The following is a 115,343-nucleotide window of genomic DNA, read 5'->3' on the forward strand; positions in this document are numbered from 1 at the left end:
AATATTCTGCTCAATGACATCGCTCTGTGCGCGCAGCTGCCGGATCAGCGCTTTCATCTCATCGCGCTTGGAGCCTGTCCCGCCCCCGCAGCTCGTACAGTTTTCCGTAAAGCGGCAGGCACACTGGATAAAATGCAGCCCGTTATAGTCCCGCCAAGCCTTCACTGCCTCTTCCCTGATCAGGTACATCGGCCGGATCAGCTCCATTCCCTCGAAGTTAAGGCTGTGCAGCTTGGGCATCATCGTTTCGATCTGTCCGCCATACAGCATCCCCATCAGAATTGTTTCAATCACATCGTCATAATGGTGTCCCAGCGCGATCTTATTGCAGCCAAGCGCCTTTGCATGATGATACAGATAGCCTCGGCGCATTCTCGCACACAGATAGCAGGGACTCTCTTCCACGTCTGCCACAATATCAAAAATTTCTGTATCAAAGACCGTCAGCGGGATACCGAGCAACTTTGCATTATTTTGAATGATCTGCCAGTTTTCTTTATGATACCCCGGATTCATCACCAGAAATACAAGATCAAAATTATTCCGTCCATGTTTTTTCAGTTCCTGGAACAGCTTTGCCATCAGCATGGAATCTTTGCCGCCGGATATACAGACCGCGATCCTGTCACCGTCCTCAATCAGTTCATATTCCCGTACTGCTTTCGTAAACCGGCACCATATATTTTTGCGATATTTTTTAATGATACTGCGCTCAGTCTCCCTGGTGCGCTCCAAAACTTCCGCTTCCCGCGCCAGTTCGCGCTGCTGCCGCAGCCGCACATAAGCGCGATAACCGCCCTCCACACTCATCGCCGCAATGCCCCGCATCGAAAGCCGCCGCGCCAGCTCGCCGCTTCTCGTGCCTGTATGACAGAGCAGATAAAGACAGGGGGCCTCAGGAAGGCGTCCGCTCTCCGTTTCACTCCCCAGTTCCAGTTCCCGCTCTATCTCCGGTCCCGGAACATTGACCGCTCCGGGGAAGCTGTCTCTCAAAAACTCGCTCTCCGGCCTGATGTCGATGATCGTTCTCTGCGTCTCTTCCAGCTGTTCCAGCTCATTTATAGTAATCACTGCAGTCGTTGCCATTTCTGTATCTGTTGCTATTACTGTATCCGTTGCCATCATTGCATCTGCTGTCATTGCTGTATCCGTTGTCATTGTTGTATTTGCTGTCATTTCTGTGTCCGCTGTCATCGTTGTATCCGTTACGACTCTTATTGTCATTGTCTGCCATCCCCTGTCCCTTTGTTTCTGTGTTGATTATAGTATGCGTCCCCACTCTTGGCAAGTCCATGCAGATCCCGGCAGATTCCCGCACTCTCACGCAGGCAGAATCTGTCTGCGCGCTTTCCGGCAAGCGGATAAACAGCAAAAGGCCCGGAAAGCCATGCGGCCCCGGACCTCTCATTTTCTGGCGGAACTAACTGCTTCACAGCCTCCGCATACATCGCGTCAATACAATTCTATTTCCTATGTTTCCTTACAGGAAAATATATTTGCATACGAACAAGACCGCCAGCACATACATCAACGGTGTGATTTTCTTTGCCTTACCACAGCAGAGATTGATAACGACATAGGAGATGACGCCGATCGCAATCCCTTCGGAAATGCTGTACATCAGCGGCATAGACAACAGACACAGATATGCGGGAATCGCCTCCGCCACATCGTCGAAAGAGATCTTAACGACAGCCGACAGCATCAGGAAGCCGACAAAGATCAGCGCCGGAGCCGTTGCAAAGCCCGGAACCGCCGTAAAAATCGGCGCAAAGAAGATCGCAACCAGAAACAGCAGTCCGGTCACGACGGAAGCCAGCCCGGTCCTTGCTCCCGCGCCGACACCGGCAGAGCTCTCCACAAATGTCGTCGTCGTGGAGGTTCCGAACACCGCGCCTACAGATGTGGCGATCGCATCCGCCAGCAATGCACTTTTAATCCTCGGCAGCTTTTCATTCTTATCGAGCATATCAGCCTTTGTGGCAACACCGATCAGCGTGCCGATCGTATCAAACATATCGACAAACAAAAACGCAAACACGATCACGATAAAATTGGTAACGCTCACGTTCGAATAGTCGCCCATAAAGCACTGTCCGAATGTCTTGCCAATCGCCGTAAAATCTGTCAGCGCAAACGTCGGATAGAGGGAATAAAATCCTGCCTCGGGCGTCACGACATACAGCCCTGTCGCCTGACAGATCATACCGAGAACCCAGGTAGCCACAATGCCGATCAAAATGGAGCCTTTTACTTTTTTCACATAGAGAACAGCCGTCAGGAGCAGGCCGAGCAGTGCAAGAATGGCACAGATTCCTTCCGTATGAAAGGTTCCGACAAAATCTACATAGGACAGCAAAGTAGAATCATTGTTCACTACCACATGTCCGTTCTGCAGTCCGATAAAGGCGATAAACAGACCGATACCGGCGCTGACGCCCTTTTTCAGCGTGCTGGGAATCGCATTAAAAATGGCCTCTCTCACGTTTGTCAAAGACAAGACGATAAAGATAAGGCCCTCAATAAATACAGCCATCAATGCCACCCGCCAGTCATATCCCCAGCCGATGCACACCGTAAATGCAAAATAAGCATTCAGTCCCATACCGGGAGCCAGTGCAAACGGATAGTTCGCCAGCAGGGCCATTGCCACCGTCCCCACAAAGGATGCCAGACAGGTAGCAATCAACACTGCTGTGGCATCCATACCTGCCGCTGAAAGGAGGCTCGGATTGACAGCCAGAATGTAAGCCATTGTCATAAAGGTAGTGATACCTGCTATGACTTCTGTCCTCACATTCGTTTGGTTTTCACTCAGTTTAAACAGTTTTTCCATTTTTTCTTCCTCACTTCGTATCGTAACGTTGATAATGACAATCTGTATCATAGCACACTTATCCGGCGTCTGCAACGAAAAGTGCGGCAGGCCAGGTTCAGTTCCTCTGAAAGAGCGGGCAGACGGACGCAAGTGCAGTTCTTAAGGCAGGCAGTCACCGTCCGCCACACCGCGAAAAATAATTGCACTATTTTACGGCCTATGCTAAGATTAGTTGGAAAATCAGTCGGATCAACAACTGGAGGAGAAAATTATGAGTGAAAAAACAAAGATTCCCTACAAAATTTATCTGGATGAAAACGAGCTTCCTACCGCATGGTACAATCTGCGCGCCGACATGAAACATAAACCTGCACCGCTCTTAAATCCGGGCACCTTACAGCCGATGACGGCTGACGAGCTCAGGGGCGTGTTCTGCGACGAACTGATTGCCCAGGAGCTGGACAACACGAATGCTTATATCCCGATTCCGGAAGAAATTCAGAATTTTTATAAAATGTATCGTCCCTCGCCCCTCGTAAGGGCTTACTGTCTGGAAGAAAAACTACAGACACCGGCCAGGATCTATTATAAATTTGAGGGCAATAACACAAGCGGCAGCCATAAGCTGAACTCTGCCATCGCGCAGGCTTATTATGCAAAAAAGCAGGGGCTCAAGGGCGTCACCACCGAGACCGGAGCCGGTCAGTGGGGCACCGCTCTCTCCATGGCGTGTTCTTATTTCGGGCTCGACTGTCTCGTATACATGGTCAAAGTTTCCTATGAGCAGAAACCGTTCCGCCGCGAAGTCATGCGCACCTATGGCGCCACTGTCACACCGTCCCCGAGCACGACGACGGAGATCGGCAAAAAGATACTGGCCGAGCATCCGGGTACGACCGGGAGTCTCGGCTGCGCTATCTCCGAAGCCGTAGAGGCGGAGACATCCCGTGAAGGCTACCGTTACGTGCTGGGCAGCGTGCTCAATCAGGTATTGCTCCATCAGACCATCATTGGACTGGAGACGAAAGCAGCGCTTGACAAATATGACATCACTCCCGATATTATCATCGGTTGTGCCGGCGGCGGCTCCAATCTGGGCGGCCTGATCTCTCCTTTCGCAGGCGAGATTCTCCGCGGCGAGAAAGATTACCGGATCATTGCCGTGGAACCCGCTTCCTGCCCCAGCTTCACAAGAGGCGTGTTCGCCTATGATTTCTGTGATACCGGAAAGGTGTGTCCGCTTGCAAAGATGTATACGCTCGGCAGCGGCTTTATCCCCTCGGCCAACCATGCAGGCGGCCTGCGCTATCACGGCATGAGTCCGATCCTCTCCCAGCTTTATCATGACGGTATCATGGAAGCTGTCAGTGTGGAACAGACGGCCGTATTCGATGCGGCAACCCAGTTTGCCAGAGTGGAAGGCATTCTGCCCGCACCGGAGAGCAGCCATGCAATCCGCATCGCCATTGATGAAGCGCTCAAATGCAAGGAGACGGGTGAGGAGAAGACAATCGTTTTCGGCCTTACGGGCACCGGCTATTTTGATATGGTGGCTTATGAGAAATATAACAATGGCGAGATGGCCGACTATATTCCGACCGATGATGAATTAAAACCGGGCTTTGACGGTATCCCTAAATTCCCGGGAAATGAATTTTAATTTTCTGACAACTGCTTATACAGAGCCGGAACATAAAAAAGAATCCTGCAAGGCAGGATTCTCCGCCTGCGGCGGGTCGCGACAGCGACATACTCCCCCCCCTCCGCCGCAGTGCGATAATCATTTTTTTACCATATGGGAAATTCGGAGAACTTTCCTATATGGTAAAAAAGAATTGCGTATTACGCGATTCGCCGCGCGCGGGCGGACTGCCTCAGCAGTAGTTTCCGCGCCACAGGCAGTCAATCCTGCGGCGCGGTTTTCTATGTGCATGTCACCGGTTAGCATCTGTCTTTGTCCATGTGCGATCACTGTCCGCCGCCCTGATCCCGCAGACTCCGGAAAAGTTCGTCGACTGCTTTTTCGTATCCGGCATATCTGCCGGCCTTTCTGATCTTTTTCACACAGGCGTTTCCATGGCTCCTCTGTATATTGCCGACCGTCGATGTCGTCTCCTTCTCTCCCGCTTTCCCCGGGACGTTCTCACACTCCTCTGCCTGCTCAAACACGCGTTTCATATAGGTCCACAGTTCCTTCATCCGGCACAGAACATTGTGTTCTCCCATCTGTGTCTCCTGATACCCCCGATAGACCTCATCGTGAAAACTGCGCAGACGTTCCCAGTCGCATGTCTGCCGCCCGCCGCTCCCGGGAAGGATGTCTGCCGCCCCTTCCTGTAGACCGGACATTTGCTCCGACCTTCTGATCCCCTCCGGCAGATAAGGGTCTGACAGCAACCCCCGTCCAAGCATCACCCGCTCCAGAGACGGAAACATCCGCACGATCCTCTCATAGTCTCCCGCCTGGAAAATATCCCCGTTGTAGCAGACCGGCCACGGGCTTTCTGCCAAAGCCCTGGCGAAGGCTTCAAGATCCGGCCTGTTCTCATAAAAATCATCACGCACACGGGCATGGACGATCAGCGCTTTCAACGGATAATTCCGGTAGACGGAAAGCAGCCTGTCCCATTCTGACACGTCTGTCATTCCAAGCCTTGTCTTCACGGAGACAGCAATCGGCGTATTCGCAAATACACCGTCCAAAAAAACGTCCAGCCGCTGCGGATCACTCAGCATACCTGCGCCCTTCCCTTTGGCTGTCACCGTTCCCGATGGACAGCCCAGATTGATATTCACTTCCTCATAGCCAAGCGCCTGCAGTTTACGGACAGCCCGCAGGAAGTCTTCACTGCTGTTTGTCAGCACTTGTGGAACAACGAAAATGCCGGCATTGTGCTCCGGCAGAATCTCATTTTTCTCTTTATGACTGAACTCCTTTTCCCTGTGCAGAGAAATAAAAGGGGTATAATATTTGTCGATCTTCCCAAAATGACGGGCATACGCCTGTCGGTAAACATAGGTGGTAATGCCCTCCATCGGCGCCATTTCCAGCTTCATCTCAAGATCCACTCCTCCTGTAAGCTCCGGACTCTAATATCCAAGATAAGCGAGAAGACCTTCACAGCCTTCCGTGATCTGTGCAAACACAGTGCCAAATTCACCTGTATACCAGGGATCGTCAATATCCCCCGGCTGATCGGTATAGTCCAGCATCAGCGACACCTTTTTCGTCAGTGTTTCCCCAAATTCACGCCGTATATTGCGCAGATTGTATCCTTCCATCGCAATCAGATGATCGAAAGTCTCAAAGTCATCTTTTCGCAGTTTTCTGGCCTGCTTCCCGGCACAGGAAATACCATGGCGCGCCAGCTCCTTCCTCGCTGGCGGATAGACCGGATTGCCGATCTCCTCATAACTCGTGGCCGCCGATTCGATCAGAAAATCATCTGCCAGACCGCGCGCAGCAGTCATGTTCTTTAAAATAAATTCTGCCATCGGGGAACGACAGATGTTGCCGTGGCAGACAAATAATATTTTTATCATGTTGCTAAAACCTCCGTGAATGCTGTATTTTCTGCACCTCTTCGTATTTTTTGTTCCTTTCTAAAAACAATCTTTTCCTCATATCTTATCATAAATTATCATAGTTATGTTAGAATTTGATGTATAAAATGATGTAAATTGGTCATTTGTACATCAACTCATTTTCTGTATTTTAATCATTTCTTCTTGTGCAATTTCTAAGTCTATATGGGTGTATGTATTCAGAGTTATCCCTGTATCACTATGTCCCATGATATATTGCAAAGTCTTTGGGTTCATCCCAGACTTTGTCATATTGGTACAGAATGTATGGCGGAACACATAGGGCGTGATATGGGGCAATGTTTTATCCGGGTGCAGCTTCTTGTATTTCTTCATTGCCCAACGCATTTCATTTTCGATATGCAGCTTCATAATCCATTGTTGTGCGTCTCCCTTATCTGGCGATAACCAAACTCTTCTTTCTTGACTAAATTCAGCACAATATTATAGCCTACTTTGGTGTTATAGCGCACACCTTGTTTCAAACTGATGTATCGTTCTAAAAGGGCAAGCACGGTAATCTTTCCGGCAGCATAGTCGATCCCATCATCAAGCTGCTTTTGGATTGTCTTTTCGCTTCTCGGACATTGTCAAACTCCTTTCCGTGATGGAAAGAGTCTTGATATGGCACGTCCATTGTATCATGTCAAGACTGATTTTTACATCACTAAATTCCAAATCGAATACTCTTGCTCAATAAACTGGTCGAACAGCCGGCGTTTGATTAACCGTTTATTACCTACCCACAAAACAAACTGGCAGTTTCTGTCACTGGTAAAGTCACGCAGCTTGTTGATACCGATTCCAGAATAGGCAGCAGCTTCTTCTAAACTCAAATTACTCTTTTCCCAAATGGGGATTTCTTTCATAGGCTCTCCTTTCTGTTCAGCAGCGATTTAAGCTGTTCCATTTTCTCCTTTGCTCTGGCTTTTCTGAAATTCTCCCCGGTAATGCGGACGGGGGTACACATTTCCGTAAGGCGGTCATATATCCGGGCATGGGCGGTGTCCTTCGGGTTCTGCAATTCCTCCAGTGTTAAATTTGTGGTGACTATCAACGGCTTTCTGCTGCGGTATCGTGATATGGTACCCTCAGAAAACTCGGCGTATTCTTCTTCTGTCAAGCGTGTCTTGATTACCCGTTTTCTCTCTGGCAGGGATAACAGGGCGGCGGCAAGCTCCCCATTCGTGAGGATAACTGTCTGACCGCATATCGTTATAGGGTATTCTTCATAAGGTGCTTCAAAATATTTGTCTGATTTGTCTGTTATGCCTAAAGGGTAAAACTTTTATTTTGTGAGGTATTCAAGGGATATTTCTTTTTGCCGCCGTCTGCTTCTGTTGCGTTATTTACTTTTTTCTTTTGTTAAATTTTTCTTTTGCAAAATCATAAGATTCTTGTATCATCACCTTGAAATCCTCAAAAGTCTTATCAGAGGGATTTAAGACGCATACCCAGCCCATCCATGCGTAAACAGGGTGCGGAATAATGGTATCTAAAGCGGTAAAGTCATAATCCATTTTCACAATTTTTCCGGCAGACGGACGTTCAGGAATATACCCAAATTTTTTAATAAATGTCTGTTTTCTTAAACTAATATTTACACGATATACATTATTACGGTTCAGCATAGAGCCTTTATCATTATCGCCGTCTTTTTCTTTAACAGTTAAAACATATACTCCCCGTTTCAGAACTCCGTCAGGGTTATAAAAAATGCCTCTTTCTCCCCAGCTCTCTACCAGTACAACATCTTTTAAGTTAGAAAGACAGTAGGAAAGAATATCATTGGGTGTCATGCTATTTCCTCCAAATGAAACATCATTGTTCCCTCGTCTATCAAAGTGGAACAATATTTTTGAAATTCTGATATTTGTGGTAACTGTTCCAAAGCTGCTTGTGCTGCTTCCATTGATTCTCAGCAAATTATTTCTACCCATTTATTCTGTCTTAAATCTTTTGTTAATGACCTTTTTATAAATCCGGCAATATCTTTTTCAAGAACTTTGCTTAATTTGTGATACAACTGTAAAAAGTGTTCCTCCGTCACTTCCGGGCTTGTTTGAAAAATAACCATTTCAATCACATTTTTACTCATAAAATATTTTCCTTTCGTTTTTAGTGTCATATTGCATTTGATACATGGATAATTTATCATAAAATGGTGACAAGGGCTGTCACCATTTGGGAAGGAGTCTTAAAAATGTCAAAAGCAGAACGGCTTATTGAAATGATGATAACAATAAATGCCAAAAAAGATTTTACAGTAGGCGAATTAGCAAAAGAATTTTCAGTGTCAAAGAGAACAATACTTCGTGATTTACAGGAATTAGAACAGGCTGGCTTCCCACTCTATTCCGAAGTTGGAGCTGCGGGTGGGTATCATATATTGAAAGAGCGTATTTTACCGCCTGTCACTTTTTCAGAAAACGAAGCAAAAGCTATATTCTTTGCTTGTCAAGCATTACAATTTTATCACGATTTACCTTTTGAGCAGGAGACTATATCTGTTTTGAAAAAATTTCTGAATTGCCTACCTTTGGATATCCAAAACAGTATCACGCAGATTCAAAATAAAGTTGTATTTTGGATTCCAGATAGGCATTGTAATTCTCCATTTCTTAAATCAATGTTTCATGTTATCATAAACCGTCATTCAGCTACAATACGATATTCGTCAACACATTCTGAAAGTGTACGCACGATTATACCTATTGGGTTATATGCTATGAATGGACTTTGGTATTGTCCTGCATATTGTACAGCGGTAAATCAAATCAGAGAATTTCGTATTGACCGTATCAAGGAGATTATAGAGGAAAAGCCCTATCCTAAAGGAGAATATCCCATTCCTGCGTCCATTCAAGAGTATCTTGAAAAATTAGAAGCTGGAAATGATTACCATATAAAAATTCAACTGACAGACATAGGTGCTAAACGCTGCGAGAGTGAATTTTTATTAGCAAGGGGATTAAAGCTATTCCCAACAGGTGGCGGAATAATTGACATGGAAATTCGTCATGCAACATTGGAATGGGTTGCCGATTATTTCCTGTCATTTGGGAACAATGCAACTGTATTAGAGCCAATAGAGCTGATAGAGCTGATGAAACAAAAAATATGCGAATTACATCAGCATTATTGCAAATAAAATAAAAAATATTGATGTATGAATGAAGGGGATTCCGTAGTAGTCGGCATTGTGGGAATGTGTATAACTGACGGTCTATCTCTTGTTTTCGGTTGCTTGCTTCTTTACCGTACATGAGCATTCGCACAAGGTACATAATCTTATTAAAAGCGGCAGCCTTTTTCATAAAAAGAAGCTGCCGCTTAATCATCCTTTTCAGAATCTATTTTATATTGGAAATTGTCATTTCAAGGCTCTTTCAAAAATGGTGTAGTGGTGGTGTAGTAAATGCCTTTCCGCTTTGTGAAACCATTGATTTTACTGACTTCTCTAGGACTTTTCAAGATACTGCCGTGGCAGATGAAAAGTATCTTAATCATAATAAAAATTCCTCCGGCAAATGTTCCATAAGCTATACCCCAACCAACATAATAAGATATTTTATCTTTCTTAATGTCTTTTTTATAATGCCACCTTCTCTCTTAAAATACGAAACCATCCCGTTCTTAATCTGCTGGAAACCCAAAATCCTGTCCCACCTGCCCGGAAGCGTGCTTCCATAGGGTTATATGCTTTTTTGCCTGTGTACCTTCTTTCTGATAAGCATAGAAATCATCATAGCCACTATTTCTAAAACAAGATAGACTACCGCATACAGGATAAAGGCCGTTTCTCCCATATCAAAGAATATCCATGTACCAGTCAAAAACAGCACAGCTGAAATAATCGGAACATTCCACAGATGCTTCACATCTTTTCCCGCAAATGCTCCGATTATCACGGAATAGAGTGGGTTGACTGCAAAAAACAAAAGAAAGCATACCATCATTCCTGCATCACCATTTACAAAAGTGACCGCAACCCACGGTAATACCAACATGACTACCATCGAGGCCGCCACCCATAAAATAATGTCCTTTTTCATGTTGTCCTCCTCAAAAGTCTGGTTCTTTATCCCTTTAATCTGCCGGAACACCGGGAATACCTGCCCTGCCTTGTCAGGCTGTGGCTTATTGGGGATATGCGTCTATTGGATTCTATTTCCTGTTCATAAAATCCCAATATGCCCGCATACTGTACTGGTAATATGCCGCAGCCTTCTTCTGGCTCAGCAGCTTCATATCGCTGATCTGCTTTTGGAACATATCCATAAAATCTGTCCTGTCACTCAATCCCATCATTCCTGTTTCAGGTGGTAATGATGTAAGCCCTCCATTCTTATCCACTCCCATATAGGATTCCAATGCCGTCATTTCCACTAATGAAGCATTCCGGGGATTTATCTTGTTGATATGTATAGTCTGCTCAAATTCATTCCCATTCTCATCAACACCTTTTGCAATCACAGTCGGGTCATCCTCTGTTGAACCTTCCGCATATTTGATGTAGAAAGACAGCCCTGTCCCATTACCACCAGAGTACAACATATCTTCCGTTTTCATATAGACAATAGACGTATGTGGCTTTGCACCTGCCACATTGTTCACCTGCGCCGCAAAACTCTTTCCAGCCGTATTCTGCTGTGTTTTTCTTGCTCCCTGCCATGCCGGATATCCTGTTGTTCCTATTCCATTTACGCTCATTTTTCAAATCCTCCATTTTCATCAATTATTTTAATGGCAGCCCATCTGCCAATATGCCTACCGCCGTTCCCTTTTTGTAGCCAAAGCTCTTAAAAGCCGCCAAAAACTTTTCTCTTGTCTGCTCCATGATTGACACTGCCAAATCCCGATACTCTGTATCGAAAAATTCAACCCTGTCTTGTGTTTTTCCTTCATTTTGGGAAACGCTTCTATTGAGAAACCATGAACTGTTTGGATTTTCAAAGGCTCTGTTTGTCTGCTGACAGGCAATATATCCTTCCAAATTTGCCAGGCGCATCTTAAAAGCCTCATCCAATCCGGCCAAGTCTTCGTCAATCGTCAGCGACCGTTTTCCCGTAAGTCCATAGGAAACTTCACGTTCTCCATTTTCATGTTCTTTCACGATTTCATCATAACGGGCCTCATATGTATCCATGATTGATTTCATTACATCTTCCACATTATAGTTTCCATCTTTTAATGTCTGGCTGCTGATTCCCCTCATTGCTGTATAATGTTCCCATGCGACCTCATTTGTATTTTGGATTGTGAGTTCCCTTGCATTGACATAATCCGAATCAGGTTCAAATTTATTTACCATTTCCCGCAGCATATTTCTCCCCTCATCAGAAATAGAGAGATTAACTGGACATTCCGTCACTTTCCTGCCTGCATCCGCAGCAGATGCCTTTTTCTGCACATGATTTATAGCAGCCTCCATATAACAATAATTACTTTCAATTCCATTAACGAACATTTTCAAATATCCTCCATTATTCTTGATATAACCACCCTTTGTCGTTCAGAGCCGCTCCCACCCTCTTGTAATAAATCTGAGCAGTCCCCCTCCGGTCAGGGGTACTTATTTTTTCGCCTCTGCCAGAAAAAATTTACGCCTTTAAATCAAAGCCAGTCACTGTCGGTGCTGTAGACATGGCATTATTACCCATACCGATTTTACTTATCAAATTCTCTGTAACTTTTCCCATATCTGTTCCCATTACAGTAATATCATACTTCCTGCCGTCTTTCTTTTCTTCCGGCTTCTCCTGCTCTGCCGTCTTTTCTTTATTCTTTTCAAGCAGCTTTTCCCATTCCTCTTTGCGTTCTTTGTTTCTGGCCCTCGCCTCCTCAACCATTCTCTTAGATTCCTCTGTGCCGGGGTCAGCTTCAAAAACACCTACGCACTTTGTCGTAATACAGTCCGGCATTTGAGAGAGCGTATCCTCCAGCCATTCAGCCGTTTGGGATTAGATGCCGCCTTTACTTCAAAATGCCCGCCGCCTCATATGGCACATCCACAACTTCCTGCATCCTTTTTTCTCCTGCTCCTTTTTTATCTGCGCCTCCGTCCATTTTTTCTGCTCTGTCCTGCGCTCCCAGAAACTGTCTTTTGCCCTGCCGTCAAACAGGCCTTTCCCGCTTCCGTTCTGGTATCCTGCGCTCCACATCTCTGCATGGCACTCCTCTTTTGTTGCTCCGTAACAGATGGTGGAATAAGCCCCTCCACAGACGCCTGACCATCTGTCCGGCTGCGCCCATCCTGTCCGCAGGTCATTCAGCACCCACGCCTCATACTCCGGGTCATTTTTCATCGCCTCAAACCCCGCTTCTGAAATATGGATAGAAATGTTCTCCGACATACGGGTCGGGTGCATGGGAATCTGTGAAATCTTTTCATGGATATACTGCTTATACTCATCCATTGTCATGTCCTTTGCCGTAACAGCCCCCGCCTTTCCCGTTTCTGATACATTCTGGCTCTTTTCTGCCACCCTGTCACAAAAAGACGGGCTTTCAGTCTTGCCGCCCTTTGCTTCATTGTTTTTCAAGAAATTACCGTACGCCCTTGTCATGTAGTTTACATTGATTGTGTTATTCATGGTTGCTCCTTTCCTGAAACAGCGTTCCCTGTCCTGACAGACATCTCAAACGCCTCCATACTCTCGTCCATCCTGGCAATATACTGCTCCATTTCCTCATAACTGCCGCTCCTGCCAGTCCCTTTATGTCTGTGAAATGGTTTATCATCTCATGCTTCATCCGGCTTTTCTTTTTATATCGTAAAAAACAGCATATTGTCTAACGCAAATAGCATGAATAGCAGATTTGACATCATGAATTCTTTTCCTGCCATCACATCAAAACGACAAATACAATTTATCCATTCGTCCGATATAGGGGCGGATGCCCTACAAGGCGGCACAAACACAAATCGCCGTGTAAGCATATTACCTCTTATTTCCCCGCTTTCCAGGTGATTTTCGTTATCAGGCTGCCCTGCTCTGCCTGGGAAAAAGCAGACCGCCGCATATGGCGGATGAAGTCCATAGTGCGGCGGTTAGCTTTTGTGCATCTCTCCTCATTTAATTTTTCATAGCATAAGCCTGTCTATACCGTTTCGTAGGAAACCAGTTCTTCTGCCGGGATGCGTGTCTGTAAATGGCGCTCCGGGTCAGCCGCTTCCTCATCTGAATATCCGACTGCAAGGATATTGACCGGCTCCAGATTATCCGGCAGCCCGAACTCCCTGCGTATCACATCCGGCTTGAAATAGCATATCCACACGGATCCAAGACCTGATTCCGTTGCCTGCAGCATCATGTGGTCTGTCAGTATGGATGCGTCTATATCGGTGGTCTGTTTTTTATCAAACGGGCGCACCCATGCCTTTCCGTGGTCAGCACAGACGATGACCGCCAGCGGCGCTCCGTAAAGGTTCGCCCCTTTCCCTATCTTCGCAAGCCCCTCACTGCTCTGGACGACGATCAGGCGGACGGGCTGGAGATTGGCTGCTGTCGGCGCAACATGCGCAGCCTCCAGAATCTTTTGCAGCTTTTCCTCCTCCACTTTCTTGTCCTTATAGCTCCGGACGGAATAACGCTTCTTTGCAATTTCGATAAAATCCATAGTGGCAAATCCTCTCTTTCCATTGTATACTGAACGTGTTAATAAACCGTTGTCCCTATTTTAGCAGGACACGAAAATTCCGCAAGAATGCACTTTTTGGGTAGATACTTCCCAAAAGGGTAGTTATTAAAAGTTGGAGGTACATCATGGAATATTCAAAAGACCAGTTCAACTGCCCGGTTGAAGCCACGCTGTTTTTGATTGGCGGGAAATACAAGCCGCTCATCCTCTGGTATCTGATAGAAAAACCGCTCCACTATATGGAACTGCAGCGCATGATCCCCAAGGCAACGCCGAAGATGCTGTCACAGCAGCTACACGATCTGGAGGAATGTGGGATGCTGCATCGGGAGGTCATCCCGGACAAGCCGCCCAGGACGCTGTACTCCCTCACCCCATTTGGACGCAGCGTCATCCCCGTGCTGGATGCCATGTGCGATTGGGGTGCAGGCTTTTTGGACAGGTTAGACATCCAACCGCCGTGCTGTACAAAAAAATCAGCAGGAGAACCTTGACTGGCTTTCCTGCTGTTCTTTTCATATCTGTATATCCGGCTCCAATGAGAAAACCCCGTTTTCAAATACAAGCCGGGAAACTGATGCGTTCTTTACCTTCCCAAATTTGCCTGACTGCTCCGGTGCAAATAAATGGATTATTGTCTTTATAGCAAAGGCATGGGTTACTATCAGAATATTGCTGCTTTCCCCCATTCCATGCCTTTGGGCAGTATCCATGAATGCAGCTTTCAGGCGTTCTTCTATTGCCTGGAATGGCTCCGCCATTCCTGTCGTATCATGTTCATAAAGGACATCCGCAACATCGGGGAGCCGCTGATTCAGCTCTGCAAAAGACGCTCCTCCCAGCCAGTCCGATACATTCTTTATGAAAACCGCATTATTCTCCGCCTCCATACACCCCAGGCACCATTCCCGAAGCCTTACGTCCCTTTCTATTGGCACACCCTTCTTTCCGTTTGCTTCCAGAATCAGTTCTGCCGTCTGTATGGCACGGAGCATATCGCTGGTATAAACCGCATCAAAATCAATTCCCTTTAGTTTCTGCCCTATGTCAGCCACCATCTGCTTTCCTGCTTCGGTGAGCGGTGAATCAGCCCATCCCTGCGCCCGGTCTAAGCTGTTCAAAAGCGTCTGACCATGCCTGACTATGTAAAAACGAACCATACCCGTACCTCCGCTAACAGTATAAGGAATCGTCACCGAAAATTGAAGTGAACCCCTTTTGTTAGACAAAAATAAATGTCTAATGAAAGGGGTTCACTTCAGGCCTGGGGGCGGTTACTTTTTTGTGTTTATGTATGCTATCAGGATCGACACGATGATTCCAAGAATCATCAGAACAACCGTCAGCAGTTCATAGTCACTCATAAGCAATCCCTCCTTTCCCGGTTTTACCCGTTGTCGGAGGGATAGTCCCTCCGCGAAGAAGGACTGACCGCCTACCCGTTATGGTAGTACCCCATGTGAATACATTATCAAAAAGAGTCGGACACTACAAGCGATTTTCCGGCTTTTTTCTTTTTCCGCTTACTATCCCGCCAAAACAGAGGTAAGCTACGACACCACGGAAGCAGGGATTGGATTGAAAAAAGATTCTGCATTGTACCAGCTCATGGACACCCGCATGAACGGAGTCATGAATGGCATCGTAAGCAGTGATGGGGAATACCAGGCGATTCTCAGAAAGTCGGACATATACTCCGGCGAACTGGAAAGGATGGAGCTGCCGAAAGAAATCCGGCTGCTGATCGACCGCTACGTCAACGAGCAGAACGCGCTCGGCTCGCGGTTTGGGATGCTCGCCTACCTGCTTGGGTTTTCCGACTGCAAGTACAAGTAATAAAAACCGCTTAAAATGATTCATGTAAATATTCCCTTTCTGCCGGATCGCCGGGGATGCCTCCCCCCCCACCTTATCAGAGGCCGCTGAAACGCCGGGGGGGGAGCCTACCCAGCCTTGTTAGACTGTGGATTATCGGGGATATACAGCCGTAGCTTCATTTCCTTACTATGCCTTTGCGTCAAAGCTATTCTGCGGATTTTTCACACTCACTGCTTCTTCACCCGTCAACGGAATGCCCCTCTTTGCATTTCCCCATGCCTCGTTATAAATCATGCACATTTCCGTCTGTCTGGACGCCTCCGCATTGGTGGTATACATCGTCCACCCATTGTTGGAATAAGTCGCCACCATCTCACCGTTCTTATCATAAAACTCTATGTAATCGCTGTTGCCTGACGGCAGTTTCTGATATTTCACTTTCCCTTCAAGCAGCGTCGCCACAAAATCTATCGGTTTCAGCACAGTCTGCCTGTTTCTGGAAACAGCTTTCAAGCCGGAAGTGATAATCCCCTTTCTATCCGGAGACACTTCCGATGTGTAGCTTTTCATCAGCCTGTTAAACCCTTCGGATTTATTCTGGAACTATCCTTTTGCAAAATCCTCATATGCCTGTTCCCTAATCTGCTTCCGATATTCTTCATCACTGACACCGCTTTTCTTTTTGGAGAAAACATATTTGTCATTGAAGTCCGGCAGATGGATACCTCCAATACTTCCTGTTCCTGAAAAATATCTGTTCTGCAATGAACCATTGAACGAACTTACCTGCATTATTCCACCCTCTCCTGTAGGTCTATTATTCTGTTTCTGCGGAGCCTATAAAACCTTCTTGAATTGATATTTATACATATCGGAATACATATTTCCAGTGGACTGTGGTGTAAACCGGCCATCCAATGCGCCCATATCCACCGCAAAACCGCTGTCCGCCACGGAGAACGCCCCATCCTTGAACTGGAACTGTGAAGTGAAATCGGGAATTCCCAAGTCTCCGCTTATCCTGAACTTCCCTATGATATCCACCAGCGCATCCTTCATCCGTTCTATCCTGGCATTGTCCTTTGTCTTGTTGATCAGATCAGCCGCCTTGTCCGGCAGCCCTCCAATCTTCCCATCGGGCGTCAGATAAAGATTTTCTAAGGAAATGTCCTCCCCCGTAACCCCTTTCAGGTAGCGCCGGACTTCCTGTATGTCCGTGGCATATCGGTATGTGCCACCGGACAGGTCTCCCACGCTGTCCGCAATCCCTATGTAATACTGGTACATCCGGTCACCGTACTTTTCATCTATCAGCTTCTGCACCTGTTCCCGGACACCCTCGTCCTCTATCCCGTCCACGGACACATCCCCGCTGCTCCCAATCCTTACGCGCATACCCTCTATGTCGTCACGGGAAATGCCCATGCCTTCCAGATCCTTTACGAAATCATCTGAAAAGCTGTTTTTCAGCTCCGCTTTAATCTGCGCCTTTTCCATGTCTTTCAGGTTGGCAAAAATCTTCACATACTCCAGTTCCGCATCATTTAAGTCCTTCCCCTCCGCCATGTCCTGCAGCAGTTCATCCACGGTGCGCCCGCCCTTATACTTCTTTTCTTCCGGCAGGCTGTCAAACTGTTTCTGGTGGAGAAGCTCCAGTTCTTTTATATAATTCTGCTCCGTCTCCTTTAAGACGGCATTATACTGATCAAGATATTCCCGCCAGTTTTCATCTTTCTGACTGTATGCCCCGTGAAGGTTCCCATATGCTTCCCTGATGGCATCAGTCTTTTCATGCTCCTTGTTTTCAGAAACATGGAAACTGATCTTGTAATAATCATCCGGGGAAACCTCCTCCCCGTTTCCGTTTTCTACCTTGAGGCAGTATTTACTGGTATTGATATCCCAATTAGGGACGGTCAGCTTCTTCCGCCCCTCTCCGTCCCACTCTGCCTTCCCCACCTGATTGCCGTATTCGTCATACAGGGTAAGGTCGTAATCACAGCCCTCTGGCATATCAATGTAAGCTTCAACACCAAAGTAATTCCGTTGGAAGTTCATAAATGGGATGGAAAAGTTATAGAAATCCACATCCTTATCATCGCTGAGATTCCCTTTCAGGCTGCTGGTCTCGTCCTTGATCAGAAAGTTCAAGTCCAGGAATGCGCTGCCTTTGTCCTTATCGGAAACCTCATAAGTGGTATGCTGCCTGCGGTAAGTGTTATTGCTGGTGAGGGTGCAGGTGTCCTCCCGCAGCTCCATGTTCCTGCACATCTTCCCGTCAAAAAACGCCTCTGTCTCTTTTCCCGTCATGAAGTATACCGGCTTGTTCCTGAAAGCCGCTCCATATGCGGAACCTGCATCATTTACTGAATTAACTCCCATTTCAAATCCTCCATTGTTTTCAATATTACGGCTCACTGTCCGCACTGCTCCCCGATTCCCCAATCTACCGGAACGCCGGACATGCCTGCCCTGTCCGGCACAACTTTGGCAACTTCGCTTTTCCGCAGGGCAAGGAACTTATTCTCCATATAGACGTTCTGCACCGCATCCTGTTACCTTCTTCCAGAGGGAATCAGACAATTTGGATGATGCCTTTCCCGGCTTTTGGATTCCCGCTTGATGGCTTTTTGCTATTCCTGTTATATCCATTTCAAAACCTACTGTTCAGTTGGAAACCGTGGATACCTGCCCCGCCTTGTTCGGCTGTAGCTTATCCGGGATATGAAACCATAGAATTCATTGCCTGCTATGCCTTTGCATCAAAGCTATTCTGCGGATTCTCTGCATTAACTGCTTCTTCACCCACCAGCGGAATGCCCCTCTTGGCGTTTCCCCATGCCTCGTTATAGATCATGCACATTTCCGTCTGTCTGGAAGCCTCCGCATTGGTGGTATACATCGTCCATCCATTATTGGAATAAGTCGCCACCATCTCACCGTTCTTATCATAAAACTCTATGTAATCGCTGTTGCCTGACGGCAGTTTCTGATATTTCACTTTCCCTTCCAGCAGCGTCGCCACAAAATCTATGGGCTTAAGCACATTCTGCCTGTTTCCTAAAACAGCCTTTAGACCGGAAGTGATGATTCCTTTTCTATCCGGGGATACTTCCGATGTGTAGTTTTTCATCAGCCTGTTAAACCCTTCGGATTTGTTCTGGAACTGCCCTTTTGCAAAATCCTCATATGCCTGTTCCCGAATCTGCTTCCGGTATTCCTCATCACTGATGCCGCTTTTCTTTTTGGAGAAAACATATTTGTCATTGAAGTCGTGCAGATGGATACCGCCTATGCTTCCTGTTCCTAAAAAATATCTGTTCTGCAATGAAACATTGGACGAACTGACCTGCATTATTTCACCCTCCTCTGTAAATCTATTATAACTGCCCCAGCCTCTCCAAAAACGCCCTGTAAAATTCCCCTTCTTTGATGCGAGCCTGCTGAACCTCTATGCTCCTGGGCGTATATACTTTGGGATACTCCAAATCATACAGCGCCTGTTTCGTTGCCTGGATTGCAGATTCCACTGTGCTTCCAAGGATGTCAATATTCTCCGTTTCACCTTTAAGCTGTTTATTAAGCCGCTGCACCATCATCTGCGATATGTGGCTCATCATCCCGTTGCCCCGGATTCCCATGCCATTCGCATTTACTTCTTTCGCCGCGTCCATCCACGCATCCCTCACTTCCTGCGGGGCATTGGGACCGACCATCTCAAAGGCTTTTTCATCCTGGCCGGCTGCTTTGCCCTGCGCCGCCTTTTCTTCCACCGTTTCCATGAATCCCACCGTTCCGGGTTCCACACTTCTTTCCATTTTCCTTGCCGTGTATCCTGTCAGCGGATATCCCGCTGTCCCTATTCCATTTACACTCATCTCCAAATGTCCTCCATTATTTTTATTATTGCAGCCCCTCTGTCGGTCAGAGCCGCATCCGCTCCCTTGTGATAAGTCCGAGCAGTTCATTACCTCCATGCAGACATACCGCCTAACTTCCCCTGTCAAACTTCATGACAAACACCCCCTTTCGCTGAAATTACTACAATTACTTTTTTCACTCCGCGCTCCCTTTATGCGGTTCCGCCGAAATGATCTCCCCCTGCACGTTGGATTCATCCGAATCCCCGTTCAGTCCATCTTCGTCAAACTGCGGTTCCTCTGCCATTCGGAACCGCCCATGCCCCCTCATGGTAAGTCCGGGCATCACGCCCACATTCAGCTAAACAGCGAATCATCACTCACCGCAATTTCTGCCATTACCTTTATTAAATCTGTCGGTAGATGAAGCCTGTTTTCCAACCCAGATTGCACCAAGTGGCTATAAATCGCATGAAATGACCATAAAGTTTATAGCATCACCACCGCCTGGAACTTTTCTGCGTCACAGGAAACGGCGAAATCACCCCCGTATTTATCCGCCACGGTCTTCACGTTCGACAGGCCGGTGCCTTCCGTGGCCTGCACTTTTTCCACCACGGGGTTCCTTACGGAGAAGATCAGCTTCCCGCCCTCCTGCACCAGCTTAACGTGGATGACGGCCTTCCTCCCCTGCCGCACCACCTTCATGCATTCGTAGATGGCGTTGTCCAGTAGGTTGGAGAGCAGGATCACCGTCTCCTCCTCATTCAGCCAAATCCCGCCCATGTCGCCCACCCGGAACGTCATGGACACGCCCTGTTCCCTCGCGGCATGAAACTTCTGGTTCAGGACGGCATCCACCACCGGGTGGTTCGTGTTGACTGCTGCCATCTCCACCGATATGCTCTCCGTCAGCCGTTCCGCAAGTGCGGCGGCGGCCTGCGTGTCGCCCTTCTTCAGCAGCACCTATATCGTCCTTATCTGGTTTTTGTAGTCGTGCATCTTCCTCCCCTGCCGCTCATAGACCGCCTGCATATCCCGGTAATGGGCAAACTGGCTCTCCTTCTTCTGGCCTGCCAGTGCGCTTTCCCGTAACAGTTCCTCTTTTTCAAGGATTCCCTGCATCAACCCTAAAATAATTAAGTTAACCATAATTAATCCAACTGCAAGGAAAAGGTATACACTCTGCATCCTTTTTTCACTACTATAGCCAAATAATATGACACAAAGGGCCATCATCGTAAATAAAGGTATCATGCTTAATTTCACCCATTCCCTATTGGAAAGCCCTCTGTAATCATTTTATCCGTCCCATATCTTCCGCAGTGTGAAAAGCAGACACAGCCATGTCATTTTTGCAAGCAGGGACAGAAGAAGGAATTGAAAAACATATTCCGTATTCCTTACAAAATCCTGCGAAATCCAAATATTTCCCACCTGCATCAATAAAAAATCTGTCAGCAACATCAGGCAGTAATTCAGACAGGAAAAAAACATGCCCTGTTTCCACCTAATGCGGTAAAACAGCATACAGCATACCATGAGCACGGGTATGATCAAACACGGTTTCCACATTACGATACCAAGCCACCGGTTTATGCGGACGGCAGTCACAATTAGAAGAAAAAGAATCCCGTATCTGTATTTCCATAACTGCCCTGTTTTCCTTTGCTCCAAAAAAGTGTCAAAAAAATACATGCTCCCCCATGTTTCTATATTTTAAAAATCATAACCGCAGGCTTCCAGCAGCGCCCGCAGCGCACCCCTGTTCATTTACGCTGCTTATTCCCATTGCTAAATGTCACTCCATTATTTTTAATTTGTTACCAGGCAGCCATACCTTTGCCATTCAAAACTGCACCAGCTCTCAATCTACAAAGCGCGGAGGATACCTGCCCTGTTCTGCTATGGCTTATTGGGTATGCCTTCTTATAATTTTTCCAGCTTCTCCAAAAACGCTCTGTAAAATTCCCCTTCTTTGATACGGGCCTGCTGAACCTCTATGCTCCTGGGCGTATATACTATGGGATGCTCCAAATCGTACAGCGCCTTTTTCGTTGCCTGGATCGCAGATTGCACGGTGTTCCCAAGAATGTCAAAATTCTCCGTTTTGCCATTAAGCTGTTTATTAAGCCTCTGCACCATCATCTGCGATATGTGGCTCATCATTCCGTTGCCCCGGATTCCCATGCCATCCGCATTTACCTCTTTCGCCGCCTCCATCCATACATCCTTAACGCCATGCGGGGCGTTCGGGCCGACCATCTCAAAGGCTTTCTCATCCTGGTCGGCTGCCTTTCCCTGCGCCGTCTTTTCTTCTACCGTTTCCATGAAACCCACAAACCCGGATTCTGCGCCTCTTTCTGCCTTTCTTGCCGTATATCCTGTTATCGGATATCCCGCTACTCCAATTCCATTAATACCCATTTCCTTCAAGCCTCCATATCTTCAACCCTTTAATCGTTCAGAGCCACATCTGCTCTGTAATCTTCAGCGGTGGCTCCGTAATCACCAAAAAACAGTCCGGAGCAGGGGCGACAGAGCCTGTCACATCACGCCTGATTACAGACAACTTATGTTTACACACACCATGTAGCTCTCCGTTTCGTGCCGCACCTTACGGATGCCTCCATCCCTTTGATATTCCTGCACAGGCTAAACGTCATTACTGCCAATCATACCGAGTAAGAAAATACTAAGCAGAGTTTGCCAGATACTGGACATCAGGAAAAGCATATTCTGTAATGCTGCATTCCGCGCCCTGCTTTTGATAAGCGACACAAGATAAGACCTTATATTTTATCATCAACACATGCCGCAGTTCTTATCGTTTCTGTCACCTTCAGTCTTCAACTAACTTATCGGAAAAATCAGGGGGATTTCTAACATCTACTTCGTGAATAGTTAATCTGGCTGTATGAATCGCAGATTATTAGTTTTTCATGTATAAACCGCCCTTATTATTCCCAATGAAATAGGGACGGATGCCCTGCAAAGTGGCACAAACGTAAACTGCCGCATATGGTAGTGAGCCACAGCGATGGTTGTCTTTTGTGTAATTCTTCATCCTAAAGATTTCAGGTTTCTGCGATATTCCGCCATTTCCTCCTCACTTACCGTATCCTTGATGTGCTTTAGCTCGCTAACCACAAAATCCCGCTCCTTCGGCAGATAGGCGGTGACCGGATAAAAGTTTGAACTGGAGTTGGCAAAAAGGTGTGTCCGTATCTGCAAATTTTTGATAAACACCTGCAGTTCCTCCAGGCGCTCCTTCTCCCCGGCAGGGGCAAACTGCCCCTCCTGCTTCATGCGGTACAGCTCCGTATCCGGAAACAGCGTGAGTGAATCTACCGAGATAAAATAGGGGTTGAGCTGGCTGAACAGCTTTGCGCTGTTCACCGCATTCCAGTATCCCCTGCCCCTCCCCGCAAGCCCGGTCATATAAACGAAATAATATTCAATCCCCGCCTCGTCCAGCTTCCGGCACTGCTCCAGAATGTCAGCCGCCGTATATCCCTTGCCCGCCAGCGCAAGTGTGTCATCGTCACCGCTCTCCGTCCCGATGGTCAGCCCGTTTATCCCCATCGCCCGGAGCTTCTTAAGCTGCCACACTTCCTTGTTTTTTATATCTCTGATGCTTGCGAACATGGACATCGTCTGGCATTTGATGAGGTAATCCCGCACCGTAAGCGCCCGTAGTTTCAGATTCTCATAGCTCATGGCAAACGGGTTCGCCCCTGTCCAGAAGATGCGCCTCGCATATGGCTGGTAACTTTTAATCTCCGCCAGGTCTTCCTCGAACTCCTTCATCGGAGACATACGGAAACACTCGTTTTTGTAAAGGCTGCAGAAACGGCATTTCCCGTAAGTACAGCCGGAAGTTGCCTGTATGATGACGGAATTCGCCTCGTAGGGCGGCCTCCACGTCCTTCCCGTAAAGTGCATCTTTCATTCCTCCTCGCTCCTTGCCTCTTTTGCACTAAATTACCTCTGAAACTCCATGAAATCAAGTACTGTCTTTTTTAGTCGGTAGTTCACTTTTTCGTACTATCTGTCAAAAATAACCGTACCCTCCGTGGACAAGGGTATCTTGATTCTCCACCCTGCCGGTATATACTCATAGGAAAGAGGTGGATGTAGAATGTCCGACAATAAATTCAACAACGAAGAAACCATTGTCCGCCGCGTCCCTATGGGCCGACTCCAGTCCGTGATCGGCGGCAATATAAAAAAAGGACTGCCGAAACAGCCCTTTTTTTCATTCATCCTATATTCAAACCTTTTAATGATTGCCTGCTATCGTTAAAAGGAAGTGCGGACTTGGAGGGCAAAATGCCCACCCATCGGAAAAACTTCTTTCTTGTCAAATTCATCATCCAATCCATAGTATTCTAAAACAAACATACAGATCCTTCCCCATATAGTTATTATTCCAATATCATCAAGTAACTGTCCAGCCTTGCATTCACATAACCTGCAAACAGCTTTTCCATTGCACCAAGATTATGCTTTACATGGTATTCGTCGAATGCATTGTAATATGAAATCCGGTCTGCAAATTTAATATCAATTGGCGGGTATCCTGCTTTCATCAATTCCAAATTCACAAGCAGCCTCCCCGTTCTGCCATTTCCGTCTATAAAAGGATGAATCCCTTCGAATTCAATATGGAAGCGTGCGAGCCGGGGAATGATATGATCTGTACTATTCCTATAAGCCTCCAACAACTGTTCCATTTCAGGCTGGATCAAGTAGGGCTGAACCGGTTCATGCTTCGCACCCATAATTCTGACGGGGACTCTTCTGTAAACTCCCCGGTCCTCCCGTTTATCCGCTAATACAAGATAGTGTATCTGCTTGATAATACTCTCCGATAAAGAATTCTGCTCTTTTACCAAATCCCGCACAAAATCAAACGCTTCTTTATGCCCGACCGCCTCCATATGGTCTTTTAACGGCTTCCTGTCAATCGTCAGGCCGCGCAAAACCATATCCGTCTCACGAAGGGTTAAAGTGTTTCCCTCAATTGCATTTGAATTATAAGTATACTCAATAGTAAATTCCTCAGTCAAGCGTTCCAGCTCACCCTCAGTCAACGAGCGTCTGGTATCCAGTTCTCTTTTCTTCCTGTCTATGGCTTTCAGTAAACTTTCTGCAGCCTTAAAACGTCCATCCTGTGGTTTTTTCGCATCTGATGGGATCATCCAACTGTGCCCTTCTCGTGTGACTCCCGAGATTTTTCCTTCCGAGCAAAGTATACGCACTCGTCTGTCAGAAATCCCCCACTTTTCTGCTGCCTGCTTTACTGTAATATACATATAGATTGCACCTCTTTTCCCTCAATAGTATATCTCGTTTCCGGAACATAATCAACCAAAAGGAATAATATTAGATTATTTTCGGAATAATAAGAAGTTACAAAATGCCTTTTCTTTTTTAACTGCTCCCTTACATTCAACTGTTCCAGTTCGTCCTTGGCATCTTCTGATTTGAGATAGGTATATACATAAGTTTAAGGTAGTTGCTATATCTGCGTGCCCCATGAGATATTACAGTGTTTTAAATGCTATTCCCGATTTTGCCATATTCGTACAATGGGTATCGTCTGCATATATGAGATGTGATTTTTTTCTACATACCTGATTTCTGTCAGCAAAGAATAATTCTCCAAAGACACAAGATTATTGACAGTCTCCAGCTACCATAAACACTCTTGAAACTCAAAAGCCACTTCTCTATATTTTGCTTCTTTATTTCTTACTCTGAGCTTTTTTAAATAGCTTACGTTTTTCAACCATAATCATTGGTCCACCATAATAATCAATCCTCACTATGTCGCTTTCTTTAATTCGTATTTCTTCATCATATCCATTTGCATATCTATTTACAATTATCCATTACCCGTACTTCTTTATACTTCCAGCCTCTGCGAATTGCGCACGTTCACTCCCTTTTACATAAATATCCGCATATCTGTTATCCAAAATAAAAGCTGCATCACAGTAATTGAATAAACAGATTGCCCAAACGAAAATTAATATACAAAATATAATTCTTACAATCGAATTATATTTACCATACCATCCAGAAAAGAATGGAATTCCATATATCAAATAGAGTGTAAATATCAGTACTCCTTTTGCCTTTCCATTCTTCCAAAATTCTATCTTACCATTGGCACTTCTACAATTCCAAAAAACAAACAGAGCATTTATGCCAAAATACCAAATTCCAGAAAAAATATACGAAAATGTCATTCCTTTCCAAAAGCAGAGTATCGCTTCAACCATATATGCAACCAGCAAATTTGTTGCCATCATTTTGTAAATTTTTGTTGCAATATTTGGAAAAGTAGGTAGTTTTCTACATTTCAGCATCCAATACCCCAATTCTTTATTCTTCTCTTTAGGGTCACGTTCGTTTTTTACCCATCCCAACAGAACTATTGCTATAGGCACAACAACATAATGCACTATCTCACTGTTAAGTATCCTTAGTAAAATTTCTTTCATATCTCGCTAAGTTCCCCTTTTCATATACTTGTGTCCGAATGCCCCACGATATACTGTAGTCTCCTGGGATTGACCCCTGCCTTTGCCTTATTGCTGCAAAACTTATGCCTTGCTGCATGATATTTCCCTCCGGTAAATTCATGTTCCAGTGCGATTTTGACATGCTTCATTACATGCTGATCCGTAACGCCCGGTTCCCCATCTGTATGTCGGGATGGTCGTCATGCATCGTTGTTTAAGTTGTTATCTTCAATAATCTCTCGTATCTGCTCCTTTGCTGCTGGCATAAAAAAACCTCCTTTACAATAAGAATTGTCAGATCTTGATTCTTACCAGAAAAGAGGTATTTTTCCTTGGACACAAACTATTTTACATTACCTTCTACACACAACGCCCCTGATTATTCATAATAATAATCTATTGCTTCTTTAATGCAATCTCCTAACTCAATCCATATTTCTTCACTTATTGTCATGTTCATATCTGATTTTTCTGATAAAATAACATTCATATCAGAAGTCATTACGATCTCAGCAATTTTCCCATATATTACATTCGCCTTTTCAATCTGCTGAAATTTTTCTTTATCTCCTTCTGCTGCATTTCCAGATGCAAAATTATTTAAATAGGACGTCCATGTCGGGCTCTCATATAATCTATGTCCTAAATCGTCTATTTCATCTGCTACAAAATCAATGGATTGTTCCTTGCTAATATCTATTGGATTATACCACTCAGTAACTTCAGGCAGAAATTCTTTTATCAACTCAACATCTGAGTTTTGCAATTCACTAACACTTTCCATATTGAATTTATTATCCTTAGGTTTCTCAATATAATATTCTGATTTTGATGAACATCCAGAAAGCAACAATGCTGTCATCAAACATAAGGCTAAAAGCATTCTTTCTTTTGATCTCATAAAATTTTCTCCCTCCGTGTCATTCTGTTATCTATAATTATAGTCACTTTCACATATTCCAAAATCAAACATACAACTTAAGATTTCAGCCATAACCCCAATATTCTGCCAACTTATCATCCACAGCTATTCATAGTAAAAATTAAATATCTGAGAAAGCTACTGAACAAAACAAAATCTTCTAAAATAAAATCAACGGAAAATAGTTTATTTTTATTATGTCCAGTCGGTCATACTCTTTTCTGTCTTGATATAATATGGCATATAATTCTGTTTATCCATCCGCCTTTTATCTCTTTCTGATAATATTTTTGCATTGGATCCATGGGAGTGATCAATTCATTGATCTTTTTTAGAACATAACCATATCCACCCTCTTTTCCACCTGGAAATGTAGCGTTTTCTTTAAAATGCTTACAAGCTGATATTACCTGTTTATTTGTCTTACTATAAATGCTGGAAGAATCATTTGACATAAAAACCTCATGATGGCAATTATCATGTAAATATTCGCGTATATGAAATATGGTATTTTCATCTATTTTTATTGTTTCTAATGGTGTTGACATTAACATATCTTTATGCGTTTTATTTTTATATTTGTATTCAACTTCACTGATAATAACTAAAAACGGATAAGTTTCTACCATTATATGAAAATCTTCTTCTAACTTGACTGAGTCATGTATAATATCTCTTTCTCCCTTCTTGGCTCTGAAATTTACAGGTAATTTTGAATCGGCCTCATTTATGAGTTCATAATATGGTGCGTTTGTCCACAGATTTTGAACAATACTGAAACCAGGTCTTTCTTCCCCCCCATCCTGACAAAATGTGTTTTCAGAGAGATCAGTAAAGATATGATAAATCACAAACGGTGAAATTTTGATCACATAATCCATGTATTCTTCCATCTAATATATCACTTCTTCCTCTAAAATACTTGTCCCAATAACCCCTTTTTTATCATAATCATGCAGCTTAATCTCTCTTCCCTTTTACAGATTATCACATATCCAACTGTTGATAATCTTGTCATCTCCATTCCCCATAAAGGAATGTTCACTATGTTCAGAAATAGTCAAATCAACAGGATTGGACTTGACAAAATTTTCTATCACTTGTAAAGACTGTAAATTGTCTTTGCCTCCGTAAAGGATACAGGTTGGACTGTTCCATCCTGTTATGGGACTTTTCTTTACATACTGGTAATAATCCCAGGACAGAGTGTCAATCGGTGTCGGAATTTCTCTTTTAGCATAAAGCATTTCTTCTGTGACATGAAACCAGAGGAACATATTTTTGATGAGATATTCCATATTAACGATTGGAGACAGAAAAAAGCACTTTTCAAAACGAATATCTTTATATGCCTGCAAACTGAAATTTTTCTCCCCAGATAATGCCAGAAATTTTCCCAATATAAAATTTTAATGTTTTCATCTTTTATCACCGATCACATTGTATCATCAGAGAATAACATTTACAATCTACTGTCACCTGCAAAAGTGTTTTTTACTGACAGGAACCTCCTCCGAAGCTTCCTGTCTGATGTGTGGCGACGCAAAAAGAGAGGCCGCAAAACTACGGCCTCTGAAATTACATTTCTTTTTGCTGTCTTTTCTCAAGGGAACGTAAAGCATCGTCCTGATTACATTTACGTAGTTTATCTTAACTGTTCAATGTTTCCATTCTGTATAGCATCAATGTTTCCTGCGATTTTTTCCTCAGACCAGTTCCACCATTGAATCTCCAGTAATGCAGAAATCGTTTCTTCCGGAAATCGTCTCCTTATCAGTTTTGCGGGAACACCGCCAACAATCGTATATGGCGGGACGTCTTGCGTGACAACCGCACGAGTTCCAATGATCGCTCCGTCTCCAACCGTGACACCTGCCAAAATAACGGCTTCATAACCAATCCAAACGTCATTGCCTATGACAATATCGCCTTTATTATCCCATGCCCTCGTCACGTCCTTTTTCTCCAATCCCCACTCCTCAAAAAATAACGGGAATGGATATGTAGACAACGACGATAGCGTATGATTGGCACTGTTGAAAAGAAACTTTGCACCACAGGCAATGGAACAGAATTTCCCAATCTGCAGTTTGTCATGATTTATCGGATAATGATATAATACATTGTTTTTCTCAAATAACGCCGGTTCATTCACAAAATCATTATACATTGTAAAATCTCCAACCGTTATATGGGGATTTTTGATTACATGTTTCAAATAAATTGTTTCTTTATCTCCTGTACGGGGATAAATCTGTTTTACTGGAATAGTCATTCAAAGTCCTCCTGTCAGTTTTAGTCCTGTCTACTTAACTATTCCAGATAAAGCAATGCAGAGTTTCATTTCAACCACCTCTCTTTTAATTTAAAGACAATTATAGACGCTGTTCGATCAGAAAGCAATAACCAGGCGTTGTAAAGGCTGAGAAACGGCATCTTTTTCAGGTACAGCCGGACGTCGTCTGTATCATAATGGAATGCGCCTCATAGAGCGGCCTCCACGTCCTTCCGTAATATGAAATCAAGTACTGTCTTTCTTTGAAGATGTATTTGAACTCTTGCAGGAATCCGTGTCCTTATCATCCCCAACTTTCTTATCCACTGTGCTGGAAAACAACTTTGAAAGAGTATCGGAATAACTGCCGTTACTTGTATATGTTGTCCCCTTAACCTTCGCCGCCGCATTAGCGGCAGCATTGCTGATACCGCCCGCCTTTTGGGAAATCTTATCGGCAAAAGAGCCTGGGCCGGTGAACAGGGTCTTCAGGGTGATGATATTGGCTTCCTTTAAGGAGTCTTCATCCAGCTCCAGTTTATTGCCTTTTCCTATGGTAATTCCAACTGTTGAAAGCAGTTTCTCGTTACTGTCTGTTATACCTGTCATCCACATTGCATTGCGAAGTACATGTTTCGTATCACAATCGCCCGCCTGACCCACTACGGCGTTATAATCCGCAATAAACGCTTTTACCGCTTTTGTAATGGAATCCCAATCATAATCTTCTGTTTCGGTTTCTTCCCCTGTCTCCTCATCTTTTTTCCTGATCTTCTTTTTCTCCCAAAGGGAAACATTGTTCAGAGCATCCGCTGATTTTTTAAGGGAATCTGCGCTTGACCGCATGAGCGTCAGCTTCTGCCTGCTGTCTCCCGACACCGATGCGCTTTCTGCATCCTGTTTTGCATAATAGGCTTTCAGTACTTTTCCATAGCTTCCGTTTTTAATAGAAGCGTAGTCTGAAAGCAGGCTGCCGGAAGAATTGGCAGTTTCGCCCATGAGAGCAGAAAGGTCATAACTCGAATCGTAGTTTGCATAGTTTGCATAATCATTAAAATTAACCCCTGACATACGTTTCCCTCCTATAAACGAATATCCACCGACACATGGGCCGCCGGTCTCTGTGATGTGGTCCCGGCTGCCGCCGCACCATTGGAACCGGGAATAATATCTGCCTGTGTATTTACATCTTCTCTCTGTGCATCTGCACCAGGCACATTCTCATCTGCATCTTTTCCGTTAGCGTTCTTTGTACCCTTATCATCCTTTTCTTCCCTGCTGTCCGTCTTTGCTGCTTCCTCCATTGCCTTGCCTGCGTCTGCCAGCGCAGAAAGCTGTGCGGATGACGCTGCCTGTGCTTTCTGTTCAACTTTGGCAAGTTCTTCTTCCTTTTTCTGCGTATCACCGCCTCTGGTCTGATCCAGCTTGATTTCGGATTGCAGGATTCCGGATCTTCCTTCCATTTTGGTCGCCACGCTGCCCTGTACCTTCGCCTGTTTTACAGAGCTGTCCGCAGAAATCATTGCTGTCATACTTGCCTGTGACAGTCCGGCGCTTTTATTCCCCGCTTTTGTATTTCCTGCGTTTCCTGTGCCTCCAAACATATTGTCCACAGAGGAACCTTTTGCCTGTTGTTTCTCTTTGCGCTGCTCCATCTGATGCTGCCTTAACTGCATATTCATGTCACTGATCTTCTGCTGTATTTCCTGCCGCTTCTTCATCTTTTCTTCCAATGAAATATCCTCATTGGAAGAGAGCTCCTGCAGCTGCTTCTGCGCATTGGCAATCTGGTTCTGAATACTCCGGCTGTAAGAATCTGTTGCCTTGTTCATTCCCATCCGCCCCATTTGTGTGTCTGCCCCGTTAATACCATTGATTTTCATGTCTCTTTTCCTCCTGATACAAATTAGATATTGTTTTCAACAGCGGTTGCTTACACTTTTTCCTGATTCCCACCTGTTCTCAATTTTTGTTTCGGAGTTAAATTCCACATATGAAACGGATATGCAGTGAACCGGCCTTTTTCTGCTGTGAGCCCATAATAATACCTCTCATGCCAGAACGGTTTATCTGACACAAGAGGCTCTTTTTCATTCCATCATCAGCATAACACTGAGGCGGAATTCGTCATCTTTCAGATCAATGGCTATATCCCCGGAATATTTCCTTGCCACCATGCGGATATTGGATAACCCATATCCATGACCTTCCGTCTTTTCTTTTGACGTAACAGGCAGCTCCCGTTCTTCATCCCATCGCAGATTTCCGATAAAGCTGTTGCTTATCTCGATCATATAGGCATTATTTCTGTGGTAAGAAAGGACGGATATATATGGCTCTTTGCTCTTTCCTGCATTCTCCATTGCGTTTTGCAGAGCATTGTTCAAGATCACGCTGACGTCAAAAGCGTTGATGTTCGTGCCACTGGGATAATAAAAATCAGACCGGAAACATATCTTTCTTTTCTCTGCTTCCCTTTTTAATTCCTGCAGGATCACATCCGTTACAGGATTCCCGCTTTTTATCTCCCCTGTTATCCGGGACAGGGCGGACTTTAATTCCTCGCCATAATCCATTGCTTCCTTCATATTGTTTCCGGCATAAAGCCTTTCCAGCGTAAGGATATGATTTGTCATGTCATGCCTGATGCTGCGTATGTTCTGATACAGGCTCTCTACCTGTCCGATATGCCTTTTCATGCTGTCAACCTGTGTGGCAAGCAGTTCGTTCTGCAGCTTTTCTTCCTGTCTCGCCTTGATGTTCTGGAACAGCACGGTCATTACTACGATCGTAACAATGGATATGCCAAAATGCAGAAATGCCAGTCCATTGTATAAACCATCAATAGGCTCCATCCAACTCATTCCCGAACTGGTTTGATACTGTATCAGGATTCCGTATCCTGTCATTCCTGTGATGGAAGGTACAATCAGCATAAACATTTCCTTTATGTTCATGTCCTCCCTTTTGTAAACATAAGTCTTTGCAATATATCTTACACTGATTCCCAACAATGCGAAGCTGATCCCCGTGTCCAGCAGTTCCACTCCGCCAAATATCAATATCTTAGCAAGCAGGTGTCTTTCCGGTATATAAAAGGCTTCAGACACAATCTTTATGTTATATATGGCATCTGTTATTATCCTCGTCATATACCCTGATAGCCAGTGCAGGGAAAAGAATGTTGCCGCTATAAACGTCTTCTGCTTATAATTCCTGCGGTCTATCCTGCACATGACAAGAAATGCCGACAAGATCCCCAAACTGTATGCCACAAATATATTTATTTCCATTGGCACAAGATACAGAAGCAGCATTGTGGCAAAATAAGCGATCCCGATACAGGCCGATCCCTTCTTATTTTCCATGAATGGCTTGGCAAAACGATATAGAATATACCCTGCTCCACACATTGCCGCTATGGCATCGACCGCAGATATTACCGTCAATATATCCATGTGTTCCATCTATCTTCTCCTTTTCCTCTGGTTATAACGCAGATACTGTTTTACAAACCCCTGGTAATTCTGCTTTGCCATCAGTGCCTGCCCTTTTTTGAGATAGACGGTTGTTGCATCATATTTCCTGATATACCTGAAGTTCACAAGAAACGACCTGTGGGTGCGGTAAAATTCATCCCCTGCTTTTTCTTCAAGTTCTTTCATTTTCCCATAATATTCTATATCTGCATCCATCATATGCAGAATTACTTTCCGGTCAAATACCTCCGCATATACAACATCCTCCAGATTGACAGTGATATGTTTTCCTCCTGTGGTTATGAGCAGGCTCGGCATTTCCTTTTTCCTGCTTTCACTCTCCAGCTTCTTTCTGTCCACAGACTGTTTTACGGCATTTTGCAATACCTTTGCAAATTTCCTGTCATCAAAGGGTTTTACCAGATAATGGAACGCCCCTACGTCGAATGCCTGAAACACAAAATCATCCAGAGCAGTCACAAAGATAATAATCGCCTTTTTATTTTTTCTACGCAGTTCCTTTGCTGTTTCCATGCCATTCTTCCCCGGCATCTGAATATCGAGCAGCAGAATATCCGGCTCTTTCTCTGACGACAGCAGCTCCTCCCCTGACCTGTACAGTGACAGATCTGCTTTCGGATAGAGTTTCCCTATCTTTTCCGCAAACATATCCCTGATTTCTTTTTCATCGTCACATACTGCTATCTGCATTTTTTCACTCCCTTTGTATTTCCATAAGATTATATCGGAACGATATGGTTGCCGGTAAAATGGGGATGATGTGAGACGGCTTTTTTCCGCTGTGGATTATCAAGACATAAAAAGGACTGTCGAAACAGTCCCTCCTCCATTCTGTCTTCCCACTCCCCACACAAAGGGGACGATCCCCTATCCCCTCTGCCAGAGCAGCATGTTATCCTGAAATTCAACCGTCAGTTTCCCATTATCTTTCAGCCATGAAAGGTAAGACCGCACCGTGCTTCCCACCAATCCATACTGCTCAAAATTCATGGTAAGCCCGTAGCCTTTGAACACTTCCTGCAAAATATGCTCAAAGCATACCGGCTTTTCACAGACAGATAAAATCCTCTCTGCGATACTCTGCACCTTATCTCTGTTGTAACGGACAAGTTCCTTCACATCGGCAGAGGCTTCCGCATGAGCGGGGACAAACATGGCGGCCTCCATCTTCTCCACCCTATCCAATGTCTGCAGATAGGCGCCCACATCATAAATGAACGAGACAGCATACTTGTCCAATGTCTCCCTGCTGCTGATGCAGTCTGCGAGGAACACTACACCATCTGGCATACGGAAACCTACCATATCGAAAAAATGTCCAGGCAAGGGTATCACTTCAATCTCCTTCGGGAAACCTGCCTCTGAGAAATCTGTCACCTCGCTCGCCGGCGCCATCAAAAACTTATGTCGCAAGTCCCTGCACGGATAGCCGCCGTACAGGAAGGACGGCTCCAATAGCGGATATTTTGTAAATGCCGCCTCAATACCACTGGAATAAATCCTGCATCCCGTCTGCCCTTGCAAGTATTTGTTACCGCCAATATGGTCTGCGTTGGAGTGAGTATTCAGTATTGCCGTCAGATGCCAGCCGTTCCTGTCCAGTATCTGCCTGACCTTCCGCCCCGCATCTTTGTCATTCCCGCTGTCAATCAGGTAGACATGATCCTTGTCCGCCACATAGACGCCTATTTTTGCCGGACAGTTTATGTAATAGCATTTCTCACTGATCTGTACCAATTCATACATTTTTGTTTTCTCCTTATTCCTTTGTTTCCAATTTACTTTGGCAGTAAGTCATTCCTGCCAGGGTAAATGTGTCCTTTGAATTATACCCGTATCTGTGATATAATTCAAACTACCATACCGGCAGAGGCAGCTTATCACAACAAAGGGCGAGACAAGAGGGAAGTCAGGTGGATAATGTTAGGTGGAATTTGTGATGCGTCCGCGTTTTTAGGTACGATAAGTATTTTGAACAATGTAGTTCATACGTGCAATGACCTGAATGATTTAAAACAATGGGCAGGCGCTAATTACACAGGAGAGGCCAACTATATCGCCAAGCAGGCGGTATGCAATATAAATGTTGTAACCGCTAATGGCACGGCGCCTTTGGAATTTGCAAAAGAAATCCTGTTTGCATTAAATGTGGCTGATGAAAAAACTATCGCTGACTGGTACAATTTTCACAAAATAGACGTCTATACTGCTCCGATGCCTGAGATGTAGTTTCCTGCCTCTCATGAAGTTTGCTGTGGCTGTAGGTCAGACTCAAAAATACCGTTGCATGGATACAGACCCAGGTAGCGGTATTTCCTTATCGATATTTGATGCACCCTGGCAAGTTTCGTGTCTGGATGGCTGCTAAACACTCATTCTGTCAATCTTCCATTATCATTCCATTCGCCATACATAACTCCGTTTTTGGTATTCTCTATTAGTTTCTGCAGTCTGCTCTGAAATAGTTCCGGCTGCTTCTTTTTGATCTGTATGGTATCAATCCGTACCCGCTGGTATAGGGGAGGGAATTTCTGAAAATGATTCCAGACATCCGCATCTGCTTTTAAGGCTCTTTCGATATCCTCGTCAATGACAAACCCTTCTGGCGACATGTCGGGCAGTACGGCTCTCCCGGCGTCAGTCATCAGCCCCAGACGTTCCATTCTCCGACAGCGTTCTTTATTTAACTCAGACCATAAACTTCTTTTTCTTCGGGGAGCCAGTCTCTGGGCAGTCACGCCGTTATCCATTTTTTTAGTAGTGCTGTCTATCCAGCCGAAGCACATGGCCTCTTCAACGGAATCTATATACCAGAAAGTGCCATCATCGACCGGGCGGCCCCGTTTTACGATTACCCAGCATTCTTTTTCTCTGTCATGGTTATTTATGAGCCATTCCCGCAGTTCATAGCGGTTTTTCGCTTCAAGCAGATTTGTAAATTCCATAAGTATTTCTCCGGTTTCGATACCCTCAGTGGACAGGGGCAGTAATTATTTATAGTAAAATCAAGCATTTTCCGCCGGCAGTCATGCCTTTCTGTCAAAGTTTCCCCCTGTTGGTAATGATTCGTCAGAAATCGCCTTCATCATCATTTGTGTAACGCTTTTTACCCCGGTGCCAGTGGCGGACAACGTAAATGTTTCCGGCTCTCTGCCCGCAGCCGGCTTTTTTCTTTCCTCCCGCAGCCGGACTGTCTTTTCTTCCTCCGCTTTTTTCTCCTCACGCCTTCTGGCAGCTTTTTCTTCGGCAGCTTTCTTCTCTTTTGCCCGCCGCTGTGCATTTTCTCTGGCTATCGTTCCATCCGGGTCATTGGTGCCTGAGGATATGGCGGTTATATTTCCATTCGCATCAATTTGATAACAAATACTTGTCAATGTTCCCTGTGAATGGGATACCGCATAGGAGGCACAATCCGGCAGGGCTGCCAGATTTTCCTCCAGATACTTGGCCTTTTGAGGATCATTCATACACTTTTTCAGGAAAATCCCCGATACGGATACCGTTGTCTGAACTCCCTGCATTGAGGTAATCCCCGTATTCATATAGCTGTATTTCCTCTGCAAGTATCGCGAATAGTCATTGACATTGCTGTAACCTGTCTTGATCTGTTCTGTCTTTGTTATGCCAGGTTTTGAGGTTTTCAGCTCCACTGTACTTGTTGTCACATTACCTTCCCTCATGGTATCTGTGCAATCTTTCCCATAATCGCTGTAACTGTTTGCAATTTCCATTAACATCATTCTCATCCTCTTTCCCAGAACCGTCCTGGTAACCTGCTGCCACTGCCGAATCTGTAATTTTGCATTACAAGCGTCCGGCCCGACTGTCTGTTTTCCTGATACAGCTTCATATAGGTGTCTTTCGCCTGATAAAGGCTGTCTCCCAATTCCTCAATCTCTTTTGTCGGTACCTCAGGAATTTTCCCCTGAAAAAATTCTCTCTGTGCCGCTATTCTGGCACAGGACTTTTGCCATTCCACTTCCTGCTCGTACTGCATATCCAGCCATTTTATTTCTTCTTCCCTGGTCAGTACGGCCCCGTCTGCCTGATAATGCGTCTCCTTTTCATGGCGCTGTTCGATCTCAGAATACAGCCGCGCATAGCTCAGCCCACAGGCGTTCACAATATCTGAATACCCATACTGACCTGTGTCCTCCCTCACTTGCTGTAATATTCCCGCTCTCATATCACTGAACGATGTCGCTGATTGCACCACCGTATGGCTGAGTTTATCCATGACAGCCTCATAAGCGCTGGCTGCCTTCTCCATCTGCCACTCATCTGTCCATGCCTTTGACAGCCTGTTTCTCTGCCGCTCTGACTTCACACTCTTTTCATCCAGCAGTTCCTTCTGCTGTCTTTTTATCTGCATCCGCTCTTCCAGATATTCTTCCAGCTGGTTCTTTTTCCTGTCTTTTCCCTCACTCGTCTTCTTGTAAGAACTGTCCTGGGAACGGGCATAAAGTTCTTTTCTGTGTGCATCCATTTCTTCCCTTTTGGGCAGATCCTGTACGTCGTTCGTTTTCTCAGATCCGTTCATACCTTCAGAGCTTTTCGCCGCTGTCATAGTATTGTAATAATCATTTTGTCCAACTCCACGGATAGCCATTTCCAAATCCTCCATACTGTTCCATCAATCCTGCTCTGTTCCCAACATATCTTCCACTAATTTATCGGAATCATCACGAGAATTTCTGACGCCATCTTCATGAACGGTTCATCTGATTGTATGAATCGGAAATTTGAACAAAAAAAGGGCCACTCTGGCCCTTTTTGTTTTGTCTTCCACCCGGTTCCGGAGACACTTGGGGTTCCCTGTGCCTGATCACGCAGGCGCAGCTTATTTCCCGCATATTGATATTTATTTTGCAGTCTTCTCTCTGTTTCACTCTGTTGTCTGCGGATTTACTTTCTGCCAGCCCTGACCGATCTTTTCCCGCAGCTGTGCAAAGGTCTTCAGCCCGCTCAGCGCATCGTAAGAAGCGACACAGGAGGCCCCGGTGGCAGCCGCCAGATGTAAGGACTCCTCGAGAGAACATCCCTCTAACACTGCCGTCAGAAAAGCGGCAATACTCGTATCTCCGGCGCCTGTTCCTGATACGATCTTTTCCGGAACATAGCTGCTTTCAAATCCTTCCCTGTCTGCCCATGTCTGTAAATCCGGTAAAAGATCCCCGCCGATTGTCCGTAATACCTTTTCCTCTGCCGTGCGGTAGTAAATTCCCGGCGCACCGCATTTGATTAGGAGAACTTTCGCACCCAGTTTCATACAGGTATCTGCCAGGGGTTTGATGTCCGTCTCCACATCGAGACATTCCGTAATATCTCTCCCTTTTGCCCGCTGCTGCCATTCCTCAAAACGCCCTCGATCAAGCATAAAGCATAATTCCTCCACGCTCGGAACAAAGAAATCCACATGGCGAAGAACTAGAACTCTGCGGAGAATCGCTTTCCATTCGGCCCTGCCTGCTTCCGAAGCCGCATCGACTGCCGCCATATCCAGCGACGTCGCAATGCCGGCAGCTTTCATCCGCTTCATGAGCTTTTCCAGTTCCATACCATCTCTTTCATACATCGCTTTCATCAGCGGCGGGTATCCGAAATGAAACAGCGAAACATCCTTTAATTTGTCCTCCGGAATGTCATCTGAGCGAAACGCATTGTTGGCCCCGGGATGGTGCAGAAAGATTCGATCGATTCCCGGAACTGCAATGACAACGGAATACGAGGTTGACAACCGATCCGAGACAAGCATTCCCGACTCCGCATGATATTGCTTTAAAATGTTGAGAACCATCTCACCAAAGGCATCCCTGCCGATCTCCCCCATCAGTGTGACATCCGCACCTAGCAGTTTCATGGCCAGCCCCGTGTTCGCAACGGAACCGCCCGTATGTACATCCGCTTCTTTCATCTCCACCAGTTTTCCCGGAGACAGAACATCCTCAAGATGTTCTGCTTCCGTACCGGAAAAGACTGGTGTAATATCAAGGCAGATATGACCTGCCACGATTACTTTTTTCTTCTTCATCCGACCGTATTATTCCACCCCCATGAGAAGATTCATCACATACATCTCCAGACTTTCAAAGTCGCGGTTTTCCACACACTGCTTCTGGAACTCATAGTCGAATCTATCAACTTTCTCTTCCAACGCCTTAAATATCTTCAGACTGTTTTCCAGATGTTTATAACTGTCTTCGTCCTTTGTCGTACGCATTGCCTTTACATCAAGGCCGACATATTCGCCGTTATTTCCATAGCCGTTTTCTTTTAACACCTTCACTTGATTGAATGCCGCGCGAAGGTTTTCCACGCCGAAGGATTTATCCTGATCATAACGAATTCCATTCTGATCATTTAAGTGAACGGTCATCAGCTTGTTCATGGCCAGCGCAAATCCGATTTCATGCGCCGGGTCTAAGCCTGCAAGAATCGCATGCGCACTCTCCAGGTTTCCGCCGACACGGGAGGGGTCAATCGTTGCCGCTGAAATTGCCATCACATGCCCCATTGTACCGCAGATACTTCTGTCGATCGGCTCGTTTGGCTTTGGCTCAATGCAGATACGAATCTTCGAATCATACTCTAGCATCTTATTGATCGCTTCAATCAGCATCTTTGTTGCCCAAACCGGTGATTTCGATTCCGCACATAAGGTGCCTTCTCTCGCAAGCCACAATACGACCATGTCTGTTCCCAATTCATTTGCAATATCAATCGAACGATATGCTCTCCACATCGCATACTCTCTGTCTTCTGCCGATGTGCTCATAAATCCGCCGTCTGCCGTACGTCCGTCCATCCACAGGCGCGGAGCAACAAATTCGGCCTTTAAGTTGTATTGATCCAATGTTTTCTTTAATACTCTTGCTTTTTGCTTTATCTCTTCTTCTGTGTAGTCGTTGATATTCGGTACGGCATCGTCATCATGAAACTGGATCGCAGAAAATCCCAGCTCCGCAAATTTTTTAAATTTTTCTTCCACCGGAATCTCTTTTCTCGTCTCCGGACCATAGGAATCGGCCCCGTATGTACATTCCACGGTCCTACTGAAAATTTGAATTTTGTCATAATGATACCTCTTTCCTCAATTATTTTATGTTTTTATCTGCCAATTAGCTGTTTTTCAACGCATCGTCAAATGCAACGGTGGACGGTGAGAAATTGATCTTTTTCGTAAATTCACACGCTTCTGTTCCGCCGAAGATCCGCTCCATTCCGCTGTCCTCCCATTCGATCGAAAGCGGCCCGTCATAACCGATCTGGTTTAACACACGAATGATATTGTCAAAATCAACATCTCCATGTCCCGGTGAAACAAAGTTCCAGCCTCTACGCTGGTCTCCAAAAGTAATATGTGAACCTAAGATTCCATTTCTTCCATTCAGATTTAATTTGGTGTCTTTTACATGCACATGATAAATCCGATCCGCAAAATCGTACAGGAATATCGCCGGATCAAGTCCCTGCCAGATCAGATGACTGGGGTCGAAATTAATACCCAGTGTCGGCCTGTATGCAAACACTTCCAGCAGTTTTTTCGTGCTCCAATAATCAAAGGCAATTTCTGTGGGATGCACTTCCAGGGCAAGCTTCACTCCGCAGGCATCGAACTCATCCATAATCGGACTCCATAATTCCCGGATCTTCTGATAACCCTCTTCGATCATTTCTTCCGAAGTCTGCGGGAACGAATACCAGTATTTCCAGATCGGTGACCCCATAAAGAATGTCACAACGTCGACCCCCATCGCCTTTGCCGCATGAGCCGTTGCTTTCATCTCATCAATCGCCCATTGTTGTATTGCCTCCGGTTTCCCGGCAAACTCTGCCGGGGCAAACCCGTCCAGCCGCGAATCATAGACGGAACCTATACTGTCAGCAACACACTGCCCTGCAAGATGGTTACTGATCGCCCAGCATCCCAGACCGTATTTTCCCAAAAGCTGCTTTACTTCTCTTACGTACTCCGGTTCATTCGCCGCACGCCTGATATTCAGATGAGACGCTGATAGTTCCAGGCCCTCATATCCCATTTCCTGTGCCTGCCTGCACATCTCCTCCAGTGGAAGGTCTCCCCATTGTATGGTAAATAATGTTACCGGCCTTGCCATCTCTTTTCTCCTTTCCATATGCTTCTATACTTCTACCCAAATGTTACCCTTTTCATTGCTCTCCAGACATGCTTCCACATATTTCAACCCGGCAATCCCCTCCTCAATCGTCGGATAATCGATCATCTCCGGAGCAAATATTCCTTCCTTTTTCGCCTTAACGCATTCCGCAAAACTGTCATACAGATTTCCCATCGCTTCCAGCCAGCCTTCGGTATGTCCGCCAGGCAGTCTGCCATATTTTCCGGCCGCCGGAGTAACCGCCCCGTTTCCTCTGCGTATGATCTGTGAGATTCCGTCTTCACGGATCAGTGTTACTTCCTCGCATGTTTCCTGGAACCAGAGTATTGTTCCCTTGGACCCATAGATTCTCACCCGCAGGCTGTTATCACAGCCGATCGCAAACTGCGACGTCCAGTTGATTCCGGTCGCTCCATTCTCATATTCCACAAGAATCTGATCATTGTCATCAAGGAGCCTTCCCGGAACTACGACATCCATTTTGGCAAGCACTCTCTTTACTTTCAGTCCGGTCATTGTGGCAACCGCATTTTCCACATGAGTACCCAGATCGCCAAGGCAATTCACTTTTCCCGACTGGGCGGGATCACATCTCCAGGCTCCCTGTTTTCCTCCATCGTCCTGTTCATTATAAAGCCAGCCCTGCGGATATTCCGCCATAACCGTTCTCACTGTTCCGATCTCCCCATTGGCGATCAGATCGCGGATAAATTTAGCGGTGACATGCCCTACATAAGTATACGTGACCATGAACAGCAGTCCCTTCTCATCTGCGATCACTTTTAATTCCTCTGCCTGCCCGCTCTCCGTTACCAGCGGTTTGTCGCAGACGACATGAATCCCCGCTTCGAGAAATGCCCTGCAAATCTGATAATGCGTGTTATTGGGCGTCACCACTACCACAAAATCAATCCCGTCTTCCCGCGCCGCTTCCTTTTCTGCCATTTCCCTGTAATTGGCATAACATCTGTCACTGCTTACCCCCAGCGCCTCTCCCTGCGCTTTCGTCTTTTCCGGTGTTCTGGAGAAACAGCCCGCGACTAGATCCGCCGTATCATCAATATTGATCGCCTTTCGGTGAGCATCACCAATAAAAGCGTCAGGTCCCCCGCCAACCATTCCGTATTTAAGTGTACGATTCATTCCTTTTCCTCCTGACATTTTTAATTTGTTTCCCTGAAAAGTATGACATGAACTAAATGATAACGCATACCCCAACTGATATTCTCACTATAAATAAAACAGCCTGCTTTCTTCAATGCGTTTCTTGCTATAAGGAAACGACAAGTTTTCTATTTTTATAGACAACTTCATTTTCTCTGTCATATAATGAAATACACAGACATGCAAGTACTAAAGGAGTTTTGGATGGACAGAGAACCGAACGGAAAACAGGAAATCAAAGAATATGAAAAAGTCTCTCATACACAGATCCGCAATATCAATTTCTTCCTGATCAACCTCACTTACCGCACCCCTCATACCCACCATGATTTTGAAATCCTTCAGGTGATAGAAGGCGAGCTGCATGTCAAAACTCTTACGGAAAATTTTATTATAGGTCCCGGTGAGATTGCACTTTTCAATCCGGACACATTTCATACGCTGTACAGCGTGCAGAGCCATTGTATCCTGCTGACCATACAGGCTGACCCATCCTTTTGTGCTTCCCACTATCCTGCAATCCATCACATACAATTTGACACAGCCAATGCAACCTCCGGCATTCCTTTTCAGAAAGCACTTGAACTCATTCATGTCTGCTTCAGCCTTGGGTATCATTATTGTCGAGGCGACGCCGGATTTGAACTTCGATGCATAAGCGATCTCTATCGTTTATTTTCATATTTTGTCGTATATGTGCCCAATCATTTTGAAAAGGAAACGGACAGCTTTCATACGAAAGAAAAAGAACAGCGGTTCACACGTATCATCAACTATATCCATCAACACTATACGGAGAAATTAACTCTGTCAAAACTGGCGGAATCAGAAAACCTCTCCATGACCTATCTGTCTCACCTGTTCCGCAATGCAATCCATATGTCCTTTCAGGAATATCTGAATTCACTGCGGTTTGAACATGCTCTGCTGTTGCTGAAAAAGACAGACAGGAGCATCACTGATATTTGCCTGGAAAGTGGCTTCTCTGACAGCAGATATTTGAACAAGAGACTGAAAGCAGTCTACAATCTGTCACTGAAAAACTTCAGAAATACGAATCTGAATGTGAATAAAAATGTCGCAGGCAACTGGGAAGAACAGTACATTTATACGCCTGAAGAAAGTCTGAAAATCATGCAAAAACACCATCATTTTGACCGTGATTTAAGATAGACGCATTTCAATCGGCTTCCGGTTTTCCTCACAAGAATGGGATACCGCCTCTTTCTAAAAACAATCTTTTGTACCTGTAAATTTCTTAATCTGAATCAGGTTGGATATGCGTAATCTGAAACGGGTTAGATAAAATAAACATATGATACAGATACATACAAAAGATAAGATAAGGAGAGGAACGCCATGTATTCACGTCTGAGAGATTTAAGAGAAGATAAAGATTTATCACAAAAAGATATGAGCACGATACTAAGTATGTCACAGACCGGTTATTCCAAATATGAAACCGGTGAAAACGATATTCCGACGGCAATCCTGGTCGAGCTTGCCGTCTATCACAATACAAGCGTCGACTACCTTCTGAATCTTACGGACATCAAACAGCCATATCCGAGAGCTAAAAAGTAACAGACGGGAGGGCACCCTCCCGCCCCGTCTAAGAGACCATTCCCTCATTCAATACTTTTCCAATCTCCGCAAGCAGTTTGTCTTTTACCGCTGGTTTCAGAAAGTATCCTGCCGGTTTTAATTTCAATACTGCTTCGATATTTTCCCGGTCATTGACCGCCGTCAGGAAAATGACCGGAATACTTTTCATATCTTCATCCGCACGGATCATTTCCAGTGTCATTTTTCCGTCGCAGACCGGCATCTCATAGTCCAGCAGGATCAGATCCGGCCGCTTTTTCCCGATAGAAGTCATTGCCTGCGCGCCCGAGATCGCCAGTGCAACTTCATAATACTGTTCCAGCATTGCTTTCATCGTCCGCAGCGTCGTGCCATTGTCATCGACTACCAGGATTCGTTTCCTCTCTGTCCCTGCCTTTTTCTCTTCCGCCGCATCACGCTGAACTTCCGCCACACCCACGCCGATCTTCCGGCAGACCGCATTCATAATGTCCGTATTCTCTACCGGACGAATCAGGTTTTCAAACTGACTGCTCTCATAATATTTAAAAAAGGTATCGCTCTCCTCCTTTGTTCCGACCGTCAGAACGGGAATCTGCGCATATTGGTCACTGAGCATATAAAATATCGATGTATCGATGTCATAAGCCCCGATCAGGCTGATCACGACCAGATCGGGATTGACGATCTTCATCATGCCTTCCACGACACCTGCATTTTCCGAACAGAGCTGTACATGAAAAAACTGCGACAAAAACTGGTTCATCTCTTTGATGACATGATTTAATTTACCTATCAATAGAATATGTTTCATTTCTTCCTCTCATTTCATTTTGCCGCTTTCACTACTTTATCATTTATCTGCCCGATCAGCAGATCTGCAAGGCGGTCTGCTTCTTCCGGATCAAGATTCGTCACTGCCTCCGCGAGCTTTCGCATATTAAGTTCTATCTCTTCCGGATACGCATATGCCTGTAACTGCCCGATCAGCTCATCTGCCTGATCAATATCCATCTCCTGCATGCGGAAGCGTACCATCTCCACCAACGCCTGCACGACCGGGACATCCGTTACTTCTTTTGTACTCACAGCGCCTATGTCAAAAACCGCCTTCAGTTTTTCATGATAGCTGCGCCACTCCTCCAGAAACGGGGCCGTGACAGATGTAATTACATCTATTCTACCATCTTTGGCCGCATATTCCAATATCTTTGCAACGCCGGACAGGGGGATGATGCCTATCGTCGCCGCCAGACTTTTCATCGCGTGCACCTGAATGCGGTATTGCTCGAGCTGCTCCGGTTTTTCTATCTGTCTGTATGCTTGTTCTAACTTTTCAGCGGCAGAATCAATCTGCCCATAAAATTCTTTCACTGTATACTGAAGCAGCTCCATATCCGGCAGATGCAGCCAGGCATATTGCCAATCCAGCCCATCCACCGACGGAAGTTCATCCGGGCAGTCCACCGCCCTGTCCATGGTACCCGTCGTACCCGTCTGCGCAGCGGATAGCTCCGCTTCTTCCCCGACAGCTTCCATCTGCAATTCGTCCGGCAGCATTCTTATTATCATGTGCTCCAGTTTCTCCGGGACGACCGGCTTGGATAAAAAGTCGTCGAACCCTTCCGCCAGATATTTTTCTTTTGCTCCTGAAACCGCATTCGCAGTCAGTACAACGATCGGCGTATCCTGACATGGGAAATCGGATAACCCTCTGATATGATGAAGCGTCTCCACCCCATCCATCTCAGGCATCATATGGTCAAGGAAGATCAGATCATAATGATTGTTCTTCACCAATTCCAGACATTCCACACCGCCTCCCGCTTCCATTACCTGAATCTGTGTTTCCTTTAAGAGATTGCGCAGGACTTTCCGGTTGACTGCATTGTCATCCACAACCAGTATCTTCGCGTCAGGCGCATAAAGTTTCGTATGATAATGATAGTCTTCCGCGATCTGGTGCACTCTGGACTCAAAGTCCCCGATCGGCATATCGTCTATAATCTTCTGCTCAAGTTCAAAATAAAATTTGGACCCCTTCCCATAGACGCTCTCAACCTGCAGTCTGCTGCCGAGCAGAGACAAAAGCCGGACCGTGATATTCATGCCAAGCCCGCTGCCCTCAATATTGCGGTTCCGGTCTTCTTCCAGCCGCTCAAACTCCGAAAAAAGTCTGGGCAGATCCTCTTCTCTGATCCCGATCCCCGTGTCCTCCACCTCAAACCTGAGCACGGCTGTCCCCTGTACGCTGTGGCTATGTACGCGCAGCCACACGGTTCCCTCATGTGTATATTTGACCGCATTCGTAAGAATATTCGTCAATACCTGACGGATACGCACATCATCTCCATACAGCCGGGAAGGAATCCCACGGTCAGCCTCAACCTGCAGTCTGATATTTTTATTTTCCGCCCGTTGTGACGCCATCGTTGCCAGATCATGAATCAAACTGCTTGTATCATATTCTACCGGCACGATCTCCATTTTCCCGGATTCTATTTTAGAGAAATCCAAAATATCGTTGATCAGCGAAAGCAGAGTCTGCCCCGCCGTATAAATATCCATCGCATATCCTTTGATATGCTGTTCCTTCGATTCACGCAGGATCATTTCATCCATACCAAGTACCGCATTGATCGGCGTGCGGATCTCATGGGACATGTGCGCGAGAAATTTTCCCTTCGCCTCGCTGGCAGCCTGTGCCTCCCGTCTCGCTGCATCCGCATCCTGCTTCGCCCGAAGCAGCTGCTGATTCTGCTGCTCTGCCGCCGCTGCCTTTTCCTCCGCACTTGCCCGATATTCTTTGGAGAGCTGAAGGATGTGCATAACGGCCATCATGATACTGAACACCGTCATGCTATACTGCCCGGCCGTATTGACATGTTCTTCTTCGAAGACCGTATTCATAATCACGTTGGCGATCCCTCCAGCCAGCAGTATGATCATCGACAGCACTGTCAAAAGTGTCTGATACCGCTTCGTCCGGTAATCATACTCAAGCAGACTTACGATGGCGGTCACGCAGACGATACCGATCACAGCCGCTGAGAAATTAATCATATCCTCCAGATTCCTGATACCTGCTGTATGCATCATGATCTGCACCGCCGCATGGATACTCACACACCACAATAATACGGAAAAGCGGCGCGGATACAGTGTATGGAGAATGCGTTCAAAATACAGCGCCAGAAAGAGCGGAAGCAGCAGCACGAGATACTCCTGCATCGCATACGCTTCCTGTATATTGTAGAAGATACTCAAAGTATCCGTTCCGATAAAGCAATAGAGGCCCGCTGCCAGTCCTGCCAGCCCCAAAAACAATTCTCCCCGGGAAGGCTGACTCGTATAACGCCTGATCAGCGCCAATACAAACATGATAATCGCCGCGATCACAATCAACAGGCAACAGCCAATATCGGCAACACTGTTTCCGACCACTCCTATGTACACCGTCTGGTGCAGCCCGACTTTCATACTGCCAAGCACCTCCGGCATATCTGGCTCCGGCGCTGTCAATATGATCCAGAAGTCTCCCTCCTCAAAGCCGTATGGAAGATACACAATATTGTCATGCGTTTTCGTTCCCGACCCGTCATCCGCCCTGTACTCATAGATCATTTCGCCGTCCAGAAACGCACAGACGCCAGAGGCAGTGGAGGAAAAGGTAAGCGCCGCTCCTGCGTATTCTTCCGGCAATGTATTTCGAAAAACGAGCAGATCAAACGCCGAATCTTCTCCCGCAAATGGAAGACTTATCTCCCGGAAGTCTGCTTCCGCCACCGCACCGAGAATCTGCTCCTGCATATTGGCAGGATCTGTCGATCCATTCGCAAAAAGTTCCATGTCCGTATCATTCAGCCCGCCTGCCTGCCAGTTCTCGTTCCAATAATATTCTACCGGCTCCGCTACCAGAGCCATTTCTTCCTCCGCCCCGGACCGCATCAATGCGATCACCATAAAAATGACGATGAAAAGAATCGTAATCCCTGTCAATTTTCGTAGTTTCTTCCGTCTATCTTCCATACCGGCTCCTGAATCACTGAGTACACTAATCCGCAGTCCCTTCACCTATGCACTTTACACGATATTTCTGTTACTTCCAGTTTAAAAACAGTCACTTTATGCAGCGCATCCGCCGGGAACTCCCAGTCCTCTCTGCCGGAATAGTGGCGCATAATACAGCGAAGCGCATGTTCCTTCCCTTCGTCGTCTTCGATGAAATCGACGCGGCCTGTACCGATCACGCTCTGAAAGCGGGCAGTATATCCGCAGGCCACATCGGCCTCCTGTAGCTGGTAATCGGTATCCAGCTCAAATCCGGCCTCCTGTGTGCTTTTGATCAGTTCTATTTTCCGCCCCTGCGCCGCGCCATGAAAATAAAATATTCTCCTGCCGTCCCTTTCTTCATACCCAAAGTTCAGCGGGACAAGATAGACACTGCCATTATCGTTGAACCCGAGCCGACAGCAGTGACAAGCCTCTATGATCTCACGAATCTTTGCAGAATCGGTAATCTCTCTGTCTGATCTTCTCATAATCCATTCTCCGTCCTTTCCCTTTCCAGGCCAGGGATCTCATCATATGCTCAAAAACTGTCCGGTACCAGTGTCAGTTTCCTGATATTTCCCTTAATTTCCTGATCTTTTCCATAATAGGAAGAAGAGGACGCTCCGCTAAGCGCCCTCCTGTCTAAATCACCTTATTTTATCTCGCTGTTTCCTACCTGATTCGGCAGTCTGTCGACGGCCTGCGCATCTGCTCAGCCCTCAAATGGAACGACACTGCCCTGATACTTATCATTGATAAATTTCCTGATCTCCTCTGACTTCAGAACGTTCACCAGAGCTTTGACACCTTCGTTTTCCTCATTGCCTTCTCTGACGACAATGATATTGACATACGTCTTAGCCGCTTCAGAATCCGAAGTCTCGATTGCCAGTGCGTCAGCCTGCGCGTTCAGTCCTGCTTCCAGTGCGTAGTTGCCGTTCAATACGACAAAAGCCACTTCCGGGAGCACTCTCGATACCTGCGCTGCCTCCAGCTCAATAAACTTCACGTTGTGCGGATTTTCTGCTATATCATTGACTGTCGCTTCAATACCCACACCTTCTTTTAATGTGATCAGCCCGTTATCCTGAAGCAGTAACAGCGCTCTCGCCTCGTTTGTCGTATCATTGGGGATCGCGATTTCCACGCCATCCTCGATACTGCTCAGGTCGGAAGCCGTACCCGGATAAATGCCGAGAGGCTCATAATGGATCTCACCTACATTGACAAGGTGTGTCCCTTTCTCTTCATTAAAACTGTCCAGATATGGCGTATGCTGGAAGTAATTTGCATCAAAATCTCCTGCCTCCACTACTTCATTCGGCTGTACATAGTCCTGAAACTCTGTCACTTCCAGCGTCCAGCCCTGCTCTGCAAGGATCGGCTTAGCCGCCTCAAGAATCTCCGCATGGGGCACACTGGTCGCTGCCACTTTGACTGTCCCTTTCGCTTCTGCGCTGCCTCCCTGTGCATCCTCTGTGGCAGCCCCTTCATTTCCTGATGCTGCCTCACCTTCTGCGCCACTTTCCGCCCCGGGCTGTGCCTCTTCCTGTGAACCACAGGCAGACAATACTCCTGCTGTCAGCACTGCCGCTAGGACGATCGATACCAATCTCTTTTTCATAATCGTTCTCCTCTTTTCTTTTCATTTCTCTGTTTATCTGAATCCCTTCCGGGAATACGGACCCTTTTTTCTGAATATTCTGTCTGCTTCCCTGAACTGGTCTGATACTGTCTGTTCCCACTATCGGCCGATACTATCTGCTTCGCTTATCGAGCTTTTTTGACATCCTTGTTCCAATAATCTGTAAGATCTGCACCAGGAGCACGAGCAGGATAACCGTCGCCCACATGATGTCCGATTCATACCGGTGATACCCGTAACGGATGGCAACATCGCCCAGACCGCCGCCGCCGACCGTACCGGCCATCGCGGAATATCCGAGAATCGTGCCGAGGGCGATCGTCGCCCCTACAATCAGAGAGGTCCTTGCTTCCGCCAGAAGTACTTTAACAATGATCGTCCCTGTACCGGCGCCCATACTCTGCGCCGCTTCAATCACACCCTTGTCCACCTCCAGGAGAGAGGACTCCACAAGACGGGCGATAAATGGCGCCGCCGCAAACGTCAGCGGTACGATGGTTGCCGTCGCTCCATAGCTTTTCCCTACGATCGCCCGCGTGAGCGGAATGATAAGGATCAGTAAAATAAGAAAGGGAACACTTCGCACGATATTGACAATGACATCCAATATCTTATAGACCACCGCATTGGGACGCAGACCGTCTCTGGCTGTTACCACGAGGGCAATGCCGAGCGGAAGTCCAATCACATAAGCCATCAATGTGGAAGTCAGTGTCATATACAGCGTAAGCCCCGTGTTTTCAACGAGCATTCCGATCGTTTCATTAGTCCACATAATCTACCAGCTCCTCTACTGTAAGATTTCTCTCCTTCAGATAATGGATCATCTTTTCCGCAGTCACCGGGTCTTCCGGAAGCTGCAATACCATCTGCCCGTGGGCGGTACCGCCGATGTCCTTCGTATCCGCCAGAAGAATGTTGACCGGCGTCTTGCAGGCCAGCACCATATTGCCGATAACCGGCTCAAAAGACGAATTTTCGCTGAATACAATGCGGATACAGCGCTTTCCTTTCATCAGAGAGGCGCTGCGCTCTCCCTGAAATACGAGTTTCTGCGCCGCTCTCGTCTTCGGCCGTGAAAATACCTCTTCCACACTGCCGCTCTCTACGAGATTGCCGTTATCGATAATTGCCACCTGATTACAGATTTCCTGTACAACGCTCATCTCATGGGTGATGATAACGATTGTGATTCCGTATTTCTCATTGATTTCTTTCAATAAAGTGAGAATGGACTTTGTCGTCGTCGGATCAAGTGCGCTTGTCGCCTCGTCACAGAGCAGTATTTTAGGATTGTTGGCCAGCGCTCTGGCGATCGCCACTCGCTGCTTCTGTCCCCCGGAAAGCTGCGCCGGATACGCCTTTGCTTTCTCGGCAAGTCCCACCACTTCCAAAAGCTCCGCCGCCCGCTTTTTTGCCGCCTTGCGTTTCATGCCGACAATCTCCAGCGGAAAACAGATGTTGTCACGAACATTTCTCTGCATGAGCAGATTGAAATGCTGAAAGATCATGGCGATCTCCGTCCTCGTCCTGCGTAGCTGCTTATCGCTGATCTTTCCCAGATCCTGGCCTTCGATGAGGACTGTACCGCTCGTCGGCTTCTCCAGAAAGTTCAGACATCTGACAAGTGTACTCTTTCCTGCGCCGCTCATACCGATAATGCCGCAGATACTGCCTTTTTCTATATTCAGATTGATCCCCTTTAACGCCTCCACCTGGTTGTCACGGCCTGTAAAGGTTTTCGTCACATCTTTGATTTGGATCATTGCTTCCATCTCATCACTCCATTATGTGAATCTCGTTCTGACTTTAACTCGTAAATCATATCACACTTTCCCTGCTTCTGCAAATATAATCTCTTTTCCGGCGCAGGAATGACGCAGGAAGCACAGGATTAAGCCGCAGCCATTTTTCCGGTATACAAATTTCTCAAACTTTGGTATACTGGATATATATTTTTTCTGTGCACAGATGCTTATGAAAGATCGGTGCATACAGCAGATTTGCAATAAAATCTCTTAAAACAAAGGGGATACAGATATGAAAAAAAGAAAAGCCGTCGTCTCCCTCGGCCATCAGGCACTGGGGTACACGACAACAGAACAGTGGGATGCCGTAAAGAAGACGGCCAAAGCGCTGGCAGACCTTGCGCAGGCTGATTATCAGCTCACGATCACACACAGCAACGGCCCACAGGTCAGTATGATTCATAAAGCAATGACCGAGCTGCGCCGGGTGAATCCGGACTATACGCCGGTTCCCATGTGCGTCTGCTCCGCCATGAGCCAGGGCTATGTCGGATACGACATCCAGAACTCCCTTCGTTCGGAATTTTTGAGCCGCGGTATCTCCACTCCTGTCAGCATGGTGCTCACGCAGGTGACGGTAGACCCTTATGACGAGGCATTCTATGAACCGAATAAAATCATCGGCAGATATATGACAAAAGAAGAGGCGGAGACCGAACTGAACAAAGGCAATTACGTGACCGAATATCCCGGAAAAGGATTTCGTCGCATCGTAGCCGCTCCCAAACCGCTTCAGATCGTAGAGATCGAAACGATTCGCACTCTCTCTGACGCCGGTCAGGTTGTAATCGCCTGCGGCGGAGGCGGCATTCCGGTCATTGAACAGCGTCATGCCCTGAAAGGTGCTTCCGCTGTCATCGAAAAGGATTCCATCGCCGGCAAACTGGCCTCCGATTTGGAAGCTGATCTGCTCATCATTCTCACCAGCGTAGAACAGGTCTGCAAAAACTATGGTCAGGAGAATCAGCAGGCAATCTCCTCCATGACAGTCGCCGAGGCAAAGTCTTATATCGAAGAGGGCCAATTCGGTAAAGGTAATATGCTGCCGAAGATTGAGGCTGCTGTCTCTTATCTGGAATCAGTGCCGTCCGGAAACGTGCTGATCACTTCCATCTCCTGTGCACTGGAAGCCATAAAGGGCAAAACGGGAACGGTCATCACCAAAGACTGAAACACCGTCTGACGGCGTATATTTTTCCGTTTTCTGCACATGCTGTTCCTGAAAGAGAGGAATCGCAGATGAGTACAGAAAAAAACAGTGCAGGCAGCACACACAGACAAAACAACAACGATTTTCATTCGATTGATAACTACCCAACGAACAGCAGTTCGACCGGCAACTATCCGACAAACGGCAATCCGGCCGATAACTATCCGACGGACTGCCATTCCCCGAAAGACAGTTCCCGGTACAGTCACCCGGATACGAGACCGTCAAAACCCGGTCCGGGCGGAGAAGCGGAAGAGTAAAACTCTTCCGCTTCTTTATCTGTCAGTCACCAATTCCGCAGAAGCCAGCTTGTCAATGAGAATGGCGTTATCATCAGATATAAAAGTAATTATTATTTTTTATCCATCAGCAGATCCCAAAAGCATTTTTTATATTATCCTCAAAGCATTTCGCACTATCGCATTGCTCTGTCACAGCGTTCCATTCTTTACTCACTTCCCGCACCAGCCTGCTATAGACCGAAATGCTCTTTTTGGTTCCGGGTATCCGGATGCCATGATATGTTTTCTTCCTCGCAATAATGTTTTCCCATGGATCTGCCACCACCTCAACATTTTCACAATCCCGGTAAGCCGCGACAATCCATGCGTCCGTACTGTCGCAGGGAACTGTGATCACAATATCGCTCCGGTCTGCACTGACCCGTAAATACTTTCTGAGCAACATCTCCAGATGATTCCTGTAACCTTCAGAATTTTGCAAATGCTCCCTGCAGGGAAGCACGATCGGACACAGCTCTTTTATCACTTTTTCACATTGTAAAGGATGGCTGTCCTCTCTGCTCTCGCACACTGTCGTCCCGCACAGACAATGTGATTCTTTTTCCTTTCTTGAAACATCTGCATCCATCTGAATCACAAGCAGATCGATCCCGGGAGTGACTTCATGGAGATACTGATCTAATATCTCTGATGTAGTCTCGCACCATTTCCATACACCCTTCCAGCCATTTCCAAAACGCCCGGCCATGTCCGGTTCCGGCTGCAACCGCCGATAATCATTCTTTCTGCCTGTAATATGATCGATAGCCTCTTTGATAACGATATAGTCCGTCGGCCCCTCTCCGACAATGCCAATCATCTTTTTCATATCAGCTCCGGAACTCCCCCCAGTCTCCCGTTGATCCATAATCTTGATAATGACTGCCCGGATTCCAGTAACTCATTGGAAACCTGAATTCGATCTATCACCGCATAACCATTCTGATCCCTGCTGACAGCAAAAAGACGGATGTCATCATTGCACAGATCTAATCCGTCCAATACAAGCGGATTATGTGTTGTCATAAAGACTGTCCGTCCCGATTCCTGTATCAACTGACAAAACAATTCTGCTATTTTCTGAGCCAGTCTGGGATTCAATGCATGGTCAAAGCTGTCAATCGCAAACATGGACGGAGACTCCGGGTGCATAGCCATACACAGCATAAACAACACATACAATGCCCCTTCACTGGCATCATAACCGGTAAAAACAGCATTCGTCTTTAAAAAGCGATCCTTAAATTCAATCACCTGACGCATGGAGGGAACCCCTCGATTGAGATTAATTTTCTTCGGTGTCGTAATGGAAAAACCTGACGCCCAATCGATCAGATCAAGAATTTCTTCCATATACAGCGTACCAAATTTCATATCGCCATCCACATTTTTCATCATTTCCTGTAACGCTTCTGCAATCCGCCCACCATGCAGTCCAACCGGGGCTGTCTGAGCAGGATCCATAACGGTCCCCCGAAGCGTCTGTGTATCCGGCTGGTAAATGCCATATTTCTCAATATATTGCCCCATTTTACGACATCTGGACCCGTCTAACTCTTCTGTCAGCATATAGTATCCGATGTGATTATTGAGAGGCGCATACGAGCGATTGCTTCTTCCCCACAGGGAGTTTCCATTCTCACTGATATTTTCCGAATGATATTTCCATGTATCGTCATCCGTTGGCGTTGTCAGATGAACGGAATATTTATACTCGTCTTCATCTTCCCAATCGATATCCAGGCTTACTGTCAATCCATCCCTGTTCATTGATTTAAATTTTGACTTATATAAAGCTGATGTACTTAATCGTATCCCTTTTTTCTGAAGACTGCTGCTGTTCACTCTGTCTGTCATTGCAGCGCTCAACACGCCAATCGCCTCCAATATGGTAGATTTGCCCGAACCATTGGCACCGATCAGTACATTTACTTTCCCCGGTTGGAAACTTACGTCATACAGGGATTTGAAATTTCTGATTCTGATTTCCTTGATCGTCATATTGTCTCCTTTTGAAATCCATAATAGCCATTTTTATTTTTACTATTATAGCATATAGAATGCAGATATGTGTATCTAAATTTCAAAAAAATCATATATTATCTGGTTTTTCTGTATTTAGATATATGGTAATTTTATAAATATCCTTTTTTCGTCAATTTTTTTACGGCAAAAACAGCGCCACCGAAGCCGCGCTGTTTCTGTAAACCCAAACCATTCTTATTCCGTTTTCCTGCTGGCTTTGTCCGGTTGCCTCTCACTCTTTCCACTGATCAGCCAGCATCGCCAGCCGGAGGTATTCCCCATATTTCTGATGATAAAACGCTCTCTTCTTCTCATCCGGTACAAATTCCCGAATGCTCTTTGCCGCCATATTAACTGACGCTTCCTGCATCGTTTCATAGGCCCCGCCCGCCACGGCCGCATAAACTGCCGCTCCGAGCGCGCACGTCTGATCCGCATCAAGGATAGAAATCTTCTTGCCCAGCACATCGGCCATCATCTGCATCACAAATTCCGATTTTTTGGAGATGCCGCCGACGGCGACGACTTTCTCCAGCTCGATACCAGCTGCTTCAAACCCGTCCACAATCCGCCTCAGACCGCATACCGCGCCAAATACAAGCGAACGGAATAGGTAAGGCGCTTCCGTGCCGAGCGTCAGACCGCCAATCATCCCTCTCTGGAAGTCGTCTGTGTCCGGATACCTGCGCCCGTTAAACCAGTCGAGCGAGATCGGAAACAGATCCTGTGGCAGATCCTGCGCCTCCTTTTGCAATTTCGCCAGCATCGTATCACTCATTGTCTCACAAAGTCTGTCATATTCTTCCGCAGGCAGACAGTCCTTCGTCTGACAGATCGGCCACATGAGCACTTTCTTAAACCAGCCGAAAATATCACCAAACGCCGCCTGTCCGGTCTCGATGCCGACATAGTCCGGCAAAATCGAATTTTCCGCCTGTCCGCCAAAGCTGCGTATGTCTTTTCCGGCCAAATCCTGTGCCTTTCCCACAAGCATATCCACCGCAGAAGTTCCGATCGTGCAGACGAGCACTTTCTCCCGGATTCCCGCACCCACCGCACCCGCATGCGCATCAAAGGAACTGCCGGAAACGCCAATTCCCTCCGGAAGGCCCAGTCTGTCTGCCCACTCTTGCGTGAGCCGGCCGGCTTTCACTGCCGCAGGCTGCGGACTGTTGCCGTATCGCTCTTTCACAAGCGTGAGATACGGGTCGAGCGTCGACAGAATTTCATCTGACGGAAGGCCGTTCCATTTACTGTGCCACAACGCCTTATGTCCGGCGGCACAGGCGCTGTGATAAATGGTTTCCGGTCTCGTATCGCCACAGAGCAGTCCGACCATCCAGTCGCAGTGCTCTGTCCACGTATAAGCTGCCTCTTTTATTTTTTCATCCTGCCGGATCGTATGCAGAATCTTTGCCCAGAACCATTCCGCACAATATTTTCCCTGATAAACACCATAATCAATATCACTTCCATGGGCAAAGAGCCTGTCGATCTCCTCTGCCTCCGATACGGCGGACTTGTCTTTCCAGAGCTGGAACATGGCATTCTCACATTCCGCAAACTGCGGCTTCAGTGCCAACGGCACACCTTCCCGGTCTACAGGGACCGGGGTCGATCCTGTCGTATCGACCCCGATGCCTATGATATTGCTTTTTTGAGACTGCGAAAGACAGGCCACCGCTTCTTTGACGCATTTTTCCAGAGACTCCAGATAATCAAGGGGATGCTGGCGAAAAACACTCTGCTCCGGATGTTGGTAGAGCCCCTGTGCCCACCGGGGATAAAGAGCTGTTCCGCCTCCTGCCGGTGTTCCGGAAGCGACACTTACGATCGTTGCCCGGACAGAATCGCTTCCAAAATCCACACCAACCACAAACTTATCTTCCATATATCAAGTCCATCTCTTTCTGATCTCATTTATCTCTTGCGCGCGATCGCTTTCTTTGCGCACTCTGCAATATGCTCCGGAGTCAGTCCAAACTTCTCCAGCAGCTCCTGCGGTCCGCCGGAATGCCCGAACGTATCTTCCACCCCTACGAACTCTACCGGTACCGGCTCTGTAGCGGAGACCACTTCCGCTACGGCGGCGCCAAGTCCGCCAATCACGTTGTGCTCCTCAGCGGTAACGATCGCCCCTGTCTCTCTGGCTGCCTTCACAATCAGCTCTCTGTCGATCGGCTTGATCGTGTGCATATCAATCACGCGGGCATGGATGCCTTCTCCTGCCAATGCTTTCTGCGCCTTCAGCGCTTCCTGTACCATCAGTCCACAGGCAACAATCGTCACATCGCTGCCGTCAACGAGCTGTACGCCTTTGCCGATCTCAAACGTATATCCGTCAAAGCCATCCGTCACACAGTCCAGCTCACAGCGGCCCGTCCGCAGATAGCACGGTCCCTTGTGGTCAAGAATAGCGCGGGTTGCCAGCCTTGCCTCATTGGCATCACAGGGAACGACAACCGTCATGCCCGGTATTGTGCGCATGAGACTGATGTCCTCAATGCACTGATGAGTAGCGCCGTCCTCGCCAACTGTGAGTCCTGCATGGCTGCCCACAACCTTTACGTTCAGATTCGGATAGGCAACGCTGTTGCGGACCTGATCATAGACACGTCCCGCCGCGAACATTGCAAATGTATGTACGAGAGCGGTCGCCCCGCAGGTGGCAAACCCTGCCGCCACATCAACCATATTTGCTTCTGCAATCCCGATATTGTAAAACCGCTGCGGATATTCCTCCGAAAAATATTTCGTCATTGTACAGCTCTTCAGGTCTGCGTCAAACACGTAAATATCATCCCTGCCGCCAAATTCTTTCAGCGCTCTGCCGTATGCTTCTCTTGTAGATAGATTTTCTCCCATATCTCTCTAGCCCTCCAGTTCCGCTATTTTACGATCCAGTTCCTCGTAAGCCGTCTTCCATTCCTCTGCGGATGGCTGGCCCCCATGGAAACGGACCTGATTTTCGAATACAGAAACCCCTTTTCCTTTTACCGTATCTGCAACGATAACAGTCGGTTTTCCCTCTGTGGCAAGCGCCTGCTCTACGGCGCCGACAAGCGCTTCCACATTATTTCCGTCCGCCTCGATGACATTCCAGCCAAAGGCTTTGAACTTTTCACCGATCGGATACGGAGACATCACTTCCTCCAGGGAACCGTCAAGCTGCAGTTTGTTATTGTCCACAAAGGCGATCAGATTATCAGCCTTGTAAAATCCTGCCGCCATCGCCGCTTCCCAGATCTGCCCTTCCTGGATCTCACCGTCTCCCATAATGCAGTACACATGGTTTCCCTGCTTTTTATTCTTTGCATACAGCGCCATGCCGAGTGCCACCGATAAGCCCTGTCCGAGAGAACCGGCAGACATGTCGACACCCGGAACGTGGATCTCCACATGACCGGAGAGGTCGCTGTCTATCTTCCGGAACGTGGACAGATGCTCCTCCGGGAAAAATCCCCGCAGTGCCAGCGTGGCATACATCGTCGGCGTGCAATGCCCCTTTGACAGGACGAGTCTGTCTCTGTCCGCCTGACCGGGATTTTTTGGGTCTACGTTCATCTTGTCAAAATACAAGACCGATAATATCTCTGCGATGGAAAAAGAGCCGCCGATATGTCCGGAACCTGCCGTCTGAATCGTCTTCAGCGCAGTCCTGCGGATCTTATGCGCCCATAACTCCAGTTCTTTTTTCTTTGTAACGTCCATATTTTTGATTCCTCAACTTTCCCCTTTATTTTGCTGCATTCTGACGTTTCTGTTTCAGCATATCCACATATACCGCTACGATAATGATAACGCCTTTTAACACATATTGCCAGTAGGAATTGACACGCATCAGATTTAACCCATTGGAAATGATGCCGATGATAAGCACGCCTACGATCAGACCGCCTACCGTACCGGTTCCACCGAAGAAGGAAGTACCGCCGAGTACAGACGCCGCAATCGCATCTGTCTCATAGCCCTCGCCTGTCGACGGCTGGCCGGACGACAGTCTGGCCGCCAGCACGACGCCGCAAAAGCCCGCCATCACACCACTGATCGTCCATACGAGTATTTTGATTTTCTTAACATTGATACCGGAGAAGCGGGCTGATGTCTCATTACCGCCTACCGCATAAATATGACGCCCTGTTCTTGTCTTATTTAAAAGGAACGCATCCAGGATCAGGAAGATGATCATATAGATAACCGGATAAGGGATCGGTCCCAGAGAACCGGTTCCGAAATTTCCGAAAGAACGATTTGTCGTCGTCACCGGAGAACCGTTGGCCATCAGGTAAGCCGTACCACGGCAGATCGACTGCATTGCCAGCGTCACTACGAAAGGATGAATCCCTGTATATGTAATGATCACCCCGTTGACCATACCGACGATCATACCTACCAGAATACCGATAGCAATCCCCAGCCACATCGGAAGTCCGGCATTCTCAAAAGACATAACACAGATTACACCACTCAGAGCTGCCAGAGCGCCGCCTGTCAGATCGATACCTGCCAGTATGATGGCAAGCTGCACACCAATGGCAAGATAACAGTTCGTCGCGCAAGTACGCAGCAGGTTTACAATATTCGTCTTAGTCAGAAAGTTTTTGCCGAATATCGAAAAGAAGATGCACATCACGAGCAAAGCTAACAAAATACCCCAATTCTGTCGGAAATATTCCTGAATCGGGCTGATGAAACGATTATTTGACTTTTTATTCATTGCCTGTTACCCCCATAGCATATTTCAATATTAGTTCCTGCGAATATTCTTCGTGATCCACCTCTCCGGTGATATGTCCCTCATTCATGATCATCATTCGGTCGCTCATATTCATGACCTCCGGCATCTCGGAAGAGATCAGGATAATAGCCAGACCTTTTTTCGCCAGATCATTGATGATCGTATAGATCTCGGCTTTCGCCCCCACATCAATACCGCGGGTCGGTTCATCGAGAATGAGCACCTTGGGATCGGTAGCAAGCCATTTGGCCAGCAGTACTTTCTGCTGATTTCCGCCCGAAAGTGTGGAACAGTTCACCTGAGCCGAAGGAGCTTTGACACGAAGTGATTTCATACCATTGTCAATGATCTCCTCTTCTTTATCCCGGTCTACCCGCAAATGGTTGATAAACCGGTGCAGGATCGGCAGCGTAATATTAAACCCGATCGTATTTTTCAGGAGAAGTCCTTCCGTTTTACGACTTTCGGGTACGAGCGCAACCCCTTTGTTCTGCATATACATTGGATCCGGTTTCTTTACCTGCTCCCCATTCAGATAAATCTCACCGGAATCCATCGGATCAAGCCCCATGACCGCTTTCATCAATTCCGAACGTCCTGATCCCACCAGACCGTAAAATCCCAGTATCTCTCCGCTGCGGACCGAAAAATCGCAGTGGACGGCACGCTTGCCCGCGCAGATGTCTTTTGCCTCCAGCAAGACTTCCCCCGGCTTGTTAAACGTACGGACATAATAATTGCCCAGCTCGCGCCCCACCATCAGCGAGATCAACTGGCTTTCCGTACACTCGCTTGATTGCAGACTGCCCATGAATTCTCCATCCCGCATGATCGTGACCGCATCACAGAGCTGGAACACTTCGGCCATCTTATGCGTGATAAAGATGACTCCCATTCCCTGCGCTTTCAGATCGCGGACAGTCCGGAATAAAATATCAACCTCTTTTTCGGAAAGCGAAGAGGTCGGTTCGTCCAATATGAGCAATTTGGCATTCAGCGAAAATGATTTCGCAATCTCGACCATCTGCTGCTGCCCGAGAGAAAGCCGGCCGACAAATTCGGTCGGGTCCACATCAAGACCTACCCTCTCCAGAAACGGCTTGGCAGCTTCCGCCATTTTTGTCTTACTGATCATTCCCAGAGAATTCTTCATCTCACGTCCAAGGAAGATATTCTCCGCGATCGTCAGATACGGCTCAAGCGCAAGTTCCTGATGAATGAACGCCACACCCAGCGACTGTGAATCATGCACGGAATGAATATCAACCTTTTTGCCCTCAATATAGATTTCACCGGAGTCTGCCGGAAACACGCCGCCGAGAACATTCATCAGCGTCGACTTACCTGCTCCGTTTTCTCCCATAAACCCCATCACTTCTCCTGCATGCACTGTGATCGCAGCATTATTTAAGGCACGGACACCGGGAAAGGTCTTTACAATATTTTCCATACGTAAAAGTTCCTGTTTCATTTCTTCACTCCTTTTTGTCCTGGAACCAAATCGGAAAGGAACGTCCTGTCGAATCGTCCCTTTCCGAAATCAGACCTTAAATCGTATTACTTACTGCCAATCTGTAACATCGAACTGATTGATATTTTCCTTTGTAATGAATGCAACATCTACGACGATCTCGGATTCTACGGACTCACCTGCCAGATATGCAAGAGCCGTATCCACTGCGTTGCTACCGATCACGGAAGGCTGCTGTGCGGAAGAACCTGTTGCGGAACCGTCAGCTACATAACCCATAAAGTCAGGGTTGCCGTCCACACCATAGATTACGATGTCGTCTCTGCCTGCTGCCGCACATGCCTGTACACAGCCAAGCGCTGCCATATCATTGATGCAGAAGAAACCAGCCAGATCGCTGTCGCCTGTGATCGCATCGTCAGCTACCGGAAGTGTCGTTGCCGTGTCTCCGGAAGTATCGGATGTACCAACAATTTCAAAATATTCGCCTACTGTGTCACGGAAACCCTGCTCACGCTGTACGCAGGCACTGCCGGACGGCTGGTTCATAATATAGATCTTGGAACCTTCGTCAAGTTTCGCCATCATATCCTCTGCGCACTGAACGCCTGCGCCATAGTTATCGGAAGCGATTACGGATACGACAAGGTCAGTACGGTCAACTGCCGTGTCAACATTGATAACCGGAATCCCTGCGTCTACACACGCCTGAAGCGCTTCCGTACATGCCGTACAGTCCATGGGAGCCATAATCACAACATCTACTTCCTGATTGATCAGGTCATAAATGTAGTTGTTCATCGTTGCCTGATCGCTGTCGGCATCAACCGTTACAAGCTGTGTGGAAGGATCCATGCCCTTTGCTTCCATCTCTGCGGTGATACCACCCATCATTGCCGTCCAGAACGGATTGTTCATTGTCGTCGGAACGTATGCGATCGTCAACTCGGAAACGTCAACTGCTCCCGCTTCTCCTCCTTCTGCCGGAGCCTCAGCTGCCGGCGCTTCTTCCTCTGCAGCCGGTGCCTCTGTCTCGGCTGCAGGTGCTTCAGCCGGAGCAGATGTGTCAGCCGTCGAACCGCAGCCAACCATACATGCCGTCATAGCGATGGCCATTGTCAGTGCTAATAATTTCTTTCTCATAATTACCTTCCTCTTCTCCTTTTTATTTTTATATTTTCATTTTCCTGCTAGCACGGAAAATAAAATATCACGTTTTCTTCTGTCTGACTGACGCTGCCTGCTTTTCTGTTTCCCTTTTATATGTATTCTGTCGTTGTCTTTTCTATCGTTTATGAATGTTATGCGCTTTCACTATACCTCATTCGTCTAGTCTATCGTCCGCTGGATCTTTTCCAGTATCGTGTTGTCTTTGAACAGACTTTCCAGCACATAATAATATCCGCCGAACAAAAAGGAGTCCTCACTTAACCGGGAATAGCGGATAGAAATACTGTCGCCCACGAGCGGGTGGACAAATTCCCTGACGACCCGTTTCACCTCTTCCAGAAAAGCATCTGTCTCCGGATAATCCGGTCCCAGGATAATACAGTCCGGATTGATAATATAAATGATATTGGCAATGCCGTAACCGAGCATCCATGCCATCTTATTGATTGCATACACGGCAAGCGGATCATTGTCCATATAAGCGTCCACGACATCTTTATAGGTGCTCTCTTCCTGAAGGGCACTGTCCGGATATTCGTAGAGACGTTCCAGTACATAGCGCATGGCGCTGTCTGTCCCCGCGCAGTACTCAAATGTACCTGTCATCTCTTTCTGCGTCCGCCGACTGTTATACTGTATGCCCATATGCCCGATTTCTCCGGCAATTCCCACCTGTCCTTCTACGATCTTGCCATTGATCACGAGTCCCGCACCGATCCCGAATCCTCTCGACCGGATAATGATCAGACTGGCATTTTTATCTTCTCTGACTTCTTCCGCATTTCTCCATTCCGCATAGGCTCCCAGCTTTGCGTCATGTTTCATCAGCACCGGAAGGCCAAGCGCCTCCTCCAGCTCACTGCGGATATTGATCTGACTCAGCTCCTCAAACTCGGATACCTGAAACGTCTCTCTCTCTTCTGTCTTTCTTCTAATTATGTATGGTCCGGGGACCGCAAGCGAGATGCCGGCAAAATTTTTCCTGCCAAATTTACTCTGCTGGCCGACTGCGCTCTCTTTGAGTTTCTTCATAATAATACGGATGTCCGTATGTTGTTTAAATTGGTATCTGATATGATCGACCCGCTTCCCGTCGAGCGAATAGATCGCAATTTGATAATCCTTTCTCGTAATACCGATGGACATGATATAGATCCCGTTCAGCTTCAGGCAGATATTCTCCCCCCGGCGGCCTGACGCCGCATCCCCATCCGTACCGATAATACCCATCTCGATAAACTCATTGACGATATTGGTAATCGTCGCTTTCTGAAGACCGATCTCAGATGCCAGTTCCGTCCTAGTCATCGCCCCGCACTCCAGCAGCGTCTTGAAAACAAGCGTCCTGTTATTTTTCTGCATTTCGCTGCCATTCATCCCTCGGTTCATACTGTCCTCACTGCAAGTCTATTTTGTGTTCATCGATTTAACTATATTTCTGTCTTTTTAATTCATCGAATTGATTGCTTTGCTTATCTTGTATTTCATAATATCTTATTTTTTCAAATATGTCAATCTTTTTTTGTGTATTTTGTAGGATATTCATCTTCTTTATGTTCATTCATTTAACAATAATCTCCGCTTAACTACGATTCGATTAACACAATGCCTGCATAACAGAAAATCTTTCCAAAACAGTGGATGCCGCTAATTTTCAGGGAAATAAAAAAAGAGCGCAGGTAGTCCTCCCACTTACGCTCTCTTTTTGCTGAATAATTATAACATACCGCTCGGCGGAACATGCCCGCCGCACAATGGCATACGATTATCTCACATTCTCCCGACCGTTTCTTCCAGCTGTGCAAATCGTTCGATGCGATATGCCGCTTCCTTTACTTCTCCAAACCCGTAGGCGGCAAATACAAAAGGAATCCCCGCTATCGCACAGGCTTCATAATCACCCATCGTATCGCCGATATAGACTGTCTCTTCCGGCCGCATTCCATGCCGTTCCATCAATACCCGGATCGTCTCTCCCTTACAAGTACCGGTATTTCCATAGCATTCATGGTCGCGGATAAAAGGTCCGATCCCCGTCTTACTCATCACCAGCTCAATATATCCGATCTGGCAGTTGCTGACAATGTAGAGGTCATAGCTCTGTGCCAGTTTCTCCATCTCTTCAGCCACACCCGGATAAGCGAGGTCTCTCGTGTTCCGCTCCAGATACAGATGTTCATACTCGCAGCACTTATCCATAAGCTGCCGACGCTTTTCCATATCGGTCACATCCGGAAAGAGATGATCCGCGACCACATCCATCGTCTGTCCGAATTCCCGCTGAAGCACCTGCGCTGTGATGACCGGCCCGTCGCCGATCGTCTCCCGGATCGCCCGGTTCCACCCTTCCGCCGCCACTTCAGTGGAATTCCATATCGTCCCGTCCACATCAAAGATCAGATTTTTTCTCATCCTGTCGTCCTCCTCCTGACACCTTTTTATCGATCCGAATTACATACCGCTATCACTGTTCCGATCAGAATACAGAAATCGGAAATATTAAAGACAATCTTACGCAGTGGCTTCCATGTTACGCCAAAGCTGAAATAGTCCACCACATATTTACGCCGCAGCCGGTCATACGTATTGCTGAGCGCACCGCCCAGCAGAAGTGCAAACCCCGTTTTCAACGCTCTGCCGCCCTTCTGTCCCAGCGTCAGCGCAAAGACGGCAGCAGCACATACTGTGAGCACAAGAGAAGCCGCAGCCACAAGCGGCCGCACCTGCCTTCCTGCATCCAAAAAGGCCCCTTTGTTATGGTACTTTCTCAGAATCAGCGCGCCCTTGCATACTTCTCTCTCTTCCCCCTCTGCCGTGCACGCTTCCACATGGTTTTTGATCCATAATTCCAATAAAAATATGCCCGCGGCAATGCCAATGTATATCATAAACAATCCTTTCTCACAGCTCTGATCTCATGGCCTGTTCCCAGCCTCAGACGCAGACGCCCTCAGCGAAACAGACCCGACAGCTCTTCAAAAGTACGCTGTACGTTGATCTTTCCGTAACCCCATTCTTTGCTTGGGTATTCAATGTTACTGTCTCTGACCGCACCCAGCATCAGATAATAGGTCAGCTCTCTGCCGGAGGCGAGCAGGTATTGTCCGTCGATGACCGCCCACTGCATGAGCTGTGTCACCGCCCCCGCGGCGATCGCCGCCGCCAGAGAACTGCCGGTCCGTTTGCCAAGCGACGTGGATACGTTCACGCCCGGCGCCGCAAACTGCGGTTTCACACGCCCGTCCGCCGCAAATCCCCGGCCCGACTTTTCATAAAAACTCCCGTCCTCATCATTGTAAGCGTTGATCGTAATCACTCCTCCTGACATGGACGGCGCCGTCAACGTAATATCCGGCTCCGGCCGCAGAAAGAAAGTATCATCCCGCACAAAGTCCTCAATCGGAAGCCACATATTATACGAACTGCCCTGGATAAAGGAAACGGTCTCAATCGTAAAAGTCCACACCCCCTGAGTGGGTGTGACAAACCGAAACAGCAACAGTCCTCTGCCCGTAGATTCCGCCAGCAGCAGACTGTTGACCATAATGATCGTGCGGTCGAATACAAACCGGTATTCCTGCGTCCTCCTGCTTCTGTCCACGATTCCTGATATTTTCTCCCCGCCCGGTGTGCGGATCGTCATCCGGTAATGGCTCGGTCCCTCTGTCCACATTTCCAGCAGAAATCCGTTTTCCGCCTCCCCCACACGCATCTCTACCGTCTGCACCTCCGAAGAAAGCACACTGCGAAAATGATGGGACGCCGCCCCTTCATTGCCCCCGCAGACGACGATCGCCCGGTTCCTTCTCTCCGATATGGTTGTCAGATAGCGGTCCAGCACTGAGGAACCGGTATGGCTGCCAAAATTAGTGCCGATCCCCAGACAGATGACGACCGGCCTCTCGAGATCGATGGCAAAGCTCTCAATATATTTCACCGCCATGACAACATCCGTCTCCGCAAAAGCCGGCACATTCTCCGGCAAAATATAATAATCTCTCAGATATTGTTTGGCGCCCCGGAGCTTGACGACTACAATATCGGCATCCGGCGCCGCACCGACAAAGCGCCGGCCGCTTTCCAGATTGCTGCCGGCCGCCACACTGGCCATCGCCGTACCATGTCCGTCCGTATCCCAGCTCGGCACGATCTCCCGCGGCATTGGCGAACGCAGCGCTTCATTGATCTGCTGCCGGCCATATTCCGTCCCATAGAGAAAGCCATCCGGCGGACTGCCGTCATAGATCGTCTGATCCCAGATCGAGAGAATTCTGCTCTCCCCCGCAGCATTGCGGAATACGTCCTGCGTGTATCGGATACCGGTATCAATAAATCCGATGACAACGCCTCTTCCCGTCAGAGACAGCGGTTCGCGCTGTACCTGCAAAATTCCGGCATCAGACAGCGCCAGAGAATCAAACGGTCCCTGCTCCGACGGCTGTTCCTGCTGCATGAGCCCATAGCATTTCGGCACTTCATTGTACGGATAGAGACTGATGTCCACCATCTCATTTGGATTGATCTGATAATAAATAATACTGATATTGCCGTCCACGACTACTCTGCAATAGTCCCGGGCATCATGCGTGGCTTCCGTCTCCTCAAAATTATAGTCGATCAGCAGTTCCCTGTAATCTTCCGATCTGATCCGCTCTTCACATGTCATAGAAACCTCTCATTTTTTTAACCTTATTTCTATCATATGAAGAAACTGTCTTTGTGACCCTCTTTTCTGTCAGACCAAAAATCCCGCGTCTCACTCTGCCGGCTCTTCAATCCGCCGCATACTGTCCATCTCTTCCAGCGTACAACCGTTGCTGCGAATATCGATTACCGGTCCGCCGGTCCCCTCAATATATTCCCTTGTGATTGTCACTCTGCCAATGTTGTCATCTTTGGGGATCTCATACATAATATCCAGCATAAATTCTTCGATGATCGCCCGCAGCGCTCTCGCGCCCGTGTCTTTCTCCATCGCTTTCTCAGCGATCGCCTCCAGTGCGCCGTCGTCAAATTCCAGTTTCACTTCGTCGAGCGACAGCAGCTTCTGATACTGTTTTAAGATCGCGTTTTTGGGCTCTTTCAGGATATTGATCATCATCTCTTTCGTCAGCCCGCTGAGCGTATACAGAATCGGAAGTCTTCCGAGAAACTCCGGAATCATACCGAATTTCTTCAGGTCCTCGATCACGACCTTACTCAAGATGTTTTTATCTTTGTCGTATTTATCCTTCAATTCCGCATTGTACCCGATTGAAGTCTGTTTATTCAGCCGCTGCTTGATGATCTCCTCCAGGTCCGGAAATGCCCCTCCGCAGATAAAGAGAATATTTCTCGTGTTCACCGTGGCAAGCGGAACCATGGCGTTTTTACTGTTGGCTCCCACCGGCACTTCCACTTCCGCCCCTTCCAGCAGACGCAGCATTCCCTGCTGTACGGATTCCCCGCTCACGTCCCGGGACGTCGTATTTTTCTTCTTGGCGATTTTGTCAATCTCATCGATAAAGATAATTCCTTTTTCCGCCCGCTCCACATCATTGTCCGCAGCAGCCAGCAGTTTGGAGACAACGCTCTCAATATCATCCCCGATGTAGCCCGCCTCCGTCAGCGAGGTGGCATCCGTGATCGCAAGCGGCACGTCGAGCAGTTTTGCCAGTGTTTTCACAAGATATGTCTTACCGCAGCCGGTAGGCCCGATCATCAGCATATTGGACTTCTCGATCTCAATCTCATCCATCGTGTCCGTGGCCACTCTCTTATAATGATTATACACCGCGACAGAAATCACCTTTTTGGCATGTTCCTGTCCCACCACATAGTCGTCAAGCTGTGCCTTGATCTTATGCGGAGCAGGGATGTGCCTGATGTCCAGTACCGGCTTTGCTTTTTTCTTCTGTTTCTTTTTCTTTAATTTCTGCTTATTCGGAATGCCGCCCTCTCCCTGCAGGTCCGCTATATTGACAAAGCTGATGCTCGGAAACCCTTTGCCGTTTTTGCCCATATTGTCAAACATGTTGTTGTTCAGCATACCCTGATAATCAAACTGGCTGACCGTGTCCATCGTTTTGTGCATACAGTCGTTGCAGACGCAGATATTGTTTGGCAGTTTAAACATCTTGCCCGTCTTACTCTCCGGGCGGCGGCAGATGAAGCATACGTCTTCGTATTCGCTCTCTTTCTTCTCGTCCTTCTGATCCCGGCCCTGCTTCTTATCCGCATGAGATGCTTCGTCCTCTTCGCTCTCCTGCTGCTCCAGCCCCTCCTTCAGATAGCGTTCCAGCTCTCTTTGAAGCTCCTGCGCCTCCTGCTCGGTAAGATCGTCCTCTTTGATTACTTTTTCTATCTTTTCTATTTCTGTTTCTTTTATTTCGTCATCATCATAAAAGTCTGACATCCGTTTTCTCCTTTAATCTTATCTCTCCCCTATTGCAAACATAAATCAGGGTGCATACGTTTTTATTATATCTCATTGCCTGTTTCCCTACAAGCTGGCATTTTCTAAAAATATACGGAAATACCTGTAAATAATCCGGAAAATTTTTCTGAAATCCATATATGTCAAAATCATAAAAAATATAATTCTGACATGAAAACCCTGTACGCCAAAAGACACCGCATCGTTTCATGCGGTGTCCCGGGTTTTATTTTATCTCTTTCCTGTTGTCAGTCCTCTTCGGCATCGGCGCGGGAGCCAAGGATCACTTTGACCTTCTTCTCCTGATACCCGTCCGGGCTGCCCTGCTGAATCGTGATCTCCACTTCGGTCCCGGCCGCATAGTATTCCATCATGCTCTGAAGCTCCTCCATCGAAGATACACTGCTGCCGTCAAATTTCGTGATGATGTCGCCCTTTACCAGTCCGGCTGCCTGCGCCGCCGTACCTTCATAGACCTGGCCTACATAGACGCCCTTGGGCATCCCGTACATCTGCGACACTTCTCCGGTCACGTTGACGCCTGAGATTCCCAGATAAGATTTCTGGTCTTCCGCCACTTTTTCACCTTTTGTCGTCTTGGACATCAGATCTTCAATGATCGGTTTGGCGGAAGAGATCGGAATCGCATAGCCCATCCCTTCGACGACACTGCCGCCAATCTTATTGGAATTGATACCGATGACCTCTCCGCTCACATTGAGCAGAGCCCCGCCGGAATTACCCGGATTGATGGCCGCATCGGTCTGAATCAGCTTATTGCCATTGTTCGTGCCCTCGATCTCCCGGTCAAGTGCACTGATGACACCTGTCGTCACAGACTGCCCATATCCGAGTGCATTGCCGATAGCGATAGCCGGCTCTCCCACCGTCAGATTGTCCGAATCACCGAGTGTGGCAACGACGATGGCCTCTCTGGTCGAGCTCTTGATCTGATCAAGCGGCAGAGCAATCACGGCCAGATCCTTATCGGAATCATAACCCTTTACCTGTGCATCCACCTGCTCTCCGTCAATAAACTGCACGCTCAACACATCCGCGTCTTCGATCACATGCTGATTAGTCACGACGAGCAGTTCCGCGTCATTTTCTCCGACGATAATGCCGGAGCCGCTTGCCTGTCCCTGACTTTCCAGTGTCTGACCGAAGAAATTCGACTGTTCCGTATAGACATTCGTGATCGATACAACCGCCGGCATCACATTCTTGACAACGCCTGTCACATCGGTCGTCACCGTCGTCACAGAGCTGTTTGTGCCTACCCCGTCCGTCGTCACCGCTTTCACGGAATCACTGGAAGCCGAAGCTATCGGCTCCGTCTGCGTATTGGTCTCCTCTGTCGTCACGTTGACACCGGTCAGCGTCATGATCGACTGCACCGCATAAAGGCCCAGACCCGCAAAGATACCAAAACACAGGCCAACGCCTGCCGCGACAAGAAATTTCTTCCATAACTTTATCTCTTTTTTCGGTTTCTGTGGCTCCTCCGGTATCTGCGGCGCATTTTGATAACCGCTGTAAATCCCATACGTATCATTTTCCGGCTTTCTGTCAAAGTCATTGGGATAATTGTTTCCGTACATAACGCAACCTCCTTTTCCTGATCGGCTTTTTCTGTCCTGACAGTCTGTTTTCACTGTCTCCTGATTTCTGACCCTAGTATAGTGGACACTTGTGTCCAAAATGTGATGAAACTATGCAAATTTTATGAAATTGTCTGTAAAGACAGGCTTTAATTTTTGTGGTAAAAACATTCTATTCCACTGTTACTGATTTTGCAAGGTTTCTCGGTTTATCTACGTCGCAGCCTTTGCCGACAGCCACATAATATCCAAACAGCTGCAGAGGAATAATCGCCAGGGAATTGGTAAAATACGGATTTGTCTCCGGTATATAGATGACATAATCCGAAACTTTCTCTATCTCTTTGTTTCCCTCATTCGTCACTGCCAGCAAAAAGGCACCTCTGGACTTTACCTCCACCATATTACTGATCGTCTTCTGATAAAGTTCCGGCTGAGTGGAAACCGCAGCCACAAGCGTCCCTTCCTCGATCAGCGAGATCGTCCCATGCTTTAGCTCTCCGGCCGCGTATGCCTCCGAGTGAATATAGGAAATCTCTTTCAGTTTCAGGGACCCTTCCAGAGAAATGGCATAGTCGATACCTCTGCCGATAAAAAATACATCTCTGGCGCCGATATAGCGGTTGGCAAAATGCTGTATCTTCTCCTTACTGCCCAGGAGCAGCTCGATCTGATCCGGAAGTCTGTGCAGATCGCGCAGCAATGCCTGATATGTCTTTTCATCGATCGTTTTCCGGACAGAGGCAAACAGTACCGCCAGCAGATAGAGGGTGATGAGCTGCGCACTGTATGCCTTCGTCGTCGCCACGGCGATCTCCGGCCCTGCCCATGTGTACATCACATTGTCGGCCTCACGTGCGATCGAACTGCCAACGACATTGACAATGCCGAGTACCCGCAGACCCCTGCGTTTCGACTCCCGCGTCGCCGCCAGTGTGTCGGCAGTCTCTCCCGACTGGCTGATGACAATAACGACGGCCCCTTCCTCAAAGACCGGATTCCGGTAACGAAATTCCGACGCCAGATCCACTTCCACCGGAATTCTCGCAAGCCCCTCCAGCACATATTTACCGGTGACTCCCGCATGATAGGCGCTGCCACAGGCAACAATATGTATTTTTCTGATTCCCCGGATGTCCTCGTCGCTGAGATCCAGTTCCTCGATCTCGATCCTGCCTTTCTTGATCCGCGGTGCGAGCGTATCCATAACGATTTTGGGCTGCTCATACATCTCTTTGAGCATAAAATGTTCATAGCCGGCCTTTTCCGCTGCATCCGCATCCCAGGCAATCGTAGCGGATTCTTTCTCGATCTCTTCCTCATCCATCGTGTAGAAATGGATGTGATCTGCCTCCAGACGCACTACTTCCTGCTCATCGACAAAAAACACCTTTCGCGTGTATCTGAGAATGGCGGGCACATCGGAAGCGATAAAGCATCCGTCCTCACTCTGTCCTGCGATCAGCGGACTGCCTTTGCGCGCTGCGAAGATCTCCCCCGCATGATCGGCAAACATAATGCCGACCGCATAAGACCCTTCGACTCTGTGAAGCACTTTGAGAATGGTTTCCATCGGATTACCGTTATAATAATAATCGAGCATCTGGGCTATCACTTCCGTGTCTGTCTCCGACACAAACTCATATCCTTTTTTCATCAGTTTATTTCTGAGAGGTATATAGTTCTCAATGATGCCGTTGTGTACGACTGTGATGGTTCTGTCTTTGTTAAAATGTGGATGAGAATTGGCGTCACTCGGAACCCCATGGGTCGCCCATCTCGTATGTCCGATCCCTACCGTGCCAGGCATCGTCTCCCCGCCGTGCGTCAGTTCCTCAAGCACTTTCAGTCTGCCGACCGCCTTTGTGATATTGACTTTTTCACCGTCAAACACCGCCATGCCGGCGGAGTCATAGCCCCTGTATTCCAGCCTCGCAAGTCCATCCAGAATCACCGGCGCCGCCTGACTCTTTCCGATATATCCTACAATCCCGCACATAATGTATTACCCCCGTCTTTTTGACAGTCCATACCAATAGTTTCTGTTCATACTGCACTTGATCACAAGTTTTTCCGGCAGTCTGCGATAGTTTTTTCCTAACCGGTATCCGACAAATTTCCATCCGCTCTTCCAGATCATCGGTATCATCAGCCTGCCGTTCCCGGTCTCCCGCAAATACCGGGCCGTCTCTTTCACCAGTCTGATCCCCTCCGATTCCGACTGAAACTGTGCGAACACTTCCGGATGATCGGCCTGCGAGACACCAAGATCAAAATTCCTGTGAAAATTTTGCTGCCACGTATAATTGTGCGAGTGCAGTACCCGGGCCTCCGCCACATAAGCAATCTTTCCCCCGGCGCCGGCTACACCCGCCGCATAGATCATATCTTCATTAAATATCGTATGTCGGATAAATCCTCCCAATTCGTCAAAGGTGCTCCGCTTATAGGCGGCGCAGGCGTTAGAACAGAAAAATGTCTTTATGCCCAGCTCCGGAATGTCTTCCTGTCCTTTGAGCCGCGACTGATCCGGATAATTAAAATTTTTTGTAAACTGCTCGATCGGGTCGCAGCCCTCCTTCGGCAGCTGCCTCGCATAGCTGACCGCCGCCTCCCCGGCCAGCAGAGGCTCCAGCAATTTTTCAATCACATAAGAGTCCGCCAGAACAGCATCCTGTGTCATGCAGACAAAATACGGCGCCTTAGATTTCTTTACACCCTGATTTCTCGTATTGCCGTGATCAAATTCCCGGCTTGAGAGATGATGCAGTTCCACGTTCGGATATTTCTTCAGACCTTTCTTACCCATCTTCAGACGCTCAAAATATTTCTCTTCCGTATTCATAATGATGATCTTGTTTATTTTCACGGTCTGTGATTCCAGGCCGGTCAGCAGTTCCACAAACTCTTCCCCCGGATCACAGGTCGGTATGATCACATCTACGATTGGTTCCATTGCCCTTGTTTCCTTTCAAGCAGAAAAAGGGGCCAGTTTACGGCCCCTTCCGATTTTTGATCTTCCTGTCTATTCATTTCCTTCATCCGCAGCCGCCACTTCATTTTCCTCTTTCTGTGTGAATTCATCGGCAGCGGTATCCGCATATTTGCCCGTATCGCTTGATACTTTCTTGCTGAATTCCTGAACTTCCGGCGAAACCTGATAATCGCTTTCATCAAACAGGAACCTATGCAGTTCCACGACATTCCGCTCAAGATCCATGGGAATGACGCAGCTTCCTTTCTTGACCGTGCCCGTCGTACGGTACTGCTCAAAGGGGAAGCCATCGTTGGCAACGATGCTGTATTTCGGCAGGTCCTTCATCACACTGAGAATCTCCTTAATGTCAAGAGAGGTGGAAATATTCCCCATCACACCGTTGGCGATGTCATTGAGCGTACCGACATCGGCCTTTTTCGCCTTCTCGGAAACTGCCATGATCACGTCGCGCTGACGCTGTGCACGCTGGAAATCATTGCCGATATAACGGATACGGCAATAAGCCGTCGCCTGCAGGCCGTTGAGAGTCTGCAAACCGCCGTGTTCCACCGGAGTATAGTCCACGCCCTCTTTGGCCGTAAAGTTTACGCCGTCACTCGTCGTACCGACCATACTGATCTGATAATCATTCAGATAGGAGACTTCGGCGTCGGTCACATTGATTTCCACGCCTCCCAGTGCATCGATGACCTCAATCAGACCGTCAAAGCCAACGGTAATATAATCCGTAATATTCAGATCCAGGTTACGGTTCAGCATCATGATCGCCTGCTCCGGACCGCCCTTGGCGTAAGCCGCATTACATTTGTTATAAGTATCATTGCCAAGGTTCAGATACGTGTCACGGAAGACAGAAATGAGCTTTACGTCACCGGTATCCTGATTGATGGAAGCGATGATGATCGTATCGCTGCGGGTACCTTTCCCGAGTGAACCTTCCCTGGAATCCACACCGAACAGAGCAATGTTCCGGTATCCTTTCATGACTTCATTCGTCTCGACCGTCTCATTCATCTCCATAACGATATTTTCTTCGTCAATCTTGATCTTCTCCATTTTCTCTGTCTTCATGACAGTGTAGAGTACGCCAAGCATGACAAACAGCAGGATGATTTCTGCCGCAAATAATATGATCCTCTTACGCCGCTTTGCCGCTCTCTTTTTCGCAGAAAGTCTTCTGCCACCCGAGCCTCTCCCGCTTCCCGAACGCCGCGGACCGCCTGCACTCTCCGCATACCTTCTCGAGCCGCCTTCGCTCTCCGCATACCTTCTCGAGCTACCGGCGCTTTCCCCATATCTCCTTGCACTGCCCGAACTTTCCGAATGTCTCCGCGAACTGCCCATGCTCTCCGCACGTCTCCGCGTGCCGCCTTCACTCTCCGCATATCTTCTCGAGCTGCCGGCGCTTTCCCTGTATCTCATCTCGCCGGCATTTCTCGAACTGCCGGCGCTTCTTGCATGATCTGGTCTTCTCGAACCGCCGGGATTCCTGGCGCTGCCGGCGCTTCTTGCATTTCTTGTACTGCCTGCATCTCTCGCACTCCTCGCATTCTTTGTTGACATCTTACTTATCTCCCTTGTCATTTGCATGTACGTTAATATGCGTTTTTATTAATAAACCCTTTGAAAATCGTCAAAAACAGAATCTTAATGTCAAGTCCCATCGTCCAGTTTTCAATATAGAAAATATCATAATCAATCCTTCTGCGGATCGAAGTATCGCCCCTGTAGCCATTGATCTGCGCCCATCCGGTCAACCCCGGCCTCACCTGATGCTTGATCATATAGCGAGGGATCTCTTCTTTGAATTTTTCGACAAAGAGAGGCCGCTCCGGCCTCGGCCCTACGAGACTCATATCCCCGCGCAGAATATTGTAGAGCTGGGGGAACTCGTCCAGGCTTGTCATACGCAGGAATTTTCCTACTTTTGTCACCCGCGGATCGTTTTTCACAGTCCACGCCTTTTTCTCTGCCGACTCTTTCTGGATCGCCATGGTCCGGAACTTGTACATCTGGAACGGTTTGTTGTGAAGCCCGATCCGTTCCTGTTTAAAAATAATCGGTCCCGGGCTTGAGAGTTTTACCGCAAGCGCAGTCAGCAGCATGATCGGGGACACGAGTACGAGTCCCACTGCCGAGCCCACAACATCCACCGTCCGCTTCAAGATCCAGTTTAATGTGTTGGTGAGCGGCACATATCTGATATTGATGACCGGAAGTCCCATCAGATCTTCCGTATAAGGTCTGCTCGGTATGAGACTGTTATAATCCGGTATGAACTTAGTATGCACACCAGACTTCTCACATAAATCAACAATTTTTTCCAATCTGCCGTAATCCTGCAAAGATAAGGTAATAGCAATTTCATCCAGCCTGTTTTCCGGAAGGATGATCGTCAGATTGGCGATAGAGCCTAACACCTTGACTCCTTTATATAAAGTACCTCTCGGCACTCTGTCATCAAGAATTCCTCTGACTACATATCCCCACTGCGGATTGGCATTAATTCTTGTAATATATTCCTCGGCCGCTCTGGAATAGCCCACGAGCAGAATATATTTCAGGTTATATCCTTTTCTGCGGAAATATTGCAGCAGATTGCGCAGGATCTGCCTGCTCAGCGTCGTCAGCACAATATTAATCACGTAAAAGATAAAGATCATCGTACGCGAAAAGTTGGGCTGGTTGACAACATACAGCGCCACGATAAAGAGCAGAGCGCCGACCGTATTCGACTTTAAAATCCCATATACTTCATACTTTCTGCGCGCCGTCCGCTTTGACGTGTACATATTGAATGAATAATAGAGGATAATATAGCCCGGCACAATAAAATAAAGGGCGTAGAAGTAAGTTTCCATCCCCAGAACACCTACGCCCAGTCTCTTTGTCGCAAAAACGCTCTCAAACTTCAAATACCACGCCAGCATATAGGAGCATGCCACGATAACAGCGTCGATCAACAAATGCAATCTGTTAAAATATTTCTGATTATCTTTTATCATAACGGCACACTGCAGCTCCTGTTCTCATAACATATTACAATAATATTACGAAAAGTACAACTTAAATTTTTCTTAACAAAACAGACGGCGTACAAAGAGATTATACAGCAGTTCTCCCTGTATGCGGAGACAGGCAGGAAAAAAATGCCTGCAAAAAGGGATTCTGCGGGCTTTTCCCTCCTCGGAAAGGCATAGCTTCAGCCCCTTCCAAAGCCCCTTTACATAGATCCGTCCGAAGCCTTTTCTTAAAAAAAATAAATATTTGACCAGAAATCCCAGCAACAAAAACGGCAGATTAACCGCAATCTGCAGCGCCGGCATATTCTTCCCGATCAGATAGACACTGTTTCTGGAAGAAAGTCTTATTTTAAATTCATTGTACCGGGACCCGGAGGATGCGCTCCCTGCGTGATATACGACCGCCTCCGGCGCATACCGGTTGCGATAGCCATGAAGCCGCGCCCGGTAACCGATGTCGATGTCTTCCAGATAGGCAAAATGCGCTTCGTCAAAAAGTCCCAGCTCCCGGAGCACATCCGTCCGGTAAATGGCCGCTCCCCCACAGGCGGCAAAGACATCGCAGGGCTTCTGATAACGCGTCCGGCTCCTGCCTTTTCCCCTTGCGAACGCCCAGCCAAGCGCACAGTAATAATCCCCCGCGTCATCAATGATCTCCGGATTGTCCATACACAGCATCTTCGCCCCCGCGGAAAAATACCGGTCACTTTCCATGACCGCAGCCGTCAGCCGGGTAACAAACTGTGACTCCACTGTCGTGTCATTATTGAGCAGGATGACAAATGGCGTACAGGCCGCGCTAATGCCTGCATTGACAGCCGCACAAAATCCCCGGTTCTCCGGGAAGCGGATCAGCGTCACCGCCGGAAACTCCCGCTCCACCAGCGCTGCGCTGCCATCCGTGGAACCGTTATCCACGACGATGACCGGAACGCTCTCTTCTTCACAGGCAGACAGCGACCGCAGACAGTTTCCCAGATATTTTATGCCGTTCAGATTGGGAATCACGACGGTTGTCTTCTTTCTTATCCCCGCTATTGCGTTATTTGATGTTACTTCACTTGCCGTTCCTTTATTTGTCATTCCTGTATATTCTGATCTTTTTCTCTGCTTCTCGTTTACTGCCTTTTCTGTCATCTCTTCTCCATCAGCGGGTCCCACAGAAGCCGATACCCCAGCTTCGCGGCTTCCCTGCCAAAATGCAGGCTGGCCGCCACCGGGTCCGGCTGCGCATTCCGAATCTGCTCCAGCAAAGGACGCAGCTGCGGACGCACCCGCATATTCCGTATATCGACGGCATCGACGTCCTGCTGCAGCACAGCACGGTGCATCGTACCGCTGAAGTGCACTGGCAGGCCCTCATACAGAACATGGCCGTCTGCCTCGTAAGCGCCGCCCGTGATCCTGCCCCGGCTGACAATACGTCCGCCGACCGCTGCCAGATCACTGCGCTGCTCCAAAATGTCTCCCGCATATTCGACCCGGAAAAAGCCGAGGTGCCTTGTATGTGTCACCTGCACCTTCCATCCCCGCTGCCTGCAAAAATCCTCGACCGCCCGCTTTCCTGCCTCATAGGCATACGCTTTGCTCTGCGGATTCTCAGCCGTCGAACCGTCATGACAGCGCCAGTGATAGAGCACATAGGGCACATGAACGATCGTCTCCGTGCGCTCCCACAGCTCTGCGGCTGCCCGCAGCACCAGGTCATGATCCTGTGCGCCGTCATATTCACTGCGAAAGCCGAGAGAACGGATCAGCGGTGTCCTCATCACCATAAAATGACAGATGTAATTATTGCTTAATATTAAATCAAGATTGAATTTATTTTTAAGGTGTGGCTCGTAAAACCGCGACATATCCGCATCACCTTTGTCTTCATCGGAATAGAGTACCTGCGGCCCTTCCCCGTACGTCTCACGATAGTCATGGATTGCTTCCATCACCCGGTACAGCGCGTCCGCTTCCAGTGTATCGTCATGATCGAGCAGACCTACATAGCTGCCTCTGACTGCCTGCAGCGCCTCATTGGTATTTTCCGATATTCCTCTGTTTTCCTCCAGCCTCAGATAGCGGATCCGGCTGTCTTTATAGTATTTCATAACTTCCAGGAGTTTATCCGAGTCACTGGCATCTGCAATGATCAGTTCAAACCGCTCATACGTCTGCGCAAGTACCGAATCTATCATCTCCCGGAACTGGCGGACCTCTGTCTCGTAGGCCGGCACAAGGATGCTGAACCATTCCTCCTCGTTCCAGAGCGTCTTTCTCTGTCGTTCCTGCTCCTGCGGAGAGACAATCCGTTTCTCATAACACACGTTTTTATTCTGAATCCGCTCCAGCGCCGCATAGAAAGCCGGCAGCAATCCGTTTTTCTTAAAATAACGATATGTTTTTTTTAAGTCAGACAGTCTGATCATTGCCTTCGCCATAGTATCTCCCTGGAGGGAAAAAGGATTCTGCGGATGCAGAATCCTTTTTGCTCTTCATTCTTCTTCAAATTATCAGAAATTCACTTCCCCGTCGTGGGCAAGCAGGGATACCCCTGACACCCCGTCTAACGCCTGCAGCTTTGTCAACATCTCCGACGGTTCTTTTACTCTGCATTCGATCACGAAATCGACTCCCGCCACGGAAGCATTCCTTGATCTGACGGAAACATGTTTTGCCTTCGCCTTCACAAGATCCATGATCTCCTTCTCTCTCTCCAAAGAGTTACAGTTGACGACAAGAATCCCGCTGGCGCTGCCTGTCGGCGTCAGCTCCAGCGCAAACAGCCCGATTGTCACGATCAGTGAGGAGATGACTGCAATCTCATAGATACCTGCGCCGCAAATGATTCCCACACTGATCGACCAGAACAGAAACACCAGATCTTTCGGGTCCTTGACCGCCGTACGGAACCGCACGATCGACAGCGCGCCGACCATACCGAGAGAGATCGCCAGGTTAGACTGCATCGCCAGAATGATACTCGCCGTGATGACTGCAATCGCCGCCAGAGACACGTTGAACGTCTTATTATAAAATGTCTTTCTCGCGGAAAGATAATAGACGATAAAAATATATAGTGCCAGAACAATCGTGATCGCCAGTGTCACACAAACTGTCACTGTCGTAATGCTGCTTCCCGTAAAGCTCTCTAACACGGACTTCTTTATGATGTCTCTGAAACTCATCGTAGCCTACCTCCTGCACAGGGAACTGTGTACTTTCTTCCTAAATAGTATTTGGAAAAGCTCGTCTGCTGTAATCTGCCGATCTCCAGGTTGTCTCTGAGAAAGGAAGGAAGATACTCGTCAAACTTCACTTCCATCAACTGCTGCCCTCTGGCAAGCACTGGATAACGCAGGTCGTCCTTCTCAAAGAAACGCTTCACTTCCATGGAAGAAGTGATGTTTCTGTCAAAGGTAATGCGCACATTGCCCGACCGATAGATGAAAGGAATTCTCTCATATTCCACGATCGTCCTGGCCCGCATCCCCCGGGTCATCATCAGCACGAGAAACTGTTTCAACACTTCCTCATACTGCTGTACTGACTGCTCGTCCATCGGGAGCGGAACGCCCTTCAGGAGAAGGTCACACTGCGCACGTGTCAGGGGCGCAGATTCCTTGCAGGTCATGCCATTTTTCTTACTCTTGCGCTCAAGCCGTATCTTTTTGTCCGATACATTATAGATCCTGATCCTGTATTTCGCTCTTTCGTTGATGCCATCCTCATTCTCATGGAAACAACTGTCTCTGTAATCGTCAAAATAGACACTGCGAATCCAGTAATGTCCTTCTTCTCCCACATGGCTGTCAAGCGGGATCAGATTTTTCAGACGATAATACAACAGCGCTTTTTCTTTCTCATCGATCAGAAACTTATATTCATGTCTGTACTGTCTTTGCCCTTCCATGCTGTCTCTGTCACGCTTTCTTTTCCAGAAAAATTTTTCTCGTTATGAAATTATAAACCATAACAATACCGGTGGCAATAACTTTTCCAAAAGTTTCCGCCCACTGTCTGCTCAGCGCCGCCGCCAGCGCGGGCATATGGTCATAGATCCCGCCGATGCAGAGGAAGATAATCAGCTCGTTCAGGACAAGGCCGATCACGCTCAGAACCGTAAAGACGGCAAACTCCGCCCTTTTATCGATATTGTCTCTACGCTCGAACACAAACTTCATGCTGGCCACATAGTTAAAAACAAGCGAAATCGTGAACCCAAAAAAGTTGGCGATCAGATAGTTTATGCCAAAAACACTGGAAAGGAGTTTAAAAATGCCAAAGTCAATGAAAAAGGCCAAAAACCCTACGACACCGAATTTTAAGATCTGATCCATTAATTTCTTCATAATACTGCCTTTATTTTCCCTCGTCCAGTTTCTTCTTCAGCTGCGCGGTCAGCGCATCCACCTTCGCCTGTGCGTCCTCGAGATTTTCTCCTTTGACGCCCATGTAGAACTTGATCTTCGGCTCTGTGCCGGACGGTCTTGCACAGCACCAGGAATCGTTCGTCAGATCAAAATAGAGGACATTTGATTCCGGCAGACCGGTGTCTGACTGCGCGCCTGTGGCGATGTCCGTGACCTTGCCGCTCACATAGTCGCGCAGTGCCGTTACTTTCAGTTCTCCGAATTCCTTCGGCGGATCGTTTCTCAGCCGGTCCATGATCTCCGCGATCTGCCTAGAACCATCAATCCCCTTGAGTGTGATCGCATACTGGCTCTCTTTATAGTAACCAAACTGTTCATACAGGTTGAGCATCTGATCCCAGAGAGTAATGCCGTTTTTCTTACACCATGCGGCTGCCTCGCACAGACACATAACAGCCACGACCGCGTCCTTATCTCTCGCATGGGTTCCCACAAGGCAGCCATAGCTCTCTTCCAGGCCGAACACATAGTGGTTGGACCCGGTCTGCTCGAACAGCTTGATCTGCTCGCCGATGAACTTAAAGCCGGTCAGGACTTCGATACATTTCACATGGTAAGTGTCAGAGATGGCTTTGGCCATATTCGTTGTCACGATCGTAGTCACAAGCGCGGGATTTTCCGGCATTGTGCCCGTTGCCGTGCGCTCTCTGAGTGTGTATTCCGCAAGAATCATGCCGGACATATTTCCTGTAAACGGAACATATTCCCCACTCTTCGTATCCTTTGCATATATGCCGAGACGGTCTGCATCCGGGTCAGTCGCCAGGACAATATCCGCGTCTTTTTCCTTCGCCAGTTTCAGCGCCAGGGTAAACGCTTTCGGGTCTTCCGGATTGGGATAATCGAGCGTCGTGAAATCAGGATCCGGCATCTCCTGTTCCGGAACGACATAGACATTCTTGAAGCCCAGCTCGGAAAGAATCCGTCTCACCGGCACATTTCCCGTACCGTTAAACGGCGTATAGACGATCTTGATGTCATCCGCCACTTCCCTGATGATCTCCGGATGAATGATCTGCTTTTTCAGCTCCGCCATATAGGCATCGTCGATCTGCGGGCCGATTACCTCATACAATCCCGCTTTCTTCGCTTCTTCCTTATCCATTGTCTTTACCGTATGATAATCGGTGACAGCCTTAACTTCAGCGATGATCTCTTTATCTTTTGGAGACGTTACCTGCGCGCCATCCTCCCAGTATACTTTATAACCGTTGTATTCCGGCGGATTGTGGCTGGCCGTGACAACGATCCCGGATATGCAGCCAAGTGTGCGCAGTGCGAACGAAAGCTCCGGCGTCGGGCGGAGCGCATCAAACACATACGCCTTGATCCCGTTGGCCGCCATGCAGAGCGCCGCCTCATCGGCAAACTCCGGCGACATCCGTCTGGAGTCATAAGCAATGGCGATTCCCTTTTCCCTGCCGCCTTTTTTGAGAATATAGTTGGCAAGTCCCTGTGTTGCCTTTCTGACCGTATAGATATTCATACGGTTTGTGCCGGCGCCGATCACACCGCGAAGTCCCCCTGTGCCGAATTCCAGCTCTTTATAAAACCGGTCTTCTACCTCCGCCTCATTGTCCTGGATCGCCCGCAGCTCCTTCTTTGTCTCCTCATCAAAATAAGAGTCCTCCAGCCAAAAATCAAATTCCTCTCTGTAGCTCATACTATACCTCCTGATTTTATATATTTTGAGTGACTTCAGTCTGTGCCTTGCAGACGCAGGCTGAAGTCACTTCTGTCCAGTGAAAAATTCGGATTATAATAAGGGTCCCCCTTCTCCAGTGTCTCCTTCCATTTGGCCCGGAAACGCCCGGATTCCTCATTATACCGCTCCGCCTTCTCATCGGCATCATCAAGTCCCCGTGATTTGGACTCGAAATGATACAGTTCGGCAAAAGGCGTAAATACATTTAACAGCCCCTTCTGCCGCAGACGCAGACAAAAGTCCACATCGTTGAGCGCCACCGCAAAGCGCTCATCCAGACCCCCCAGCTCATCGAACCATTTCTTTCTCACGAGCAGACAGGCGCCTGTGACCGCAGATACGTCCTGGGCATAACAGAGCCTTCCCATATAACCCACATTTTCAATGTTGACTTTGTAGTGAGAATGGCCGGCCGTGCGGTGCGCCCCCAGCGCCAGCACGATACCCGCATGTTGGATCGTCTTATCCGCATAATAAAGTTTTGCGCCCACTGCGCCCACATCGCCCCGCTGCCCATACATAAGCAGCTCTTCCATCCAGTTCACTGTGATGACCTGTGTATCGTTATTGAGCAGCAGTAAAAATTCTCCATCTGCAAACGAAGCGCCAAAATTATTGATCTTCGAATAATTGAACGCTCCTTCATACGTGACGACTGTTATTTTCGGATGTCGGCGGATCTCCTCATAGTAGTCGATGATCTCTCTGTCCGTACTGTTATTTTCCACGACAATGATTTCATAGTTTTCATAGGTCGACCGGTCGAGTATCGATGTGATACACCGGCTCAGATCCTCATAGTGGTCTTTGTTTGCGATAACAATCGATATTTTAGGATGCCCCGTCAACTGGTATTTGATGCGGAAGATCGTCTCAAACGCTCTCGTACTCGTGATTTCGAAATGATCCATCCCGCATTTCCGCAGATGGTCGGCGATCGCTCCTCTCGCGGACTCGATGCAGTACATCTTGGCACTGATGTCCGAGGCGACGCTCGCCTTATGCGAACGCCAGTAATATAAGAGCCTGGGCACATGTACGACCTTCTTCGCCCGTGTCGTCAGCCGCAGAATCATATCATGATCCTGGCTGCCGTCAAACTGAGAGCGGAACAGCTCCGTGCCCTCCAGCAGCTCCCGGGAGAACGCACTGAAATGACAGATGTAATTATTCGCGCGCAGATTATCGATGGCGTAGTCCGGCTTAAAGTGCAGGGTGATCATATTGTCAATATCACCGTTCTTAAAGGTTGCCTCGTCGCAGTAGATATAGTCGGCGCCCTGCTCACAGATCACTTTCATATACTCATATAAAACACTCGGATGCAGAATATCATCATGGTCAAACAGAGCGATATACTGTCCTGTAGCCATTTTATAACACTCGTTTGTATTGCCGGAAATGCCCTCATTCGCGGCGAGCTTCCGATAAACGATGCGCTTGTCCCTCTCGCAATACTGCCTGCAGATCTCGCCCACACAGGCATGATCCGCATCCGAACCATCTGCCAGACACAGCTCCCATTTCCCGTATGTCTGTGCCGTCACGGAGTCGATCATCTCCGTGAGAAAGTTTTTCGGCGTATTATAGAGCGGAACGAGAATGCTGAATGTGATGTCCTGCGGAAACACTTCCCGTTCCATCGCCTCACGCTGCTCGCGCGTGGGGAAACTGGCCTTACCATGCTGACGCATGGCTTTCCTCTCGATCATTTTACTGCGCAGCTTGCGCGCGATCCCTTTCGGGCTTCCCAGGCGGACGATACGGTCTTTCATGCGGATCATCCAGTGCATCACGCTGCGAAGAGGCCCTGTCATCTTCCAGACCGGATTATTCTTAATCCGCTTCAGCTTAAAGTCCAGATCTTCCGATACTGCCAGCGCATCCGCCAGCTTTGCTGCCAGCTGCGTATTCTTCTCTTTTTCTTTCTCATAGGCGAGCCGGTAATATTCCAGCAGCTCCGCCGAATCAGTTTTCATTTCCCCGTCGCTTCTTTTTTTCGTATCACTCATAAACTAAAACTCATTTCTGTCCTCTTGTACAATCTCTGGTTGGAACATCTGTCTTTCGCCAGCATGGAAACCGTATACGTATCCGACGGCAGCGCATCCTTGGGAATCCGGCAGACAAAACCGGCGAGCGCCACATTTATCTGCTGTGGAAGAATATCCACCACATCCTCCCGGTACCGCTCCAGAATCCGCACTTCATAGATCGCCCCCTGACTTCCGTGGAGAAGAAGGGTCCGCCGATACCGGCAGTTATCCATTCCCAGCACATACGACCAGCCCTCGATCCAGCAGACGTCGCCCCGCTCCGTGAATTCCAGCTTCTTTTCCTCTCTCGCATGTTCGATGTTGACGGTCAGGCAGTCATTGCACCATTTTACAGGTTCTTCCCCTTTCCATCGTTTTACTTCCGTATAATAATCCCGCTTTTCAAATTCATACATATAATTAGGATAATACAGACTCGAATGGACAGCCAGGTTCCGGCTGTAAAAGGGATCAAAACTTTTCAGAGACGGGTGTCTGGCAAATAATTTTTCTTTTTCTTCCAGCAGCCGGATCCACTTCTCATCGGAGAGATTGTCATCTCCCCGGCTGAAAGACTCATGATGCCAGAGCGTCGCACTGCCGACAAAGACATTATAATATCCAAGCTCATAAAGCGTAAAACAGAGATCCACATCGTTATAGGCGACAGCCAGACCCTCATAAAAGCGCCCGGCCTCCTGAAATTTCCGCTTATCAATGAGAAGACAGGCCGCCGTTACCCCTATCATATCATAAGTATGCCTGTTCTGACCATGATAATAAGAAATTTCATCATCGTGCTTTAATAATTTATGGACAGGACCTACTTTGATATTGGTAATTCCCGCATGTTGGATGAGTCCGCTCTCCGGATAGAGCAGCTTGGCGCCTGCGGCTCCCACATGGGGCAGCGCCGCTTTCTCCAGTAATTTCAGCAGCCAGTCCGGCTGAATGACTTCCATGTCATCGTTCAGAAAGAGCAGATATTCACCGTGAGACTGATCAGCGCCCAGATTGCACATCACGGAAAAATTAAAGTCCATCGGTTCATACAGATAACGAAATCCATAGATCCGGGCCAGCGCTTCCACCCGCTTCCTGTTCGCTTCGCCGCTTCCGTTGTCCACAACGATCAGTTCCAGAGATACCTGCTTCCCCGACGACAGCGTCAGCGCCGTTTTCTCCCGCACACTGGCAAGACAGGTTTCCAATACCTGCGGATTGTCTTTGGAAGGGATAATCACCGAGATAAGGGGTGCTTGGGCTCCCTGGAAATCAGGATCAGACCGTTCCCTGTCGCGTTTTTGTCTGCGCATATGGATCAGCACCTTATCTACCGGGGCGATCGCCTTCTCCGTATCGCTCGCTGAGATCCACGTTTCCTCTGTTACCTTATGGGTGAGCGTCAGCAGCAGACGATAAGCAGCCTCGCCGCTGCAGTCTGTGAGCGCAGGCTCCCACTGCTCCGGCGGCATGTCTGCCAGAAGCGCCCTGCGCACCGCAAACAGATGACCAAAATACTGAAAGCTGTCAAGCGTATCCGGCGACCACTGCGGCTTAAACCACGGATCACAGCGCCTGCCCGCTTCGTCCAGACAGTCCTCGTCGGCATAAGCGATCTGCACATAAGGATGCTGTCCAAAAAAAGCCGCCATCACGCCGGCGGCTTTTTCCTCCACGATTCCATCTCTGTCCGCAAAGAGTACGATCTCTTCATCCGCAGGCGGGAACTGCTCCTGTTTCCAGTTCTCATTGTGCAGATACCACTGCCTGTAACAGTCTTTCTGCCGCTCTACTTCCTCTGCGTATTGATTATAACATATGGTATTTAATTTTTGTTGAATCCACTCTTTTATTTGAAAAGCCATGTCAATCCTTTACTGAATCTCTGTTTTTCCTGCTTTCCGCCTCCAGCCATGCTCTCGGCCATCTCTTTGGAGACACGTGTTATTTCAAGTTGAAACATGAGCGATGCTCCCACCGCGCCTTCCACTCCCATTACCGTAATATTCGGATCTTCCGTCGGGAAGACGATACCTTCTTCAGAAATTAATTCTCCATTTAATTTAATTTGAGCATCTCGAAGAGAGAGCGTCTTTCCCGCGAGTGTCAACGATTTCACATAGACAATACAGTAATCGAGCGCCGGATCGACGCGGACAGCCCGCAGGCCGGGTTTTATTTCAATATCTACTGTTATTATTTCTTTTTCCTGATAGCCTTCCTGCACAAAACGGGAATTGGCTTCCGAAAACCCTTCGCCAAAATCCTCATAGATCTGTATGCGGTTTCTCTCTTTCTCCTGCGCACACTTGCTCATCAGCGGTCCGGCAGGAATGACAGGGCAGTCGATCGCATCCCGCATCTCCACCATGGACATCCGGTTACCCGTACAGCGCTTCTGGAACGCTTTTTCCCGCTCCACAATCTCCCGCAGAAAAATCTCATTCCACTGCCCCTCTTCCTCCTGTCTCCCGGTGATTCTCCGGATCAGTTCCAGACTCTTCGCCTTTCTCTTATCCGCACCGATGCCATAACAGTACAATGCCCGCGTGATCGTCTCCGCCGCAGCAATCTTCTCCGCAGTCACCCACTCATAGTCAATCAGATGCCACTGCCCGCCGCATACAATCAGATTGGAGAAGATCAGGTCACAGTTATAGACGGCCGGGTTCTCTGGCCAGGTCACAAATGCGCAGTATTGATCAAAGAGCCGGTCGAACTCTGTCTCATCCCCCCGCTCCAGACAATCGTCCAACAGTTGTTCCAGTGTTCTGCCCGGCAGATACTCAAAGACAGCCTCATTGCCATCCAGATGACAGCGGTTGATCTCCAGACCACTGCCCGCATAGGCTGTCCTCAGACTATCATATGTCTCTTTCATTTTTTTTATGTGCCCCTGTGCCTGCTGCGTCAATGGGATCTTGCGCACCTCCGCGGCAGGAAGACGCCCTCTGATCTGTGTGCAGATCGCGTATTCTTCGGCCCTGTCATTGGAAAACCGCGCATACGTCACAGGTAGCGGCTCCCCGATCACGAGCACATACGAATTGGTAAAAATCGGAAACAGCTCCTCCCGGAGCACACTGTCAAACACATTGTTCTCGTCAAACAGAAACAGTCTGTCCCGGTCAAAGTTTCTCATATTATCGCACAGTTCTCCGACCTGCGGCAGCCTGTCGTCGGAATAGAGACAGGTCATGAACTTATAATCTGGGTACGGATAATAGAAGGAATAGTCCGTAATGCCGTCCGCCTCACAGATTTCTTCCAGCGCCTTTCTCGTGAATGTGCGCACATTACCGCCGCGCGGATAGCCCTCAATGCCGTCAAACAGCGTGCCAAGGTGGTCTTCCCTGCATCCAGCCCAATATTTAAGACCGAGTCTGTTTTCGATCGCGATCACCAGACGACCGCCGGGTGCCAGATGTTTTTTCATGATCACCAGAAATGTCTCGTATGGCTGGCTGCCTCCGATATAGCTCTGCGCGTATTCAAAGACCCCGATGAGGAAAATATAGTCGTAATTACACGGAAGATCCGGCTCTATCTCCTGAAAGTTGCCCAGTTTTATCGTCACATTGTCACAGTCAGGATGCCGGTACGCATTGATCAGGCTTCTCCTTTTTGACAGTTCGATACAGGTGACGCTGCCAGCTTCCGCCGAGAGCGCGCCCGTAATGGCGCCGCAGCCGGAGCCGACTTCCAGCACGCGGTCGGTCGGCTTCAGTGGAATCCAGCGCACAATATTTTCCCTCAGATAAGAGAGATGATAGAGGACCGGCCAGCTCCGGCGTTCCTCAATGATCCTCCCATAGTCCACCGGATTATACTTCCTGACGATATCCAGGATTTCATCTTCCACCACGCCGTCGCTGTAGAGGTCTTCTCCCGGATAATGGCTGTCATCTATCGTGATACTTCCTGTCACTTCTGTCATTTTATACATCCTTTACCGTTACTTTGGAATCCATATCATAGTAACCGACCGTATTTTTATCGGAGATTACCGTGATATTCATCACATCATAGAGCCTGTGATAGACGCAAAACCGGTCTCCCTCATACCCGGTGAGGCCGAGAGAGATCAGATATTCTCCACCCTGCAGATTCATCTTCTGCGTAAAGACCGCTTCTTTCACATTCCCCTTTTTTGCCGGTTCCAGATACGCCTTTTCGACCATCGTATTGGTCCCCGTGATCTCCACGCCGAGCGCGTTTTTGATCGAACAGGCAAAGATCGGCGCCGGAAGCTCGTCTGCAAATTCCACTTTCATATGCACGGAAAAAGTGCTTCCTTTGAGCACCGTATTCGTGCGCATTCCCTGATCGTCGGTCATATAATATTCCGTGATTGTCGCCTGTCTTGTGCCGTATTCCAGCGTATCGGCCGCGGAGTCCCCCTTCCCATTGCCGTCCTGCGTCCGCTCTTTTGCGGCTGCCGCATTTTCCTTGCGGGCGGCGGTGGAGACTTCCTCGTCATCCAGCAGGTTGGTACCCTCTTCCTGCGCCTCATGGACCGTATACTGTCCGACAAGCACCTGTTTATAAATATCGATCATCTGTTTGGGAGAACCTTCCGCCAGCTTCTCTCCTTTGTTGAGAAGAATGACTCTGTCACAATACTTACTCACGCTGCTCAGATCATGACTGACAAAAAGGATTGTCTTGCCCATCTTTTTAAACTCTTCGAATTTATGATAGCATTTCGCCTGAAAAAATACGTCTCCGACAGAGAGCGCCTCGTCTACGATCAGGATTTCCGGGTCAATATTGATGGCTACGGCAAACGCCAGTCGGACAAACATACCGCTGGAATAGGTCTTGCAGGGCTGATACACATAGTCGCCGATGTCTGCAAAAGCCAGGATCTCATCCAGTTTCGCATCAATCTCCTCTCTGGAAAATCCGATCATCGTCCCGTTCAGATAAATATTTTCAATCCCGTTGTATTCCATATTAAAGCCGGCGCCCAGTTCCAGCAGGGCGGAAATCCTGCCGTCCACCTCCACACTGCCGGAAGTTGGATTTAAAACACCGGTGATGATCTTGAGAATCGTCGACTTGCCGGAGCCGTTCGTACCGATAATGCCTACCGTCTCCCCCTGACGAATTTCCATGTCTACTCCCCGCAGCGCATAATGTTCTTTGTATTTCTTTTTGCGGGACAGTCCAAGCGCTTCCTTCAGCCGGTCAATCGGCTTGTCATATAATTTATAGACTTTATTCAGATCTCTGACCCGAATTGTAACATTTTCATCCATATCATTTCCCCTAGAGCATGTCCGCGAAGTGAACTTTCAGCCGTTTGAATATCAGCGCGCCAATGCCAAAGAGCACAGCCGTCGTAATCCAGAAAAACATTGTCGAGTAAAAATCCTCCCAGAACCATGTCTTTTCCAGAAGAGCGCTCCGATAACCGTTGACAATATAGAACATCGGATTGAACTTAAAGAGAATCTGATACCGCTCCGGTACCATGCTCAGTTTCCAGAGGATCGGGGTCGCCCACATGCCCACCTGCAAAATGATGCCGATGATCTGCGTCAGATCACGGAAAAAGATAACGATCGAGCAGGTGGCATACGAAATACCGAGCACAAAAACAAACAGACAAAAGCTGTAATAGAAAATCTGTAACGTATGCGCATCCGGAAAGAATCCATGCGCCATAAACAAAAGAAGCGTAAACAACACAAAGAAGCCGTGTATAAACGTAGCCCCGATGATCTTAATGATCGGAAGGATACTGATCTTAAACACAACCTTCTTCACAAGGTAATTATATTCGAGCAGCGCCGTCGTCCCATTGCTGAGCGCCTCCGAAAAATAAAACCAGGGGACAAGCCCCGCAGTCAGCCAGAGCACGTAAGGCGCCGCCACACCGCTGGCGAGCACCTCTGCCTTGGCATTGAGCCCTTTCTCAAAAACGATCCAGTAGACCAGAATCGTAACGACCGGTTGTACGAACGCCCAGACGATGCCGAGATAGGAACCCGCAAACCGTGTCTTGAAATCGTTTTTTGCCAGCTTCCAGATCAGTCGCCTGTTCTGATATAACTCGGAGGGCAGCACCGTGATCTTATCGTAGAGAACCCCATAGAGGATCAGGCTGACAATGATAATCGCCGAGGCGATCCATTTCTTGATCAGTTCCTGGCTCGGATTGGCAAATGGATTCTCGTGCAGGATCAGTACGAGAAGGAAGGTCATCGCAACAATCGAGACAAGGGCAATATTTGCCTTTTTGGATAGCTTCCGTTTACTCATTTCACTTTTTTCCTTCGGTATATTCCCTGATGCCCTGCCATTTCCTGTCTTTGTCGGAGATCGTCAGCTCCACGCCTTCCTGCAACGGCCACTCCACCCCAATATCCGGATCGCTCCACAGAAGGCCTCCCTCATCATTGGGATGATAAAAGTCCGTGCATTTATAGGCAAATTCCGCATAATCGGATAACACAAGAAATCCATGGGCAAAATGTTTGGGGATAAAAAACTGCTTTTTATTCTCCTCCGAAAGACGAACACCAAACCACTTTCCATAAGTTGCAGAACCCTGCCGCAGATCGACAGCCACATCAAACACCTCTCCCCGGACGACTCTCACGAGCTTATCCTGAGGAAAATGGATTTGAAAATGAAGCCCCCGGAGCACGCCGCCTTTGGACGCGGACTGATTGTCCTGCACAAACACCTGGTCGATTCCGGCCTCCCGGAAATCTTCATAATTATAGGTCTCCATGAAATAGCCTCTCTCATCCCCAAATACCGTAGGGGTGATGATTTTCAGTCCTTCTATGCCGCATGTTTCTACCGTAATTTTTCCCATTTTCCTCGCTCCTTACTCCGTTTCGTTCCAATAACTGATATTGAAATCGACTCTGCCTTCGATGCCGTCGATGGAACCGTTGGACGTATACTGCCAGATCTGATATTTTCCCTCATATTTGGGATATTCTCTGTATTCGGCCAACCAGATGACATTTGAGTCGAGCCTTGTCATATCCAGTTTATTATAATACCAATTTCTGGAAGCGTAAATGCCCGCACGATAACCGGCGTTCTCGATCGTCTCGCAAAACGCCTCCACCACTTCGGTCCTTGTCACCGTATCCAGACCGTCTGCCCGGCCGTTTCCGCCTGCACCCTCCGTATCGATAAAGATCGGATAATCCAGCGGTCTGCCGTCATTGAGACAGAGAACCATACTGGCCTCTTCCACCGCTTCCACCGCATTCGTCGCCTGCGTAAAGAAATACAGGCCAATCTTTACACCTGCCGCTCTCGCTCCTTCAATATTCCGGTAAAAGTACGGATCTTCCACGAGTGTACCCGTAGAGGAACCCCGGTATCCACAGCGGATAATCGCAAACTCCACACCTGCAGCCCTGGCTTTCTCCCAGTCGATGTCCTTGTTCCATTTGGATACGTCAATGCCAAAACTGCGGTTTTCTTCCGACTGCTGAATATCTGTCATCTCGGTCTTGTCGGCATCGTCAGCCGCATCCCCTGCCTCGGTATCCTCTTTTTCCGCGTCAATCTCATCCTCTGTCTTGATCAGCAGAGAGATGTCGTCGATCGGTATATATTCCACTTTTTCCTTTACATTGATAAGAAGGGGCGTGGAAGGCACTTTATAGTCTCCGACTTCCCGCAGCGCCACCTCATATTCCCCGGATGACAGATCACCGATATAGATGATGCCGTCCTGATCCAGATCCTTATATTCCTGCCCGTTCAGGGTAATAAACAGCTCTTCTCCCGTCACAAGTTCGCCGAGCTCGTTGAGCACCTGCACCCGCAGGTCCTTCTCCACCGAAGTGGCGAGCAGACTGAGCTTTTTTCCAGAATTTTCCAGCAGCTTTTCATAGTCTGTCTTGTCCTGGTCAAAGAACGTCTCATCCCCGAGAAAGGCGGAATAGTCGATCGCTTCCTCCGTCTGTCCCGACGACGGCGCGACATCCGTCTCTTTCTGCTCCGCTGCCGGCGTGCTCGTCAATATCTCCGGATCCTGCCATACATTGATGCCCACCACTGTTCCGAGAATGAGTAGCATCATCAGGACGACACAGACAACGGTGAGCGTTTTCGTCTTAGAGTCCATTGGCGACCTCTACCAGATATTTCCCGTAGTTGCTTTTCATCAAAGGCTCTGCCAGTGCAAGAAGCTGCTCCCGGGAAATAAATTTGCGCCTGTATGCGATCTCTTCGATGCAGGAGATATACATACCCTGTCTCTTCTGCACGGCTGCCACAAAATCAGAAGCGTCCAGAAGAGAATCATGATTTCCCGTATCGAGCCATGCAAACCCCCGGCCCAGCGTCTCCACATGCAGGGTGCCTCTCTTCAGATACTCGTTGTTGATACTCGTAATCTCGATCTCGCCCCGCGCGGAAGGTTTGACCTCTCTGGCGATCTCCACCACATCATTGTCATAGAAGTAGAGCCCCGGCACCGCATAATTGCTCTTTGGCTTCTCCGGTTTCTCCTCGATCGAAAGCGCCTTTCCGTTTTCATCGAACTCCACGACCCCGTATTCCCGCGGGTCCCGCACATAATAACCAAATATCGTAGCGCCTTTTTCCCGTTCAGCCGCCGCTTTCAACACACGCGAAAAGCTCTGTCCATAAAAAATATTGTCGCCAAGCACAAGCGCTGCGCTGTCTTTGCCGATAAAGTCCGCACCGATAATAAAGGCATCCGCCAGTCCTCTTGGCGTTTCCTGTATTGCATACTCAATACGCATACCGAGCTGCTCTCCGGTGCCCAAAAGTTCCTCAAATACTTTGACGTCTCTCGGCGTGGAGATAATCAGAATATCCCGGATGCCAGCCAGCATCAGTGTAGACAGGGGATAATAGATCATTGGCTTATCATATACCGGCATGATCTGCTTGGAAATTGCCTTTGTCAACGGATACAGCCGGGTCCCCGACCCGCCCGCAAGAATAATACCTTTCATTGTCTATCCTCCCAACGTGCAGAAAGAAGGATTACTGTCTCATAACCCTTCTTCTCGCATTCTCTATTTTACATCATACATTTCATCATAATATTTCTGGTAATCGCCGCTTGTCACACGCTTCATCCAGTCTTCATGTTCAAAGAACCACTGGATCGTCAGCCGGATGCCTTCCCGGAACATCGTCTCCGGCTCCCAGCCGATCTCATCCCTGATCTTATCCGGCGCAATCGCATACCGCCTGTCGTGTCCCTTGCGGTCCTCCACATACGTAATCAGGTCTTTGGACACCAGCGCTTTTCTCGAGTCGCTGTCTGGCAGCATTTCCTGCAGCGTCTCGATGATGATGTGGATGATCTCGATGTTCTGCTTCTCATTATGTCCGCCGATATTATACGTCTCAAACAGACGCCCTTTTTCCTGTACCATGTCGATGGCTTTGGCGTGGTCCTCCACATACAGCCAGTCGCGGACATTTTTTCCATCCCCGTATACGGGGAGCTTTTTCCCGTGGAGCGCATTGTTGATAATCAGCGGTATCAGCTTCTCCGGGAACTGATACGGTCCGTAATTGTTGGAACAGTTCGTAATGTTCGCCGGAAACCGATAGGTGTCCATATAGGCTTTCACGAGCATGTCCGAAGAGGCTTTGCTCGCGGAATAAGGGCTGTGAGGCGCATAGGGTGTCGTCTCATAGAAATAGCCGCCATCCTCTTCCAGAGAACCGTAGACCTCATCCGTAGACACATGCAGGAAGCGTTTTCCTTCCCGGAAACTGCCGTCCGGCAACTCCCAGGCCTCCTTCGCACAGTTAAGCATTACAGCCGTGCCAAGCACATTGGTCTGCACGAACACTTCCGGGTTTTTGATACTTCTGTCCACGTGACTTTCCGCCGCGAAATGAACGACTCTGTCGATGTCATTTTCCGCAAAGATTTTGGAAATGGCCTCTTTGTCGCAAATATCCGCCCTGACAAACGTGTAATTGTCCCGTGACTCCAGCTCTTTCAGATTTTCCAGATTGCCCGCATAGGTGAGTGCGTCCACATTGATGATACGGATCTCATTGTCGTACTTCCGAAACATATAATGAATATAATTTGAGCCAATGAAGCCCGCACCACCTGTTACCAAATACGTTCTCATGTTTGTCCTCCTGTGACGCCGCGACGCGCCAGTTTTACTTTTTACACACTATTTCATGTCTTTTCATACAAGGGCAACAACCCGAAAAATGTTCCGCTTTCCACATTAACCCATATAGCTGAGATTCATATCCACATTTCCGCTGATTCCGCTTACCTTTCCTTTGGACGTATACTGCCACATATCATATCTCGTGGCTTTATAAGTCGGCGCCGCCGCATACTGTGCCAGCCAGATCTTGTAACCGCTGAGAGAAGCAGTATTCATCTTGCTCTCAAACCATGTCTTATTGGCATAGATACCCGCCGTATAGCCGCCGTTCTGGATCGTCCTGCAAAAGGCATTGACGACTGCGGTCCTTGTATTTCTGTCCAGTCCGTCCGCGCGTCCTCCGCTCGATTCCACATCGATAAAGACCGGATAGGAGAGCTTATGCCCTTTGATCAAGTTGAGCACCATGGATGCTTCCTCTACCGCCTCAACTTCGTTGACAGCCTGTGTGAAGAAATATACGCCGACTTTGATGCCGGCCGCCGCCGCACCCTGGATATTGGCCTTGAATTTCGGGTCCTGGATGAGTGCGCCCGTGGAAGAACCACGGTATCCGCAGCGAATGATCACATAATTGACGCCGGAATTTTTTACCGCTGTCCAGTCGATCGTGCCATTCCATTTAGATACGTCAATACCCATTATACCAGAACTGGAATTTGTTGCCAATGCTCCGTCGCTGCCAAATACATATTTGGCACCCTGAATGATCTGTTCTCCTGTGACAGGATTGCCGTTTTTGTCATAATAATACGTCTTGCCGTCGATCGTCTGCCATCCTGTATATTTATATTTTACATTTTCCAGTTTTTTATAAAATTTATCCGCTGTATAATAGTCTGCCAGAACAGCCTCTACATATTCACCTTTTTTGTTTTTAATGTAAAGCTGGTTTCCGTCCTTGTCCTTTAACTTCGCTGTCGTATCTTTTTTCGGATTTAAAGTGACCGTCAGCTTGCAGGTCGCCGTCGCCGACGCTCCGCCGGCATCTTTGGCCGTCACGGTAAGAACCGCCTCTCCGGCCTCCAGACCGGTGACTGTCGCTTTTTCCGCATTGCTCTCCACCTTGGCGATCTCTTTTTTATCGACCGCAAAACTATAGGTGACAGCCCCATTCGCATTTGTTGCCGTAGCTTTCAGTTCCTTTGTATTTTCCGTATATAATTTTACACTTTCCGTATCCAGTGTAACAGTCAATGCGCTGGCCTTTGTGACCGTGACTTTGCACACGGCGCTCACATTGCTGTCCTCTGCGGAGACAGCCTTAACGACAGCCGTTCCTTCTGCCACCGCCGTCACTTTACCGTTTTCCACTTTGACAATCTTGTCGTTGTCACTGGACCAGTTTACGGTGCCTTTTGATGTTGTCGCCGTCAGAGTCGCCGTGCTTCCGACCGGGATTGACAATTCATTCTGGTTCAGCGTCACTGTGACCGCATCCTTTTTGACTGTAATGCTGCAAGTCGCTTTGACATTACTGTCCTTTGCGGAGATAGCGCTGATCGTCACCGTGCCCTCTTTTAATCCGGTCACTTTGCCGGAGCCGTCCACCGTAGCGACTGCCTTATCGCTGCTGCTCCAGTTGACGCCTTTGTCCCCGTCAGAGAGATTTTCTCCCTCTACTTTTGCAGAAAGAGCTACCGAACCGCCAATCTTGATCTCCGATGCCCCGGAGATCGTCACTGCCGTCACTTTCGCCGCAGGTTTTTCCGGCTCCGCCGGTTTCTCCGGTTCTGCCGGCTTTTCCGGATCTTTCGGTTTCTCCGCTGGTTTTTCCGGTTCCGTTGGTTTCTCTGCCGGTTTTTCCGGTTCCGTCGGTTTCTCTGCCGGCTTTTCCGGTTCTGTCGGTTTCTCCGGCTCTGCCGGTTCCGTTGGCTCCGTCTCTTCCGGCGGCATCTCAGTCTCTTTTGACTGGTCGCTGCCTGTGACTTCGTCCCCGCCTTCCAGTGTCATTGCCCGAAACAGGCTTCTTCCTCTCACGGATGCGGAAGGATCCGGTATATCCTTCTTGTCGATCTCTTCATATTCCGCGCCGCTTCCCTCTGTCCCGTCGCTGCCGATCGCCGTTTTGGTAGACTCCACCCACTCCACGGTATCTTTCAGCGCCGGTGCGGACTCCGGCTCCTGCACGGCCGTATCTTCCTTGGCCACATTAATCTGAGCCTCTGTCTTGATCTCATCCGCCACGTCGATCTGCTTATATTCAATCTTATCTTTTACCGTAACGCTGACGGGCGCTGTCGAATACTTGTAACCGTCCAGACCGTCCGTCTCCACAATCGCCACTTCATATTTCCCCGGCGTCAGTTCCGTCTTATAGATAATACCGTCTTTGTCATCATCCTCATAGGTGACGGTCTTGCCGTCCGGGCCTTTGACGCTGGCCTGGAACTTGATGCCGGAGATCAGTTTGCCGCCGGCACGGTTCATAAACTTGATCTTTAAGTCTCTCTGTACGGAAGTGAGATTGAGCAGCACTTCGTTTTCCACTGCCTCTTCTTCCGTCTCCTCTTCGGTCTCTTCTGTTTCCTCTGTCTCTTCGAGCATCTCCGAATTCATGGCTGCCACTTCCGCATCCGTTACGGCGATCAGACCACTCTCTCCGGTCAGACTGACTGCCCCCAGATCTTCTCCCAGCTCCGCAAAAGCCGCTACCTGATCGTCCATGCTCTTCGCCGACACATAAACGCTTCCCGTAATGATCGCCATCACAAGTACGATCACCCCTGTGGAGACAATAATCCTGTCCCCTGCGCTCATCTCAGCTGCAGTCCCACAGATATTTTCCCAGAACAGCATCAGGAAATTTTCTTTTTTCCGTCTTTTCTTTTTCGATGCGGCTGCACTGCTTTTCTTCGCACGTGGCGCTTTCTCAGACGTCATTTTTGCCGTCCTGGTTCTCTTCCCCTCATCCCGGTGCCCGGCATCATACTTCGCTTTGGATTTCTTTTTATCTTTTGTATGTTTATCGAGCTCTAACTCGTCCAAAAAATCTAATTCATCGTCAAAATCTTTTCTCATTTTGGCTTTTTCTCTCTCCTCCCTTTTTTTGTAATTGCTTAACAATTCTGCAACATTATAACATCACATAATTGATACTTCAAGAAAAATCGAACCTTTCCACCAATTCCCACCCTTCTTCGACAAAGCAGGAAAAGTTGCATCCACACTGCCGGACACAGAAAAAACCACCGTACAGAACTGCCACTCCCTTCCTGTGCGGTGGTATCTTATATGACAAATATGTTACAAAATATTTCATGCCCTAATATCAGTCTAGTTGCCTTCCATGCCGCTTTCTTCATTGGAAGCCTTATGCAGACTGCCGTCCTTTTTAATAAAAAAGTCGTCGATATTCTTCTTGATCTCCTCATGCGGCATACTCTTCAGGAGATACCCCGCCGGCTTGAGCGCGATCAGCTTACTGAGCCTCTCTTTGTCAACCGTACCCGACAGAAAAATAACGGGAACGTCAGCCATACCGATTTCCGAACGAATCATCTTCAGTAGCTGTCCGCCGTCGCAGTCCGGCATGTTATAGTCGAGCAGCACAAGATCCGGCCGCTCCAGCACCAGGCATCGGATCGCAGATACCCCGGACTGTGCAAGCGTGACTTGATAATCATTCTGAAGCAGTCCTTTCAGCAGCTGACGGATCGTCTCGGAATCGTCAACGACAAGCACTTTCTTTTTTCTGATCTTTTTCTCCTGCGCAGTTTTCTGCAGATATTTTGATACTTCTTTGACCGCATTGTCCGCCTGAATGGTAACGCCTTCTTTTTTCCGTGCCATATGCGGCGTCATGGAACAGTACGCAAAATATCCGACTCCCGTATTGAATAAGAGACTGTGCTGCGGAAGCTGTCTCTCAAACATTTTTTCGAATTGTTCGTAAGTCAGCAGGTTTTCACTCTGCAATTTATAACATTCCTCCGATGGAAACTGCTCAATGATACATTCCACAAACTGTCTCGCCGTATATCTCACGGCGTTCATCACCGTAACGCTCAATTTATTTGACTGCTCGCCCATAATTTTCCCGACCGTCTCAAGCAGCAGCTTTTCTTCAAATATCAGGACCACGTCCCGCTGCCTTCCCTGATCACTGTCATATGTGAGCCGGTAGTAGATCCCTTTGCCAAACTTCTCACCGCCGTAACACTCGGTGACAAGCCGGGCTTCCAGCTGGAACATGCTCTCCAGAAGACGGAGGATCACCTGCTTGACCGCCATCTGCTCATCCGCCGGCAGAAGATTTGTCCATTTACTGACCTTGCCTCCTGCGATCGCCTGATCTTCCGTCAAAGTGTGTCCGATCAGCCATCCGGCGCAAACCCCCATAAAATGATCGATCGCCTCCTTGGAGTACCTGCTCCTTTGCAGCTCCTTTTCAAGAGCCGGGATTGTCCACAGACGAAAATCTTCATGAAGACGCTTGTGTGTCTCAAACCCTTCATAAGAGATGGACGCCATGTAGGCCTCTTCCTCCGCAAAATGTTTCATCGCATGATCTTTAAAATATTTGATCCCTTCCTGACAGACCCAGGGCCTCTTGTCCTCGTGTTCGGCATAAGTAAACAACTTGTTTACGATGCCGAAAAGTTTCTGGTGTTCTTTGTCAATAAATTTCACTCCGATATTAAATCGGTCTTCCCATACCAGTTGATTCCCCATACAATCCTCCTTGATCACGATGCCGCCAATATGCCGCATTATTTAAAAATTTTATATCAAATTTTGTCGATTTTTAATATAATATGTAGTTTTTGCAAAAAAGAACCTGCCTCACTCTCAAAAAAACGCATTTTTTATAAAGTAGTCAGATCTTCGTCCCATATAATATATACTATAAATATAGAAGATTTGCAACAATATTTGGAAGACTTAGCCATCCTGGAGATAAAATGAAATCGATAACACATTTACAGGTAGAATACGACCATCCCGGTCAGAATGCACAGCGTACCGGCCACTTTCTTTTTTGTCATTTTTTCCCCAAAAAAGATCCTACTCAACACGAGCACCATCACATATCCAAGCGATTCAATGACCGGCCCGTTCTTGTAATCCATCTGCCGAAACGCCAAAACCGTGAGAAACATAGAGAGAAACAGCATCCCATATCCTGCAATCACATAAGGATTCACGTATTCCCGCCAGAAAGAATCATACGTTTTCATTGCGCTTTTTTTCAAAAGCAGCTGTGACGCGGAAGCAACAGCCACCGACAAAAGATAGAGCTGAAAATAGGGATTCATACGTTCTCCTCCTTCAAATCGAGATTGACGATCACCGTGCCTGCGATGACGAGCAGGACACCGGCCACGTTGCTGACCGTGATCTCGTCATGAAAGATCAGTACTGCCCACACCATCGACCAGACGAGCACCATCGCCCTGTTCGCGTAGGCGGCAGACAGTTCAAACCGTTTGATGACCTGCTGCCAGAGTATGGCATAGACACCGAGTATCACGATCTCGGTCCCGTAAAACAGGCAGAACCGCCATGAAAAAAGCGGCTGCGCAGCAGCCAGCTTGGCCGCAATACTGGAACCTGTATAGATCATAATCACGATCTGCAAAAACAGAATGTCTTTGATCGTGATGCCTTTTTTCTTTTTCTCTTTCACGCATCTTCCTCCTCTTATCCGTCCGGGCAAACAGCCGCCGGGAAATCGTTCTCTTTAACTGTACACAGAAACCGCCTGAAAATCAACTTTTGACTTTATAGATTCTTAAATTGATAATAAATGGCAAATGTAATATAATAAGCCAATAAGAATTTGCGTGTGCAGGAGGTCGCCATATCATGTTTTCGTTAAAAAGTCCCTCAGAATGTATCCGCCATGTGGAAAAGACTCTGTCAAAAGAACAGAAAACAGCTTTTCTCAGTACCTTCCTCATTGGCTTTTTCTGTCATCTGTTTATTATTACCAATTCTCTGTATAACCATGACGACATCCGCTATCTCTATGTCACCTTTGACAAGCCGGAACTCGGCCGCTGGCTGCTGACCTATGTGGCAGGGATCTCTTCCTATTTCAGTCTGCCCGTCGTCAACGGGATTCTGGCGCTGATCTATGCCGGAATTGCCAGTATGGTGATCGTACGTATGTTTGATATGAAAAATAAGGCTGCCATCATCCTCATGTCCGGCCTGCTGATCACGTTCCCTTCCGTGGCGACGATCTACTCTTTCATGTTTGCCATTGATCCGTTCCTGTTCAGCTGTCTGCTCGGCACGCTGGCCGCCTATTTTGTCACCCGCACGCAGCGCAGATACGGCTGGCTGACCGGCGCCGTACTATTATGCTGCAGCGTTGGCATCTATCAGGCCTATCTGTCTTTCACCTTACTGTTAATGCTGTTATTTGCTGTCCTGATGCTCTTACAGCCGGAGAAATATGACGATCGGACAATCAAAGCAATGATCGTCCGTTACCTTCTCATGCTCAGCCTCGGTATGGGCGCCTACTATATCGGAATGATCGCCACGCTCAAACTGAAGCATACACAGCTGAGCTCTTATCAGGGAATCGACGACAGCTCTGTCCCCGGACTTTCGGAGATCCGCACCCGTATCATCACAGTCTTTCGTGATTTTGTCGACTTCTTCCGCCCTGGTCAGGTACTGGCCTTTAACAGTTGGATGCGGATTGCGCTGCTGGTTACGGTCGTGTTACTGTTGTTCTTTTTCTTTGTCTTTTATCTCAGACAGCGCCTGTACACGAACGCAATGCGGACAACCCTTCTGCTGCTTTGTCTGATCTGCATTCCGCTGTCAGCCAATGTTTTTTATCTGATCTCTTCCGGTGTGACCATCCATATGTTGATGCGGCATGGGTGGTGTCTGCTTTTTATCGCCGTACTCATCTTCTATGAGAAAACGGCCCCTTACCTGGCAGTCAACCGGCAAAAGCTGCTGGAATGGATCTGCATCCTGTCCTCTCTGCTTGTTGTCTGGAATTATATACTGCTCACGAACATTGCATATTTTAACATGAATTTCCGTTATGAGAAGACATACGCATTATGCCTCAACATAATGGACAAAATAGAACAGTCCGAGGATTATGACAGCCACCGCCCTATCGCCTTCATCGGCAATTACAGCAAAACTTATAAGATGGAAGCCGTCAAAGATCTGCTCGATCCTATGGTCGGAATGAGCGGTCCAAGAGTCTTTGGCGGTTCCAGCAGATGCTATCTGCCATTCATTCAAAACTGTCTCGGTGAAGATATTACCGTTGTCACACCGGAAGAGGAAGCTGCACTGAAAGAAACGCCGGAATTTCAGGAGATGCCCCGTTACCCGCATGACGGCTGTGTGCGGGTGATCAATGATGTGACTGTAATAAAACTCAATGATGATTAACCTTTATTAATTTGCTGACAGGAGTATATAGAATATATGAAAGAAGATGAGAACAGAACCGACCTGTATATGATCGATCTCTCAGACGTTGATGACATAGATCTCGACAGTACGGACCCAGAAATTTCCGCTCAGCCTCCCAAAGTCCCTTCTCATACACAGAAAGCGGCCCCGGAAGCTGTCCGGAAACCACGCAAACGTCCTGCCGACGCCCGAAAAACGACCTCCGGCAAAGCCAATGGGCATAAATCCGGCGCTAATAAATCCGGGACGAACGGGACAAAAAAGTCCGGTTCCAAAAAGACGGGCTCAAAAAAATCAGGTTCTTCCAAGGCTTCCTCCCGCAGGAAAAAGAAGAAAACCCAAAAGATAAAAGCCACGTATATCCATTTGGCTTTCACCGGTCTTATCATACTGATCGCCATCGTGGCCATCGTCAAGCTCGTCCTCTGGAACCGTGGGCGGGAATCCGAGTACGACCCTACGGAAGATACCTCCCAGTTTGACATGGAGCCGGAAGATCATCGTGTTCCACTGACTTCCTCTGCCGTCGCTATGCAAAAAGATGATGGCATCACGACAATCCTTCTTCTCGGCAACGGCACACTCGCCAAGACAAAGGGAGAGGAAAGCAGTATTGGAAAGCGTCTGGAAACGCTCACCGGCGGTAAAGTATATGACGCCAGTCTCGATCATACGTACCTTTCCGTAAAAAATGCTTCTTATGATCCTTCGTATCCCACCGATGTATTCAGTCTCTATTGGATGTCGTACTGTATTTCGTCGGGAGAATTTGCGCTTCTGGAAGATACCGCAAAGACATGGGAAGGAGATGACAGTGTCAGGGAAACGGTGGACATGCTCAAAGAGCTCGATATGGGCGACGTCGATGTGATCACGATTCTGTATGACTCACATGACTATGAAGACAAGAGGCTGCTGTCGAGTCCTTATGACGACACCCTGCCCGTTACCTGCTGCGGCTGTCTGTATCAGTCCGTAAAACTATTAAAAGAAGCCTTTCCCCATATCCGTATTATCATCTCCTCCCCGTATTTCTGTTATGTGGAAGACGAGAACGGGGAGCAGCAGGACAGCGGTATGCTTGACATGGGACAGGGCAGTCTGGCGGACTATATGATCGCCTATAAAAACATCGCTGTCGGCGCAGGTGTCTCCTACATCGACAACTATTACGGCACCGTCACACCGGAAAACTATGAGCAATATCTCGAGGACGACAAAGAACATTTAAATGAGGCAGGGCGAAACGCCATCGCCGAGCGGATCGCCGGTTTTATCGGTACTCAGCAGGCTTCCCAATGAGCCGGCATGGTTCCGTATCGTTCCGCGCCACACAGGACTGCCGCATCTGTTAATTTGACCGGTTCCTGCAAAAAAGGGACGACAAAATGCCGGTACGCACCGCACCAAAGACAGCCAGCGGCACATAAATCAGCGCGCAGATACCTGTCAGAATCAGAAAATGATCGATCTGTACAATGCGAAAGATATACAGTATCACAGCATACACTGCCATGTTCACAGCAAACAGCAGTGTATGTTTTTTTTGCCAGAACGAACCAAAGATACGCCTGACAGCCGCCCCACAGACAAACATGCCGACCGCTGTGACGAGAAGCGTTGCCGCAGCCGTGCCTGTCAGCGACCACCGCTGTGTGAAAACGACGCACAGCAGCGCCTGCGACGCCAGCATTCCCACGGAAAGCCATGCCAACAGTTTCTTGCGGTCAGCAGCGGAAAGAATCATGGAAAAGATCAGCGTCATCCCGAGAAAGGCGATGGCGAAGATCAGCAGCGCCAGCGCATTTTCCCCTCTCCGGTAGCTCGGCCTGTAAAAGAGCGCCAGTATATGCCCGGAAGCGGCGGAAACAATCGTCACGATCGGCAGAATCAGGCCAAGCACAAGTCCCAGTACATCGGCAATTTTCTCTCTCGCCTCCTCTATTTTTCCCTGCATATAATTGCCGGTTACAATCGGCAGCACGACCGTATAAAAGGCGGTCAGCAGATAATATGGTATCTTGGCAAAATTGGCGACGCCCGTGTAATAGCCGACGGCCTCATTGTCTCCTGACACCCTCTTTAAGATCAACGTGTCCAGATTCATCATAAACGTCGATGCGCCAAATAACAGTAAATAACTGGCCGCCGTCTTCACATACTCGCTTCGGTCCATCTGTTCATCGGTATCATAAAAGGACAAACGGATCTTCCACACTCTAAGAGCCGAGATCGCTGAGATTACAACCGCCGCAAACAAGAATCCCATCTGCGTTCCGAGAATCGGATCTGTGAACACAATACAGACGGCCGGAATCACACTCAGTTTCAAAAGCGGATAGAGGATGCTCGTGCCCGCCTCTGCGCGAAAATCTTTATGACCATTGAGAATCCCGAGCATCAGAGAATACAGGCCCGTAAACGGAAGCAAAAGCGCAACATTGCGGATATAGGGCGTCAATGCCCGATCCCCGAGCAGCCGCGCGATCACAGGCGCGCCGCCATATGTGCCGATAAAAAAGAACAGGACAATGCCTGTCTGAAACAAAAGCCCCGTACGGATGAGATCTTTCTCCTCATAACGCTCCATGGATATGGCTTTTGCCATCCCCTGCCGCACACCGTCCGTAAAAAAGATATATTCAAAATTCATTATTGTGATCACCGTTCCCACAATACCGTATTCTGCTTCCGGCAGATAACGCCCCAGAAAAAAGTGCATCGTATAACTTCCGACGACAAACGATATTTTGCTGAGCAGATGAAGAATGATCCCTGTATACATATGTTTCCTTCCACGGCGCCTCTGCGCACGCTCTATTGAATTTTTTGTTTCTTATATTATAATAATAACAGTCAGGAGGTACTCGCCATGAGAAAAAAGAAATTGCTCGTCACCGCATCCACCTTTCCGCGCTGGGCACAGGACACGGAACCACGGTTTATATTAGATTATTGTATCGGTCTGAGCAGATATTATGATGTCACGGCGCTCGTTCCCGCCGCCATCGGCGCCGCCGACCGTGAAACGCTGGAAGGCATTCCCGTCATCCGCTACCATTACTTTCCGCTCCATAAGTGGGAGACGCTCTGCTATCCCGGTGCAATCGTTCCCCGCATCAAAGAAAAAAAGAGCCGGATCTTACTCGTTCCCTTTTTGCTGCTCGCCCAGTTTCTGGCCGTGCGCCACTATGAAAAAGACTTTGACATCGTCCACGCCCACTGGCTCATCCCGCAGGGGATCATCGCTTCCTTTTGCAAAAAGCCGTTTCTCGTCACCGGGCATGGCGGAGATGTCGGTGAGCTAAACGGCTCTGTCTTCTATCTGCTGAAGAAGCGCTGTCTGAAAAGGGCAGCCGCCGCTACCGTCGTCTCCGCACATCTGAAGAAACTGTTAAAAGAAACCTACGGTTACACGCGCGCAGCCGTGATCCCGATGGGCTGTAACACCTCATACTTTTCACCCGCCCGGAGAACGGACAACTTCTTTTCACAGGGAGAGCGGAAAGTAATCCTCTTTGTCGGCCGTCTGGCGGAGAAGAAAGGAACCGCCTATCTGATCAGAGCTATGAGTCAGGTCGATGCGCTGCTCGTCATCGTCGGCAGCGGGCCGCTGGAGTCTGCCTGCAAGTCGCTCGTGCGTGAACTGCATCTGGAAGATAAGGTACGCTTCCTCGGCCCGAAACCTCACACTGAACTGCGTGCCGTCTACGCCAGCGCCGATATATTCGCTGCGCCCTCTGTCACTGCCAGAGGCGGTGACGTGGAAGGGTTCGGCCTTGTCATTCTGGAGGCGATGGCTTCCGGCCTGCCCGTCATCGCCAGCCGCTCCGGCGGTATCACCGATCTGATCACAGACGGCCAGAACGGTCTGCTGGCGGAGGAACGCAACGTCGACCAGCTCGCCGCCCATCTGAGCAGACTGGTTGCTGACGAAGGCCTTCGCCGCACATTATCCGCAGCCTCTCTGCAGACGGCCGCACGCTTTGACTACTCTGTCATCGCCGAAAAGTATCACGACATCATGGAACAGATGATCTGAAATCAGGTTTCCCTTTCCGCCTGTCTGTCGTCCACATCCGGGCGACGCGGGCCGTCATATTCCAACCGGCGCAGATGATACTGCACGTCTTCCAGTATTTTCCGGTTGGCAGCGATCACGTCCGCCTGCAGCCCGATGATAAATGTCATGAATCCCATAATCATCAGCGTGCAGGCGAGAATAAGCGACTGCACATGCCCGGAACCGCCGACCGTAAAATAAAAGCACAGGAAACGGATGCCGATACCAAGCCCGATCAAAAACGGTACCGCGCCGACCAGCGTAAAGAAAAACATCGGCCGGTACATCATAAACGCCCGCAGGATTGTGAGCATGGACCGCTTGACATAGGATGCCATACTCTTAAACAGCCGCGACGAACGCAGCTCGGGATTCGTGCGGATCGGTACCGAGGTGATGGCCATCCGGTTCCTTCCCGCCTGGACGATCGTCTCCAGCGTGTACGTATATTCGTTGACGACATTCATATGCATGGCGGCGTCCCTGCTGAATGCCCGGAAACCACTGGGCGCATCGGGGATGTCTGTCCGGGAAGCCTTGCGCACGACAAAGCTGCCCAAATGCTGCAGCTTCTTTTTCAGAGGAGAGAAATGCTCCGTCTCATCGATTGGCCGTTCGCCGATTACGACCTCCGCCTTTCCATCCAGAATCGGACGGATCAGTTTGCTAATGTCCTCGCCGCAGTACTGATTGTCCGCATCCGTGTTGACGATAATATCCGCGCCCTGGCGCAGCGCCGCGTCCAGCCCGGCCATAAATCCACGGGCCAGCCCTTTGTTTCGCGGAAAGCTGACAATATGATGCACACCCCAGTTTCTTGCCACTTCCACCGTATTATCCTCACTGCCGTCATTGATGATCAAATATTCGATCTCATCGACCCCGTCGATCTGCCGCGGCAGGTCGTTGAGCGCAATCTCCAGCGTTTCCGCCTCGTTCAGACAGGGGATCTGAATGATCAGTTTCATATACTTATGCCTCCTCTTCCCACGACTCGCTCAGACTGATCTCATGAAGAGACAGCTTCAGTCTGTATTCCACATAATTGAGCGGAATCGGCGTCCATGGATTTGTAATATTGAAATAATCGAGATAACTCAGATGATTCCAGTTCGTATATACCTTGTTCACAGTGAGCGCGCCGTCCTGCCAGTTCTCATCCGCCTCCATCTTTTTCTCCAGTTCCCCCTCATAGTCGAGATAATAGACATTGCGGTAGCGCAGAGACAGTTTCCCAATCTGCCCCCGCAGATTTTCATCGGCATAATACACATCACAGCCCGTCAACAGTTTCACTGGAAAGATGAATACGATCTGCTGCTCGTCCGGACCGACGATAAAGGCATCTTCCGCCGTAATGTCCTCACAGACATCCCCCAGCACTTCCCACTCGCACCGCGTGTGATCCTTCTGCGTGCGCAGTCCCAGATCATAGGGAAGGAAACTCACAAACGCCAGCACAAGCATACCGGCGGCAAACAGACGCTGCCTTCTGCCCGTTCCTGTCTCCTCCAGCAGCCTTCCTGCAAGCAGAAAGACGATGCTCAAAAAAATGGTCACATATCTGGCATAATAATAATAGAACAACACATCCAGCCGCATAAACGAAGAATAGGCGATCACACAGTAGAAAAACAACAGGGTCAGCGCCGCCGTATCACTGCGCCGCAGCGCCTGTTCCGGTTTCCAGAACAGGAAGACAAACAGAAACGGGATCAGTACCAGTCCCGTCATATAGAGATAAGTGCTGATCTGCAGATATTCAAAATAGCGGACATACTCCGCCTGGATCACCCCTTTGTATACAAAGAACAGCGCCGAGACCAAAAGCAGAACACGGATGCCCCAGCGACAGAGCTGTGCAAACAGACGGCTCTGGCCGGCCTTGCACCGGATGCTCTCCGCAAAGGCAGCTCCTTTCCCGCTCATCAAAAAGACGGCGCCGCCGCCGAGCACAACGCACAGGAGAAGGATCACAGGTTTGATATTGTTTTCATTAATGATCTGCCGCGATATTTTCCAGAGTACATTGTAGTTGCCGTATGAATAATACGGCGCAATCGCAAATGACCAGAACGCGCTCAGCGCATAACCGGTCAGTGTGCCGATCACCGACACAAGCCAGCCCTTTTCCCCGTCTGTAAAATACATGACGAAAAGCACGATGATCAGGATTGGCATAAAGACATAAATGCTGATATGGGAGAAGGCAAAGGCCGTCAGCGGAATCCAGGCCATCCAGGCATTTTTCCGCTCACCGGTGAGGATCAACAGAAAGACCGCAAAGATCACCGCCAGACCCACTTCCGTCAGCGACGACTTGGAGCCCCATAAAATGATCGGACTGAACGCCGTCAGCAGTGAGAGCAGGAAACAGGTAACGCGCCGCAGTTTCATCTGCTCCGCGATAAACCAGACGAGAAAGATCAGACAGATATACAGCACTGTCTGCACGCCGATCATCTGCGCATAGCCAAACAGGATTCCCCAGAGAGCAAGAACCGCCGAGTACGTCGGCAGGCCATGGATTGTTCCGATGATACGGTCAAAATTCGCCGCATCTGTGTCCGTCTCCTCAATGACCCGCGGCAGATAAAGATTGTTCTGCCCGTAGACGAAATCCAGATATTTCTGCCGTTCCTCGTCCGTCTCCAGCTTTGTAAACTCCTCCATCTCCATATAATTATGCGTATCATACGCCATAAGCGCAAGCGCTTTCACCTGATAGGTACCCTGATCCTGCCCCATACTATAGAGCTCGAACTTGTTCCATGTAAACGGAAGCGCCAATATGACTACGAGAAGCGGCAATGCACAGGCGCGCACATCCCAGGTCACATCAGGTCTGAGCGCCTGCCAGAACGTGACGGAGCCGGTCCCTGCGCCTGACGCGGTCTCCGGGCCGCCGCCCGCCGAATCCGCAGACGGGCTCTCACCTGCATTTTCCATAGACTGTCTCCCGTTCGCGGCTGCTGCGCGGCGAAACTCCCGCCTAATCAAAGCTGCGTCTGCGGCCGCCTCCAGTGCGAGACAGACTGTCAGCACCTGGACAAAGTCAAATACGTCCGCCCAGAAAAATCCTGCGCTGACAACCGTATACAGGAAGAAAAAACTGCAGACAGTAAAGACAGCGAGTCTGACAAGGCCGATACCCGGTCTGGCTTTGGCGATCATACAGGCACATAACCATATATTAGCGATACATAACAAAAGAATCATAGTCCCTCCAAAAGCGACGCATATGTCATATTATTCTCCGGCAATCAAAATGCTGCCGTCCGTATTGCTGCGATACTGCGCCACAAAGTACAGATCACTGCCATCATAGGCCTTCGTAAAGTCATAAGGCTCTTTCGTATAGCCGTTGAGCCAGCACACAAACGTGTAGCCTTCTTTTACGGGGGGCAGCGGCTCCTCCAGCACATCTCCCACAAGTCCTTCCACATAGGATATGTACATATCTGCATCTCCGCCGTCCAGATAAACTTTCTTAGACTCACGGCCTTCCACCCACAGTCCGGTGAGATAATACTCTCTCGTACTGATAAATGCTTTGAGCTGCTCTATATGATCCGCATATTCCCGGGCCCGGGCTTCCTGATCTCTGCCTTTATTCCTGTCCCAGCGCACACCGTCCATAAGCGCACTCGCCTCAATCTGCGCCGCCAGTGCATCAATCTCCTCGTCTTCCAGTTCCTTCAGAAGCGGCAGAAATGTTTCCGCATAGGTTTTCCGGACCGCGCTTTGAAACTCATCTCTCTCATAGAGCCGATACCAGATCGAAAAATCATCCATCGGCAGCGCCGCGAACAGCCCGTATGGACTGACACTGCTGATGTAGTTCTGATTTGTCAGCGGACTCATGATCGGATTGCCCAGACTCATATCATAATCCCACACGGGGCCTGCGTAAAATCTGCCGTCCACACGGTCCGTGTCCTTGTAAAAATACTGGCTTGTCGACGAAGCATCATAATTGCGGACAATCTCTTCCACGAGATACTTTCTGACAAAGCTCTCCGCGTCAATATAATCCGTATAGTGCAGTCCCGTGCCCGGATTGACGCCGTCCTCCGCATAGAGCGCATCCTCAAATGTCTGCCAGCAGCCGGCAATATACTGCACCTGTGCTTTATCGGCATATTTGGGCCGCTTCACTGTCACGGGCTGACCATGGCTGGTAATAAAAAAGCTGGCGCTCTCATAAATCCGGGACGGCCGCTCGATCTCCAGCAGATAACCGCCGGTTATATCGTCCGTGCCGACCTGCGTCTCATATCCCCGGTAAGCAAGCCCGTTCGCCGTCTGTTCGATACCGGCCTGCTGCGGATCTTCTTTGGCGAGCAGTGCCCGGCCTGCCAGATCCCGCTCCTCCGGCGTCGGTTCATATAACGTAAAATCTTCCAGATTGCGGACCGCCACCCGCTCGGGACCGATCTCCACTTTCTCGCTGATCTGATAACAGCCCTGATATTCTCCGTTCAGATACAGATCGACAAACCCGCTCTCCGGAGAATAGGCCATCCCGGCCCGGGTTGCCATATCATAAGTAACTTTATTGCGCAGCAATGTCTTGTCGGACCAGTTACTGAGAAGATTCCATTTGACGGCCCCGCCCATACCGAGGAAATCGGTAGCGCTGCTCATTGCCATCTGATACGGCTTCTTGACCCAGTCAGCCGACGTATTGCCCCGCACACGCAGCCCCTCGGCAATCCCTTCGGTCAGTGCTCTGCCCTCTCTGTCTACGAGCAAGACATCGATACCGCTCTGCTCTTTGCGGGGCTGCTCTGCCAGTCCTTCCAGCTTTTCATCTTCCATCTCGATGAACAGTGCGGGAACCTGATCTGCCGCCACCACTTCCAGCGGATAAATTTCCTCTCCCACACCGAGCAGATACTCTCCTTCCCGCAGGGCATCGGTCCTTCCGCGGGAGAGACGGATATTGCCCTCCTCCGGGAAACTGTCCATCTCATTGACCCAGAGCCGCAGCCTCTCCCCGCCTCCGCTCCACAGCTTCAGACTCTCCCCTTCCTGCCAGAACGACGGCAGAAAGAGATAATATTTGCTTTCTTTTTCATTCCACCAAAAAGAGATCGTCTTCGAGCGGAAACGGGAGAAGGGCACCGACACATAGAGCTGTCCCGCCTGTTCCTGCCACCGCTTCCCTCCCGGCCAGACAGCGCTTCCCACTGCTCTGTTGCCATAGAATGTCATGCCTGTGATCAGCGTCAGCAGAGAGAGAACCGCCACCGCCAGACAGATAGTTTTTCTTCTCATCTCTACCCCTTACCGGTCAACGATAGTATTCCCGAAACCATGTCACGAACGCAGACAACCCTTCCTCGATCGAGGTATCCGGGCGGAACCCGAAATCTCTCATCAGCTCCGACACATCCGCGTACGTCTGATAGACATCCCCCGGCTGCATCGGATAATACTCCTTCTTTGCCTCTCTGCCCAGGCACTGCTCCAGCACGGTAATGAAATCCATCAGCTTTACCGGCTTGTTATTGCCGATATTATAGATCTTATAGGCGATTCCATTTTCATTTTTCTGCGGAGGATTGCAGAGAATATTGTACACACCTGTCACAATATCATCGATATACGTAAAATCGCGCAGCATATCGCCGTTATTATAGATAGGAATCGGTTCCCCGTTCATGATCTTTTTGGCGAATTTAAAATATGCCATATCCGGCCGGCCCATGGGACCATAGACTGTAAAAAATCGCAGACCTGTCACCGGGTAACCATACAGCTTACTATAAGCATGCGCCATCAGTTCGTTCGACTTTTTAGTCGCCGCATAAAGGCTCACCGGCCCGTCCACCTTATCCTCCGTCGAAAAAGGCACTTTCTCGTTGCCGCCGTACACGGAACTGGAAGAAGCAAACACAAGATGTTCGACGCCATAATGGCGACAGCCCTCCAGAATGTTGAAAAATCCCACCAGATTGGAAGACACATAAGCATCCGGATTGTCAATGCTATAGCGTACACCTGCCTGGGCGCCCAGATTGACCACGATCTGCGGAGCGTATGTCTCGAACAGGGAAAACACTGCCTGTTTATCCGCCAGATCCCCCTTCACGAACGTATAGGCCGGAAATTGCTTCAAAATCTCCAGCCGCGCTTCCTTCAGGGACACCTCATAATAATCGTTCATATTGTCGAACCCGATAACTCTGGCTCCCTTTTCCAGCAGCCGCTTTGACAGGTGGAAGCCGATAAACCCGGCTCCTCCCGTGATCAGATAAATTTTTGCATTGTCAAAAGCATTCATATTGCTCCTCCTGTCAGTCAATCTGAATTTTTATTCTGTCTGCGTATAAAAGTCCTCCCTGTCCGGATCAATCAGGGATTCAAATTCCGCTTTCTTCTCTTCCGCAAATTCTGCCCGGTCAAAAATATAAATATCATAATTTTCCACCGTAGTCAGATAACTGAATTCATATTTGTCGATCGGTTTGGTGCCCACAACAGGAGTGCCCGTGCGCAGCACGATATACTCCACCCCCTGTGCTCTGGCATAGTCGGTGATCGCATAGGAACGGACCGGATTGGACTCCATCGCCTCATAGAGAGGATTGTTGCTCCAACCGTCCACAAGCGCCTCTCTGCCATAGGCAAGATGGATGGACGCATCATACTGACGGATAAACTGTAACATCTCACTCGGCACGACCGCTTTGACTTCTCTGTCATCCACGTGCATGACATCCGCCACGGAAATGACGGAACCCGGCAGATGATAGAGGTTTTCCGCCCGCGTGACCATGGGGTTTTGGTAGATCAGACTGCCGCTGCGCACGATAAATAAAAGAAACAAAATACTGACTATGATCCGCTTTCGCCTTGTCTCGATCTGACTGACCGCCCGGGCCGCCGCATAGGAGACAATCATCCCCATGGGAATGAGCCACAGGAGCCGATAATAGACTTGCGAATCGAGAAAAATGTGCATCGCGGCCCAGGCAAAAAACGGAAAGAAAAACAGTGCAATGATCCCTGCCGTCAGATAGACGAACAGTGCTCTGACTTCCCCCCGCTCCTCGGTGACCCACAGATACAACACCGCTGCCATTACAAGCAGCGTCAGCATACTGCTGCCGCCATAATTTTTATAGATCGTGACAGTCGTTCTGATCACTTCATCCATCGCGTTTTTCATCCTTTCGTGTTTCCCTGTCCCGGGCGGTCTCTATTTTAAAAACAGATACAGCAGCCCGAAAAAGATACTCGGCACAATGCAGGCTCCCGCCTGCACGATGATCAGTGCCTTTTTCTTTACGGCCGCAATCATCACTGCGGCCATCAGGATCAGTACAGGTACCGTAAAGATACCGGTACTGGTCGTAAAGACGGTACAGAGCACGATGACAAAGAGCATCGCCCATTCTCCGACATCCATCTCCTCCTTTGCCATGAACAAAAGCCACAGAAACACCACCGGGACCATCAGATTGGGGAACATGGCCTTGCCCTGAGAAGTCCGCGTATAAATAAAACTCTCCGCCGCGTAAATGGAAATATTGCCAAACAGATACCAGACATTCAAAAACAGCAGAAACAGCCATTTATTTTTCCGCTGATGCGGAAACAACTGGGAACCAACCTGACCATAAATTTCATACATCAGAAACAAAAACAGACTGCTGATATAACTGTGACAGATGATCGTCACATGGATACCGCTCACCTCGGACAGCCAGGCCATGAAAATCGGCACACATGACAGTGCATGTCTCACATCCAGCTCCCCGTTGGCGCCGTAATAAGGCGTGAACCGGTACATCGTATCCGTATGCTGGCTTGTCAGGGAAGTCGCTACAAAAAAAGCATCGTCTCCGTCCAGATACTGCATGTAAAAGGCAAAGACAAGCTGCATGACAATCAGCAGCACGACAAGCCCCATAAGCGCCAGCTGCCCTCTCTCCGGTCTCGCCTCTCTCAGCTTTTTCAGACAGACTGCCACACTGTTTCGTCCCATAAACAGAAAGAACACGGCCAGGACGCCGATCACGATCGTATAACACTGGACGACCAGCGTAAAGGATGCTTCACAGACGATAAAGGGCACGGCCAGAAGCTGGAATACGCCAAACATCATCATCCATCCGCTCAGCCATACCATGCCAAACGATTTATGTTCTTCCTTCATGAAATGGACCGGAAACAGTCCCATGCAAAACGGCAGCACCCATGTGCATACTGCCAGCAGTCCGATATGCAGCCACATGATCGTCACTCACTTTCTCCAAAAAGTGCATCATAGTCATACGCATCTATCATGCTTTTCATCTTTCTCAGCTCTTCCTCGTAGTTCTCTCTGGTAATCCTGTGCTCTCCGCTGACAAAACACTCTGTCATATAGCGATTGATACTCTGATTGTAATGGCTCGCATCCGCATACAGATCCAGATCGACGACGACCTCTTCCAGAGTTGGAAAAAAGAACAGCTCGACGTTATCGTATGCTAACAGTTTTTCCATAAAGTACCGATATTCATACATAACCGCGTCCATTTGATTGTTGCGGACATATTCATACCAGTACAAAATACTGTATGGCGGAAAAAATATTGTAAACTGCGTCTGCGGATGTGATTCGATCACAGGCAGGATATTCGCCTGCAGATTGGCATCCAGTCCTTCGATAAACAGATCCTCCGGGAAGAAAGCATCGTTATCCTCCGGTATGGTATAATGTTCCAGCACATAAGCCCGACTGTAACAACCCTGAAGCTGTGGCTCCGAACAGTAGACGCTGCTTAAGTCTGTCGGCTGCCCCTCTGCCACCGGTTTGAGAATATAGTCGAGCAGTACGTCCTTATTATACCAGTAATTGACATCGCTAAACAAATTGGAGTCGTGCAGATGCGCAGGATGCGGATATTTCGTCTCCTGTGTGCCGCCCGTATAGGAGGCAAGATCGACGCCGATAAACACCCGCTTCAGTTCCTGCCTGCTCTCGTCCACCCGTTTCATGATAATATGAATGTCCCGCGGATAAGCGCCATTGTAACTGAGCTTGACCATCTTCAGTCCCATCTGCTCTGCAAACCAGTCTGTCTCGAAATTGACAGTCATGGAAGAACCGAGCATCACACTGTCATATTCCATATGCCACGCCATCCCCGGATTCTGATTGAGCTGATTATCAATCTGATAGGGGAACCGTTCCAGTGGCCTGTGATAATGAAAAAACGGGTCCACAATGATCACAAGTCCCGCGATACTGCCCAGACCAACCAATATGAAACTGCCTGTCA

General features: G+C 48.2%; 108 protein-coding genes and 3 pseudogenes (2 of these 111 cut by a window edge). 12 read left to right on the forward strand and 99 right to left on the reverse strand.

Translation table 11 applies throughout. The features are described 5' to 3' along the window. The 3 genes from V1224_12280 to V1224_12290 form a co-directional block, all read right to left on the reverse strand. Positions 1-1,086 carry the 5' portion of an ATP-binding protein gene (locus V1224_12280; protein WWR17482.1) on the reverse strand. 120 nt of this gene lie to the left of the window's left edge, so 1,086 of the gene's 1,206 nt are visible here — the first part of the coding sequence; the start codon lies at positions 1,084-1,086; its stop codon lies beyond the left edge, outside the window. Positions 1,087-1,220: 134 nt separating this feature from the next. Continuing rightward, positions 1,221-1,433 (reverse strand): hypothetical protein, encoded by a 213-nt coding sequence (locus tag V1224_12285; protein ID WWR15244.1) that lies wholly within the window; start codon positions 1,431-1,433, stop codon positions 1,221-1,223. A 47-nt stretch (positions 1,434-1,480) separates the two neighbouring features. Continuing rightward, positions 1,481-2,887, reverse strand: a complete 1,407-nt coding sequence (locus V1224_12290) for an NCS2 family permease (GenBank protein WWR15245.1) — start codon at positions 2,885-2,887, stop codon at positions 1,481-1,483. Between the two features lie 202 nt (positions 2,888-3,089). Between V1224_12290 and V1224_12295 the strand changes: the two genes are divergently transcribed. Further along, entirely contained in the window at positions 3,090-4,478 is a 1,389-nt protein-coding gene (locus V1224_12295; protein WWR15246.1) for a TrpB-like pyridoxal phosphate-dependent enzyme, read from the forward strand. Between the two features lie 308 nt (positions 4,479-4,786). On the opposite strand, the gene V1224_12300 is transcribed toward V1224_12295, so the two are convergent. The 8 genes and pseudogenes from V1224_12300 to V1224_12335 all read right to left on the reverse strand — a co-directional run bounded on the left by V1224_12300 (position 4,787) and on the right by V1224_12335 (position 8,501). Then, positions 4,787-5,875, reverse strand: coding sequence for a tRNA-dihydrouridine synthase family protein (locus V1224_12300; protein WWR15247.1), 1,089 nt, complete (start codon positions 5,873-5,875; stop codon positions 4,787-4,789). 33 nt (positions 5,876-5,908) lie between these two features. After that, complete coding sequence (locus V1224_12305; protein ID WWR15248.1) at positions 5,909-6,361, reverse strand: low molecular weight protein-tyrosine-phosphatase; 453 nt, start codon at positions 6,359-6,361, stop codon at positions 5,909-5,911. 153 nt (positions 6,362-6,514) lie between these two features. Beyond that, on the reverse strand, positions 6,515-6,775 hold the full coding sequence (locus V1224_12310; GenBank protein ID WWR15249.1) for a tyrosine-type recombinase/integrase: 261 nt from the start codon (positions 6,773-6,775) through the stop codon (positions 6,515-6,517). A 287-nt stretch (positions 6,776-7,062) separates the two neighbouring features. Next, positions 7,063-7,272, reverse strand: a complete 210-nt coding sequence (locus V1224_12315) for an excisionase (GenBank protein WWR15250.1) — start codon at positions 7,270-7,272, stop codon at positions 7,063-7,065. Continuing rightward, a pseudogene (locus V1224_12320) lies at positions 7,269-7,484 on the reverse strand (ATP-binding protein). Before V1224_12320 ends, V1224_12315 begins: the two are co-directional and overlap by 4 nt. Before the next feature lie 51 nt (positions 7,485-7,535). Next, positions 7,536-7,748, reverse strand: a pseudogene (locus V1224_12325) (sigma-70 family RNA polymerase sigma factor). A 4-nt stretch (positions 7,749-7,752) separates the two neighbouring features. Continuing rightward, positions 7,753-8,202, reverse strand: a complete 450-nt coding sequence (locus tag V1224_12330) for a DUF6194 family protein (GenBank protein ID WWR17483.1) — start codon at positions 8,200-8,202, stop codon at positions 7,753-7,755. Positions 8,203-8,321: 119 nt separating this feature from the next. Then, complete coding sequence (locus tag V1224_12335) at positions 8,322-8,501, reverse strand: hypothetical protein (GenBank protein WWR15251.1); 180 nt, start codon at positions 8,499-8,501, stop codon at positions 8,322-8,324. 105 nt (positions 8,502-8,606) lie between these two features. Between V1224_12335 and V1224_12340 the strand changes: the two genes are divergently transcribed. Next, positions 8,607-9,554: a YafY family protein gene (locus V1224_12340; GenBank protein WWR15252.1), complete on the forward strand. Its 948-nt coding sequence runs from the start codon at positions 8,607-8,609 to the stop codon at positions 9,552-9,554. A gap of 544 nt (positions 9,555-10,098) precedes the next feature. Here V1224_12340 and V1224_12345 read toward each other — a convergent pair. The 7 genes from V1224_12345 to V1224_12375 all read right to left on the reverse strand — a co-directional run bounded on the left by V1224_12345 (position 10,099) and on the right by V1224_12375 (position 14,026). After that, positions 10,099-10,458: a hypothetical protein gene (locus V1224_12345; protein ID WWR15253.1), complete on the reverse strand. Its 360-nt coding sequence runs from the start codon at positions 10,456-10,458 to the stop codon at positions 10,099-10,101. A gap of 112 nt (positions 10,459-10,570) precedes the next feature. Beyond that, positions 10,571-11,116: a hypothetical protein gene (locus tag V1224_12350; protein ID WWR15254.1), complete on the reverse strand. Its 546-nt coding sequence runs from the start codon at positions 11,114-11,116 to the stop codon at positions 10,571-10,573. Between the two features lie 25 nt (positions 11,117-11,141). After that, entirely contained in the window at positions 11,142-11,873 is a 732-nt protein-coding gene (locus tag V1224_12355; GenBank protein WWR15255.1) for a hypothetical protein, read from the reverse strand. Between the two features lie 133 nt (positions 11,874-12,006). After that, positions 12,007-12,327 (reverse strand): hypothetical protein, encoded by a 321-nt coding sequence (locus V1224_12360; protein WWR15256.1) that lies wholly within the window; start codon positions 12,325-12,327, stop codon positions 12,007-12,009. Between the two features lie 57 nt (positions 12,328-12,384). Next, complete coding sequence (locus tag V1224_12365; protein WWR15257.1) at positions 12,385-12,999, reverse strand: hypothetical protein; 615 nt, start codon at positions 12,997-12,999, stop codon at positions 12,385-12,387. Then, positions 12,992-13,159 carry a hypothetical protein gene (locus tag V1224_12370; protein WWR15258.1) on the reverse strand — a complete coding sequence of 56 codons (168 nt, stop codon included), beginning with the start codon at positions 13,157-13,159 and terminating at the stop codon, positions 12,992-12,994. Before V1224_12370 ends, V1224_12365 begins: the two co-directional genes overlap by 8 nt. A gap of 348 nt (positions 13,160-13,507) precedes the next feature. Further along, positions 13,508-14,026 carry a nitroreductase family protein gene (locus tag V1224_12375; protein WWR15259.1) on the reverse strand — a complete coding sequence of 173 codons (519 nt, stop codon included), beginning with the start codon at positions 14,024-14,026 and terminating at the stop codon, positions 13,508-13,510. 146 nt (positions 14,027-14,172) lie between these two features. Here V1224_12375 and V1224_12380 point away from each other — a divergent pair, with 146 nt between their 5' ends. Then, positions 14,173-14,541, forward strand: coding sequence for a helix-turn-helix domain-containing protein (locus V1224_12380; protein WWR15260.1), 369 nt, complete (start codon positions 14,173-14,175; stop codon positions 14,539-14,541). Positions 14,542-14,562: 21 nt separating this feature from the next. Here the strand turns inward: V1224_12380 and V1224_12385 are convergent, their stop codons facing one another. Further along, complete coding sequence (locus tag V1224_12385; GenBank protein ID WWR15261.1) at positions 14,563-15,207, reverse strand: histidine phosphatase family protein; 645 nt, start codon at positions 15,205-15,207, stop codon at positions 14,563-14,565. Between the two features lie 418 nt (positions 15,208-15,625). Between V1224_12385 and V1224_12390 the strand changes: the two genes are divergently transcribed. After that, the gene (locus tag V1224_12390) at positions 15,626-15,883 is read left to right on the forward strand and encodes a hypothetical protein (GenBank protein ID WWR15262.1); all 258 of its coding nucleotides are present in this window, start codon (positions 15,626-15,628) and stop codon (positions 15,881-15,883) included. Positions 15,884-16,051: 168 nt separating this feature from the next. Here the strand turns inward: V1224_12390 and V1224_12395 are convergent, their stop codons facing one another. The 22 genes from V1224_12395 to V1224_12500 form a co-directional block, all read right to left on the reverse strand. Then, on the reverse strand, positions 16,052-16,435 hold the full coding sequence (locus V1224_12395; GenBank protein ID WWR15263.1) for a hypothetical protein: 384 nt from the start codon (positions 16,433-16,435) through the stop codon (positions 16,052-16,054). A 33-nt stretch (positions 16,436-16,468) separates the two neighbouring features. Further along, the gene (locus V1224_12400; protein ID WWR15264.1) at positions 16,469-16,657 is read right to left on the reverse strand and encodes a hypothetical protein; all 189 of its coding nucleotides are present in this window, start codon (positions 16,655-16,657) and stop codon (positions 16,469-16,471) included. Between the two features lie 45 nt (positions 16,658-16,702). Continuing rightward, positions 16,703-18,247, reverse strand: a complete 1,545-nt coding sequence (locus V1224_12405; GenBank protein ID WWR15265.1) for a hypothetical protein — start codon at positions 18,245-18,247, stop codon at positions 16,703-16,705. Between the two features lie 367 nt (positions 18,248-18,614). Continuing rightward, the gene (locus V1224_12410) at positions 18,615-19,220 is read right to left on the reverse strand and encodes a hypothetical protein (GenBank protein WWR15266.1); all 606 of its coding nucleotides are present in this window, start codon (positions 19,218-19,220) and stop codon (positions 18,615-18,617) included. Positions 19,221-19,245: 25 nt separating this feature from the next. Next, positions 19,246-19,743: a hypothetical protein gene (locus V1224_12415; GenBank protein WWR15267.1), complete on the reverse strand. Its 498-nt coding sequence runs from the start codon at positions 19,741-19,743 to the stop codon at positions 19,246-19,248. Between the two features lie 471 nt (positions 19,744-20,214). After that, a complete protein-coding gene (locus V1224_12420) occupies positions 20,215-20,691 on the reverse strand; it encodes a GHKL domain-containing protein (GenBank protein WWR15268.1) in 477 nt (158 codons plus the stop codon). Then, a complete protein-coding gene (locus V1224_12425) occupies positions 20,692-20,877 on the reverse strand; it encodes a hypothetical protein (protein WWR15269.1) in 186 nt (61 codons plus the stop codon). 145 nt (positions 20,878-21,022) lie between these two features. After that, positions 21,023-21,235: a hypothetical protein gene (locus V1224_12430; protein ID WWR15270.1), complete on the reverse strand. Its 213-nt coding sequence runs from the start codon at positions 21,233-21,235 to the stop codon at positions 21,023-21,025. A gap of 419 nt (positions 21,236-21,654) precedes the next feature. Further along, on the reverse strand, positions 21,655-22,152 hold the full coding sequence (locus tag V1224_12435; protein ID WWR15271.1) for a hypothetical protein: 498 nt from the start codon (positions 22,150-22,152) through the stop codon (positions 21,655-21,657). 636 nt (positions 22,153-22,788) lie between these two features. Then, a complete protein-coding gene (locus V1224_12440; GenBank protein ID WWR15272.1) occupies positions 22,789-23,670 on the reverse strand; it encodes a radical SAM protein in 882 nt (293 codons plus the stop codon). Between the two features lie 482 nt (positions 23,671-24,152). Then, complete coding sequence (locus tag V1224_12445) at positions 24,153-25,043, reverse strand: Fic family protein (protein ID WWR15273.1); 891 nt, start codon at positions 25,041-25,043, stop codon at positions 24,153-24,155. Positions 25,044-25,622: 579 nt separating this feature from the next. Then, positions 25,623-26,237 carry a hypothetical protein gene (locus V1224_12450; protein WWR15274.1) on the reverse strand — a complete coding sequence of 205 codons (615 nt, stop codon included), beginning with the start codon at positions 26,235-26,237 and terminating at the stop codon, positions 25,623-25,625. 20 nt (positions 26,238-26,257) lie between these two features. Next, positions 26,258-26,407, reverse strand: coding sequence for a hypothetical protein (locus V1224_12455; protein ID WWR15275.1), 150 nt, complete (start codon positions 26,405-26,407; stop codon positions 26,258-26,260). 230 nt (positions 26,408-26,637) lie between these two features. Next, a complete protein-coding gene (locus V1224_12460) occupies positions 26,638-27,159 on the reverse strand; it encodes a hypothetical protein (GenBank protein WWR15276.1) in 522 nt (173 codons plus the stop codon). A gap of 230 nt (positions 27,160-27,389) precedes the next feature. Further along, a complete protein-coding gene (locus V1224_12465) occupies positions 27,390-28,073 on the reverse strand; it encodes a hypothetical protein (GenBank protein WWR15277.1) in 684 nt (227 codons plus the stop codon). Between the two features lie 84 nt (positions 28,074-28,157). Then, on the reverse strand, positions 28,158-28,538 hold the full coding sequence (locus tag V1224_12470; GenBank protein ID WWR15278.1) for a hypothetical protein: 381 nt from the start codon (positions 28,536-28,538) through the stop codon (positions 28,158-28,160). A gap of 287 nt (positions 28,539-28,825) precedes the next feature. After that, complete coding sequence (locus V1224_12475; protein WWR15279.1) at positions 28,826-29,455, reverse strand: CatB-related O-acetyltransferase; 630 nt, start codon at positions 29,453-29,455, stop codon at positions 28,826-28,828. Positions 29,456-29,701: 246 nt separating this feature from the next. Then, positions 29,702-30,526, reverse strand: a complete 825-nt coding sequence (locus tag V1224_12480) for a hypothetical protein (GenBank protein ID WWR15280.1) — start codon at positions 30,524-30,526, stop codon at positions 29,702-29,704. 11 nt (positions 30,527-30,537) lie between these two features. Further along, positions 30,538-31,338, reverse strand: coding sequence for a FlxA-like family protein (locus V1224_12485; GenBank protein WWR15281.1), 801 nt, complete (start codon positions 31,336-31,338; stop codon positions 30,538-30,540). A gap of 207 nt (positions 31,339-31,545) precedes the next feature. Continuing rightward, positions 31,546-32,922 (reverse strand): GHKL domain-containing protein, encoded by a 1,377-nt coding sequence (locus V1224_12490; GenBank protein ID WWR15282.1) that lies wholly within the window; start codon positions 32,920-32,922, stop codon positions 31,546-31,548. Then, a complete protein-coding gene (locus V1224_12495) occupies positions 32,923-33,645 on the reverse strand; it encodes a LytTR family DNA-binding domain-containing protein (GenBank protein WWR15283.1) in 723 nt (240 codons plus the stop codon). It abuts the gene before it with no gap. Positions 33,646-33,822: 177 nt separating this feature from the next. Then, entirely contained in the window at positions 33,823-34,701 is an 879-nt protein-coding gene (locus V1224_12500) for an MBL fold metallo-hydrolase (protein WWR15284.1), read from the reverse strand. A 174-nt stretch (positions 34,702-34,875) separates the two neighbouring features. On the opposite strand from V1224_12500, the gene V1224_12505 reads away from it, so the two are divergent. Beyond that, on the forward strand, positions 34,876-35,184 hold the full coding sequence (locus V1224_12505) for a hypothetical protein (protein ID WWR15285.1): 309 nt from the start codon (positions 34,876-34,878) through the stop codon (positions 35,182-35,184). A gap of 143 nt (positions 35,185-35,327) precedes the next feature. Here the strand turns inward: V1224_12505 and V1224_12510 are convergent, their stop codons facing one another. From V1224_12510 to V1224_12540, 7 genes and pseudogenes are all read right to left on the reverse strand, one after another. Continuing rightward, on the reverse strand, positions 35,328-35,900 hold the full coding sequence (locus V1224_12510; GenBank protein ID WWR15286.1) for a YdeI/OmpD-associated family protein: 573 nt from the start codon (positions 35,898-35,900) through the stop codon (positions 35,328-35,330). Positions 35,901-35,981: 81 nt separating this feature from the next. Further along, on the reverse strand, positions 35,982-36,692 hold the full coding sequence (locus V1224_12515; protein ID WWR17484.1) for a DUF6033 family protein: 711 nt from the start codon (positions 36,690-36,692) through the stop codon (positions 35,982-35,984). A gap of 5 nt (positions 36,693-36,697) precedes the next feature. Then, positions 36,698-37,564: a hypothetical protein gene (locus V1224_12520; GenBank protein ID WWR15287.1), complete on the reverse strand. Its 867-nt coding sequence runs from the start codon at positions 37,562-37,564 to the stop codon at positions 36,698-36,700. Positions 37,565-37,840: 276 nt separating this feature from the next. Next, complete coding sequence (locus tag V1224_12525) at positions 37,841-38,986, reverse strand: carbohydrate kinase family protein (protein ID WWR15288.1); 1,146 nt, start codon at positions 38,984-38,986, stop codon at positions 37,841-37,843. Positions 38,987-38,995: 9 nt separating this feature from the next. Beyond that, a pseudogene (locus V1224_12530) lies at positions 38,996-40,029 on the reverse strand (TIM barrel protein). Positions 40,030-40,073: 44 nt separating this feature from the next. Then, the gene (locus V1224_12535) at positions 40,074-41,072 is read right to left on the reverse strand and encodes a sugar phosphate isomerase/epimerase family protein (protein ID WWR17485.1); all 999 of its coding nucleotides are present in this window, start codon (positions 41,070-41,072) and stop codon (positions 40,074-40,076) included. A 24-nt stretch (positions 41,073-41,096) separates the two neighbouring features. After that, the gene (locus V1224_12540) at positions 41,097-42,236 is read right to left on the reverse strand and encodes a Gfo/Idh/MocA family oxidoreductase (GenBank protein WWR15289.1); all 1,140 of its coding nucleotides are present in this window, start codon (positions 42,234-42,236) and stop codon (positions 41,097-41,099) included. Between the two features lie 225 nt (positions 42,237-42,461). Here V1224_12540 and V1224_12545 point away from each other — a divergent pair, with 225 nt between their 5' ends. Together V1224_12545 and V1224_12550 are read left to right on the forward strand one after the other, a co-directional pair. Continuing rightward, a complete protein-coding gene (locus V1224_12545; GenBank protein WWR15290.1) occupies positions 42,462-43,430 on the forward strand; it encodes an AraC family transcriptional regulator in 969 nt (322 codons plus the stop codon). A gap of 186 nt (positions 43,431-43,616) precedes the next feature. Further along, positions 43,617-43,841 (forward strand): helix-turn-helix transcriptional regulator, encoded by a 225-nt coding sequence (locus V1224_12550; protein ID WWR15291.1) that lies wholly within the window; start codon positions 43,617-43,619, stop codon positions 43,839-43,841. A gap of 28 nt (positions 43,842-43,869) precedes the next feature. Here the strand turns inward: V1224_12550 and V1224_12555 are convergent, their stop codons facing one another. The 6 genes from V1224_12555 to V1224_12580 all read right to left on the reverse strand — a co-directional run bounded on the left by V1224_12555 (position 43,870) and on the right by V1224_12580 (position 51,314). Then, positions 43,870-44,640, reverse strand: a complete 771-nt coding sequence (locus V1224_12555; GenBank protein WWR15292.1) for a response regulator — start codon at positions 44,638-44,640, stop codon at positions 43,870-43,872. Positions 44,641-44,669: 29 nt separating this feature from the next. Then, positions 44,670-47,870 carry a response regulator gene (locus tag V1224_12560; protein ID WWR15293.1) on the reverse strand — a complete coding sequence of 1,067 codons (3,201 nt, stop codon included), beginning with the start codon at positions 47,868-47,870 and terminating at the stop codon, positions 44,670-44,672. Positions 47,871-47,911: 41 nt separating this feature from the next. Next, a complete protein-coding gene (locus tag V1224_12565) occupies positions 47,912-48,382 on the reverse strand; it encodes a pyridoxamine 5'-phosphate oxidase family protein (protein WWR15294.1) in 471 nt (156 codons plus the stop codon). A gap of 224 nt (positions 48,383-48,606) precedes the next feature. After that, positions 48,607-49,518, reverse strand: coding sequence for a MetQ/NlpA family ABC transporter substrate-binding protein (locus V1224_12570; GenBank protein ID WWR15295.1), 912 nt, complete (start codon positions 49,516-49,518; stop codon positions 48,607-48,609). A 133-nt stretch (positions 49,519-49,651) separates the two neighbouring features. After that, a complete protein-coding gene (locus tag V1224_12575) occupies positions 49,652-50,314 on the reverse strand; it encodes a methionine ABC transporter permease (protein WWR15296.1) in 663 nt (220 codons plus the stop codon). Beyond that, positions 50,304-51,314 (reverse strand): ATP-binding cassette domain-containing protein, encoded by a 1,011-nt coding sequence (locus tag V1224_12580; GenBank protein ID WWR15297.1) that lies wholly within the window; start codon positions 51,312-51,314, stop codon positions 50,304-50,306. The genes V1224_12575 and V1224_12580 overlap by 11 nt, the downstream gene beginning before the upstream one ends. Before the next feature lie 265 nt (positions 51,315-51,579). Here V1224_12580 and arcC point away from each other — a divergent pair, with 265 nt between their 5' ends. Both arcC and V1224_12590 read left to right on the forward strand, forming a co-directional pair. After that, on the forward strand, positions 51,580-52,518 hold the full coding sequence (gene arcC / locus V1224_12585) for a carbamate kinase (protein WWR15298.1): 939 nt from the start codon (positions 51,580-51,582) through the stop codon (positions 52,516-52,518). Between the two features lie 68 nt (positions 52,519-52,586). Beyond that, positions 52,587-52,817 carry a hypothetical protein gene (locus V1224_12590; protein ID WWR15299.1) on the forward strand — a complete coding sequence of 77 codons (231 nt, stop codon included), beginning with the start codon at positions 52,587-52,589 and terminating at the stop codon, positions 52,815-52,817. Between the two features lie 106 nt (positions 52,818-52,923). Here the strand turns inward: V1224_12590 and V1224_12595 are convergent, their stop codons facing one another. From V1224_12595 to V1224_12775, 37 genes are all read right to left on the reverse strand, one after another. Further along, the gene (locus V1224_12595) at positions 52,924-53,667 is read right to left on the reverse strand and encodes a hypothetical protein (GenBank protein WWR15300.1); all 744 of its coding nucleotides are present in this window, start codon (positions 53,665-53,667) and stop codon (positions 52,924-52,926) included. After that, positions 53,664-54,839 (reverse strand): AAA family ATPase, encoded by a 1,176-nt coding sequence (locus V1224_12600; GenBank protein WWR15301.1) that lies wholly within the window; start codon positions 54,837-54,839, stop codon positions 53,664-53,666. Before V1224_12600 ends, V1224_12595 begins: the two co-directional genes overlap by 4 nt. 256 nt (positions 54,840-55,095) lie before the next feature. Continuing rightward, the gene (locus V1224_12605) at positions 55,096-56,754 is read right to left on the reverse strand and encodes a ribulokinase (protein WWR15302.1); all 1,659 of its coding nucleotides are present in this window, start codon (positions 56,752-56,754) and stop codon (positions 55,096-55,098) included. 29 nt (positions 56,755-56,783) lie between these two features. Continuing rightward, the gene (locus tag V1224_12610; GenBank protein WWR15303.1) at positions 56,784-57,728 is read right to left on the reverse strand and encodes a transketolase family protein; all 945 of its coding nucleotides are present in this window, start codon (positions 57,726-57,728) and stop codon (positions 56,784-56,786) included. 6 nt (positions 57,729-57,734) lie between these two features. Next, a complete protein-coding gene (locus V1224_12615; protein ID WWR15304.1) occupies positions 57,735-58,574 on the reverse strand; it encodes a transketolase in 840 nt (279 codons plus the stop codon). Positions 58,575-58,599: 25 nt separating this feature from the next. After that, complete coding sequence (locus V1224_12620) at positions 58,600-59,580, reverse strand: ABC transporter permease (protein WWR15305.1); 981 nt, start codon at positions 59,578-59,580, stop codon at positions 58,600-58,602. After that, entirely contained in the window at positions 59,573-61,072 is a 1,500-nt protein-coding gene (locus V1224_12625) for a sugar ABC transporter ATP-binding protein (GenBank protein ID WWR15306.1), read from the reverse strand. Before V1224_12625 ends, V1224_12620 begins: the two co-directional genes overlap by 8 nt. A 90-nt stretch (positions 61,073-61,162) precedes the next feature. Beyond that, entirely contained in the window at positions 61,163-62,215 is a 1,053-nt protein-coding gene (locus V1224_12630; GenBank protein WWR15307.1) for a substrate-binding domain-containing protein, read from the reverse strand. 186 nt (positions 62,216-62,401) lie between these two features. Then, positions 62,402-63,631 (reverse strand): ROK family transcriptional regulator, encoded by a 1,230-nt coding sequence (locus V1224_12635; GenBank protein WWR15308.1) that lies wholly within the window; start codon positions 63,629-63,631, stop codon positions 62,402-62,404. 381 nt (positions 63,632-64,012) lie between these two features. Then, complete coding sequence (locus tag V1224_12640; GenBank protein WWR15309.1) at positions 64,013-64,654, reverse strand: HAD family hydrolase; 642 nt, start codon at positions 64,652-64,654, stop codon at positions 64,013-64,015. 26 nt (positions 64,655-64,680) lie between these two features. After that, entirely contained in the window at positions 64,681-65,130 is a 450-nt protein-coding gene (locus V1224_12645) for a signal peptidase II (GenBank protein ID WWR15310.1), read from the reverse strand. Positions 65,131-65,192: 62 nt separating this feature from the next. Beyond that, complete coding sequence (locus V1224_12650; GenBank protein ID WWR15311.1) at positions 65,193-66,908, reverse strand: S8 family peptidase; 1,716 nt, start codon at positions 66,906-66,908, stop codon at positions 65,193-65,195. Positions 66,909-66,998: 90 nt separating this feature from the next. After that, on the reverse strand, positions 66,999-68,636 hold the full coding sequence (clpX, locus tag V1224_12655; GenBank protein ID WWR15312.1) for an ATP-dependent Clp protease ATP-binding subunit ClpX: 1,638 nt from the start codon (positions 68,634-68,636) through the stop codon (positions 66,999-67,001). A gap of 269 nt (positions 68,637-68,905) precedes the next feature. After that, the gene (locus V1224_12660; protein ID WWR15313.1) at positions 68,906-70,258 is read right to left on the reverse strand and encodes a trypsin-like peptidase domain-containing protein; all 1,353 of its coding nucleotides are present in this window, start codon (positions 70,256-70,258) and stop codon (positions 68,906-68,908) included. Between the two features lie 172 nt (positions 70,259-70,430). Beyond that, complete coding sequence (glmS, locus tag V1224_12665; protein ID WWR15314.1) at positions 70,431-72,257, reverse strand: glutamine--fructose-6-phosphate transaminase (isomerizing); 1,827 nt, start codon at positions 72,255-72,257, stop codon at positions 70,431-70,433. Positions 72,258-72,263: 6 nt separating this feature from the next. Next, positions 72,264-73,214: a glycosyltransferase gene (locus tag V1224_12670; GenBank protein WWR15315.1), complete on the reverse strand. Its 951-nt coding sequence runs from the start codon at positions 73,212-73,214 to the stop codon at positions 72,264-72,266. Positions 73,215-73,283: 69 nt separating this feature from the next. Beyond that, positions 73,284-74,819, reverse strand: a complete 1,536-nt coding sequence (locus tag V1224_12675) for an LCP family protein (protein ID WWR15316.1) — start codon at positions 74,817-74,819, stop codon at positions 73,284-73,286. A gap of 32 nt (positions 74,820-74,851) precedes the next feature. Beyond that, positions 74,852-76,261 (reverse strand): undecaprenyl-phosphate glucose phosphotransferase, encoded by a 1,410-nt coding sequence (locus V1224_12680; protein WWR15317.1) that lies wholly within the window; start codon positions 76,259-76,261, stop codon positions 74,852-74,854. A gap of 72 nt (positions 76,262-76,333) precedes the next feature. Next, positions 76,334-77,416: a glycosyltransferase family 2 protein gene (locus tag V1224_12685; protein WWR15318.1), complete on the reverse strand. Its 1,083-nt coding sequence runs from the start codon at positions 77,414-77,416 to the stop codon at positions 76,334-76,336. Beyond that, positions 77,413-78,708, reverse strand: coding sequence for a glycosyltransferase (locus tag V1224_12690; protein WWR15319.1), 1,296 nt, complete (start codon positions 78,706-78,708; stop codon positions 77,413-77,415). The genes V1224_12685 and V1224_12690 overlap by 4 nt, the downstream gene beginning before the upstream one ends. Positions 78,709-78,780: 72 nt before the next feature. Next, positions 78,781-79,455, reverse strand: coding sequence for a DUF4956 domain-containing protein (locus tag V1224_12695; GenBank protein ID WWR15320.1), 675 nt, complete (start codon positions 79,453-79,455; stop codon positions 78,781-78,783). Next, positions 79,452-80,180 carry a polyphosphate polymerase domain-containing protein gene (locus V1224_12700; protein ID WWR15321.1) on the reverse strand — a complete coding sequence of 243 codons (729 nt, stop codon included), beginning with the start codon at positions 80,178-80,180 and terminating at the stop codon, positions 79,452-79,454. Before V1224_12700 ends, V1224_12695 begins: the two co-directional genes overlap by 4 nt. Positions 80,181-80,190: 10 nt before the next feature. After that, on the reverse strand, positions 80,191-80,619 hold the full coding sequence (locus V1224_12705; protein WWR15322.1) for a GtrA family protein: 429 nt from the start codon (positions 80,617-80,619) through the stop codon (positions 80,191-80,193). Positions 80,620-80,629: 10 nt separating this feature from the next. Next, the gene (locus V1224_12710; protein ID WWR15323.1) at positions 80,630-82,363 is read right to left on the reverse strand and encodes a phospho-sugar mutase; all 1,734 of its coding nucleotides are present in this window, start codon (positions 82,361-82,363) and stop codon (positions 80,630-80,632) included. Between the two features lie 35 nt (positions 82,364-82,398). Then, entirely contained in the window at positions 82,399-84,417 is a 2,019-nt protein-coding gene (locus V1224_12715; protein ID WWR15324.1) for a glycosyltransferase family 2 protein, read from the reverse strand. Next, entirely contained in the window at positions 84,414-86,309 is a 1,896-nt protein-coding gene (locus V1224_12720; GenBank protein ID WWR15325.1) for a glycosyltransferase, read from the reverse strand. The genes V1224_12715 and V1224_12720 overlap by 4 nt, the downstream gene beginning before the upstream one ends. Next, on the reverse strand, positions 86,294-88,381 hold the full coding sequence (locus V1224_12725; protein WWR15326.1) for a methyltransferase: 2,088 nt from the start codon (positions 88,379-88,381) through the stop codon (positions 86,294-86,296). The genes V1224_12720 and V1224_12725 overlap by 16 nt, the downstream gene beginning before the upstream one ends. A 1-nt stretch (position 88,382) precedes the next feature. After that, positions 88,383-89,705 carry an ABC transporter ATP-binding protein gene (locus V1224_12730; protein ID WWR15327.1) on the reverse strand — a complete coding sequence of 441 codons (1,323 nt, stop codon included), beginning with the start codon at positions 89,703-89,705 and terminating at the stop codon, positions 88,383-88,385. Between the two features lie 10 nt (positions 89,706-89,715). Beyond that, positions 89,716-90,711 (reverse strand): ABC transporter permease, encoded by a 996-nt coding sequence (locus V1224_12735; protein ID WWR15328.1) that lies wholly within the window; start codon positions 90,709-90,711, stop codon positions 89,716-89,718. 1 nt (position 90,712) lies between these two features. After that, positions 90,713-91,273 carry a dTDP-4-dehydrorhamnose 3,5-epimerase gene (gene rfbC, locus V1224_12740; GenBank protein WWR15329.1) on the reverse strand — a complete coding sequence of 187 codons (561 nt, stop codon included), beginning with the start codon at positions 91,271-91,273 and terminating at the stop codon, positions 90,713-90,715. A 12-nt stretch (positions 91,274-91,285) separates the two neighbouring features. Then, positions 91,286-92,548, reverse strand: a complete 1,263-nt coding sequence (locus V1224_12745) for a glycoside hydrolase family 25 protein (protein WWR15330.1) — start codon at positions 92,546-92,548, stop codon at positions 91,286-91,288. After that, positions 92,538-93,407: a glucose-1-phosphate thymidylyltransferase RfbA gene (rfbA, locus tag V1224_12750; GenBank protein WWR15331.1), complete on the reverse strand. Its 870-nt coding sequence runs from the start codon at positions 93,405-93,407 to the stop codon at positions 92,538-92,540. Before rfbA ends, V1224_12745 begins: the two co-directional genes overlap by 11 nt. A 63-nt stretch (positions 93,408-93,470) precedes the next feature. Further along, positions 93,471-94,553, reverse strand: coding sequence for a dTDP-glucose 4,6-dehydratase (rfbB, locus tag V1224_12755; GenBank protein WWR15332.1), 1,083 nt, complete (start codon positions 94,551-94,553; stop codon positions 93,471-93,473). 105 nt (positions 94,554-94,658) lie between these two features. Then, the gene (locus V1224_12760; GenBank protein WWR15333.1) at positions 94,659-97,625 is read right to left on the reverse strand and encodes a GH25 family lysozyme; all 2,967 of its coding nucleotides are present in this window, start codon (positions 97,623-97,625) and stop codon (positions 94,659-94,661) included. A gap of 255 nt (positions 97,626-97,880) precedes the next feature. Continuing rightward, positions 97,881-99,278: a hemerythrin domain-containing protein gene (locus V1224_12765; protein ID WWR15334.1), complete on the reverse strand. Its 1,398-nt coding sequence runs from the start codon at positions 99,276-99,278 to the stop codon at positions 97,881-97,883. Positions 99,279-99,526: 248 nt separating this feature from the next. Then, positions 99,527-99,862 carry an EamA family transporter gene (locus tag V1224_12770; GenBank protein WWR15335.1) on the reverse strand — a complete coding sequence of 112 codons (336 nt, stop codon included), beginning with the start codon at positions 99,860-99,862 and terminating at the stop codon, positions 99,527-99,529. Next, the gene (locus tag V1224_12775) at positions 99,859-100,233 is read right to left on the reverse strand and encodes a transporter (GenBank protein ID WWR15336.1); all 375 of its coding nucleotides are present in this window, start codon (positions 100,231-100,233) and stop codon (positions 99,859-99,861) included. Before V1224_12775 ends, V1224_12770 begins: the two co-directional genes overlap by 4 nt. A 179-nt stretch (positions 100,234-100,412) precedes the next feature. Here V1224_12775 and V1224_12780 point away from each other — a divergent pair, with 179 nt between their 5' ends. Beyond that, complete coding sequence (locus V1224_12780) at positions 100,413-101,978, forward strand: glucosyltransferase domain-containing protein (protein ID WWR15337.1); 1,566 nt, start codon at positions 100,413-100,415, stop codon at positions 101,976-101,978. A 36-nt stretch (positions 101,979-102,014) separates the two neighbouring features. Next, the gene (locus tag V1224_12785; GenBank protein WWR15338.1) at positions 102,015-103,304 is read left to right on the forward strand and encodes an SGNH/GDSL hydrolase family protein; all 1,290 of its coding nucleotides are present in this window, start codon (positions 102,015-102,017) and stop codon (positions 103,302-103,304) included. Positions 103,305-103,353: 49 nt separating this feature from the next. Here the strand turns inward: V1224_12785 and V1224_12790 are convergent, their stop codons facing one another. Further along, complete coding sequence (locus V1224_12790; GenBank protein WWR15339.1) at positions 103,354-104,787, reverse strand: oligosaccharide flippase family protein; 1,434 nt, start codon at positions 104,785-104,787, stop codon at positions 103,354-103,356. Positions 104,788-104,874: 87 nt separating this feature from the next. Between V1224_12790 and V1224_12795 the strand changes: the two genes are divergently transcribed. After that, a complete protein-coding gene (locus tag V1224_12795; GenBank protein WWR15340.1) occupies positions 104,875-106,044 on the forward strand; it encodes a glycosyltransferase in 1,170 nt (389 codons plus the stop codon). A gap of 2 nt (positions 106,045-106,046) precedes the next feature. On the opposite strand, the gene V1224_12800 is transcribed toward V1224_12795, so the two are convergent. The 7 genes in view from V1224_12800 to V1224_12830 are tightly spaced (at most 30 nt apart) and all read right to left on the reverse strand, a layout consistent with a single transcriptional unit that may run on beyond the window. Further along, positions 106,047-107,033 (reverse strand): glycosyltransferase family 2 protein, encoded by a 987-nt coding sequence (locus tag V1224_12800; GenBank protein ID WWR15341.1) that lies wholly within the window; start codon positions 107,031-107,033, stop codon positions 106,047-106,049. Between the two features lie 4 nt (positions 107,034-107,037). Beyond that, complete coding sequence (locus V1224_12805) at positions 107,038-109,284, reverse strand: hypothetical protein (protein ID WWR15342.1); 2,247 nt, start codon at positions 109,282-109,284, stop codon at positions 107,038-107,040. Positions 109,285-109,314: 30 nt separating this feature from the next. Continuing rightward, positions 109,315-111,345, reverse strand: a complete 2,031-nt coding sequence (locus V1224_12810; GenBank protein ID WWR15343.1) for a CotH kinase family protein — start codon at positions 111,343-111,345, stop codon at positions 109,315-109,317. 16 nt (positions 111,346-111,361) lie between these two features. Continuing rightward, complete coding sequence (locus V1224_12815; GenBank protein ID WWR15344.1) at positions 111,362-112,354, reverse strand: NAD-dependent epimerase; 993 nt, start codon at positions 112,352-112,354, stop codon at positions 111,362-111,364. A gap of 30 nt (positions 112,355-112,384) precedes the next feature. Further along, the gene (locus tag V1224_12820; GenBank protein ID WWR15345.1) at positions 112,385-113,242 is read right to left on the reverse strand and encodes a hypothetical protein; all 858 of its coding nucleotides are present in this window, start codon (positions 113,240-113,242) and stop codon (positions 112,385-112,387) included. Between the two features lie 30 nt (positions 113,243-113,272). After that, a complete protein-coding gene (locus tag V1224_12825) occupies positions 113,273-114,310 on the reverse strand; it encodes a DUF6077 domain-containing protein (GenBank protein WWR17486.1) in 1,038 nt (345 codons plus the stop codon). Between the two features lie 5 nt (positions 114,311-114,315). Next, positions 114,316-115,343: the 3' portion of a hypothetical protein gene (locus V1224_12830; GenBank protein ID WWR15346.1), read on the reverse strand. Its footprint extends 28 nt past the window's final position; 1,028 of the gene's 1,056 nt are visible here — the last part of the coding sequence; the start codon falls outside the window, past its right edge; it ends in the stop codon at positions 114,316-114,318.

This window comes from Lachnospiraceae bacterium JLR.KK008 (assembly GCA_037015955.1).
Taxonomy (GTDB): Bacteria; Bacillota; Clostridia; order Lachnospirales; family Lachnospiraceae; genus VSOB01.

Bases quoted from the DNA above. Each gene is read 5' to 3' on its own strand.
- V1224_12765 (WWR15334.1), bottom strand. From the start codon at position 99,278: ATGGGGAATCAACTGGTATGGGAAGACCGATTTAATATCGGAGTGAAA.
- V1224_12355 (WWR15255.1), bottom strand. From the start codon at position 11,873: ATGTTCGTTAATGGAATTGAAAGTAATTATTGTTATATGGAGGCTGCT.
- V1224_12590 (WWR15299.1), top strand. From the start codon at position 52,587: ATGAGTACAGAAAAAAACAGTGCAGGCAGCACACACAGACAAAACAAC.
- V1224_12640 (WWR15309.1), bottom strand. From the start codon at position 64,654: ATGAGAAAAAATCTGATCTTTGATGTGGACGGGACGATATGGAATTCC.
- V1224_12405 (WWR15265.1), bottom strand. From the start codon at position 18,247: ATGGGAGTTAATTCAGTAAATGATGCAGGTTCCGCATATGGAGCGGCT.
- V1224_12310 (WWR15249.1), bottom strand. From the start codon at position 6,775: ATGAAGCTGCATATCGAAAATGAAATGCGTTGGGCAATGAAGAAATAC.
- V1224_12505 (WWR15285.1), top strand. From the start codon at position 34,876: ATGTTAGGTGGAATTTGTGATGCGTCCGCGTTTTTAGGTACGATAAGT.
- V1224_12670 (WWR15315.1), bottom strand. From the start codon at position 73,214: ATGGAACCAATCGTAGATGTGATCATACCGACCTGTGATCCGGGGGAA.
- V1224_12725 (WWR15326.1), bottom strand. From the start codon at position 88,381: ATGACAGAAGTGACAGGAAGTATCACGATAGATGACAGCCATTATCCG.
- V1224_12600 (WWR15301.1), bottom strand. From the start codon at position 54,839: ATGACGATCAAGGAAATCAGAATCAGAAATTTCAAATCCCTGTATGAC.
- V1224_12675 (WWR15316.1), bottom strand. From the start codon at position 74,819: ATGTCAACAAAGAATGCGAGGAGTGCGAGAGATGCAGGCAGTACAAGA.
- V1224_12480 (WWR15280.1), bottom strand. From the start codon at position 30,526: ATGTCAGGGGTTAATTTTAATGATTATGCAAACTATGCAAACTACGAT.
- V1224_12455 (WWR15275.1), bottom strand. From the start codon at position 26,407: ATGAAGCATGTCAAAATCGCACTGGAACATGAATTTACCGGAGGGAAA.
- V1224_12360 (WWR15256.1), bottom strand. From the start codon at position 12,327: ATGCCGGACTGTATTACGACAAAGTGCGTAGGTGTTTTTGAAGCTGAC.
- V1224_12460 (WWR15276.1), bottom strand. From the start codon at position 27,159: ATGAGATCAAAAGAAAGAATGCTTTTAGCCTTATGTTTGATGACAGCA.
- V1224_12490 (WWR15282.1), bottom strand. From the start codon at position 32,922: ATGGAACACATGGATATATTGACGGTAATATCTGCGGTCGATGCCATA.
- V1224_12340 (WWR15252.1), top strand. From the start codon at position 8,607: ATGTCAAAAGCAGAACGGCTTATTGAAATGATGATAACAATAAATGCC.
- V1224_12395 (WWR15263.1), bottom strand. From the start codon at position 16,435: ATGAAAAGCTACACATCGGAAGTGTCTCCGGATAGAAAGGGGATTATC.
- V1224_12290 (WWR15245.1), bottom strand. From the start codon at position 2,887: ATGATACAGATTGTCATTATCAACGTTACGATACGAAGTGAGGAAGAA.
- V1224_12730 (WWR15327.1), bottom strand. From the start codon at position 89,705: ATGGATGAAAATGTTACAATTCGGGTCAGAGATCTGAATAAAGTCTAT.
- V1224_12335 (WWR15251.1), bottom strand. From the start codon at position 8,501: ATGAGTAAAAATGTGATTGAAATGGTTATTTTTCAAACAAGCCCGGAA.
- V1224_12565 (WWR15294.1), bottom strand. From the start codon at position 48,382: ATGAGAAGATCAGACAGAGAGATTACCGATTCTGCAAAGATTCGTGAG.
- V1224_12365 (WWR15257.1), bottom strand. From the start codon at position 12,999: ATGAATAACACAATCAATGTAAACTACATGACAAGGGCGTACGGTAAT.
- rfbC (WWR15329.1), bottom strand. From the start codon at position 91,273: ATGGGAAAAATTACGGTAGAAACATGCGGCATAGAAGGACTGAAAATC.
- V1224_12435 (WWR15271.1), bottom strand. From the start codon at position 22,152: ATGGGTATTAATGGAATTGGAGTAGCGGGATATCCGATAACAGGATAT.
- V1224_12345 (WWR15253.1), bottom strand. From the start codon at position 10,458: ATGAAAAAGGACATTATTTTATGGGTGGCGGCCTCGATGGTAGTCATG.
- glmS (WWR15314.1), bottom strand. From the start codon at position 72,257: ATGTGCGGGATTGTAGGATATATCGGAAAGAGTCAGGCGGCGCCGGTG.
- V1224_12580 (WWR15297.1), bottom strand. From the start codon at position 51,314: ATGGAAGCAATGATCCAAATCAAAGATGTGACGAAAACCTTTACAGGC.
- V1224_12680 (WWR15317.1), bottom strand. From the start codon at position 76,261: ATGATAAAAGATAATCAGAAATATTTTAACAGATTGCATTTGTTGATC.
- V1224_12630 (WWR15307.1), bottom strand. From the start codon at position 62,215: ATGAGAAAGAAATTATTAGCACTGACAATGGCCATCGCTATGACGGCA.
- V1224_12625 (WWR15306.1), bottom strand. From the start codon at position 61,072: ATGAAACAGGAACTTTTACGTATGGAAAATATTGTAAAGACCTTTCCC.
- V1224_12620 (WWR15305.1), bottom strand. From the start codon at position 59,580: ATGAATAAAAAGTCAAATAATCGTTTCATCAGCCCGATTCAGGAATAT.
- V1224_12700 (WWR15321.1), bottom strand. From the start codon at position 80,180: ATGGAAGGGCAAAGACAGTACAGACATGAATATAAGTTTCTGATCGAT.
- V1224_12795 (WWR15340.1), top strand. From the start codon at position 104,875: ATGAGAAAAAAGAAATTGCTCGTCACCGCATCCACCTTTCCGCGCTGG.
- V1224_12445 (WWR15273.1), bottom strand. From the start codon at position 25,043: ATGTATATTACAGTAAAGCAGGCAGCAGAAAAGTGGGGGATTTCTGAC.
- V1224_12300 (WWR15247.1), bottom strand. From the start codon at position 5,875: ATGAAGCTGGAAATGGCGCCGATGGAGGGCATTACCACCTATGTTTAC.
- V1224_12560 (WWR15293.1), bottom strand. From the start codon at position 47,870: ATGGAAGATAGACGGAAGAAACTACGAAAATTGACAGGGATTACGATT.
- V1224_12825 (WWR17486.1), bottom strand. From the start codon at position 114,310: ATGTGGCTGCATATCGGACTGCTGGCAGTATGCACATGGGTGCTGCCG.
- V1224_12495 (WWR15283.1), bottom strand. From the start codon at position 33,645: ATGCAGATAGCAGTATGTGACGATGAAAAAGAAATCAGGGATATGTTT.
- V1224_12745 (WWR15330.1), bottom strand. From the start codon at position 92,548: ATGGACTCTAAGACGAAAACGCTCACCGTTGTCTGTGTCGTCCTGATG.
- V1224_12705 (WWR15322.1), bottom strand. From the start codon at position 80,619: ATGAAGAAATTAATGGATCAGATCTTAAAATTCGGTGTCGTAGGGTTT.
- V1224_12550 (WWR15291.1), top strand. From the start codon at position 43,617: ATGTATTCACGTCTGAGAGATTTAAGAGAAGATAAAGATTTATCACAA.
- V1224_12805 (WWR15342.1), bottom strand. From the start codon at position 109,284: ATGATTCTTTTGTTATGTATCGCTAATATATGGTTATGTGCCTGTATG.
- V1224_12635 (WWR15308.1), bottom strand. From the start codon at position 63,631: ATGAACCGAGGGATGAATGGCAGCGAAATGCAGAAAAATAACAGGACG.
- V1224_12545 (WWR15290.1), top strand. From the start codon at position 42,462: ATGGACAGAGAACCGAACGGAAAACAGGAAATCAAAGAATATGAAAAA.
- V1224_12425 (WWR15269.1), bottom strand. From the start codon at position 20,877: ATGGTTAACTTAATTATTTTAGGGTTGATGCAGGGAATCCTTGAAAAA.
- V1224_12540 (WWR15289.1), bottom strand. From the start codon at position 42,236: ATGAATCGTACACTTAAATACGGAATGGTTGGCGGGGGACCTGACGCT.
- V1224_12510 (WWR15286.1), bottom strand. From the start codon at position 35,900: ATGGAATTTACAAATCTGCTTGAAGCGAAAAACCGCTATGAACTGCGG.
- V1224_12400 (WWR15264.1), bottom strand. From the start codon at position 16,657: ATGCAGGTAAGTTCGTTCAATGGTTCATTGCAGAACAGATATTTTTCA.
- V1224_12800 (WWR15341.1), bottom strand. From the start codon at position 107,033: ATGAAACTGATCATTCAGATCCCCTGTCTGAACGAGGCGGAAACGCTG.
- V1224_12760 (WWR15333.1), bottom strand. From the start codon at position 97,625: ATGAGAAAAGATTTTGACGATGAATTAGATTTTTTGGACGAGTTAGAG.
- V1224_12685 (WWR15318.1), bottom strand. From the start codon at position 77,416: ATGACAGAAAAGGCAGTAAACGAGAAGCAGAGAAAAAGATCAGAATAT.
- V1224_12695 (WWR15320.1), bottom strand. From the start codon at position 79,455: ATGAGTTTCAGAGACATCATAAAGAAGTCCGTGTTAGAGAGCTTTACG.
- V1224_12570 (WWR15295.1), bottom strand. From the start codon at position 49,518: ATGAAAAAGAGATTGGTATCGATCGTCCTAGCGGCAGTGCTGACAGCA.
- V1224_12415 (WWR15267.1), bottom strand. From the start codon at position 19,743: ATGAGTGTAAATGGAATAGGGACAGCGGGATATCCGCTGACAGGATAC.
- V1224_12465 (WWR15277.1), bottom strand. From the start codon at position 28,073: ATGGAAGAATACATGGATTATGTGATCAAAATTTCACCGTTTGTGATT.
- V1224_12330 (WWR17483.1), bottom strand. From the start codon at position 8,202: ATGACACCCAATGATATTCTTTCCTACTGTCTTTCTAACTTAAAAGAT.
- V1224_12780 (WWR15337.1), top strand. From the start codon at position 100,413: ATGTTTTCGTTAAAAAGTCCCTCAGAATGTATCCGCCATGTGGAAAAG.
- V1224_12785 (WWR15338.1), top strand. From the start codon at position 102,015: ATGAAAGAAGATGAGAACAGAACCGACCTGTATATGATCGATCTCTCA.
- V1224_12295 (WWR15246.1), top strand. From the start codon at position 3,090: ATGAGTGAAAAAACAAAGATTCCCTACAAAATTTATCTGGATGAAAAC.
- rfbA (WWR15331.1), bottom strand. From the start codon at position 93,407: ATGAAAGGTATTATTCTTGCGGGCGGGTCGGGGACCCGGCTGTATCCG.
- V1224_12515 (WWR17484.1), bottom strand. From the start codon at position 36,692: ATGTTAATGGAAATTGCAAACAGTTACAGCGATTATGGGAAAGATTGC.
- V1224_12485 (WWR15281.1), bottom strand. From the start codon at position 31,338: ATGAAAATCAATGGTATTAACGGGGCAGACACACAAATGGGGCGGATG.
- V1224_12650 (WWR15311.1), bottom strand. From the start codon at position 66,908: ATGACATGTGAAGAGCGGATCAGATCGGAAGATTACAGGGAACTGCTG.
- V1224_12475 (WWR15279.1), bottom strand. From the start codon at position 29,455: ATGACTATTCCAGTAAAACAGATTTATCCCCGTACAGGAGATAAAGAA.
- V1224_12820 (WWR15345.1), bottom strand. From the start codon at position 113,242: ATGAAAAACGCGATGGATGAAGTGATCAGAACGACTGTCACGATCTAT.
- V1224_12410 (WWR15266.1), bottom strand. From the start codon at position 19,220: ATGCAGGTCAGTTCGTCCAATGTTTCATTGCAGAACAGATATTTTTTA.
- clpX (WWR15312.1), bottom strand. From the start codon at position 68,636: ATGTCAGACTTTTATGATGATGACGAAATAAAAGAAACAGAAATAGAA.
- V1224_12615 (WWR15304.1), bottom strand. From the start codon at position 58,574: ATGGACGTTACAAAGAAAAAAGAACTGGAGTTATGGGCGCATAAGATC.
- V1224_12710 (WWR15323.1), bottom strand. From the start codon at position 82,363: ATGAGCTACAGAGAGGAATTTGATTTTTGGCTGGAGGACTCTTATTTT.
- V1224_12450 (WWR15274.1), bottom strand. From the start codon at position 26,237: ATGAAAGAAATTTTACTAAGGATACTTAACAGTGAGATAGTGCATTAT.
- V1224_12810 (WWR15343.1), bottom strand. From the start codon at position 111,345: ATGAGAAGAAAAACTATCTGTCTGGCGGTGGCGGTTCTCTCTCTGCTG.
- arcC (WWR15298.1), top strand. From the start codon at position 51,580: ATGAAAAAAAGAAAAGCCGTCGTCTCCCTCGGCCATCAGGCACTGGGG.
- V1224_12605 (WWR15302.1), bottom strand. From the start codon at position 56,754: ATGGAAGATAAGTTTGTGGTTGGTGTGGATTTTGGAAGCGATTCTGTC.
- V1224_12715 (WWR15324.1), bottom strand. From the start codon at position 84,417: ATGAGTGATACGAAAAAAAGAAGCGACGGGGAAATGAAAACTGATTCG.
- rfbB (WWR15332.1), bottom strand. From the start codon at position 94,553: ATGAGAACGTATTTGGTAACAGGTGGTGCGGGCTTCATTGGCTCAAAT.
- V1224_12735 (WWR15328.1), bottom strand. From the start codon at position 90,711: ATGAGTAAACGGAAGCTATCCAAAAAGGCAAATATTGCCCTTGTCTCG.
- V1224_12315 (WWR15250.1), bottom strand. From the start codon at position 7,272: ATGAAAGAAATCCCCATTTGGGAAAAGAGTAATTTGAGTTTAGAAGAA.
- V1224_12305 (WWR15248.1), bottom strand. From the start codon at position 6,361: ATGATAAAAATATTATTTGTCTGCCACGGCAACATCTGTCGTTCCCCG.
- V1224_12575 (WWR15296.1), bottom strand. From the start codon at position 50,314: ATGTGGACTAATGAAACGATCGGAATGCTCGTTGAAAACACGGGGCTT.
- V1224_12440 (WWR15272.1), bottom strand. From the start codon at position 23,670: ATGCACTTTACGGGAAGGACGTGGAGGCCGCCCTACGAGGCGAATTCC.
- V1224_12770 (WWR15335.1), bottom strand. From the start codon at position 99,862: ATGAATCCCTATTTTCAGCTCTATCTTTTGTCGGTGGCTGTTGCTTCC.
- V1224_12690 (WWR15319.1), bottom strand. From the start codon at position 78,708: ATGGCGAAGGCAATGATCAGACTGTCTGACTTAAAAAAAACATATCGT.
- V1224_12350 (WWR15254.1), bottom strand. From the start codon at position 11,116: ATGAGCGTAAATGGAATAGGAACAACAGGATATCCGGCATGGCAGGGA.
- V1224_12595 (WWR15300.1), bottom strand. From the start codon at position 53,667: ATGAAAAAGATGATTGGCATTGTCGGAGAGGGGCCGACGGACTATATC.
- V1224_12380 (WWR15260.1), top strand. From the start codon at position 14,173: ATGGAATATTCAAAAGACCAGTTCAACTGCCCGGTTGAAGCCACGCTG.
- V1224_12610 (WWR15303.1), bottom strand. From the start codon at position 57,728: ATGGGAGAAAATCTATCTACAAGAGAAGCATACGGCAGAGCGCTGAAA.
- V1224_12720 (WWR15325.1), bottom strand. From the start codon at position 86,309: ATGGCTTTTCAAATAAAAGAGTGGATTCAACAAAAATTAAATACCATA.
- V1224_12520 (WWR15287.1), bottom strand. From the start codon at position 37,564: ATGGCTATCCGTGGAGTTGGACAAAATGATTATTACAATACTATGACA.
- V1224_12370 (WWR15258.1), bottom strand. From the start codon at position 13,159: ATGAAGCATGAGATGATAAACCATTTCACAGACATAAAGGGACTGGCA.
- V1224_12815 (WWR15344.1), bottom strand. From the start codon at position 112,354: ATGAATGCTTTTGACAATGCAAAAATTTATCTGATCACGGGAGGAGCC.
- V1224_12525 (WWR15288.1), bottom strand. From the start codon at position 38,986: ATGAAGAAGAAAAAAGTAATCGTGGCAGGTCATATCTGCCTTGATATT.
- V1224_12790 (WWR15339.1), bottom strand. From the start codon at position 104,787: ATGTATACAGGGATCATTCTTCATCTGCTCAGCAAAATATCGTTTGTC.
- V1224_12645 (WWR15310.1), bottom strand. From the start codon at position 65,130: ATGATATACATTGGCATTGCCGCGGGCATATTTTTATTGGAATTATGG.
- V1224_12660 (WWR15313.1), bottom strand. From the start codon at position 70,258: ATGTACGGAAACAATTATCCCAATGACTTTGACAGAAAGCCGGAAAAT.
- V1224_12500 (WWR15284.1), bottom strand. From the start codon at position 34,701: ATGTATGAATTGGTACAGATCAGTGAGAAATGCTATTACATAAACTGT.
- V1224_12535 (WWR17485.1), bottom strand. From the start codon at position 41,072: ATGGCAAGGCCGGTAACATTATTTACCATACAATGGGGAGACCTTCCA.
- V1224_12375 (WWR15259.1), bottom strand. From the start codon at position 14,026: ATGGATTTTATCGAAATTGCAAAGAAGCGTTATTCCGTCCGGAGCTAT.
- V1224_12385 (WWR15261.1), bottom strand. From the start codon at position 15,207: ATGGTTCGTTTTTACATAGTCAGGCATGGTCAGACGCTTTTGAACAGC.